The sequence below is a fragment of the Frateuria sp. GZRR33 genome, from assembly GCF_051900425.1.
Classification (GTDB): Bacteria; Pseudomonadota; Gammaproteobacteria; order Xanthomonadales; family Rhodanobacteraceae; genus Frateuria_A.
Map to the genome: position 1 here is coordinate 1 of NZ_JBHZGK010000001.1, position 107,155 is coordinate 107,155.

General features: G+C 69.0%; 116 protein-coding genes, 1 tRNA gene and 1 pseudogene (1 of these 118 cut by a window edge). 69 read left to right on the forward strand and 49 right to left on the reverse strand.

The features are described 5' to 3' along the window. The coding region (locus tag ACFWZU_RS00005; protein ID WP_439699801.1) for an integrase core domain-containing protein at positions 1-113 on the forward strand (113 nt) is incomplete at its 5' end. Between the two features lie 20 nt (positions 114-133). Here ACFWZU_RS00005 and ACFWZU_RS00010 read toward each other — a convergent pair. The 4 genes from ACFWZU_RS00010 to ACFWZU_RS00025 all read right to left on the reverse strand — a co-directional run bounded on the left by ACFWZU_RS00010 (position 134) and on the right by ACFWZU_RS00025 (position 3,186). After that, complete coding sequence (locus tag ACFWZU_RS00010) at positions 134-919, reverse strand: hypothetical protein (RefSeq protein WP_439699360.1); 786 nt, start codon at positions 917-919, stop codon at positions 134-136. Positions 920-1,183: 264 nt separating this feature from the next. Then, positions 1,184-1,594 (reverse strand): hypothetical protein, encoded by a 411-nt coding sequence (locus tag ACFWZU_RS00015; protein ID WP_439699361.1) that lies wholly within the window; start codon positions 1,592-1,594, stop codon positions 1,184-1,186. Further along, on the reverse strand, positions 1,594-2,067 hold the full coding sequence (locus ACFWZU_RS00020) for a hypothetical protein (RefSeq protein ID WP_439699362.1): 474 nt from the start codon (positions 2,065-2,067) through the stop codon (positions 1,594-1,596). Before ACFWZU_RS00020 ends, ACFWZU_RS00015 begins: the two co-directional genes overlap by 1 nt. 354 nt (positions 2,068-2,421) lie before the next feature. Next, the gene (locus tag ACFWZU_RS00025; RefSeq protein WP_439699363.1) at positions 2,422-3,186 is read right to left on the reverse strand and encodes an EAL domain-containing protein; all 765 of its coding nucleotides are present in this window, start codon (positions 3,184-3,186) and stop codon (positions 2,422-2,424) included. A gap of 151 nt (positions 3,187-3,337) precedes the next feature. On the opposite strand from ACFWZU_RS00025, the gene ACFWZU_RS00030 reads away from it, so the two are divergent. Beyond that, a complete protein-coding gene (locus ACFWZU_RS00030) occupies positions 3,338-3,622 on the forward strand; it encodes a DUF3253 domain-containing protein (RefSeq protein WP_439699364.1) in 285 nt (94 codons plus the stop codon). Positions 3,623-3,884: 262 nt separating this feature from the next. On the opposite strand, the gene ACFWZU_RS00035 is transcribed toward ACFWZU_RS00030, so the two are convergent. Beyond that, positions 3,885-4,133 (reverse strand): hypothetical protein, encoded by a 249-nt coding sequence (locus ACFWZU_RS00035; protein WP_439699365.1) that lies wholly within the window; start codon positions 4,131-4,133, stop codon positions 3,885-3,887. A gap of 493 nt (positions 4,134-4,626) precedes the next feature. On the opposite strand from ACFWZU_RS00035, the gene ACFWZU_RS00040 reads away from it, so the two are divergent. The 5 genes from ACFWZU_RS00040 to ACFWZU_RS00060 all read left to right on the forward strand — a co-directional run bounded on the left by ACFWZU_RS00040 (position 4,627) and on the right by ACFWZU_RS00060 (position 10,347). Continuing rightward, positions 4,627-5,874 carry an MFS transporter gene (locus ACFWZU_RS00040; RefSeq protein ID WP_439699366.1) on the forward strand — a complete coding sequence of 416 codons (1,248 nt, stop codon included), beginning with the start codon at positions 4,627-4,629 and terminating at the stop codon, positions 5,872-5,874. A gap of 216 nt (positions 5,875-6,090) precedes the next feature. After that, a complete protein-coding gene (locus tag ACFWZU_RS00045; protein ID WP_439699367.1) occupies positions 6,091-8,481 on the forward strand; it encodes a PAS domain S-box protein in 2,391 nt (796 codons plus the stop codon). Between the two features lie 165 nt (positions 8,482-8,646). Further along, positions 8,647-9,258 carry a hypothetical protein gene (locus tag ACFWZU_RS00050; RefSeq protein ID WP_439699368.1) on the forward strand — a complete coding sequence of 204 codons (612 nt, stop codon included), beginning with the start codon at positions 8,647-8,649 and terminating at the stop codon, positions 9,256-9,258. Between the two features lie 167 nt (positions 9,259-9,425). Then, positions 9,426-9,830, forward strand: a complete 405-nt coding sequence (locus ACFWZU_RS00055; RefSeq protein ID WP_439699369.1) for a hypothetical protein — start codon at positions 9,426-9,428, stop codon at positions 9,828-9,830. Positions 9,831-9,843: 13 nt separating this feature from the next. Further along, positions 9,844-10,347, forward strand: coding sequence for a hypothetical protein (locus tag ACFWZU_RS00060; protein WP_439699370.1), 504 nt, complete (start codon positions 9,844-9,846; stop codon positions 10,345-10,347). 79 nt (positions 10,348-10,426) lie between these two features. Here ACFWZU_RS00060 and ACFWZU_RS00065 read toward each other — a convergent pair whose 3' ends face one another. Next, complete coding sequence (locus ACFWZU_RS00065; RefSeq protein ID WP_439699371.1) at positions 10,427-11,323, reverse strand: hypothetical protein; 897 nt, start codon at positions 11,321-11,323, stop codon at positions 10,427-10,429. A 101-nt stretch (positions 11,324-11,424) separates the two neighbouring features. Next, positions 11,425-12,045, reverse strand: a complete 621-nt coding sequence (locus ACFWZU_RS00070; RefSeq protein ID WP_439699372.1) for an SEC-C domain-containing protein — start codon at positions 12,043-12,045, stop codon at positions 11,425-11,427. A 527-nt stretch (positions 12,046-12,572) separates the two neighbouring features. Between ACFWZU_RS00070 and ACFWZU_RS00075 the strand changes: the two genes are divergently transcribed. Both ACFWZU_RS00075 and ACFWZU_RS00080 read left to right on the forward strand, forming a co-directional pair. Then, entirely contained in the window at positions 12,573-13,205 is a 633-nt protein-coding gene (locus tag ACFWZU_RS00075; protein ID WP_439699373.1) for a DUF5671 domain-containing protein, read from the forward strand. Next, entirely contained in the window at positions 13,202-13,636 is a 435-nt protein-coding gene (locus ACFWZU_RS00080; RefSeq protein ID WP_439699374.1) for a hypothetical protein, read from the forward strand. Before ACFWZU_RS00075 ends, ACFWZU_RS00080 begins: the two co-directional genes overlap by 4 nt. An 8-nt stretch (positions 13,637-13,644) precedes the next feature. On the opposite strand, the gene ACFWZU_RS00085 is transcribed toward ACFWZU_RS00080, so the two are convergent. Further along, complete coding sequence (locus ACFWZU_RS00085) at positions 13,645-14,538, reverse strand: class I SAM-dependent methyltransferase (RefSeq protein ID WP_439699375.1); 894 nt, start codon at positions 14,536-14,538, stop codon at positions 13,645-13,647. Between the two features lie 267 nt (positions 14,539-14,805). On the opposite strand from ACFWZU_RS00085, the gene ACFWZU_RS00090 reads away from it, so the two are divergent. Further along, positions 14,806-15,399, forward strand: a complete 594-nt coding sequence (locus ACFWZU_RS00090; protein WP_439699376.1) for an OmpH family outer membrane protein — start codon at positions 14,806-14,808, stop codon at positions 15,397-15,399. Between the two features lie 86 nt (positions 15,400-15,485). Here ACFWZU_RS00090 and ACFWZU_RS00095 read toward each other — a convergent pair. Next, a pseudogene (locus ACFWZU_RS00095) lies at positions 15,486-15,641 on the reverse strand (HupB); the annotation flags it as partial. 231 nt (positions 15,642-15,872) lie between these two features. Between ACFWZU_RS00095 and ACFWZU_RS00100 the strand changes: the two are divergent. From ACFWZU_RS00100 to ACFWZU_RS00110, 3 genes are all read left to right on the forward strand, one after another. Continuing rightward, positions 15,873-16,796, forward strand: coding sequence for a M14 family metallopeptidase (locus ACFWZU_RS00100; protein WP_439699377.1), 924 nt, complete (start codon positions 15,873-15,875; stop codon positions 16,794-16,796). A 21-nt stretch (positions 16,797-16,817) separates the two neighbouring features. Continuing rightward, entirely contained in the window at positions 16,818-17,111 is a 294-nt protein-coding gene (locus tag ACFWZU_RS00105; protein ID WP_439699378.1) for a hypothetical protein, read from the forward strand. A 283-nt stretch (positions 17,112-17,394) separates the two neighbouring features. Beyond that, positions 17,395-17,874, forward strand: coding sequence for a hypothetical protein (locus tag ACFWZU_RS00110; protein ID WP_439699379.1), 480 nt, complete (start codon positions 17,395-17,397; stop codon positions 17,872-17,874). Positions 17,875-17,926: 52 nt separating this feature from the next. Here ACFWZU_RS00110 and ACFWZU_RS00115 read toward each other — a convergent pair whose 3' ends face one another. Beyond that, on the reverse strand, positions 17,927-18,115 hold the full coding sequence (locus tag ACFWZU_RS00115) for a hypothetical protein (protein WP_439699380.1): 189 nt from the start codon (positions 18,113-18,115) through the stop codon (positions 17,927-17,929). A gap of 170 nt (positions 18,116-18,285) precedes the next feature. On the opposite strand from ACFWZU_RS00115, the gene ACFWZU_RS00120 reads away from it, so the two are divergent. The 6 genes from ACFWZU_RS00120 (at position 18,286) to ACFWZU_RS00145 (ending at position 20,732) form a co-directional block, all read left to right on the forward strand. Then, positions 18,286-18,753, forward strand: a complete 468-nt coding sequence (locus ACFWZU_RS00120) for a DUF1203 domain-containing protein (protein ID WP_439699381.1) — start codon at positions 18,286-18,288, stop codon at positions 18,751-18,753. Positions 18,754-18,905: 152 nt separating this feature from the next. Beyond that, positions 18,906-19,175, forward strand: a complete 270-nt coding sequence (locus ACFWZU_RS00125) for a hypothetical protein (RefSeq protein WP_439699382.1) — start codon at positions 18,906-18,908, stop codon at positions 19,173-19,175. 75 nt (positions 19,176-19,250) lie between these two features. Next, on the forward strand, positions 19,251-19,460 hold the full coding sequence (locus ACFWZU_RS00130) for a hypothetical protein (protein ID WP_209615603.1): 210 nt from the start codon (positions 19,251-19,253) through the stop codon (positions 19,458-19,460). Between the two features lie 80 nt (positions 19,461-19,540). Continuing rightward, a complete protein-coding gene (locus tag ACFWZU_RS00135; protein WP_439699383.1) occupies positions 19,541-19,951 on the forward strand; it encodes a hypothetical protein in 411 nt (136 codons plus the stop codon). After that, positions 19,948-20,148 (forward strand): hypothetical protein, encoded by a 201-nt coding sequence (locus tag ACFWZU_RS00140; RefSeq protein WP_439699384.1) that lies wholly within the window; start codon positions 19,948-19,950, stop codon positions 20,146-20,148. Before ACFWZU_RS00135 ends, ACFWZU_RS00140 begins: the two co-directional genes overlap by 4 nt. Positions 20,149-20,153: 5 nt before the next feature. Continuing rightward, on the forward strand, positions 20,154-20,732 hold the full coding sequence (locus ACFWZU_RS00145; RefSeq protein ID WP_439699385.1) for a GNAT family N-acetyltransferase: 579 nt from the start codon (positions 20,154-20,156) through the stop codon (positions 20,730-20,732). Between the two features lie 96 nt (positions 20,733-20,828). Here the strand turns inward: ACFWZU_RS00145 and ACFWZU_RS00150 are convergent, their stop codons facing one another. Both ACFWZU_RS00150 and ACFWZU_RS00155 read right to left on the reverse strand, forming a co-directional pair. Next, complete coding sequence (locus ACFWZU_RS00150) at positions 20,829-21,002, reverse strand: small, acid-soluble spore protein, alpha/beta type (RefSeq protein WP_439699386.1); 174 nt, start codon at positions 21,000-21,002, stop codon at positions 20,829-20,831. Positions 21,003-21,157: 155 nt separating this feature from the next. After that, the gene (locus ACFWZU_RS00155; protein WP_439699387.1) at positions 21,158-23,503 is read right to left on the reverse strand and encodes a PAS domain S-box protein; all 2,346 of its coding nucleotides are present in this window, start codon (positions 23,501-23,503) and stop codon (positions 21,158-21,160) included. 244 nt (positions 23,504-23,747) lie between these two features. On the opposite strand from ACFWZU_RS00155, the gene ACFWZU_RS00160 reads away from it, so the two are divergent. Then, entirely contained in the window at positions 23,748-23,969 is a 222-nt protein-coding gene (locus ACFWZU_RS00160; RefSeq protein WP_439699388.1) for a hypothetical protein, read from the forward strand. 29 nt (positions 23,970-23,998) lie between these two features. Here ACFWZU_RS00160 and ACFWZU_RS00165 read toward each other — a convergent pair whose 3' ends face one another. Further along, entirely contained in the window at positions 23,999-24,208 is a 210-nt protein-coding gene (locus ACFWZU_RS00165) for a hypothetical protein (protein ID WP_439699389.1), read from the reverse strand. A 200-nt stretch (positions 24,209-24,408) separates the two neighbouring features. On the opposite strand from ACFWZU_RS00165, the gene ACFWZU_RS00170 reads away from it, so the two are divergent. Further along, a complete protein-coding gene (locus ACFWZU_RS00170; protein ID WP_439699390.1) occupies positions 24,409-24,951 on the forward strand; it encodes a hypothetical protein in 543 nt (180 codons plus the stop codon). A 374-nt stretch (positions 24,952-25,325) separates the two neighbouring features. Then, on the forward strand, positions 25,326-25,943 hold the full coding sequence (locus ACFWZU_RS00175) for an OmpA family protein (RefSeq protein ID WP_439699391.1): 618 nt from the start codon (positions 25,326-25,328) through the stop codon (positions 25,941-25,943). Positions 25,944-26,039: 96 nt separating this feature from the next. On the opposite strand, the gene mfd is transcribed toward ACFWZU_RS00175, so the two are convergent. Then, a complete protein-coding gene (mfd, locus tag ACFWZU_RS00180; protein WP_439699392.1) occupies positions 26,040-29,480 on the reverse strand; it encodes a transcription-repair coupling factor in 3,441 nt (1,146 codons plus the stop codon). A 212-nt stretch (positions 29,481-29,692) separates the two neighbouring features. Here mfd and ACFWZU_RS00185 point away from each other — a divergent pair, with 212 nt between their 5' ends. The 7 genes from ACFWZU_RS00185 to ACFWZU_RS00215 all read left to right on the forward strand — a co-directional run bounded on the left by ACFWZU_RS00185 (position 29,693) and on the right by ACFWZU_RS00215 (position 32,965). After that, the gene (locus ACFWZU_RS00185; protein ID WP_338030337.1) at positions 29,693-29,884 is read left to right on the forward strand and encodes a KGG domain-containing protein; all 192 of its coding nucleotides are present in this window, start codon (positions 29,693-29,695) and stop codon (positions 29,882-29,884) included. 116 nt (positions 29,885-30,000) lie between these two features. After that, positions 30,001-30,555, forward strand: coding sequence for a hypothetical protein (locus ACFWZU_RS00190; RefSeq protein ID WP_439699393.1), 555 nt, complete (start codon positions 30,001-30,003; stop codon positions 30,553-30,555). A gap of 61 nt (positions 30,556-30,616) precedes the next feature. Next, complete coding sequence (locus tag ACFWZU_RS00195) at positions 30,617-30,991, forward strand: YciI family protein (RefSeq protein WP_439699394.1); 375 nt, start codon at positions 30,617-30,619, stop codon at positions 30,989-30,991. 318 nt (positions 30,992-31,309) lie between these two features. Then, positions 31,310-31,465 carry a DUF3309 family protein gene (locus ACFWZU_RS00200; protein ID WP_209615534.1) on the forward strand — a complete coding sequence of 52 codons (156 nt, stop codon included), beginning with the start codon at positions 31,310-31,312 and terminating at the stop codon, positions 31,463-31,465. Positions 31,466-31,550: 85 nt separating this feature from the next. Next, on the forward strand, positions 31,551-32,282 hold the full coding sequence (locus ACFWZU_RS00205; RefSeq protein ID WP_439699395.1) for an HAD family hydrolase: 732 nt from the start codon (positions 31,551-31,553) through the stop codon (positions 32,280-32,282). Between the two features lie 10 nt (positions 32,283-32,292). Further along, positions 32,293-32,793: a PIN domain-containing protein gene (locus ACFWZU_RS00210; protein ID WP_439699396.1), complete on the forward strand. Its 501-nt coding sequence runs from the start codon at positions 32,293-32,295 to the stop codon at positions 32,791-32,793. After that, positions 32,777-32,965: a CPXCG motif-containing cysteine-rich protein gene (locus ACFWZU_RS00215; RefSeq protein WP_439699397.1), complete on the forward strand. Its 189-nt coding sequence runs from the start codon at positions 32,777-32,779 to the stop codon at positions 32,963-32,965. Before ACFWZU_RS00210 ends, ACFWZU_RS00215 begins: the two co-directional genes overlap by 17 nt. Positions 32,966-33,358: 393 nt before the next feature. Here ACFWZU_RS00215 and pncA read toward each other — a convergent pair whose 3' ends face one another. Continuing rightward, positions 33,359-34,000, reverse strand: coding sequence for a bifunctional nicotinamidase/pyrazinamidase (gene pncA / locus ACFWZU_RS00220; RefSeq protein ID WP_439699398.1), 642 nt, complete (start codon positions 33,998-34,000; stop codon positions 33,359-33,361). An 80-nt stretch (positions 34,001-34,080) separates the two neighbouring features. Between pncA and ACFWZU_RS00225 the strand changes: the two genes are divergently transcribed. Beyond that, complete coding sequence (locus ACFWZU_RS00225) at positions 34,081-34,449, forward strand: hypothetical protein (protein ID WP_439699399.1); 369 nt, start codon at positions 34,081-34,083, stop codon at positions 34,447-34,449. A gap of 68 nt (positions 34,450-34,517) precedes the next feature. Here the strand turns inward: ACFWZU_RS00225 and ACFWZU_RS00230 are convergent, their stop codons facing one another. From ACFWZU_RS00230 to ACFWZU_RS00240, 3 genes are all read right to left on the reverse strand, one after another. Beyond that, positions 34,518-35,921, reverse strand: coding sequence for an FAD/NAD(P)-binding protein (locus ACFWZU_RS00230; RefSeq protein WP_439699400.1), 1,404 nt, complete (start codon positions 35,919-35,921; stop codon positions 34,518-34,520). A gap of 23 nt (positions 35,922-35,944) precedes the next feature. Continuing rightward, positions 35,945-36,514 (reverse strand): cysteine dioxygenase, encoded by a 570-nt coding sequence (locus ACFWZU_RS00235; RefSeq protein ID WP_439699401.1) that lies wholly within the window; start codon positions 36,512-36,514, stop codon positions 35,945-35,947. A gap of 89 nt (positions 36,515-36,603) precedes the next feature. Then, positions 36,604-37,263, reverse strand: coding sequence for an energy transducer TonB (locus tag ACFWZU_RS00240; protein ID WP_439699402.1), 660 nt, complete (start codon positions 37,261-37,263; stop codon positions 36,604-36,606). Between the two features lie 177 nt (positions 37,264-37,440). On the opposite strand from ACFWZU_RS00240, the gene ACFWZU_RS00245 reads away from it, so the two are divergent. Further along, entirely contained in the window at positions 37,441-37,875 is a 435-nt protein-coding gene (locus ACFWZU_RS00245) for a hypothetical protein (protein WP_439699802.1), read from the forward strand. A 91-nt stretch (positions 37,876-37,966) separates the two neighbouring features. Beyond that, positions 37,967-38,632 (forward strand): PAQR family membrane homeostasis protein TrhA, encoded by a 666-nt coding sequence (gene trhA / locus ACFWZU_RS00250; RefSeq protein ID WP_439699403.1) that lies wholly within the window; start codon positions 37,967-37,969, stop codon positions 38,630-38,632. Positions 38,633-38,873: 241 nt separating this feature from the next. Here the strand turns inward: trhA and ACFWZU_RS00255 are convergent, their stop codons facing one another. From ACFWZU_RS00255 to ACFWZU_RS00275, 5 genes are all read right to left on the reverse strand, one after another. Beyond that, positions 38,874-40,649, reverse strand: a complete 1,776-nt coding sequence (locus ACFWZU_RS00255) for a DUF885 domain-containing protein (protein ID WP_439699404.1) — start codon at positions 40,647-40,649, stop codon at positions 38,874-38,876. A gap of 70 nt (positions 40,650-40,719) precedes the next feature. Then, on the reverse strand, positions 40,720-41,199 hold the full coding sequence (locus ACFWZU_RS00260; protein WP_439699405.1) for a DUF456 domain-containing protein: 480 nt from the start codon (positions 41,197-41,199) through the stop codon (positions 40,720-40,722). 121 nt (positions 41,200-41,320) lie between these two features. Then, complete coding sequence (locus tag ACFWZU_RS00265) at positions 41,321-42,094, reverse strand: alpha/beta hydrolase family protein (protein ID WP_439699406.1); 774 nt, start codon at positions 42,092-42,094, stop codon at positions 41,321-41,323. Further along, entirely contained in the window at positions 42,081-43,223 is a 1,143-nt protein-coding gene (locus ACFWZU_RS00270) for a DUF3182 family protein (protein WP_439699407.1), read from the reverse strand. The genes ACFWZU_RS00265 and ACFWZU_RS00270 overlap by 14 nt, the downstream gene beginning before the upstream one ends. A 158-nt stretch (positions 43,224-43,381) precedes the next feature. Continuing rightward, on the reverse strand, positions 43,382-44,158 hold the full coding sequence (locus ACFWZU_RS00275) for a ferredoxin--NADP reductase (protein WP_439699408.1): 777 nt from the start codon (positions 44,156-44,158) through the stop codon (positions 43,382-43,384). A 161-nt stretch (positions 44,159-44,319) separates the two neighbouring features. On the opposite strand from ACFWZU_RS00275, the gene ACFWZU_RS00280 reads away from it, so the two are divergent. The 5 genes from ACFWZU_RS00280 (at position 44,320) to ACFWZU_RS00300 (ending at position 48,524) form a co-directional block, all read left to right on the forward strand. Then, complete coding sequence (locus ACFWZU_RS00280) at positions 44,320-44,952, forward strand: TMEM175 family protein (protein ID WP_439699409.1); 633 nt, start codon at positions 44,320-44,322, stop codon at positions 44,950-44,952. Positions 44,953-44,969: 17 nt separating this feature from the next. Then, positions 44,970-45,953 (forward strand): tRNA dihydrouridine(20/20a) synthase DusA, encoded by a 984-nt coding sequence (dusA, locus tag ACFWZU_RS00285; protein WP_439699410.1) that lies wholly within the window; start codon positions 44,970-44,972, stop codon positions 45,951-45,953. A gap of 116 nt (positions 45,954-46,069) precedes the next feature. After that, complete coding sequence (locus ACFWZU_RS00290; protein ID WP_439699803.1) at positions 46,070-46,375, forward strand: PepSY domain-containing protein; 306 nt, start codon at positions 46,070-46,072, stop codon at positions 46,373-46,375. Then, the gene (locus ACFWZU_RS00295) at positions 46,375-47,067 is read left to right on the forward strand and encodes a response regulator transcription factor (RefSeq protein WP_209615474.1); all 693 of its coding nucleotides are present in this window, start codon (positions 46,375-46,377) and stop codon (positions 47,065-47,067) included. The genes ACFWZU_RS00290 and ACFWZU_RS00295 overlap by 1 nt, the downstream gene beginning before the upstream one ends. Positions 47,068-47,147: 80 nt before the next feature. Continuing rightward, on the forward strand, positions 47,148-48,524 hold the full coding sequence (locus ACFWZU_RS00300) for an ATP-binding protein (protein WP_439699411.1): 1,377 nt from the start codon (positions 47,148-47,150) through the stop codon (positions 48,522-48,524). A gap of 166 nt (positions 48,525-48,690) precedes the next feature. On the opposite strand, the gene ACFWZU_RS00305 is transcribed toward ACFWZU_RS00300, so the two are convergent. Next, positions 48,691-49,005: a hypothetical protein gene (locus ACFWZU_RS00305; RefSeq protein WP_439699412.1), complete on the reverse strand. Its 315-nt coding sequence runs from the start codon at positions 49,003-49,005 to the stop codon at positions 48,691-48,693. 186 nt (positions 49,006-49,191) lie between these two features. Between ACFWZU_RS00305 and ACFWZU_RS00310 the strand changes: the two genes are divergently transcribed. The 8 genes from ACFWZU_RS00310 (at position 49,192) to ACFWZU_RS00345 (ending at position 55,276) form a co-directional block, all read left to right on the forward strand. Beyond that, positions 49,192-50,163 (forward strand): biotin--[acetyl-CoA-carboxylase] ligase, encoded by a 972-nt coding sequence (locus tag ACFWZU_RS00310; RefSeq protein ID WP_439699413.1) that lies wholly within the window; start codon positions 49,192-49,194, stop codon positions 50,161-50,163. Beyond that, positions 50,160-50,915: a type III pantothenate kinase gene (locus ACFWZU_RS00315; RefSeq protein ID WP_439699414.1), complete on the forward strand. Its 756-nt coding sequence runs from the start codon at positions 50,160-50,162 to the stop codon at positions 50,913-50,915. The genes ACFWZU_RS00310 and ACFWZU_RS00315 overlap by 4 nt, the downstream gene beginning before the upstream one ends. 27 nt (positions 50,916-50,942) lie before the next feature. Further along, positions 50,943-51,623 carry an SPOR domain-containing protein gene (locus ACFWZU_RS00320; protein WP_439699415.1) on the forward strand — a complete coding sequence of 227 codons (681 nt, stop codon included), beginning with the start codon at positions 50,943-50,945 and terminating at the stop codon, positions 51,621-51,623. Between the two features lie 152 nt (positions 51,624-51,775). Continuing rightward, positions 51,776-51,851: transfer RNA gene (locus ACFWZU_RS00325), tRNA-Thr, on the forward strand. Between the two features lie 42 nt (positions 51,852-51,893). Further along, a complete protein-coding gene (gene rocF, locus ACFWZU_RS00330; protein WP_439699416.1) occupies positions 51,894-52,808 on the forward strand; it encodes an arginase in 915 nt (304 codons plus the stop codon). Between the two features lie 118 nt (positions 52,809-52,926). Further along, the gene (locus ACFWZU_RS00335; protein ID WP_439699417.1) at positions 52,927-54,285 is read left to right on the forward strand and encodes a tryptophan--tRNA ligase; all 1,359 of its coding nucleotides are present in this window, start codon (positions 52,927-52,929) and stop codon (positions 54,283-54,285) included. A gap of 9 nt (positions 54,286-54,294) precedes the next feature. After that, the gene (locus ACFWZU_RS00340; RefSeq protein WP_439699418.1) at positions 54,295-54,624 is read left to right on the forward strand and encodes a hypothetical protein; all 330 of its coding nucleotides are present in this window, start codon (positions 54,295-54,297) and stop codon (positions 54,622-54,624) included. Between the two features lie 7 nt (positions 54,625-54,631). Further along, positions 54,632-55,276 carry a DUF6348 family protein gene (locus ACFWZU_RS00345; protein WP_439699419.1) on the forward strand — a complete coding sequence of 215 codons (645 nt, stop codon included), beginning with the start codon at positions 54,632-54,634 and terminating at the stop codon, positions 55,274-55,276. A 117-nt stretch (positions 55,277-55,393) separates the two neighbouring features. On the opposite strand, the gene ACFWZU_RS00350 is transcribed toward ACFWZU_RS00345, so the two are convergent. The 4 genes from ACFWZU_RS00350 to pdhA form a co-directional block, all read right to left on the reverse strand. Continuing rightward, a complete protein-coding gene (locus tag ACFWZU_RS00350) occupies positions 55,394-55,777 on the reverse strand; it encodes a VOC family protein (protein ID WP_439699420.1) in 384 nt (127 codons plus the stop codon). Between the two features lie 194 nt (positions 55,778-55,971). Beyond that, complete coding sequence (locus ACFWZU_RS00355) at positions 55,972-57,360, reverse strand: dihydrolipoamide acetyltransferase family protein (protein WP_439699421.1); 1,389 nt, start codon at positions 57,358-57,360, stop codon at positions 55,972-55,974. Positions 57,361-57,536: 176 nt separating this feature from the next. Continuing rightward, the gene (locus tag ACFWZU_RS00360) at positions 57,537-58,517 is read right to left on the reverse strand and encodes an alpha-ketoacid dehydrogenase subunit beta (RefSeq protein WP_439699422.1); all 981 of its coding nucleotides are present in this window, start codon (positions 58,515-58,517) and stop codon (positions 57,537-57,539) included. A 3-nt stretch (positions 58,518-58,520) separates the two neighbouring features. Next, positions 58,521-59,606, reverse strand: a complete 1,086-nt coding sequence (pdhA, locus tag ACFWZU_RS00365; RefSeq protein WP_439699423.1) for a pyruvate dehydrogenase (acetyl-transferring) E1 component subunit alpha — start codon at positions 59,604-59,606, stop codon at positions 58,521-58,523. Between the two features lie 214 nt (positions 59,607-59,820). Here pdhA and ACFWZU_RS00370 point away from each other — a divergent pair, with 214 nt between their 5' ends. Beyond that, a complete protein-coding gene (locus ACFWZU_RS00370; RefSeq protein ID WP_439699424.1) occupies positions 59,821-60,669 on the forward strand; it encodes a tryptophan 2,3-dioxygenase in 849 nt (282 codons plus the stop codon). Between the two features lie 160 nt (positions 60,670-60,829). Beyond that, the gene (locus ACFWZU_RS00375; protein WP_439699425.1) at positions 60,830-62,335 is read left to right on the forward strand and encodes a peptide MFS transporter; all 1,506 of its coding nucleotides are present in this window, start codon (positions 60,830-60,832) and stop codon (positions 62,333-62,335) included. Positions 62,336-62,522: 187 nt separating this feature from the next. Here the strand turns inward: ACFWZU_RS00375 and ACFWZU_RS00380 are convergent, their stop codons facing one another. Beyond that, positions 62,523-62,993, reverse strand: coding sequence for a MarR family winged helix-turn-helix transcriptional regulator (locus ACFWZU_RS00380; RefSeq protein WP_439699426.1), 471 nt, complete (start codon positions 62,991-62,993; stop codon positions 62,523-62,525). Between the two features lie 135 nt (positions 62,994-63,128). Between ACFWZU_RS00380 and hppD the strand changes: the two genes are divergently transcribed. After that, positions 63,129-64,223: a 4-hydroxyphenylpyruvate dioxygenase gene (hppD, locus tag ACFWZU_RS00385; protein WP_439699427.1), complete on the forward strand. Its 1,095-nt coding sequence runs from the start codon at positions 63,129-63,131 to the stop codon at positions 64,221-64,223. A 22-nt stretch (positions 64,224-64,245) separates the two neighbouring features. Here the strand turns inward: hppD and ACFWZU_RS00390 are convergent, their stop codons facing one another. After that, positions 64,246-64,638, reverse strand: a complete 393-nt coding sequence (locus ACFWZU_RS00390; protein WP_439699428.1) for a DUF5362 domain-containing protein — start codon at positions 64,636-64,638, stop codon at positions 64,246-64,248. Between the two features lie 122 nt (positions 64,639-64,760). Here ACFWZU_RS00390 and hmgA point away from each other — a divergent pair, with 122 nt between their 5' ends. The 6 genes from hmgA (at position 64,761) to ACFWZU_RS00420 (ending at position 70,519) form a co-directional block, all read left to right on the forward strand. Next, on the forward strand, positions 64,761-66,068 hold the full coding sequence (gene hmgA, locus ACFWZU_RS00395; protein ID WP_439699429.1) for a homogentisate 1,2-dioxygenase: 1,308 nt from the start codon (positions 64,761-64,763) through the stop codon (positions 66,066-66,068). Beyond that, entirely contained in the window at positions 66,068-66,655 is a 588-nt protein-coding gene (locus ACFWZU_RS00400) for a lectin (protein WP_439699430.1), read from the forward strand. The genes hmgA and ACFWZU_RS00400 overlap by 1 nt, the downstream gene beginning before the upstream one ends. Positions 66,656-66,673: 18 nt before the next feature. Beyond that, complete coding sequence (locus tag ACFWZU_RS00405; RefSeq protein ID WP_439699431.1) at positions 66,674-67,660, forward strand: fumarylacetoacetate hydrolase family protein; 987 nt, start codon at positions 66,674-66,676, stop codon at positions 67,658-67,660. Between the two features lie 74 nt (positions 67,661-67,734). Further along, complete coding sequence (locus tag ACFWZU_RS00410; protein WP_439699432.1) at positions 67,735-67,977, forward strand: hypothetical protein; 243 nt, start codon at positions 67,735-67,737, stop codon at positions 67,975-67,977. A gap of 359 nt (positions 67,978-68,336) precedes the next feature. Next, entirely contained in the window at positions 68,337-69,737 is a 1,401-nt protein-coding gene (hemN, locus tag ACFWZU_RS00415) for an oxygen-independent coproporphyrinogen III oxidase (protein ID WP_439699433.1), read from the forward strand. Positions 69,738-69,757: 20 nt separating this feature from the next. Continuing rightward, the gene (locus ACFWZU_RS00420) at positions 69,758-70,519 is read left to right on the forward strand and encodes a helix-turn-helix domain-containing protein (RefSeq protein WP_209615402.1); all 762 of its coding nucleotides are present in this window, start codon (positions 69,758-69,760) and stop codon (positions 70,517-70,519) included. Between the two features lie 262 nt (positions 70,520-70,781). On the opposite strand, the gene ACFWZU_RS00425 is transcribed toward ACFWZU_RS00420, so the two are convergent. The 4 genes from ACFWZU_RS00425 to ACFWZU_RS00440 form a co-directional block, all read right to left on the reverse strand. Beyond that, positions 70,782-72,173: an MBL fold metallo-hydrolase gene (locus tag ACFWZU_RS00425; protein WP_439699434.1), complete on the reverse strand. Its 1,392-nt coding sequence runs from the start codon at positions 72,171-72,173 to the stop codon at positions 70,782-70,784. 208 nt (positions 72,174-72,381) lie between these two features. After that, positions 72,382-74,910: a cation-translocating P-type ATPase gene (locus ACFWZU_RS00430; RefSeq protein ID WP_439699435.1), complete on the reverse strand. Its 2,529-nt coding sequence runs from the start codon at positions 74,908-74,910 to the stop codon at positions 72,382-72,384. A gap of 4 nt (positions 74,911-74,914) precedes the next feature. After that, complete coding sequence (locus tag ACFWZU_RS00435; protein WP_439699436.1) at positions 74,915-75,352, reverse strand: universal stress protein; 438 nt, start codon at positions 75,350-75,352, stop codon at positions 74,915-74,917. Between the two features lie 17 nt (positions 75,353-75,369). After that, positions 75,370-76,131 carry a glucose 1-dehydrogenase gene (locus ACFWZU_RS00440; protein ID WP_439699437.1) on the reverse strand — a complete coding sequence of 254 codons (762 nt, stop codon included), beginning with the start codon at positions 76,129-76,131 and terminating at the stop codon, positions 75,370-75,372. Between the two features lie 169 nt (positions 76,132-76,300). Between ACFWZU_RS00440 and ACFWZU_RS00445 the strand changes: the two genes are divergently transcribed. The 7 genes from ACFWZU_RS00445 (at position 76,301) to tpx (ending at position 82,313) form a co-directional block, all read left to right on the forward strand. Continuing rightward, a complete protein-coding gene (locus ACFWZU_RS00445) occupies positions 76,301-77,554 on the forward strand; it encodes an NnrS family protein (RefSeq protein WP_439699438.1) in 1,254 nt (417 codons plus the stop codon). 134 nt (positions 77,555-77,688) lie between these two features. After that, complete coding sequence (gene nirK / locus ACFWZU_RS00450) at positions 77,689-79,209, forward strand: copper-containing nitrite reductase (RefSeq protein WP_439699439.1); 1,521 nt, start codon at positions 77,689-77,691, stop codon at positions 79,207-79,209. A gap of 3 nt (positions 79,210-79,212) precedes the next feature. Beyond that, positions 79,213-79,977 (forward strand): formylglycine-generating enzyme family protein, encoded by a 765-nt coding sequence (locus ACFWZU_RS00455; RefSeq protein ID WP_439699440.1) that lies wholly within the window; start codon positions 79,213-79,215, stop codon positions 79,975-79,977. Positions 79,978-79,981: 4 nt separating this feature from the next. Beyond that, positions 79,982-80,539, forward strand: coding sequence for an SCO family protein (locus tag ACFWZU_RS00460; RefSeq protein WP_439699441.1), 558 nt, complete (start codon positions 79,982-79,984; stop codon positions 80,537-80,539). Between the two features lie 181 nt (positions 80,540-80,720). Continuing rightward, positions 80,721-81,113 carry an endonuclease domain-containing protein gene (locus tag ACFWZU_RS00465; RefSeq protein ID WP_439699442.1) on the forward strand — a complete coding sequence of 131 codons (393 nt, stop codon included), beginning with the start codon at positions 80,721-80,723 and terminating at the stop codon, positions 81,111-81,113. 237 nt (positions 81,114-81,350) lie between these two features. Beyond that, positions 81,351-81,788 (forward strand): CopD family copper resistance protein, encoded by a 438-nt coding sequence (locus tag ACFWZU_RS00470; RefSeq protein WP_439699443.1) that lies wholly within the window; start codon positions 81,351-81,353, stop codon positions 81,786-81,788. 24 nt (positions 81,789-81,812) lie between these two features. Further along, positions 81,813-82,313, forward strand: coding sequence for a thiol peroxidase (gene tpx, locus ACFWZU_RS00475; protein WP_439699444.1), 501 nt, complete (start codon positions 81,813-81,815; stop codon positions 82,311-82,313). 320 nt (positions 82,314-82,633) lie between these two features. Here tpx and ACFWZU_RS00480 read toward each other — a convergent pair whose 3' ends face one another. The 9 genes from ACFWZU_RS00480 to ccoN form a co-directional block, all read right to left on the reverse strand. Further along, positions 82,634-83,038 (reverse strand): group III truncated hemoglobin, encoded by a 405-nt coding sequence (locus ACFWZU_RS00480; RefSeq protein ID WP_439699445.1) that lies wholly within the window; start codon positions 83,036-83,038, stop codon positions 82,634-82,636. Between the two features lie 52 nt (positions 83,039-83,090). Beyond that, the gene (azu, locus tag ACFWZU_RS00485) at positions 83,091-83,543 is read right to left on the reverse strand and encodes an azurin (RefSeq protein WP_439699446.1); all 453 of its coding nucleotides are present in this window, start codon (positions 83,541-83,543) and stop codon (positions 83,091-83,093) included. Continuing rightward, positions 83,540-83,752 carry a cbb3-type cytochrome oxidase assembly protein CcoS gene (gene ccoS, locus ACFWZU_RS00490; RefSeq protein ID WP_439699447.1) on the reverse strand — a complete coding sequence of 71 codons (213 nt, stop codon included), beginning with the start codon at positions 83,750-83,752 and terminating at the stop codon, positions 83,540-83,542. Before ccoS ends, azu begins: the two co-directional genes overlap by 4 nt. Beyond that, entirely contained in the window at positions 83,749-85,980 is a 2,232-nt protein-coding gene (locus ACFWZU_RS00495) for a heavy metal translocating P-type ATPase (RefSeq protein ID WP_439699448.1), read from the reverse strand. Before ACFWZU_RS00495 ends, ccoS begins: the two co-directional genes overlap by 4 nt. Beyond that, a complete protein-coding gene (locus tag ACFWZU_RS00500; protein WP_439699449.1) occupies positions 85,977-86,273 on the reverse strand; it encodes a hypothetical protein in 297 nt (98 codons plus the stop codon). The genes ACFWZU_RS00495 and ACFWZU_RS00500 overlap by 4 nt, the downstream gene beginning before the upstream one ends. Beyond that, the gene (gene ccoP, locus ACFWZU_RS00505) at positions 86,248-87,165 is read right to left on the reverse strand and encodes a cytochrome-c oxidase, cbb3-type subunit III (RefSeq protein WP_439699450.1); all 918 of its coding nucleotides are present in this window, start codon (positions 87,163-87,165) and stop codon (positions 86,248-86,250) included. Before ccoP ends, ACFWZU_RS00500 begins: the two co-directional genes overlap by 26 nt. After that, a complete protein-coding gene (locus tag ACFWZU_RS00510; RefSeq protein ID WP_439699451.1) occupies positions 87,162-87,386 on the reverse strand; it encodes a cbb3-type cytochrome oxidase subunit 3 in 225 nt (74 codons plus the stop codon). The genes ccoP and ACFWZU_RS00510 overlap by 4 nt, the downstream gene beginning before the upstream one ends. Next, complete coding sequence (ccoO, locus tag ACFWZU_RS00515; RefSeq protein ID WP_439699452.1) at positions 87,383-88,036, reverse strand: cytochrome-c oxidase, cbb3-type subunit II; 654 nt, start codon at positions 88,034-88,036, stop codon at positions 87,383-87,385. The genes ACFWZU_RS00510 and ccoO overlap by 4 nt, the downstream gene beginning before the upstream one ends. Positions 88,037-88,152: 116 nt before the next feature. Continuing rightward, positions 88,153-89,619, reverse strand: coding sequence for a cytochrome-c oxidase, cbb3-type subunit I (gene ccoN, locus ACFWZU_RS00520; protein WP_439699453.1), 1,467 nt, complete (start codon positions 89,617-89,619; stop codon positions 88,153-88,155). 242 nt (positions 89,620-89,861) lie between these two features. On the opposite strand from ccoN, the gene fdxA reads away from it, so the two are divergent. Next, complete coding sequence (gene fdxA / locus ACFWZU_RS00525; RefSeq protein ID WP_439699454.1) at positions 89,862-90,185, forward strand: ferredoxin FdxA; 324 nt, start codon at positions 89,862-89,864, stop codon at positions 90,183-90,185. A gap of 502 nt (positions 90,186-90,687) precedes the next feature. On the opposite strand, the gene ACFWZU_RS00530 is transcribed toward fdxA, so the two are convergent. Both ACFWZU_RS00530 and gap read right to left on the reverse strand, forming a co-directional pair. Continuing rightward, positions 90,688-92,649, reverse strand: coding sequence for an FTR1 family protein (locus tag ACFWZU_RS00530; RefSeq protein WP_439699455.1), 1,962 nt, complete (start codon positions 92,647-92,649; stop codon positions 90,688-90,690). 159 nt (positions 92,650-92,808) lie between these two features. Continuing rightward, positions 92,809-93,807 (reverse strand): type I glyceraldehyde-3-phosphate dehydrogenase, encoded by a 999-nt coding sequence (gap, locus tag ACFWZU_RS00535; protein ID WP_439699456.1) that lies wholly within the window; start codon positions 93,805-93,807, stop codon positions 92,809-92,811. 233 nt (positions 93,808-94,040) lie between these two features. Between gap and ACFWZU_RS00540 the strand changes: the two genes are divergently transcribed. The 5 genes from ACFWZU_RS00540 to ACFWZU_RS00560 all read left to right on the forward strand — a co-directional run bounded on the left by ACFWZU_RS00540 (position 94,041) and on the right by ACFWZU_RS00560 (position 99,183). Further along, on the forward strand, positions 94,041-94,904 hold the full coding sequence (locus tag ACFWZU_RS00540; RefSeq protein WP_439699457.1) for an MBL fold metallo-hydrolase: 864 nt from the start codon (positions 94,041-94,043) through the stop codon (positions 94,902-94,904). Between the two features lie 47 nt (positions 94,905-94,951). Then, positions 94,952-95,743, forward strand: a complete 792-nt coding sequence (locus ACFWZU_RS00545; RefSeq protein ID WP_439699458.1) for a S1/P1 nuclease — start codon at positions 94,952-94,954, stop codon at positions 95,741-95,743. A 176-nt stretch (positions 95,744-95,919) separates the two neighbouring features. Continuing rightward, a complete protein-coding gene (gene pyk / locus ACFWZU_RS00550) occupies positions 95,920-97,392 on the forward strand; it encodes a pyruvate kinase (protein ID WP_439699459.1) in 1,473 nt (490 codons plus the stop codon). Positions 97,393-97,618: 226 nt separating this feature from the next. Then, on the forward strand, positions 97,619-98,050 hold the full coding sequence (locus ACFWZU_RS00555) for an energy transducer TonB (protein ID WP_439699460.1): 432 nt from the start codon (positions 97,619-97,621) through the stop codon (positions 98,048-98,050). 128 nt (positions 98,051-98,178) lie between these two features. Then, a complete protein-coding gene (locus tag ACFWZU_RS00560) occupies positions 98,179-99,183 on the forward strand; it encodes a class I fructose-bisphosphate aldolase (protein ID WP_439699461.1) in 1,005 nt (334 codons plus the stop codon). 840 nt (positions 99,184-100,023) lie between these two features. Here ACFWZU_RS00560 and ACFWZU_RS00565 read toward each other — a convergent pair. Next, on the reverse strand, positions 100,024-100,617 hold the full coding sequence (locus tag ACFWZU_RS00565) for a porin family protein (RefSeq protein ID WP_439699462.1): 594 nt from the start codon (positions 100,615-100,617) through the stop codon (positions 100,024-100,026). 424 nt (positions 100,618-101,041) lie between these two features. Between ACFWZU_RS00565 and tkt the strand changes: the two genes are divergently transcribed. Next, the gene (gene tkt, locus ACFWZU_RS00570) at positions 101,042-103,051 is read left to right on the forward strand and encodes a transketolase (RefSeq protein ID WP_439699463.1); all 2,010 of its coding nucleotides are present in this window, start codon (positions 101,042-101,044) and stop codon (positions 103,049-103,051) included. Between the two features lie 290 nt (positions 103,052-103,341). On the opposite strand, the gene ACFWZU_RS00575 is transcribed toward tkt, so the two are convergent. Beyond that, entirely contained in the window at positions 103,342-103,986 is a 645-nt protein-coding gene (locus ACFWZU_RS00575; protein ID WP_439699464.1) for an HAD hydrolase-like protein, read from the reverse strand. After that, complete coding sequence (locus ACFWZU_RS00580; RefSeq protein WP_439699465.1) at positions 103,986-105,164, reverse strand: phosphoglycerate kinase; 1,179 nt, start codon at positions 105,162-105,164, stop codon at positions 103,986-103,988. Before ACFWZU_RS00580 ends, ACFWZU_RS00575 begins: the two co-directional genes overlap by 1 nt. A gap of 177 nt (positions 105,165-105,341) precedes the next feature. Between ACFWZU_RS00580 and maiA the strand changes: the two genes are divergently transcribed. Beyond that, entirely contained in the window at positions 105,342-106,001 is a 660-nt protein-coding gene (gene maiA, locus ACFWZU_RS00585) for a maleylacetoacetate isomerase (protein ID WP_439699466.1), read from the forward strand. Positions 106,002-106,236: 235 nt separating this feature from the next. Here the strand turns inward: maiA and ACFWZU_RS00590 are convergent, their stop codons facing one another. Next, positions 106,237-107,155, reverse strand: the 3' portion of a protein-coding gene (locus ACFWZU_RS00590) for a PilT/PilU family type 4a pilus ATPase (RefSeq protein ID WP_231349682.1). 197 nt of this gene lie beyond the right edge of the window; 919 of the gene's 1,116 nt are visible here — the last part of the coding sequence; the start codon falls outside the window, past its right edge; it ends in the stop codon at positions 106,237-106,239.

Here is a 107,155-nt window from a genome sequence, read left to right on the forward strand (position 1 = left end):
GGTGGATGCTCGACTACAACGAGCAACGCCCCCACGAATCGCTCGGTGATCTGACACCCGCCGAGTACCGCCAACAAGCCGCCAGTCGTTCTACTTTTGAAGTGTCTGCTTGACGGGGGAGCTTACGCAATGATTAGGGGCAGACGTCAAGGTCGTTGTGCAACACCGGAGAGTTAATGAAGTGCGCCCGGTAAAGGTTGCGTGCCGAAAGCCTGGCTTTATCCGCCTGGGCCTTTGATAGGAATCGGGAAGGAAATTCGGTACGCGCGGCCAGTTCCTTTCGATATTTGTCGTCTGCCCCCAGCATAAGCAGCTGGGTCGCTCTATAAACCGTAAAAGGCCTGCCAATGAAATCGAGGCTGGACATGGCTCCAAGCCCGTGAGCAGCTGAGTCCATGGGCGTCGCAAGTAGGTATACAACCCGCCAGTCGCCGCGCTGAAGACCCTCTTCGATATACTTTTTGGAGGTGCGCCGGTACTTATCGATCTCGGCTGGTGAAGTAAGCCGAAATTCGCCCTGGATGTAACATATCTGTGCGTCCGCGAACCCTCTGGAGGCCGCATCCTCCACGGCTGCATGGTACTGCTTCTCCAGTACATCGGGATCGCTGCTGGGACAGATGGCTTGCTGCTCGCTTGTCTTGCCTTCGCCGGTAGCATTTTTTCCATCAGCAAGGTCTACGCAGTCACGCATGTGGGCTGCATCGCAAATCTCGCGGGCCTGATACTCCCTAATGGATGTAGCAGTCTTGCCGAGACATGCACGAGCATTGACAAACTGCTCGTGTTTAATTTGGCTTTCAAGGGCCGTCGGACCGGGCGGTGCGGCGCCTGTGGTCTGAGCCCAAGTCAAAACCGGCACACAAAGTAGGTGCGCAACCAGGGCCCGCGCTAAAGTCATTCGGTCACAATCGAGCATTACGCTTCCTCCGCAACTTGCCTTCTCATTTGCAACAAAGGTGCCAGGACAATTGATTTGGTCCCGCGACACACGGATCACCATTTCGACGCCGGGGTGAAGAAAGGGAAACAAAGGCGCAGGGATAATTGACCCCGCGAAATACGGGTCGTCATTTTGCCGCCGGGGTCGTTAGGCACATAGCTTTCCTGCCCGCGCGCGCGGGCTAGTTATCCCGGTCGCTCGATGGACGCAAGAACGGGGTCGAAGAAGACGGGGTCAGGTTCACTTTCTAGGCCTCGAAAATGAACCCGACCCTCTTTCTTGCTCCAGGCCACGCAGGTCCGCACGCTCACTGGGTGCGCGATAGCCGAACTTCTCGACGATCAGTCTTTCGCGGTCGCCCACCAGTTTTTCGGTGGTGGCGTCGTAGTAGTACGCCGGATCTCGCCTGCGCGACGAGGTGTTCGTCCTCGGCCGCGCGGCCATGCTGGCCGCGGCGGCCGGAGGCACCTCGATGCCGGTCTGTCGCAAGGCCTCGAGCAGGTCCGGCTCGAGGTTCTCGGTCCGGATGAAATGATCGATGAAGCACTGCTGCCGCTCGACCGCGGCCAGCTGTTCGGGCGTCGACACGGTCCGCAGGGCGCCGAGTTCGCCCTTCTTGCAGGCATACAGCTTCATGTAGCGAAAGGTCATCAATCGGCGAATCGACTGAAGCCGCAGCGCCAGTACCCTTCGCCCAGTTCGGTGCGATGGGACTCGTCGTGCATCATGTGCAGCCATTCGCGGAACGCGCCGGCATCGTTGACGTCGCGAAACGTGCGCTTCCACTGCTCGGCATGCCGGTTGGGTCGGCTTTCCAGCAGGCGCACCAGCGCCGCTAGCGGGTGCTTGCGCCACCCGAGGCTGCGGATCTTGAAACCTTCCTGAGCCACGTAGGTGAAATGCTCGCCCTGGCCGCCGCAGGAAAACGCCCAGTTGGAAATGTACCAGTCCCACGGGTCGCGCACCGATCCCAGGAAGCATCGGCCGTCGCGAAACATGCGTGGATCGACCTGGTTGTGTTTCTCGACGAGTTGGCCCCCAACCAGTTCCATGAGCAGGTTGCGGATGTGCGTGCACCCGGTCTTCTGCAGCTCGACGAACACGATGCGGTCTGAGACGAACATGCAGACCCTCCTTGCTCCGTGTGGAGGCCGCGGTCAGGCCTGTCCCGGTATGCCGTCCGGGGCTTGCCAGGAACCCGCACCAAGCGGGCATTTTCAGGCGCGGGAGTTGGCCTGACGTGATCGTCGCGTGATGGCAGCCAAGGGTGTCAGGAACATTTACCCGGGAAGAGAACAGCGCGGAAATGGAAGCGCCGCTAGCCAATGGCTACGTGAACATCGCAGTCCCGGATCGGGCTGAGGACGAAGCGCTTAGGGACAAGATCGCCCCCGCTTGAAAGTACGGCAAGGAAAATCCGGCCGGAGGGCAAACGTTGATCCGGCACTGTTCCTTTTCGGTCATCCAGCCCGCCTTTTTTATCCAGCCGCCGGCACGGCCTCAGGCCATTGCACCTCTGGCAGGCACTCGAATCCGGGGCGTGCGAACAGGTAGCCCTGGAACAGCTCGACCCCCATGGCCTGCAGGGTCTGCCATTCGCCCACCGTTTCGATGCCCTCGGCGATTACCGCGACCCCCAGTTGCGCGCACATGGCAAGGGTGTGGCTCACGATGCACCGACGCACGGGGTCGTGGTCGATGCCGCGGATCAACGCCATGTCCAGTTTGATTCGGTCCGGCTGGATGTCGGCAAGCAGGGCCAGGCCGGAGTAGCCGGCGCCGAAGTCGTCCAGTGCGGTGACGAACCCGTGCCGGCGGTATTCGGCAATGATGCTGGCCAGGTGCGTAATGTCGTGCGCCTGTTCGTGCTCGACGAACTCGAACATCAATTGCTCGGTGGGAAAGCCCTGCCGCCTGGCGGTTGCCAATGTGGCACGTAGACAGGTGGCCGCCTGATACACCGCGTTTGGCATGAAGTTGATGCTCAGCCGAGTCTGCATGCCCAGGCGCGCGGCGAGGCTGACGGCCTTGAGTCGACAGGCCTGGTCGAAGCGGTAGAGGTTGGACGGGGTGACATTGGCCAGAACGCCTGCGGCGCCGCTGCCATCGAGCCCGCGAACGAGTGCTTCGTAAGCGAAGACACGGCGTGCGCCTGGTTCCACGATGGGCTGGAACGCCATGCTGAAATCGAAGCCCAGCGCATCGCCATCGCGGCACGCGCTGCAATCTGGAGCAGGTTCCACCGATGTTGTTCCTCTTTCATGCGGGCGGTCATGGTGCCTCAAGGAGGCGTTCGACCGCATGAAGGCCTCGCGTCGGATGCGGTCTGGCCAGTCACGCGGCAAGCGATGTTTTCGCCAATACTGCCTGTCCACTTGCACTTCAGACCCGCCCATGGCCGCCGACCTCGATGAGCGTATCGAAGCCACCCTGATCGCACTGCTGGCGGCGCGTTCGCCCGCATCTTCGATCTGTCCCTCGGAGGTCGCCCGCGCACTTGCCCCGCACGACGAGGCGGCCTGGCGCGCGCTCATGCCGCGCGTGCGTACGGTGGCGGCCAGGCTGGCCGCTCGCGGACAGTTGCGCATCACCCGTCGCGGCGCGACGTTGGCCCCGGAACGGCTGGGGTGTGGACCGATCAGGCTGCATGCGCCGGACAGCGGCCCGATAAAGGGCTGAGCGCGGTCGAGGCATCGTCGTTTCGCCTATGGTCGTCGCCTTTGGGATGGCGGGATGGTCCTGCGGGCAAGAGTGACGTTGGTCCCCCTGTTGCGGGCCCGTTTGCCTTTTTCGCGGTCGTCCATGGCACTGGGTGGTAGCCATGAGGTGGTCGAGCCGCCCTTGCCAGGGCTTTCGCTGCGCGCTTGCCTGCTCAAGCTGCCGATGGAGCAGATGGGGCAAGTGCGGTGCTGCGCCCGGTTGTCGCCTCGGGCGGTATCGCTCAGCCGGCTATCGGCCGCATCGGCACCGGGCCGCGTGGTTCGCCCGGGGGCGACTGCGGATGGGTGCGACCGAGCGTGATGTTCTTGCTGGCCCGAACGTCACGGTTGGCGAAAGTCCAGATCTCGCCGGTCGCGGTGATAAACACTGTCCAGTACAGGTCCGACTCCGGACCGTAATCGATCAGGATATGGGCAAAGCCCTCGCCCTTGGGCGTAGTCAGCGGCAAGGGCGGATTGAGCTGGAGCATGGCACCTCCGCGGTTTGGTTGGGACAGGTTGGGCCTAGGCTGCTTCCCCGGGGGGTGAAGAGTGCGCAAAGGCGGTGCCCGCGATGACCGGGTGTCGGGGACTGGCGCAGGCGAGCGTTCGATGGACCGGCCGAGGGAGTTGCCCCGCCGCCGCGACCGCGACCGCGATCCGCGATATTTTTTCCGTGCCGGACGGAACCGGCGACCGCGCATCGGCGGCGGACCGGTCGTTCGTGCCCGCCTGCAGGCAATGTCGCTCTCGAAGCACACCGGATCATTGCGACGTGCGCGTCGACACGCCGACCAGCACGGGCCGTCCCGCAGGCACGTCCAAGCGCCGCATGCGCGAATGGCCGACGATCTCCCTCACGCCGGCGCGACCGCCGGCGCCACGCCGTGCTCGCAGGTACTGGCCGGCGCGCCTCAGTCCTCATCACGGAGCGCGTCAGGCCGGGGCGATAGGATGGTCCTTCGCCCGCCTTGCCGCGCATCCATGCTGACCAGCCTCCGTACTTCCACACCCCTGCTGTTGAGTACCGTGTTCCTGCTGATGGGCGTCGGGCTGCTCCATTCGCACATCGCGCTGGAGGGGCGGGCGCTCGGCTTTTCCGTGGCGATGATCGGCGTGCTGACGTCGGCCTACTACGCCGGGTTCCTGGTCGGCACCTACACCGTGCCGCGGCTCACCCACCGCATCGGCCACATCCGCACTTTCGCCTTCTGCACGGCGCTGGTGACCCTGGTGGTGCTGGTGCAGGCGCTCGATCCGGCGTACCGCGTGTGGCTGGTGCTGCGCGTGTTGCAGGGTCTGCTGCTGGTGGGCCTGTACGCGATCATCGAGAGCTGGTTGAACGTCGCGGCCGATCCGGCGCACCGCAGCTCGGTCTTCGCGATCTACATGATGGTGAACCTGGGCGCGAGCGCCGCGGCGCAACAGCTCCTGCGCATCCAGGGCGACGGCTTCGTGCTGTTCTGCGTGGTGGCGATCCTGTTCTGCGCGGCCAGTCTGCCGGTGGTGACGAGCCGCCAGCCGCAACCGCACATCCGCTCGGTGCCGCGGGTGCGCATCGGGCACCTGTTCCGGCTGGCGCCGACCGCGCTGGTCAGCGCACTGCTCTCGGGCCTGGCGCTGGGCGCGTTCTGGGGACTGTTGCCGGTGTACGCCGCGGCCCGTGGGCTGGATCCGGGTGGCATCGGCACCTACGTGAGCGTAGGCATTGCCGGTGGCGTGGTGCTGCAGTGGCCGCTGGGCCGCTTTTCCGATCGCATCGACCGGCGCCTGGCGCTGTCGCTCATCAGCGCGGTGGCCGGCCTCGCGGCGCTGACCAACCTGTTGCTGTCCAACCCCGGGGGCGCGGCGGCGATGGTGGTGATCTTCACCTTCGGCGGCATGAGCCTCACCTTGTATCCGATCGCCGTGGCGCACCTGGTCGATTACGTCCACCGGGACGAGCTGCTGACCGCATCGAGCACGGTCTTGCTGGTCAACGGGATCGGCTCGGCGCTCGGGCCGCTGCTGGCCGGCACACTCATGAGTCTGCTCGGGCCGAAGCTGCTGTTCGTCTGGTTCGCCATCCTCGACGGAACGCTCGCGACCTATGCGTTCTACCGCTTCGTCCACCGCAAGCGTGAAGTGACCCCCGACGACAACTTCGTGCCGATGGTGAACACGGGCGCCAGCTCGCTGGATCTGCATGCGGGCGACGACGATCGGGTCGAGCAGGACCGCGCGGCACGTTAGCGACAAGGCCACTGCACGGCCTCCGGAGCCAGCGGCACCGTAAAGCCCTTGGTCGCTTGGTAATCCGTGCAGTGATCCAGGGCCGGGCAGCCCATGAATTCGCCGGCTCGTCACAAAGGTAAATGGCAGTGCGTCGCGCGGGCCCCTTTTCAGTTACCGTCGCAGGCCCTGTGTTAGACGGAAAGCTTCCCGGGGCCTTACCGTCGCCTGGAGCCCATGCCTACCTCCCTCGAAAGACTCGCCGTCAGCCAGTTTCTCCGCCGGGAGCGCCAGGTCATTCTCGACGACTGGGCGAACGCGGTGCGCCCCCTGCTTTCGGACGGCACGCTCGCCGGCGCGGCGTTGCGCGACGACGTCGGCGGACTGCTCGACCAAAACATCGCGCTGACCGAGGCTGCCGCCGTGGGCGAGGAAGGCCCGCCGCCGCCTGCCGCAACAGCGCATGCGCTCCAGCGGCTGGAGCAGAGCGTGGACCTGTACGAAGTCGTCGAGGAGTACTCGCAGCTGCGCCTGTGCATCCTCGACCTGATCGACCGCCGGCGCGTGTTTATCGCGCCGGCGGAATGGCGGCAGGTCACCGGCATCATCGATCATGCGATCGCCACCGCGGTAAAGGCCTATGCTGCCGTGCAGCAGCGTACGCTGATGGGGCTGGACCGCATCTCGCGGGCGGCGCTGGAGAGTTCCGCGCTCGACGCGCTGCTCCAGCAGTTGATCGACGTCTTCCTCCAGAGCGTGGGCGCGGCCGATACGATGGTGGTGCTGCTTCGCGAGGGCGAGCGCCTGGTGACCTGGGCGTCGGCTGGGCTGGAGGGCCGATTGCCGCCGCGTTACACGCTGGACCTCGACGAGGGGTTCGCCGGCCTGATCGCGCGCACGCGCCGCCCGCAGATGCTTCGCGATGCCAGCCACAGTCCAATCATGAAAAGCCCCGTCGCCCGCGAAGTGGGGGTACGCGCCATCTACGGCGTGCCATTGCTGGCCGGGGCTGACGTGGTAGGCGTGGCCCACATGGGATCACGCACGGCCAACGACTTCTCCGAGCAGGACAAATATTTCTTCCGTGCCCTGTGCGACCGCGCGAGCACCGCCATCGCCCAGCACCTGCTGCGCGAGGAGTTGCACCAGAGCGAGCAGCGCTTTCGCGCGACCTTCGACCAGGCGGCGGTAGGCATCGCGCACGTGGCCCTGGATGGGCAATGGCTGCGGTTCAACCCGCGGTTGTGCCAGATGATGGGCTACGGCGAGGCCGAACTGCATGCAAAAACGTTTCAGGACATCACCCACCCGGACGACCTTGCCGGCGACCTGGAGCTCATGCAGCAGCTCATCGATGGAGACATCCCCACCTATTCCATCGAGAAGCGCTACATCCGTGGGGACGGCAGCCTGTTGTGGGCGAACCTGACCGCATCGCTGGTGCGCGATCTCCAGGGCCGTCCGGAATACTTCATTTCGGTGATCGAGGACATCGGCACGCGCAAGCGCGCCGAGGCCGAGCGCGAGCGCAGCTGGCTGGCCGAGCAGCGTGCACGGGCGCACCTGGATGCGATCATCGACGCCGCCCCGGTCGGCATCGGCGTGCTGGACGCCGACCTGCGCTACCTGCACGTCAACGAGGCGCTGGCCCAGCTCAACGGCAAGTCGGTCGAGGCCCACCTGGGCCGGCGCGTGCAGGAGATCATCCCGGCCCTGGGTGAGCACCTGGAGGCGCTGTTGCGCGGTGTGCTGGCACGGGACACGCCGCTGCTCGGCGAGGAAATGAGCCTGGATGACCCCGAGCATCCCGGCTGCACCCGCCATTTCCTGGCCAATTACGCGCCGGTGCGAACGGCCTCCGGCGAGCACCTCGGAGTGGCCGGCGTGGTGGTCGACGTCACCGACCTCAAACGTGCCCAGCTCGACGCCCAGGCGGCCACGCGGATGCGCGACGAACTGCTCGCCGTGGTGTCGCATGACCTGCGCTCGCCACTGGCATCGCTGCAGCTGAGCTTCGACATGCTCGGGCGGCACCTGCCCGGCGCCAAGGGTGAGGGTCAGGCCTTGCGCATGCTCGAGCTCATGCGGCGGGCGGCGGCGCGGATGGAATTCCTCATCCGTGATCTGCTGGACCTGGCGACCTTGCAGAGCGGGCGCTTCTCGTTGCAGACAGCGCCCGTCAGCGTGGCGTCGCTGCTCGAGGAGGCCTGCGCAGTGCATCAGCCGCTGGCGCTCGAGCAGGGTTTGGCCCTGCGCGTGGTGAACGCGGCGGATGGCGCCGCGGTGGCCTGCGATGCCGAGCGCATCCAGCAGGTGCTCGGCAACCTGCTCGGCAACGCGATCAAGTTCTGTCCGCCGGGAGGCAACGTGACGCTCGGCGCCGAGCTGAGCGGTGACGAGATCTGCCTGTCGGTCGCTGACAACGGCCCGGGCATCGCGCTGGAGCATCGCGGACTCGTCTTCGAGCCGTACTGGTCCGGCGGCCAGGCGAATGCCAAAGGCACCGGACTGGGACTGCACATCAGCAAGGGCATCGTGGAAGCCCACGGCGGGCGCCTCTGGCTGGACGAGGAAATCGATAAAGGGGCGCGCTTCGTGTTTTCCCTGCCGCGGGCCGAGACGCAATGATCGGGGTAGCGCCGGACCGCTGCCTGCGTTTCGCCATGGGTCGCGTGGGGCTCGGCAGAGTCCCCGTCCGATGGGTGCGGGCCGCTGGCCGGTCCGGTTGAGTTCGTCCGGCCTGCGCGGCTACCTTTGGCGAGCGGACACGGAACGGTCGACAGGGGAATTGCGATGACGATGTGGGGGACGCTCGCCCGGGCATGGCTCTGGGCGGGCTTGGGGCTGGCCGCGTGGGGAGCGTCGACGCAGGCGGTTGCTGCCGCGGCGGGCAGGGTATCGGTCAACGACCTGAGGACGGTGGCGCAGAAGCAGGCGCGGCGCGATTCGAATTTCTCGGCGCTCTATTTCCTGGCGGACAAGACTGTCAAACCGGATGCGGTCGGCCAACTGCGCGATGCGCTCGGGCGCCACCTTGCCGCGTCGGGCGATCTGGATGTCGAGCTGCGCGAGCTTGCGGTCATCGATTTCTTCCCGCATCGCCTGGGCTCCGGCCCGGCGGGCGGCATCTCCAATCTGATCACCCGGCACCTGATGGATGCCAGGACGGACTGGTCGTTCGTGCAGGACATGCATGTACCCGTCGATCAGGACTCGGTGGTCTGCGTTGCATCCGGCACGGTGAACGGTGCGCCGGCCAAGGCCGCGGCGTTCGTGCCGTATCGGTTGAAGGGTTTCGCGGTGATGGTCCACAGCAACCGGGGCTTCCGCGACGCAGTCTCCGGATGCTTCGACGATCTGGCGATCAAGCTACTGACCCCGGTCGTCCCCGCACCCGGACGCTGATGCTGGCCTCTCCCACTTTAGGATCGGGAGAGCGACGTGCGATTGATAAATCAAATGGTGTTGTCTTCGATAGTTCCTTCCCCGGCACGCGTTCATGCTTGGCACGTGTTCACGTCTGGTTTACATTTGAACTGCCGCGCGATTGCGTGAAATCTGAGGGATGCGTCATGAGGTTGGTACACAAGGTGATCGTCGTGCTGCTCGTGCTAGCCGCTGCGGGATGTGTCCAAGGCAATACAAAGCCAGTCACAACTCGAAACAGCGAGCTAACTCATGGCAATGTACAGATGAACGTCAAGGTTGGAGAAACCTCAAAAGCTGACGTGCTCGAGCATTTTGGTGCGCCCAACATCACGACAATCGACGGCGCGGGTCAGGAAGTGTGGACCTATCAGCGCCAAGCCACAGTTACGCAGTCGGCCTCAAGTCACAGTTATTGGACGGTAGTGTTTGCTGGCGGCGATAACTCGGCTGCGGGTTTTGAGCAAACACAGAGAACCATGACGCTCATTATAAAGTTTGGGAAAGACAATCTGGTTTCGGATTTCAGAAGTCGTTCGAGCGAATTCTAACAGGGGCGCTGAGATGCAGGGTAAGTATATTTTTTCCGTTTGCTTGGCTATGGGTATGCTTGTAGGTTGCGCGCCTGCGACTAAACCTGCTCCAAATGCCTTGCAGATACAGTCCTTTCAAACCAAAGAGTTTGAGGCAAGTAAGACAGTGGTTTTCGGTTCGGTCTTGAGCGTTTTCCAGGACCTGGGATATATCGTTCAAAGCGCGGACAAGGACACGGGGTTCATAACAGCCGCAAGCCCAAGCTCAAATAAGACCGGTTTCTGGCAGGCAATGGCGGGCGTTACCTCCAGTGGTCAGACAAAAGCGACTGCCTTTGTCGAGGATATCAGGCCTGGGTTTGTGCGGGTTCGGCTGAACTTTGTTAATAGTATGAACAACTCTGGGCATTACGGTCAGAACCAAAGCCTCGACACGCCAATTCTTGAGCCAAAAGCCTACCAAACCGCTTTCGAAAAGATCGACGACGCAGTTTTCGTAAGGAAAGGAACGATTTCCTCTGCGGGCAACGAATAAAATTTAGATTGGGTCGGCTGGGGCTCAAGTTTTAGGAAGGCGGCCAGTGGCCGCCTTCCTTGTCGCGGACGGTCGTCCGTCAGACGGCGACCGAGGCCATGGCCGGCGGTGCGGCACTGCCGCACACGTCGCGCCACAGGTGGTACATCACACCGAACATCACCGCGTAGATCGCGACCACCATGGCGATGTAGAGCGGTATCGCCAGCGCGAACACCAGCCACAGGCCGACGAGTTTGGCCAGCAACGTCACCACCAGCACCAGCAGCACGAGGGCGATGGAGGCGACGATCCAGACCAGCAGCATGCTCAGGGCGAACACCAGCAGCGGCAGCACGTTCTTCAGCGCACCCACCACACCATCGCCGAGCGAGCCGAACACGCTGCGCTGGCCCAGCGACACCTGGCCAAGGCTGATCGCGTAGAAGCCCATCATGAACAGGCCGAGCAACGCCAGCAGCGCGACGGTGGTCATGAAGCCCGCGGGCAGGGCGGGCGGCGGCACGTGGTTGAGCTGGGCGGTCATCGCCTGCATGTACCAGCCGGCGAGCCCGCCTCCCGCGGCCATCAGGACGAGCGCGGCCAGCGCGACGTAGACCACGATCATCAGCAGCGCGTAACCGATCAGGCGCAGCGCCTGGCCCTGCGCATACGGCTTGAAGATGTCGCGCGCGCGCGCCCGCTGCCCGCGTTCGGCCGCGTCGATCACCTGCAGGTAGCCGGCGTACAGCGGGAATACCAGCAGACCGAACAGCATCGACAACAGCATCAGGCCGCCGAGCATCGCCGGGCTCGCCTGTACGCCGGGCTGCATGGCGTGCAGCTGGTACGGCAGCGTGACCAGCGATGGCAGCAGGCATGTCACCAGCAACAGGGCGGCGCCTCCCAGCAGCGGCCCCGGGTGGCGGCGTGCCACCTCGATGCCGCGCGCCAGCCAGCCGAAGCCTGCCGCCGGCCCATTGGAACGAGTCGTCATGGTGATCCCCTTTGGATCGGCGCCCCCGCGCCGTCCGCGCGAGCATAGTGGCCGTGCGGCCAGCTAAAAAGGCCGCTCGCCGGGGACCCGGACCGGGGCGGTCAGGCCAGCGCCAGCTCCAGGTCGTGGCCGTGGCATTGCCGGTAACGCAGGCCGCTGCCGCACAGGCAGGGATCGTGTTCGCGCAGGTCCGCATCGATCGCGTAGCCGAGGAAATGCTGGGCCTGCCGCAGCGGCGCGATCTGCTCCGCCGGCACGCGCACGCGCCCCTGCCCGGCGGGCTGCCCGCTGCGCGCCATGATCTGCACGATGGCCCGGGACACGCGGATGAAGTGCTTTACCAGCTGGTCGTCGTGCAGCGCGAGGCGGACGTTGTCGACCACTTCGCCCTGGTACTCGCGCTGCTCGTCCGGCACGAACAGGATCGAGCTTTCGCCGTTGGGCTTGGGCGTGATCTCGACCATGTCCCCGCCGGGCGACAGCCAGACGGCGTGGAACTCGGCCTCTACCAGCACGCGCGGCCACTCCCACAGCTGCCAGCCGCACAGCATGCGGCCACCATCCCGCGCGACCTTGGCGCGCACGTTGGAGAAGCAGCCGTTGACCGTCGCTCCGGGTGCCGGCCGCACCTGCAGGTAGCGGGCGCGCCCGCCGGGCGTCACGGTGGCGATCAGCCGTCGCACGGACGGACCGATCCGGGCAGGTGTCGTGGTCGTGAACATCGCAACCTCCGCTCGGTGTTGCCCGGCCTTCCGGCATGCATGTCGGTGGCGCGGGCGCGGTGCGTGGAAGGCGGCACCGTGCGTCGTGCCGCCCCGGCTTCATGGCGCTGCTTCGCTCGCGTCTGCGCCATCGCGCGTGCCGCGGATGACGTGGCCGCCACGGCAACGCGGCGGTGCTGGCCGGCACATGCGAAGCGGCCCATCCCCGAGGCTGCCACGGCGACTGCGAAGGCAACATCGAAGCACGATGCCGTATGCCGAGGCGGTCACCGGGCGGGAGGCGGGGCTCTCGCGTGCCCACGGGCAGCGGCCGGAAAGGCAGCGCCCTGCGGGCGATGCGCGCAGCCTGCCGTGCCGGCGAAACGGTGGTGTCCCGAAGTCGCCCGGCTTCGGCCCCATCGGCCGGGACAGGCACGGGAAGCCGCGCCCAAGGCCTGTCCGTACGGGAGGCAGGCGGGCGTCCAGCACGATGTCCAGGTGCGTGGTCCAATGGTGCGCACCGGCGGGTGTCCAAAAAGGGGAAACTCATGGCAGCAGGCGCAAGGGATCTGGAGCCGTTCGTACGGGATGCGCTGATGCGCGGCTGCGCGCGGCAGGACATCGCCGCGGCGCTGCACGCGGCCGGCTGGGCGCCGGAGCAGGTGCAGGAGGCGCTGTCGGCGTTCTCCGAGGTGGCGTTCGCCGTGCCGGTGCCGCGGCCGCGGGCCTACCTCTCGGCGCGCGAGGCTTTCCTCTACCTGGTGCTTTTCACCACGCTCTACCTCAGTGCGTTCCATTTCGGCGCGCTGCTGTTCCAGCTGATCAACCGCGCCTTTCCCGACGCGAGCATGCCGCTGGGTTTCTTCACGCCGGCGATCCGCTCGTCGGTGGCGACCATCCTGGTCGCGTTCCCGGTGTTCCTGTGGTTGTCCTGGCGCATCGCGGGCGAGCTGAAGCGGCAACCGGTGCGGCGGCAGTCGGCGGTGCGTCGCTGGCTGACCTATCTGACCCTGTTCATCGCGGCGGTGACACTGCTGTGCGACCTGATCGCGCTGCTCGACAACCTGCTGGGCGGCGAGCTGACGATGCGCTTCGTGCTCAAGGTCGTCGTGGTGGCGGTGATCGCCGGCACGATCCTGGGCTTCTACCTGCGCGACCTGCACAAGGACGAGACCGCATGAGCGCGCGGCGACCGGGGGTGATGCTGGCCGCCGCCGCGAGCGTGGCGATGGCGGCCGCGGTAGCCGGCGGGCTGTGGATGATCGGCTCGCCGGTCCACCAGCGCGCGTTGCGGCTGGACGAGCGCAGGGTGGCCGCCCTGCAGTCGGTCGCGCTGGCGGTGCACAACCACTGGGCCGAGCACCACGCGCTGCCGTCCCGGCTCGCGGCGATGACCTGGGTGCACGGGGGCGGGGACGTTCGCGACCCGGTCTCCGGTGCGCCGTTCGAGTATGCGGTGACCGGCGAACAGGACTATCGCCTGTGCGCGACGTTCGACGCAGCCTCCGAGCCCGAACAGCCGCAGCGCGGGCGGCTCCTCTCCGCCGAGGCGATCGAATGGGCGCATCCGGCAGGCCGCTACTGCTTCGCGCTGAGGGCGAGCCGCCCCTGACCGCTCCCTCAGGGCCGGCGCCTGCCGTCGGCGGCCAGGCGGCGGCGGTCCGCCCTTGCGGGCGCGCGAGCCTCCACCTGCCAGCACGCGGCGGTAAAGCGCACCTCCGCCCCGTGCACGTAAGGCTCGAAGGCCGCCCGCGCCGCGTCGATCACGCGGGCGCGCGTGGGCGCGTCCACGTGGGGCAGGGCGCGCCCCAGCGGGCCCATCTGCGTGAGGTAGGCCTCCAGGTCCCGCGCGGCGAAGGCGCAATCGCGGTCGAGGCGCTTGACCGCGATGTCCACCCAGCCGCTGCGTTCCAGGATTTGCCGTACCCGCGTGCCGTCACCGAAGGCGAACTGGCCGGGGCCGCCGGGCTGGTGCCCGGCAGGTGACGGAAGCCACGGCGCGGCGGCGCGCTCGGCTGCCGTCATGAACGGGTTGTCCGCGGCGCTGCGCCAGGCCACGAAGTTGAGGGCCGCGCCAGCCGCTGCCGCGCGGCGCAGGTTTTCGAAAGCGCGCACCGGATCGGCGAAGAACATCACGCCGAAGCGCGAGGTGACGAAGTCGAAGCGTTCCGGCGCGAACGGATGGCTTTCGGCATCTGCGCACAGGAAGCGCGCCTGCGCGCCGGCCCGGCCGGCACGCTGCCGGGCGAGTGCCACGAGGGGTTCGGACACGTCGATGCCCAGGCAGCTCCCTTGTGCCCCGGATCGCGCGGCCAGCGCCAGGGTGGTGCTCCCGGCGCCGCAGCCGACGTCGAGCACCTCGCTCGCTTGTTCGCGCGCCGCTGCCGCGACGAGGACCGCCTCGAAAGGTTCGAACATCTGGTCGAGCACCTGCTGCATGGCCACCCAGGCGTGGCCGGCAGCGCCATTCCAGAGGGCCGACTGGCCACCATCCAGCGGTTGTGCGACGTCCATGGTTTGTTTCCGGGTCTGCCTGCAGGAGGCGGGAGAGGTCACTGTGCCCGTTGAAGCCGACTTGAGGTCAAGCGGCCTGGCTGACCCCTGGAAAGGGGCGGGTCGACGAACAGATGGATTCGTCGCCGGCTGGCCGGATGCGCTGGCGGGCGGCGGCCCGGTTTCCCTTTGTCCGATGCCGGGGCCGGGCGCCCGTCCAGTATGCTGGGGAACTGCCGTGTCCCCAGCGGGTCCACGGACCATCACCCAAACACCGGACTGCCCGACATGAATCTTTCGCGTTCGTTCCTCGCCGCCTCGCTGGTCGCCGTGGCCGGCTTCTCCACGCTCCCCGTCTCCTCCGCGAGCGCCGCCGATCTTGGTGGCAACCCGGTGCCGGGGGTGTGCATGCTTTCGCGCGAGGCGGTCTTCGCGCAGTCGAAGGTGGGCCAGGCGGCGAGCCAGCGGCTGGGGCAGCTGGCGGAGCAGGCGCGCACGCAGCTGGAAAACCAGCGCAAGCCGCTGGACGCCGACCTGAAGAGCTTCCAGCAGAAGCTCCAGTCGCTGAGCGAGGCGGACCGCAAGCAGCAGGGTGAATCCCTGCAGCAGCGCCTGCAGGCGTTTCGCGGCCAGGCGGGCGAACTGGACCAGCGCATCCAGCTCACCCGCGCCAAGGCGATGCAGCGCATCGGCCAGGACGCCGAGCCGATCGTCGCCAGCGTCTACAAGAGCCACGGCTGCGGACTGCTGCTGGACCGCGACTCGGTGCTCGGCGGCAACATGGCCAACGACCTGACGCCGGGCGTGGTGCAGGGCCTGGACGGCAAGATCACCACGATCAGCTTCAACCTGGAGCCGCTGCCCGCCAACGCGGGCAAGTAAGCGCCGCGTCCGCTACGGCAAGGCCCGTCCGGTCCGGACGGGCCCTGGCCGGGGAACACCCGGCCCCTGGTCGTACGCGGCGGTCAGGACTTCTTGCCGCCGCCGTCCTGCTTGTTCACCGTCGCCCAGGCAATGCGTTCGGCGGTGTCTTCGGACTTGCCTTCCTTCTTCTCGCTTTCCTCGATGTGGTGTGCCTGGCGCTTCTGCTTGTCGGTGTAGGAAGACTTGTCGCCCTTGGACATGGCTCAACTCCCGTGGCTGGCTGGTCTCCGACGCTAGCGGTCGGGCGGTTAACGCAAGGTCGCCAGCCGACCACGGCCGCGTAAAGGAAAGGCTTCGCGCGACGCCTCAGGCGTCCGTCCGCCTGCACAGGCAAGCCTCGGGCCTCCTTGCCAGCGGGCAACCGGCCGGCGCGTTTCCCACGCGGTGCTAGAGTGTTCCGCTTCCCTCCCGATGCCAGAGCGAGCGACGCGATGACGAACCCGGCCCCTTACCCGATCGGCACGCCCGGCGCTCCCTGGGGGCCGGCGGAGGTGGCGGCATGGCTGTCGCGCCAGACCCGCCAGCGCAGTTACGAGGCCGACGTGCTGGCCGTGATCGACCGCCTGCGTGGCCGGCTCGATGTGGAGTCCTACGGTCGCCTGGACTACCAGCCCGACAGCTACCCGCTGTTCGCGATCCGCACCCGCAACTGGCGCCAGGAGCTTCCCTGCGTGCTGGTGACCGGTGGTGTCCATGGTTACGAAACCAGTGGCGTGCACGGCGCGCTGCTGTTCGCCGATCGCCATGCGGCGGGCTACGAAGGGAAGGTGAACCTGCTCATCGCACCGTGCGTCAGCCCGTGGGCCTACGAGCGCATCCACCGCTGGAATGCGCAGGCGATCGACCCCAACCGCTCCTTCCGCGACGACAGTCCGGCGCAGGAATCGGCAGCGCTGATGCGCCTGGTGGCGCCGCTGCGCGATCGCGTGCTGGTGCACGTGGACCTGCACGAGACGACCGATACCGACGAGTCGGAGTTCCGCCCGGCCCTGGCCGCGCGCGATGGCGTGGCGTTCGAGCCGGGCGAGATTCCGGACGGCTTCTACCTCGTCGACGACAGCGCCCACCCGCAGCCGGCCTTCCAGCAGGCGGTGATCGAGGCCGTGGCCAGGGTCACCCATATCGCGCCGGCCGACGCCCACGGCGAGATCATCGGCTCGCCCGTGGTGGCGCCGGGGGTGATCCGCTACCCGCTCAGGGAACTGGGCCTGTGCGCCGGCATCACCGATGCGCCGTACAAGACCACCACCGAGGTCTATCCGGACAGCCCGAAGGCGACCGCGGAGCAGTGCAACGAGGCGCAGGTCGCCGCCGTGCGCGCGGCGATCGACTTCGCGCTGGCGCACGGCCGCTGACCGGAGTCCCGGATGCCGCCGGTGTTTGCCAAGCTCAACCTGAAGCACCAGGCCGAGATCCTCGTGGTCGACGCGCCTGCCAGCTTCGAACCGGCCCTGGAATCACTTGAGGGCGTCATGGTCCTGCGTGATCCGGCCGGGCCGTCGCGCGTGACATTCGCCCTGGCGTTTGTCACCACGCAGCGGCAACTCGATGCGGCCTCGGCCCTGCTCGGCGACAAGGCCGACGGGGAAGCGGTGCTGTGGTTTGCCTATCCGAAGGCGAGCTCGAGGCGCTACCGCTGCGAATTCAACCGCGACAGCGGGCGGCGCTAGGCCATTCCCTGCGGGTAGCCCACGTGACGTGGTTGGGTCGACCACGATGGCCTTGCTGCCGAGTTCGGCCGGCACGGCGGGTGCGTGCGGCACGCCGGTTTCTGGCGCAACGTCACCAGCGCAAACAGTGTTGGCGTCCTGTCTTCTGACATGCGTTGTGGCGTGGGCAGCGGCGCCGGGCCCCGCGCGCGCGGCGCCGTTTGCGGGTATAGGATGCGCATTGGAGCAAGGGAGTTCCGCACGCCGGTCGCACCCGGCCGGCCCAACCTGAGGAGATGGGGTCATGAAGACTTTGGCTTTGGGCATCGCAGTGGCATTGGCGGCACCGGCGGCGTTCGCGCAACAGCAGCCGCAGCAGCCGCAGCAGCATTCCCAGCCCGTGCAGAGCTTCGAGGATCTGCGTGCGCGGGAGGGGGAGAGCAGGGTCAAGGCGATGAGCCGGGCCCAGCAGCAGGGGTACAGGGACTCGTTGGCCGACCTGGACAAGCTGCGTACCAAGCTTGCCGACGCCTGGAAAGGCATGGGCATGTCGCCCGAGGGTGCCAAGCTGGTCGCCGATGCCTACGACCCCGATCTTGCCGCGCGCTCGCACCATACGTCGCTGCACGGCAAGAGCGATCAGGAAATCGCCCAGTTGATGCAGGACGCGATCAAGGAAAAGAAATACCTCAAGGCCAATCAGCTGCTCATCGATTACCAGCGCCAGAAGCTGGCGCTGAACGAACTGTCGACCCCGCAGACGCTCGGCAACTCGGGCCTCTGACGCAAAGCGACCGGCGGGTGGCGTGGCCCGCGAAGACCCGCCACGCGTGCGCTCAGCGACGCACGTAATCCTCTGCCGGTCGCTCGCCCTTCTGGCGCTGGTTGTCCTCGCCGGTATCGTTTGTGGCCTCGCCGCTGGCGGTCGTGTCGGCCGGGCGCTTGGGAATCGCCTCGCCCGGGTCGCCGCCGGCGCGCGGGTTGCGGTCGGATCCGTCGCCCTTGCCGGGATGGGACGTGTTCATGCGCTGCTCCGATCGATGGCTTGCGGCCATGGTGGATGCGCGCGCGGAAGCGCGGCGTGAGGGCATCGTTCGGAATCCGCCAGCAGGCGGGGCTTGGCGGCGCAAGAACCGGAGTGTGTGGTGGCGGCGACAGGCCCAGGCTTGCGCCACGCCACCCACCGGAGCTCGCCATGGCCTTCCGCATCCGCGGGCTTTCACCCGCGCCTTTCCGTCACCTGTTCGGCCTGGACGACCAGGCACTGGCGGCCGCCGGCGCGCGCCGCTATCGGGTCGACCATGCGCCCGGATTTCCCGACCGCATCGAGGTGCGCGACCTCGAGCCCGGCGAGACGGCGCTGCTGCTGAACTACATGCATCAGCCGGCGGCGACGCCGTTTCGCGCCAGCCACGCCATCTTCGTGCGCGAGGGCGCGACCACCGCCTGTGACGTCGTCGACCGCATCCCGGAGGTCCTGCGCATCCGGCCGATCTCGCTGCGCGCGTTCGATGCCGCCGGCATGATGGCGGATGCCGAACTTGTACAGGGCATCGACCTGGAAGCGGCGATCGGGCGGCTGTTCGCCCAGCCCGAGGTGGCCTACCTGCATGCCCACTACGCCACGCGTGGTTGCTACGCCGCACGGATCGACCGCACCTGAAGTCGTGGGCGGCGCAGCACCTCACGGTGGTGCATCGCCCTGGCGTGCCATGAGCACGCGGTCACACTTCACTGCCTTGTACGCATGATTTTCATGCCGGCGTGATGGCGCGCGAGCCCACCATGGCCCTGCCGAGGCGGAGGAGCAGGTTCATGGCGTACCTCGTCGGGGACATCGTGATGGTGGGCTCGTGGATCGTGCCCACCGAGGGCCGCGGCTTCGTGGGGCAGTTCGCGCTGCTGCAGGCGCAACCGGGGCTGCCGCTGATCCGGACCGACACCGTCCGTGGCGACGCGCCCTTCGCCGACCTGTTCGAGGCGGCCGAAGCCGGTTGCCAGGCAGGCATCGCGGCGGCCAAGCGCAAGCAGGGCGATGCGGCGTTGATACCGATTCCGTATCCGCCGGGCCCATTGCCGGTGTAGCGCACCGCCGCGCCTGCTTGCGTTGGCGAAGGCCGCCCGCAAGATGGAACCTACCCACCCACGTGGAGCCCCTCCATGCAGCACACCCACCATGAGCGCACCTTCGAGGACAGCGGCAAGCATTTCGTGGCGATCCTCAACGAACAGGCCGACGGACTGCTGAGCGTCACCGTGCGCCTGCCGGACGGCACCCTGCGCGTGGTGCCGGGCGAACACTTCCGCGACGAGGACCAGGCGATGGCGGCGGCCAGTTCGTTCGCACACGAGCTGGTGGGGTCCTGCTGAGGGCGCACGCGCGGCTCGACCTGCGCCCGGTCGCCTGGCTGGGCGTCGCGCTCGGCAGCCTGTGGACTTCGCCCAACACGTTGCCCGGCCTGCTCGCCGGCGGCATCGGGCTGATGCTTGGCGCCCGCGCGCAGTGGCGCCCGCGCGAGTTCGCGCTGGTGTTCGCGCGGATGCCGTGGTTCTTTCCGGGCGCGCTGACCCTGGGCAACGTCATCCTGCACACCGGCGACAGCCTCGACGTGGCCTGCGCCACCTACGCACATCGCGCCGGACACGCCGTCGAGCCGCACGTGTCGCTGGCCGGCCACGAGCGCGCGCACGTCTACCAGTACATGACGCTCGGCCCGCTGTTCCTGCCGCTGTACCTGCTCTGCGGAGGCGTCAGCGTGCACAATCGGTTCGAACGGGCGGCCGACCGCTATGCACTGAGCGGCACCGGCTGGTGGCCGTTCGCACGCAGCCGTGAAACCACCGGAGACCTCCGCCGATGACCGACAAGCTCGACCTGGATGACCTGGCCCACCTCGCCCGCGTGGCCGAAGGGCAGGGCGCCACCGTGCCCGAGGCCGCGGCGGCGCGGCTGATGCTCGCCGGCCTGGTGCGCGAACCCGAACGGATCTGCGAAGGCGGGCCGACGCTGGAATTGACGCCGGCCGGACTCGCGCGGGTGCGTTCGAGCGACCAGTAACCGGCGTGCGCATCCGCGAGGCCCGTCCGGACGAGTTCGAGGCACTCGGGCGCCTGCTGGTGGACGTGTACGCGCGGCTGGACGGCTTCCCCAAGCCGGACGAACAGCCGCGCTACTACGCCCTGCTGGCCAACATCGGCGAGTTCGCCCGCAGGCCGCAGGCGCAGTTGCTGGTGGCGCTGGACGAGGCGGACCGGCTGCTCGGCGGCGTGGTGTATTTCGGCGACATGGCGCAGTACGGCTCCGGCGGCATCGCCGGCACGCTCACGCACGCCTCGGGCATCCGCCTGCTTGGCGTGGCGCCGGCCGCACGCGGCCTGGGCGTGGGGCGGGCGCTGACCGGGGCCTGCATCCAGCGCAACGGCCACGCGCGCGTGGTGCTGCACACCACCCGCGCCATGCAGGTGGCCTGGGGCATGTACGAGCGGCTGGGGTTCGAGCGCGCGCCGGAACTGGATTTCATGCAGGGCGACTTGGCGGTGTTCGGCTTCTGCCTGGCGCTGGGGCAGAGCCCTTCTTCGTCCGGCGAACCCCTCGCGAGGGAGGGGACAGATAACGGCACCGCGACTCGGCCGTCACCTTGAAGCCTCCCTTCAAGGCGAGAGCCGGATAGGGCCCGCGCACCCAGCAAAAAAGCCTGGCGCGAGCCAGGCTTCTTCTGTCCGCGGACCTTGGGAGTCCTAGCGATTGCTGTCGCTGCGGCCGCCCTCGGACTCCTTGCCTTCCTCGACCAGTTCCCGCACGCGCTGGCCGCCTTTCTGGCCGGCTTCGCGAACGGTCATGTCGCCGTTGTCGTCGCTGGACGAACGACCGGACTGCTGGTTGCTGCGTTCGTTGTCTCGCTGGTTTGCCATGGTGCCTCCGTGGGGTGGGGAGTTACGCGTGATACCCGACCGGATGGCCAGGCTCCCATGACGATGCAAGGGCGGCGCCAACGCTGCAGACCGCGGATGGCCGAGGGAAACGACGCTGCCGCCTGAAAAAAAGACGTCCGCCGCTGGGAGATTTTTCAGGGCGGCCCGCCGGCCTGCGGCACGCCACCGAGCATGTCACGGATGCGCGCGGCCAGCGCATCCATGGCGAACGGCTTGGTCATCACCTGCATGCCTGGCTCGAGCGAACCGAGGGCGGCGTTTTCGGCATAGCCGGTGATGAAAAGCACGCGCAGTGCCGGCCGCGAGGCCCGCGCCGTGTCGGCCAGTTGCCGGCCGCCGATGCCGCCGGGCAGGCCGATGTCCGTCACCAGCAGGTCCACGCGCACCTGCGACTGCAGTACCCGCAAGGCGGACGCCCCGTCGGCCGCTTCGATCGCCGTGTAGCCGAGTTCCCGCAGCACCTCGCCCACCAGCATGCGCACGGTCGGCTCGTCGTCGACCACCAGCACGGCCTCGTTGGCGCCGGCCGGAGGTGCGTCCGCCAGCTCGCCGGCGCTGGTATCGACCTGCGGCTTGCCCTTGTGGCGCGGCAGGTAGATCGTCACGGTGGTGCCTCGCCCGGGCGTGGAGTCGATGCGCACCTGGCCGCCGCTCTGGCGGGCGAAGCCGTACACCATCGACAGCCCCAACCCGGTGCCCTGGCCCTGCGGCTTGGTCGTGTAGAACGGATCGAAGGCGCGGGCGCTCACCTCCGGCGGCATGCCGGTGCCAGTGTCGGACACGCGCAGCGCCACATAGGCGCCCGGCACCATGTCCAGACCCTTCGCCTCCGCGGCGTCCAGCCGGGCATTGCCGGTGCCGATGGCCAGCCGCCCGCCGCCATGCATCGCGTCGCGGGCGTTGATGCAGAGGTTGAGCAACGCGTTTTCCAGCTGGTTGGAATCGCACAGCGTGGTCCACAGCCCGTCCGCGGGTTCGACCTCCAGCCGGATGTGCGGGCCGATGGTGCGCCGGAGCAGTTCGACCATGTCCTGCACCAGCGCGTTGAGGTCGGTCGGCCGCGGATCGAGCGTCTGCCGCCGGGAGAACGCGAGCAGGCGATGGGTAAGTGCCGACGCGCGGTCCGCGGCGCCACGCGCGGCGGCGATGTAGCGGTCCAGGTCGTTGTAGCGGCCTTGCGCCGTGCGACGTTGCAGCAGGTCGAGACTGCCGACGATGCCGGTGAGCAGATTGTTGAAATCGTGCGCAAGGCCACCGGTGAGCTGGCCGACCGCCTCCATCTTCTGTGCCTGGCGCAGGGCCTCTTCGACCTGTACGCGGTCGACCGCCTCGGCGTGCAGCGCTTCCACCGCCTGGCGCAACTCGGCGGTGCGCGCGTCGACCTGCGCCTCGAGCGTCTCGTTGAGGTGGCGCAGCGCCGCCTCGCTCCGGCGCAGTTGTTCCTCGGCGGTCCAGCGCTCGGTGACGTCCTGGCCGATCTTCAGGTAGCCGCGCAGTTCGTCGTCAGGCCCGCGCAACGCCATCATGTGGCCCTCGATGAACACCCGCGAGCCGTCGCGCCGCAGGTGCCATCGCACGTCCGGAGACACGCCGTGCTCGCGGGCGATCGCCATCTCCTCGGCGGGCCAGCCCGATGCGCGGTCCTCGGGCGTGAAGATCGCGGTCGCCGGGCGCCCGATCATGTCCTCCGCGCTCCAGCCGAACACGGCGGTCGCGCCGGGCAGCCAGCGCGTGACGATGCCTTCGGGATCGGTGGCGAGGATCGCGTAGTCGCGGGCGCTCTCCACGATCAGCCGCAATTGTTCCTCGCTCTCGCGCAGGGCCGCCTGCGCGTGGTAACGGTCGCTGACGTCCAGCACCACTTCCAGCGTCCTGTCGCCTACCCTGCGCGCAGCGAACAGGCCCCACCAGCGCGAACCGTCCTTGCGCAGGTACTGCTTTTCGTAGGGCTTGCTTTCCCCGGTCGCTTCCAGTTGCGCGATGGCGCGCAGCGAGGCGGCGTGGAACTCCGCCGGCGTCAGTGCCCGCCAGGTCAGGCCGAGCGCTTCTTCACGGGTGAGCCGGGTGATGGTGAGGAAGCCGTCGTTGACTTCCTCCAGCGTCTGGTCCGGCCCCCAGATAATCACGCCAAGCGTGTTCATCGCGAACAGGCCGCGGAACTGCTCGCGGCTCTTGCTCAGCGCCGCCTGGCTGGCCGCGAGCGCGGCATGGCTGCGGCGCAGGTCGGCGTTAAGTGCTTCGGCGTCGGCGAGCCTGGCACGACCCTGCGCCATGGCGCTTTCGTGTTCCTGCGTGGCGGTCGCCGCGTCGTCCCGGACCTGCCGGGTCACGGCGCGCGCGGCATCGGCCTCGCCGAGGGCCTGGTCCACGTCGACCCCGGCGCGCACGAGCGCGGCGCGCAGGCGCGCGTTCTCCTGCGCCAGGCTGGCCTCGCGACTGGCGCGACCGGGTTCCTCGTCGGCATCGCGATGGGAGGGCATGTCTGGAGGGTCCGGTGGGTGTGAGGCGTCGCTCGCGCAGAAGTGGATGCGCAAGCGACCCCAGCGTCAGACCCGTTGGGGCAAAGGAACGTGTAGGTTCCGTGGGCGGCGCCGGAGCGCGTCAGCTGGATGCAGATGGCGACGATCGATTGCGCGCGGCAACTTCACCCCGGGGCACGTAGGCTGACTTGCCAGGCGATCCTGCGGGATCGCCGGCAGGTTGTTCCGACATGGGAGTTGCGCGGTGGATGTCGACCACATCATCCAGTCCGATGCGAAGACCGAGCGCGTCCGCTACGACGGTTTTCGCGCATTCCTGCTGGGCCGCGATCCCACGCGGCGCCTGGCCGAGGCGTTCGCCCGCCAGATCGTGGCGCGCGGCGAGCAGGCGCGTTACGGATATGCGCCCGAAGCGGGTGAGAAGGTGATTGCGGAGGACTTCTACTACTGGGTGCTGGGCCCCTGACGGTGTGACCGGAGTTCCTGGCCGAACGCTCAGCGGTGGCCGCGCGCCAACTCGGCCACGCGGCGCTGTTCGGCGCGGCGGCGGTCCTGCGCCGCGAGCAGCTGCTGGCGGCGGGTAGGCGGAACGGCGGGCGCCTGCTCGGCGATCAGGCCCAGTTGGCGGCCCAGGCGGAGCGCCAGCTGGCGCCAGCGGGTGGCGGGCCACAGGGAGTCGTGGGGAAGCTGTGCATGCGTGGTCATGTGCGCGTTCCTGAACTGTCGAGCCGGGCCGTGGCGGCGCGTGATCCGCCGCCAGGGAAGCTGAATGTGCACCTACCCGTGTTAGATACCTGTAATGCGCAGGCCACGGCCGCGGCGATGAGGCCGCTGGCGCCTTTCGACACTGCCCTGACGGCCTGCGCGCGAGACTTCCCGCACGCCAAGCCACGGGAAGACATGCCATGGGCAACCAGCACGACGAGCGCGACCGCGAGCCGATCGGAGGCCCGATGGCCCCTGATGCCGGCGGCAAGACCGCCGGCTCCAACACGCAGAGCCAGGGAGGCATCAGTCGCAAGGTGGCGCAGGCGGCCCGCGAGGAGTTCGACGCCGCCGCCGGGCTGCCTGGCGGGTTGCCGCGCGTGGATCCGCCCGGCCTGTCGCTGGACGAAGGCGGCCCGGCCCGCAAGGGTAGCGTCGAGCAGGGTTTCACCGGCGACGACGGCGGTCCTGTCGCGAGCGACAGCAACGGCGTGCCGGCCTCGCGCAACCCCGGTGCCGCAGCCGACCTGGGCGCACAGCAGGATCAGCGCGTGCACGGCATGCCCCGCGACCCGGCCGACCGCACCACCGGCGCGGACTCGCCCAACCGCGGCGGCACCGCAGGCTCGCCCGGCGGCCCTGCGCGCATGGCGCCGGCGCACATGCCGGGGCAGGAGCCGGACGAGGGCGTGATCCAGGGCGGCCAGAGCGGCAACGACGCGCAGCGCGACCAGCAGATCTGACATCGCGTGCCCTGAGGGGAGCGTCCGCGCGCTTTGCTGCCTCTTCTTGAAGGGTCGCCCCGGGCGGGCATGGATTCGACCCGGGTGCGCGCGGCCGCGGCAGACCGAGCCCGGCCGATTCGTGCTCTTGAACGGGACGGCCTGTGAGCCACGCGGGCCAGGCATCGAGGCCTCGCGCATGCACGCCCTGCACGTCCATGAACCCCGCACATCCGGCAACGTGCCCTTGCGCACGTTCGGCGATCCGAGTCAGGAAACGTCAAGGTAGCGGGCGACCGGCGGTGCTACGGTCCGAGGCTCTGGGCCGACACGGTTGGTGGCTGTCCGAAGGGCAGGCACCCGCCAAGGGCTCGCTCATGAAGGAGAAGGCGCACATGGTCAATTCGACATTCCGGTGGGCCGCGGGGTCGCTGGTAGTTACGGCGATCGCGCTTGGCGGTTGCACCAACTACGTGAAGAAGGCCGATTACGACGCCGCGATCGCCGAACTGCGCGCCAACGACCAGAAGCAGCAACAGCAGCTCGATTCGCTGACCCAGGAGATGCAGCAGCGCTTCGCCAAGTACGACGCGCAGATCTCGCAGATGGCCGGCCGCGTGCGGCTCGACACCGCCGCGCACTTCGCCTTCAACGACGCCACCCTGCGTGACGAGGACAAGCCGCTGCTCGACGACTTTGCCAAGGTCGTCCGCCAGCACTACCCCGATGCCGTGATCACGGTGGAGGGCTTTGCCGATCCGGCCGGCTCGGCCAGCTACAACCGCCGCCTCGGCGAGCGCCGTGCGAAAGCGGTGCGCGACTATCTGGTGCAGAGCGGCCTGTCCGCCGACCACCTGCGTGCGGTCAGCTACGGCGAGGCGAACGATCGCCAGGTCGAACGTGGCAAGACGCGCGAGGAAGGCGCCTCCAACCGCCGCGTGACGCTGGTGGTGGATTTTGCCGGGCAGTCCACCGGCGATTCGTCGATGTCTTCCGGCACCACCACGGGCTGATCACGCCGGACCCGGCTCTCCATGCGAGGGCCGGGTCTTGTGTAGGGTGGGATTCAGCCCACCTTCCCGCGACCTTGCGGTGGGCTGAAGCCCACCCTACGAAAGGTCCGCTTCCGGGCGACGCGCACCAAGGCGCACCAGCAGTTCTTCAGCCGCGCGCATGGCGTCCGCCGGTTCGGCCAGATCCAGCGTGACGGCGAGCCGATCCTCGTCCTCCCGCGCATAGACCTCCGGCTGGGCCTCGATCAGGCGGTCGAGGGCCGCGGCGTCGACCGTCGTCCCGCGGCCGAACACCACCACGCCGCCGTGGTGGTCCATGTCCACCCGGGCGATACCCAGCGGTTGCGCCATCAGCCGCAGCCGCGCCAGCGCGAACAGGCGTGCGGTGGGTTCGGGCAACAGGCCGAAGCGGTCGACCAGCTCCATTTCCAAGGCATGCAGCGCCTCTTCGGCGTCCGCCCCGGCGATGCGCTTGTACAGCGCCAGTCGCGTGGGGACATCCGGCACGTAGTCGTCGGGAATCAGCACCGGCAGGTGCAGCTCGACGACGGTATCGCCGCGGGTGAGGTCGACGTCCGGTTCCTCCCCGTCCTTGAGCGCCTGCACGGTGCGTTCCAGCAGGCGGGCATAAACGCTGAAGCCGACGGCCTGGATCTGGCCGGATTGCTCCTCGCCCAGCAGCTCGCCGGCGCCGCGGATCTCCAGGTCGCGTGCGGCCAGGGCGAAACCGGCGCCCAGCTCCTCTTCCGCGGCGAACGCATCCAGCCGCAGGCGAGCCTCTTCGGTCATGGTGTCCGGATCGGAAACCACCAGGTAGGCGTAGGCCCGCCGGGCGGAGCGGCCGACCCGCCCGCGTAGCTGCTGCAGTTGCGCCAGGCCGAAGTTTTCGGCCCGGTCGATCACGATGGTGTTGGCGCCGGGTATGTCGATGCCGGTCTCGATGATGGTGGTGCAGACCAGCACGTTGTAGCGACGCCGCAGGAACGCGCCCATCACCTGTTCCAGCTCGCCCGCCTTCATCTGCCCGTGTGCCACCGCCAGCCGCGCCTCGGGCACCAGCGAGCGCAGTTCGTCGGCGATGCGCTGGATGCTTTCCACCGCGTTGTGCAGGAAATAGGCCTGCCCGCCGCGCGCGAGCTCGCGCCGCAGCGCGTCGGCGATCAGCGCCCGGTCCCATGGCGTGACGGTGGTGCGTACCGCGATGCGTTCGGTCGGCGCCGTGGCGATCAGCGAGAGGTGGCGCAACCCGCCCAGCGCCATGCCCAGCGTGCGCGGGATCGGCGTGGCGGTCATGGTGAGCACGTCCACTTCGCTGCGCAGTTGCTTGAGGCGCTCCTTCTGGCGCACGCCGAAGCGCTGCTCCTCGTCGATGATCACCAGCCCCAGGTCATGGAAGCGCACCTGTGGCTGCAACAGCTTGTGCGTGCCGATGAGGATGTCCAGGCGGCCATCGGCGAGGCGCTCGAGCGTGGCGTCGAGCTTCCTGCCCGCGCGGAAGCGCGAGATCGCCTCGACCGTCACCGGCCAGCCTTCCAGGCGCTCGACGAAGCTGCGGCAGTGCTGCTGCGCGAGCAGGGTGGTCGGCACCAGTACCGCCACCTGCTTGCCGGCGCTGGCGACCGCGAAGGCGGCGCGCAGCGCGACTTCGGTCTTGCCGAAGCCGACGTCGCCGCAGATCACCCGGTCCATCGGGCGCGGAGCGGCGAGGTCGGCCATGACCGCGTCGATCGCCGCACGCTGGTCGGGCGTTTCCTCGTAAGGAAAGTCGGCCGCGAAAGCGGCCAGCTGGCGGCGGTCGATCTTCAGCGGCGGCCGGCTGCGCGCTTCGCGGGCCGCCTGCAGCGCGAGCAGCTCGGCCGCGGCATCACGCACATCCCCGGCCGCCTTGGCGCGCGCACGTTCCCACGCGCCGCTGCCCAGCGCATGCAGCGGCGCGCGCTCGGGCGAGGTGCCCGCGTAACGGCTGACCTGGCCGAGCTGGGTCACCGGCACGTACAGCTTGTCGCCCTTGGCGTATTCGATCGCCAGGAACTCTCCGGGACTGCCGCCGAGCTCCATCGCCTGCAGGCCGCGGTAGCGCCCGACGCCGCTGTCCACGTGCACCACCGGCTCGTCTTCGCGCAGCTCGGCCAGCTCGCCGCGCGGTGCAAGCGGCCCGCCTTCGTGCCTGCGCCGGCGGGGCCGACGGGCGCGCAGGCCGTAGAGCTCGCGCTCGGTCAGCACGGCCAGCGGCGGCTGGGCGAGCACGAATCCCTGTTCGAGAGGGGCCACGGTGACCGCGAGCGCCTGCCTGGCCGGCAGGTCGAGGAAGGCACGCCAGCCTGCGACGTTCCGTGGCGCGCGCCCGATCGCGTCGAGTGCCTCGACGAGCGCGTCACGGCGGCCGGGCGAATCGGCCGCGATCAGCACCGCGCCTGCGTGCCCGTCGAGGAAATCCGCCAGCGTGCGTGCGTCGCCGCTGGCGCGTGCCAGCGTCAGTGGCGGCGCGGGCGTGGTCGGGTTGTCGCCCGCCCCGGTGTCGAAGCGGACGCGCCGTTGCTTCGCCAGCCGGGCCTCCAACTGTGTCGGCTCCAGGTACAGCGCATCCGGTGGAAGCAGCGGGCGCGCCTGGCCGTCCGCGCGGCGCGCGTGGCGCGCGCAGGCTTCGTCCCACAGCATGCGGGCGGCTGCCTGCGTGTCCGGCAGCGGCACGAACAACGGCGATCCGGGCAGGTAGTCGAACAACGTGGCGGTGTGTTCGAAGAACAGCGGCAGCCAGGACTCCACGCCGGCGGGTGCCAGGCCTTCGCGCATGTCGCGGTAGAGCGGGCACGCCTCCGGATCGCCCGCGATGCGCTCGCGCAGTTGCGCACGGAAACGGCGTACCGCGTCGGCATCGAGCGGGAACTCGCGTGCGGGCAGCAAGTCGAGGCGCTCGATCGCCTGCTGCGAACGCTGCGTATCGGCATCGACCGCCTTGATGGACGCGACGGCGCCCTCGGCGAAACGCACGCGGAATGGCTGCGCCGCGCCCGTGGGATAGACGTCCAGCACGCTGCCGCGCGGCGCGTAATCGCCCGGGTCGGCCACCTGCGCCACGCGCCGGTAGCCGTTCGCCTCCAGCGCGCGACGCGCGTCGGCCGGCGTCAGTGTGTCGCCGCTGGCCAGGCGCAGGCCGGTCGCCAGGTAAGCCGGCGGTGCGATGCGTTGCATCAGCGCGGTCACCGGCACGACGAGCACGCCGCGTTCCAGCGTCGCCAGCCGCTGCAGCGTGGCGATGCGTTGCGAGACGATGCGCGGGTGCGGGTTGAACTCGTCGTAGGGAAGCGTTTCCCAGTCGGGGAAATGCAACACCGGCAAGGCGCCGGCGAAGAACGCGAGCTCGTCCTCCAGCACCCATGCCCGCTGCGGATCGTCGGCGACCAGGACGACCACGCCCTCGTGTGCCTGTGCGGCGAGCACCGTCCACAGCGCCAGGGCGCTTCCATGCGGCAAGGCCCACGCGCAGGGCGAACGGGCGGAACGGGGGAGGGTTGGCGCGGGGATCGATCGGGGCATCGTGCACTCGGGCGCGATGGTCGCAACCACCGGCGCCAGGGAAAGGGGGAGCGCTGCTTATGCGTGGGCCGCCGCGCAACGAACGTGAACGGACGGCTGTGGAGGAGCCCGTTGATCCGCAGCTAAGGGCTTCTTTATGGGCCGCTCGCTAGGGTGGTCAGCGTTCGCCAGCTGGGCGGACTTTCCTTCCAGAAAACGACAGGAGAAACGCCATGAGTGACGACAAGCGCGGTTTCGCATCGATGGACAAGGACAAGCAGCGTGAGATTGCCAGCAAGGGCGGCAAGGCCGGTGGCGGCGACCACGCCACGCACGAAGAGCATGTGCGCGCCGGCCAGCAGAGCAGCGGCGGCACGCACGAGCAGCACGTCAAGGCCGGCCAGCAGAGCCACAAGAACGACTGACCGAAGTCGGTCCATTGCCAGTGCGAAGGGCGGCCTCCGGGCCGCCCTTCGCCTGTCCGGCGTCCGGCCGTCTATGATCGCCCGGCCGCGACGTGCGGCTGAAAGGAGAAGCCTCGATGAAGCGTTTCCCTGTGGCGCTGGTGCTGGGCGGCCTGCTGCTGGCCGGCTGTTCGTCGCACGACCAGGCGGCCGACACCGCCGCCGGCACGTCCACGCCCACCGCGCCGGCAGTGGCCGACCAGCCGCTGGACCTGTGCCAGCTGATGCCGGTGGCCGACGTGGCGGCCATCCTGCAGGCCAATGGCGCCGACACCGTCACCGAGCAGAAGCCCGGCGCCGGCGGCATGTGCTCGTACCTGCACCAGCCGCAACCGGGCGACTACCGCACCAAGCTGCTGATCGACTTCACCCGCATGACGTCGCCCGACCAGGCAGGCCAGGCGCTGGCCGCACACCGCGGGGACTTCACCGGCCGTGGCATCAACGTCACGCCGGTGCCCGGGCTGGGCGACGAGGCCTTCCTTGCCGAGACCGAAGGCGCGGCGGGGCTCAAGCTGCGCGTGGGCGCCTACCAGGGGCAGATCAACCTGCGCGTGGAGGACCGCGATCCGGCCACGCTGCGCCCGGCCGTGCTGGCGCTGGGCAAGCAGGTGGTAGCCCGCCTGCACTGAGGCTGCAGCGGGCGCGGGGGGCGGCCATAATCGGCCGTCCCCCACCCGCCGGAAGCCGCCCATGAAGTTCCTGATGATGGTGTACGTCGACGACGCGCTGCTGCAGGCCCTGCCCGAAGGCGAGTTCGACACGCTGATGCGCGGCTGTCTGGCGCACGCGGACGAATTGCGTGCGGAGGGCTGCGTGCTCGACTCGCAGCAGCTCGAGCCGCCCGCGACCGCCCGCTCGTTCCGCGTGCGCCAGCAGCGCACCACGGTGTTCGACGGACCCTTCGCGGAAACCAAGGAATACCTGGCCGGCTTCAACCTGATCGAGGCGGACGACCTCGATCACGCCATGCGCATCGCGCGGACTTTCCCGTGGGCTCGCATCGGTGCGATCGAGGTGCGCCCGGTGCGCGACATGGAGGCGGTGCGCCAGCGCGTGGGCGCCTGAAACGCCGGCCAAAAAAAAGGCCGCGTCCTGCACTAGGGACGCGGCCACGAAAAACCGAGCCACTGCCAAGCAGATCGGAACCTGCGGCGGAGGACCGCGAGGCCCGGGCACGATAGGCGACCGCCGTCTCAGGAGTTCGGACGCCGCGTCGCCGGCGGATCATTCGCCATTGGCGCCTCCTTCACTCGTCCGCCATCTTCGCCGCAAGGGCGTGGCCGGTTGTTCAGCGTCTGCACGTTTCCCGGTCGGCCGGCTCACGTGCCCTGAACGGGGGAGGCGCGCACGATGGCAAGCACCCTCAACGGCAAGGAGTAATACATGCTGATTACCATCCTGGTCATCCTGGTGATCCTCGCGCTGCTCGGCCTGCCGACCTGGGGCTACTCGCGCTCATGGGGCTACGGCCCCAGCGGAGGCCTGGGCCTGATCATCGTGATCGTGATCGTGCTTTGGCTGCTGGGCGTCTTCCACTGACACCCTGAGGCGGATCGCCGTCCGGGGTGATCCGCGTGTGCGCCGTGCGTGGGAGAATGGGCAGCTCCCACCACGGCACGCACCCATGCTGGAACTGATCGGATTCGACGGCGACGACACGCTCTGGCACAGCGAGGGTTACTACCAGGCCGCCGGCGCCGAGTTCCAGGCCATCCTCGCCCGCTACATCGACGTCACCGACAGCCAGGTGCAGGCAAGCATGCTGGCGACCGAGCGACGCAACCTCAAGCTGTTCGGCTACGGCGCCAAGGGCATGACACTGTCGATGGTCGAAACCGCCATCGCCCTGACCGATGCCCGCATCGAGGCGCGCGACATCCACCAGATCGTGCAACTGGGCAAGACGGTGCTGGAGCATCCAGTGGAGCTGCTGCCCGGCGTCCGCGAGGCGGTCGAGGCGGTGGCCGCGCGGCACGCGATCGTGCTGATCACCAAGGGCGACCTGTTCCACCAGGAGAAGAAGGTCGCCGAGTCGGGCCTGTCCGACCTGTTCGGCCGCATCGAGATCGTGTCGGAAAAGAACGAGGCCACCTACCAGCGCGTGCTGGGCGAGTTCGACCTCGCGCCGGCGCAGTTCGCGATGGTCGGCAACTCGCTGCGCTCGGACATCGAGCCGGTCCTGGCACTCGGCGGCTGGGCCGTGCACATGCCCTACCACGTGACCTGGGCGCACGAGCTGGAGACGGGCCTGAGCGGCCAGGAGGAGCGCCTGCTCAGCGTGGACGGGCCGGCCGGTATCCCGGCCGCGGTGGCGCGTCTTGGCGAACGGGCGGCAGCGTCGCTGGCTGCGCCCTGAGGTGACGCTCGTGCCGCCGCGCGTGGTGCTGGACACCAACGTCTGCCTGGACCTGTTCGTGTTCCACGACCCGCGCTGCGCGGAGCTGGCCGCCGCACTCGCCAGCGGCGCCGTCGAGGCAGTGACCACCGTGGATTGCCGCGACGAATGGCTGGCTGTACTGGACTATCCGCAACTCGCGCTGGACGGGATCGGGCGCGCGCGCGCCGTGCTGGCGTTCGACCGACGGGTGCGCGCGCTGCCGCCCCTTCCGTGCGACGTCCCGCTGCCGCGTTGCGCCGACCGCGACGACCAGAAGTTCCTTGCCCTGGCCGGCGCGGCCGGCGCACGCTGGTTGCTCAGCCGCGACAGCGCCTTGCTGAAGCTTGGGCGACGCACGCTGCGTGATGCCGGCTTTGCGGTCCTCACGCCGGAACAATGGTCGCTGCAGCACGCTTCCCCGCGCCCTGCGTCCGCTTGCGGAAGCGGTTCCACCGGCCCTGGCGAGGTAACCCATGCTGACCCCCGCTGACGTGTCCTGCCCCTACTGCGGCGAGCGGATCGAGTTGCTGCTCGATGGCTCGGCCGGCGAACAGGCCTATATCGAGGACTGCCCGGTGTGCTGCCGACCGATCGGCGTACATGTCAGCGTGGACCGGGACGGCGAACCGCGGGCCACGGTCTCGGGTGAGAACGAGGCTTGAAAAAGCGGGAAGCGACGCGTGTGAGAACCCCTCCCTCCGGGGAGAGAGCTGGGTTCGCTGCCAGGGTCTACTTACCCGCTTGCTTGAGCCCTCTTCCCTCCGGGAGAGGGCGGGGTGAAGGGCCGTGGCTCGCACGACGAGTCGGCCGTGCGAAGCATCCAGATGCATCGCGAAGGCGGCGGTTTTTCCGCAAGCGGCCCCTCACCCCAACCCGCTCCCCGGGAGGGGAGAGGGAGCTGGGTTTGCCGCCAGGGTCCTGGTTACCCGCTCGCTTGAACCCTCTGCCCTCCGGGGAGAGGGCAGGGTGAGGGGCCGGGGGCTCGCGGAGAAGTTCCAGGCGGACCGAGACTGATCAAGAAGCTCCGAGGATGGCGTGTCGTGGCAGCGCGCCCCTCACCCGGACCCGTTCCCCACAGGAGAAAGGGAGGCCAGCGCCGCGCGGGTGGCGTCGTCGCTCGCGGGTGTCACCGGTCGGGTCAGCTCCCACAGCATGTGCGCGCGGAAGCCGAGCGCCCGCGCATCCTGCACCGTCCACAGCACGCACACGTCACGCGCCAACCCGCACACGTGTACCTCGCTCACGCCGCGCTCGCGCAGCCAGCCCGCCAGGCCGGTCGGCGGGCGCGTGCCGCCCGGGCCGTGGTTTTCGCGGAAGGCGCTGTAGGAGTCGACCGCCGGGTCGGTGCCCTTGCGCACGACCAGGTCGAGCGGCGTCCAGTCGATCGCCGGATGCAGCGCCGCGCCCGGCGTCCCGGCCACGCAGTGGACTTGCCACAGCGTCTGCGGAAACCCATGCAGGTTGATCTGCGCGAACGGCGCCTGATCCGCATGGTTGGCGGCAAAGGAAACGTGCCCGCGCGGGTGCCAGTCCTGCGTGGCGACCACGTGGCGGTAACGGCGCTCGCGCAGCAGGGTGTCGATGCCGGGCACGATGGCGTCGCCCTCGTGGCAGGCCAGCGGGCCGCCGGGCATGAAGTCCGGCTGCAGGTCCACCAGGATCAGGGCGGTGTCGGGCGGGCAGGGCGCGTGGTTCATCGGGAAAGTGTAGTGGGTCGTCCACCGCTCCCATCCAGCCCTTCCCGGCATAATGCCCGTTCCACCCATGGCGGAAACCGATGCACTACGACCAATCCTGGATGGGCTACGGCTGGATCGGCGGCCTGCAGGCCGGCCTGATCGCGGCGGTGGCGGGAGCGCTGCTCTTCCTGCTGTTCCGCTGGCGCACGCGCGAGGCCTGGAGCCATGGCGCGCAGATGGCATGGGCCTACGTGCTGGGCGTCGCGCTCGCCGGCAGTGGCGATCTGGCGGATCTCTTCTACTTCAATTACGCGCGCCTGCAGTCGGTGCAGTTGCTGCGCGCGAAGCTGGCCGAAGTGCACGATCCGGACGGCCTGGGCACGCGCGTGCTGTGCGAGCTGGCCGGCGTGGGGGTCGGCATCGGGCTCGCCTGGATGGCCAGCGAATGGGCCGCGCGACGCAAGTGATCGCGAGGGGCGTCAGTCCATCGCCGCTCGCGATCGTTTGCACGATGGGCTGAGACCCACCTGCGCTTTCATCCGGCATGCGACGCCAGCCGCCGCCGTACCGGCGCGATGGCCGGTTCCAGAATCTGCGAGGCCAGCACGCGCGCCTGCAGCCGGATCTCCGGCATCGCGATCGATTCCCAGCGCGCGCCGCGCATGAGGCTGCCGATACCGAACAACCGTGGCCACGGCGTGCCGTCATGGCACAGGCGGCCATCCGGCGTGGCCTGGCAGCCCAGCCCCAGTGGGTCGGGCGTGACGTGGCCGTTGGTGACCATCTGGCGCATCAGCGGGTGGAGCGTGTTGCGCACGTCGGTGTCCAGGCCGATGGTCTGGATCGCCAGGTCCGCGAGCAGCGATGCGCTGGCGCCGGCATGCCACGCCTCCAGCTCGACCCGTCCGTCGCGCGACCGCGCGGCGGTGACGTGGCCGCTCACCCGCTTCAGTCGTCCCTCGCGTTCGAGCGCCAGCACCTGACGTTCGACCTGTGGCGGCATGCGGTGGCGGGCGCGTTCCCACGCCCAGCGGGCGTGGCGCAGGAAGCGTGCGCGTTCGGCCAGCGGCAGTGCTTCCCACAATTGATGCGTGGACGGGCGCAGGCTGTCGATCACCACGCGCCAGTCTTCGCTGGCGGCGATCGCCTCGCGCAGCAGGCGCAGCCAGCGACGGATCTCCGGTGCGTCCTGCATGGCCTCGACCAGCCCGCCGCCGTCGTCGTCCGGGACGGTCGCCACCGGCAGGTGCGCCGCCGGCAGGCGGCCGTGGCGGGAAACCGCGGTGAAGTGCGTGTCGGGCCAGCGGTCGGCCAGTTCCAGCAGCACGTCCACCGCGCTCAGCCCCAACCCGACCAGCGCGACTTCGCGCGGTGGCGCGTGCACACCGGCCGAGGCCAGAAAGGCCCACGGGTCGATGATGTAGCGCTGTTCTGCCAGCAGCGAGGCCTCGACGCCCGCGATCGGCCGCACCGGCAATGCGCCGATGGCCAGCACCGCGGCGTCGACGCGACTGGCGCGCTCGCCTTGGATCACCGTGACACCGTCGATCTCCGGGACCAGCGCATCGGCCGCGAACGGCACCACGCGCACGTCCACGCCACGGCTGCGCGATTGCGCCAGGGCGTTTGCCGCTTCGTCCTCCAGGTAGTCGCCGTACAACCGCCGAGGCAGGAAATCGGTGCCGGCAACCTGCGGGTCGGCGCGCTGGGCGAAGTCCAGGAAGCCGCGCGGCCTGCGCGAGAACATGCCCATGGTGGCGGCGCGCACGTTGAGCAGGTGGTGCGGCGAGGTCGTCCCGTAGGCGATGCCGCGCCCGGGATGCGCCGCGCCGCCGGTGTACCAGTCCAGGTGCAGCGGCGCGATGGCGCGATCGACCAGCTCGGTGAGGACGGCGACGGCGGCGGCGCCGCCGCCAACGATGGCGACCCGTCGGAACATGGCGGCTCTCCGGTGGCCGGCCCTCAGCCCGGCAGCGGCCCGGCGATGGCCGGCCGCGAGGGGGGCATCCGCTGCCGGGTGGAGGGGGGCGGGGCATAGGCCAGGCCGGCGCCCGGGGCGCCCCCGAAAAGGTGCAGGCTGAGCGCGGCTTCGCGCACGGAAAGATTGCGGCAGCGGTGCAGGCGCGACTGGTCGGCGTCGAACCACAGCGCATCGCCCGGGCCAAGCCAGTGGCGCCCGTGTGCCAGCGGTTCGCCGCCGTCGCTCTGGCGGCGCCAGGCCTCCACTTCCATCGCCCCGTGCAGCGGGATTTCCAGGCCCCAGTGTGCGCCGTGGTCATGCAGCGCGGACACATGGTTGGCCGGCCAGGCGATCAGCAGCAGTTGCAGTTGCGCGCTGCCGGTCCGCAGCGGGCGGATACGCGGGCCACCGGCGGTGCGAACGCGGCTCGCCAGTGCGGTGAAAGCTTCTGTATGGAGGCGGACGGCGCTGCCCAGTTCGCGGGCGAGGGCGGCCAGGTCGGGGTGCTCCCCTCGGCAGTGCGCCAGCGCGATGCGGCGCAGCGCCTTCAAGCTTTGCCTGTGGTTTGCCATGGCAGGACCGTACGAAGAACGGCGACCAGTGGAGCATGGGCGCCGTTAAGCAGTCGTAACCCTTCAGTGCGCGATGCTGGGTGGCTTTTTTAGAGCTTGCGCAGCTCGAAACTCACCGGTACCCGCGCCCAGGCGCGTACCGCGTGGCCGTCCACGCTGGCCGGCTGGAAGCGCCAGCCCGCGAGTACCTGCTCGCGGGCGCTGCGGTCGAGCAGCGCGTAGCCGCTGCTCAGCTCGACGATCACGTCCACCGGCTTGCCCGCTTCATCCACCAGCACGCGCAGCAGCACGGTGCCGTGCATGTGCTGGCGGATCGCCTGCGCCGGAAAGACCAGCGGCGCGCTGCGGTAGGCAAGGCTGGCCTCGACCGGCTCGCCCGGCACGGTGGCCGGGCTCGCACCGATCACCGGTGGGGCGATCGTGGGAACGTGGATCGGCGCCGCCGCCAGCGTCCCTTCGTCGCTGATGTGCAGGGTGCTGGCGATCGGCGGCGCGACATGCACGGGCGTGTGCCGGGTGACCGGCAGGATGGCCGGCAGCTGCGGTGCCTCGACCGGTTCGGGTTTGGGCGGGATGAAGCGCGTGGTCAGCGCCGAGGTGTCCAGTCGCGGCAGCGCCAGCGGCGGCAGCGGCCGGGTCGCGGCGACGAACACGGTGAGGTTGATGGCCATGGCCGCGCTCAGCGCGGTGATGCGGACCGGGTCGGGATGGGCGTGCGTGCGGGATGAAGCCAGGGTTGCGGACGACATGGGCGATCCTCCTGTGCTTTTGGCGCAGGCACGCTGCCTTGCGGGCAGAGGGAATCGCGCCGGCGCGATGCCAGCCTAGGCCTGCCGATCGCCCGCGCGCAAGCATTCCCGCCGTGGCGCTCTTGCCGCACAATCCTCCGGCGCGGCCGCGGGGGCCGCCGGGAGGCAATCATGACGATATTGAGCAAACTGGGCGCGCTGGCCTTGCTGGCGGGCGGGCTGGCGCTGTTGCCGGCCCCGGCGCACGCGGGCGAGATCTCCTGCAAGATGACTTTCTCGCTGTCGGGCTGGTCGGTGTTCTACAAGACCGCCAAGGGCAGCGGTACCGTCCACTGCAGCAACGGCCAGACCATGCACGTGAAGCTGAGCGCCAAGGGCGGCGGGCTCACCTTCGGCAAGACGCACATCGACAACGGTATCGGCAAGTTCAGCGGCGTGTACGACATCCACGAGGTGCTCGGCCACTACGCGAACGCCGAGGCGCACGCCGGCGCGGTCAAGTCGGCCGGCGCACAGGTGCTGACCAAGGGCAACGTCGGCCTGGCGCTCAGCGGCAAGGGCGAAGGCTGGAACCTGGGTGTCGCGTTCGGCGCGTTCATCATCGAGCAGTAACACCGGCCTGGACGTCCAGACGTCCGTCGCATAAACGATACGCGCGGGTATGGTAGGGTGGCCGCCCGGCCTTTCCGTCCTGGAGCCTTCCATGCCCGCGCCTTCCGCCGTCCGCCCGCCGCGCTACCGTTTCGGCGACGAGCTGGCCAGCACGCTCATCCACGGCATCGGCATCCTGCTCAGCATCGGCGGCCTGGCGACGCTGGTGGCGTTCGCCGCACTGCGCGGGGATGCCCGGGCCGTGGTCAGCTGCGCGGTGTTCGGCAGCACGCTCATCCTGCTCTACACCGCTTCGACCCTGTACCACGCGATCCCCGGCGAGCTGCCGCGGCGGGTGCTGCGTACGCTCGATCACATCGCGATCTTCCTGCTGATCGCCGGGACCTATACGCCGTTTACCCTGATCGTGTTGCCGGGGGCATGGGGCTGGGGCCTGTTCGCTGCGATCTGGACCCTGGCGCTGGTCGGCAGCGCGCTGGAGCTCGGGCTGTTGCGGCGCATCCAGACGCGTTGGCTGGCGGTGTCCATCTACGTGGCGATGGGCTGGGTGGCGCTGGTGGCGTTCGAGCCGTTGCGCACGCATCTGGCGCCGGGTGGGCTGGTGTTGTTGATCGCGGGTGGGGCGACCTACACGCTGGGGGTGCCGTTCTATCTGTGCAAGCGGCTGCCTTTTCACCATGCGGTGTGGCACGGGTTCGTGCTGGCCGGCAGCGTGTTGCATTACCTGGCCGTGCTGCTCTACGTCATCCCGGACTGAGCGCCTAGCTCCCTTTCCCCTCCGGCGAGAGTGGTGGGGCGAGGGGCCGGGGCTCGCCTGGGAGTAACCTTGATGGCGCCCTTCGGGTAAGCGTGCGGGTGGCGGGTCTTCGACGAGCTCGAGGCTCGTCGAAAACCCGGCCGGCGTCCTGTCGTCTGGGCTGATCCGCCAGGCGCCGCGCCATGAGCAGCGCCCCTTGCCGCTCGCGCGCGGGCCAACCCGTGCTCGAACCGTTGCGTGATTACTTCTTCTGCTTCTGTTCCGGAATGAACTGCGTGTGCACCGCCTCGGCCAGCTGTGCCGGCGGCAGAAGACCCTGGCCGATCACGAAGTCGTTGAAGGCCTTGCGGTCGAACTTGTCGCCGAGCGCCAGCTCGGTCTCCAGTCGCAGCTGCTGCAGGCGCAGGTAGCCGTAGAAATACGCCGTGGCCTGGCCGGGGCTGTTGAAGGTGTAGCGGTCCAGTTCCTGGCGGGCCATGGCCTCGGAGAGGCCGACGTCGTGGGTGAGCACGTCGTGTGCGCGCTCGCGGGTGATCAGCCCCAGGTTGAGCATGGGATCGAGGTAGGCGCGGGCGGCGCGCATCAGGCGGGCCTGCAGCGCGGCGAACTGGCCGGCCGGCGGCTCGTAGGGGAGCATCTCGGACTCGGCATACAGCGCCCAGCCTTCCACGTTGACGCTGTTGAAGGCGAACAGGCTGCGCGCCAGCGAGACGCCGCGCTCGACCATCGCGGCGAACTGCAGTTCGTGGCCGGGGCGGCCTTCGTGCGCGGTCAGCGTCCAGGCGGCCGCCTTGAAGGTGAAGTCGTCGTAGGCCTGGCTGTTGTCCTTGCCGTTGCCAGGGTTGCCCATGGTCAGCACGAAGGTGCCGCGCTCGCCGTGGTTGTTGAGGAACGGCGGCGGGTCCATGTGCGGCGCGGGCGTCTGCGCGGCCTCGGCCTCGGAGGCCAGGCGCATCTGCATCGCACGCTTGGGCAGCGTGACGATGTTCTTGTCGCGGATGGTGTCCTCGATGTGTCCGAGCACCTCGTGGTACCAGGGTTCGACCTGGTCGCGGGTGAGCTGCTGCTTCTTCAGCGCCTTGAGCACGTCGCGGTAGTCGGTGGCGTCGATGCCCTCGGCCTTGGCCACCACCGGCGCCAGCGCCTGCATCATGCCCTGCAGTTCCATGAACTCGAACTCGGCCTGCTTCATCAGCTGTTCGGGCGGAATGTCGATGCCGACCTGCTTGAGGTTGTAGGCGTACAGCGGCTCGGGCAGGCGGAAGTCGGTGCGCGCGCGTGGCAGCACGGTGCTGCGCACCCAGGCGTCGTAGTCCTTCAGCTGCGCATCGAGCGCGTCCAGCGCAGCCTTGCCCTCGGGCGTGTCGAGCTTGTACTTGGCGAACAGCTGGCGGATGCCCTCGACGTATCGCGGCGTGTTGGCGAGCTTCTGCTCGACCTCGCCCTTGTACGGGCCCAGCAGCGACTTCTCGCCCAGCCGGGCCGTGGTCAGCGCCTTGGCCTCTTCGGTGATCGGCGTGCAGCCGGGCGCCTTGCCGACGTAGCACTGGAGGCGCTTGAGCGCGGACGGACGGCGCCTGGCGTCGACATCGTCCTTCAGCAGCGCGAACTCGCCGCTGAAGATCAGCGAGCCGATGTCGTTGTACGGCAGCAGGTACTTGCGGGTGAGGTCGATACCCTCGATCTGCTGGGCGCTGGCCTCGATCATGATCCTGAGGTCCTCGCGCACGTTCGGGTCCTTCTCCGTGGCGAGCAGTTTCTCCAGCTTGCCCTTGGCCTCCACCAGCGCGGCGCGCGAGCGTGCGTCGATGCCGGGCTTCAGGTCGGCGACCTTGGTGTCGAAACCGGGCACGCCGACCTGGGTGGCGAATTCCGGGCTGAAGCGGGCAATGGCGTCCAGCAGCACCTTGGCGTCGGCGTTGCTGCGTTCGACCCAGGCGCTGGGCGCGGCCTGTGCGTGCAGCGATCCGGCGGTGGCCAGCGTGGCGGCCAGGGCGAGGGCAAGGGTCTTGCGCATGGGGTTTTCCTCCTTGGATGGCCGGCGCAGCGTACGCGGGCGTGGCCGGGGCGCGCCTGTGCCTTAAGGTCTAGAGCAGCATGGCCAGGCCGAACAGGCCGACCATCAGGAACGAGATCACCAGCTTGACCAGCGTGCCGGCGAGCAGGCCGATCCAGGTGCCGGCGCCCACGTGGGCCGAGCGCAGCACGCTGGTGCCGGCCGAAAGCTCGCCCACCAGCGCGCCGACGAACGGGCCGAAGATCAATCCGGGAATGCCCAGGAACATGCCGACCACGGTGCCGATGGTGGCGCCCCAGAGCGCGCGCGGGCTGGCGCCGACCCGCTTGGCGCCCATCGCGCCGGCGACGAAGTCGACCAGCACGCCCAGCGCGCCCAGTGAGCCGATCACCAGCAGCCAGGCGAGGCCCAGGTGGCGGTAGCCGTCAACCGCGGCGACCAGCCAGATGCCGCCGAAGATCATCGGGATGCCCGGCAGCATGGGCAGCACCGTACCGGCGAGGCCGCCGACGATGAGCAGCGCGGCGAGCAGGTAGAGCGCGATTTCCATCGGCGGTCTCCGGGGGCAATGGTTCGAATGTGCAGGCGTTCGTCGGTGTCGACAAGCGCCGGAGGGGTAGCTTGGCTCCAGGCCGCCGCTTCGATCGCAACACGAACGGTTCCAGGCCCGCCTACGAGGAACGCGGCGGGGCCCGGCCGGGGGCACCGCCGGCACGCGCACCGAACACCATTTCGGTGGTCCAGGCCAGCAGCATCGAGGTGTAGGCCTGCTGGCAGTCGGGACTGGAAAGCGCGTGGTCGGCCTCGTCGATGATCCGGTAGGTGAGCGAATGGGTACGCCGGAAGGCGTTGCGGTAGCTGACGATGGCCGGGGGCGGCACCAGGTGGTCGTGACCCGATTCGACGATCAGCACGTCACCGCCGAAGTTCCCGCAGGCGCGCAGGGCGCGGTTGTCGTCCGGCTCGAGCACGCGGCTGCGGTAGGCGTCCAGTTGCCCGCGCGACAGCGAGCGTTTGGGTTCGTCCCAGTCCGCGTCCCGGTACAGCGCCGGCACGCGCAGCGCGAGCCATTTCACCGGACGCAGCGAGGTGAGGATGGCAGCGAGGTAGCCGCCATAGCTGGCGCCGACCACCAGGATCGAATCGGGGTCGACGTGCGGCTGCATGCGCAGGTGGTCGTAGGCGGCGACCACGTCGGCCAGGTTCTGCTCACGGGTGACGGTCTGGCGCATCGCCTCGGTGCGCACGTGGCCGCGCATGTCGAACGTCAGGCAGATGCAGCCCAGTGCGGCGATCTGCTGCGCGCGGCCCAGGTCGCGTTCCTGGCAGCCGCCCCAGCCATGCACGAACAGCACGCCGGGAATGGTCGAGCCGGGGGCGAGCAGGGTGCCGGCGATGCGGGCACCGTCGACGGCGATGTCGGTATGTTCGCTACGTGTTGTCATCGTCCTCCACCACGGTGAATTTCAGCAGCGGCCCCACCGCCGGATCGATGCCGTGGAACAGCACGGTGGCACCGGGCGGCGGCGAGGCATCGGCGCCGTAGCGCTCCTCCGTGCGCACGCCGAGCCAGCGGCGGCCCGGCTCGTCGCGGAATCGCAGCAGCGCGGCGGCTTCCGCGCCGCTCGCCCCGCCGATGCGCCAAGACGATTCGAGCACGCCGGCGTGCGGGTGGCCGCGATGGTCCTTGCCCTGCACCACGTCGTAGTTGCGGCGCGAGGCGAACATGCGCGGGAAACACTGCCGCGCCGTCTCGTCGTACAGCTGCGCCTGCGCCGCGGCCTCGCGCACGGGCGGCGGCAGCGATTCGCGCAGCAGCGCATCGAAGCCGCCGCGGTGCACGCGCAGGCTGGAGCCGCCGTAGGCCACCTCGCCGGCGTTGTCGCGGGTCAGCCATTGCGTGCCGTAGTAGGCGATGGTGTGGTGGCCCACGCGCACCTGGCCCACGCTCCAGGTGGTGAGGTCGACCAGGTCGGTCTCCAGCACCAGGCCGTCACGGGCGAGTGCCTCCTCGTCGAAGGCGCCGACGATGGTATCCAGCTCGCCGATGTCGCTGGCCACGCGCTGGCCGCGACCGGCGTTGCCATGGGCGGGCTTGATCCGCACCGGGCCCCGCTGCAACAGCGCGCGGCCGGCGCGGCGCGCATCGGCGGGCGCGTAGGCGCTGTAGCCGGGCAGCACCACCGCGCGCACCCGCTCGGCGAACGCCGCGGACCAGCCCTCCGGCGCGCGCGTGGGATCCTCGACCAGTGGATGGGTGATCGCCTTGGAGGCCATCACGCGGTCCGGCACCACGCCGCCGAACAGGTCGGAGGGGCTGCGGATGCCGCAGGCGCCGGCCGTATCCAGCCCGGTCAGCACGTCGCCCGGCACGAAGTAGAGCGGACCGGCATAGGACTGTCCCGGCACGTAGGCGCCGGCGAAGTCGTAGTCCAGCAGGTCGGCCAGTTGCTGCGCGATGGCTGCGTGCGCGGCGGCCTCGTGGCTGGAATGCGCCGCGTCGCGCCCGATGCCCAGCACCACGCTGCCGCGCGCCTGGCGTGCCTGCCGTGGGGGCGGGGTGCTGGATGCCACCGGAGTCTCCGCAAGAAGGGCGCGTGCGGCGCCGAATCGTCAGGAGGCTAGTGGCCGCGGTGTCGATGGGCTGTTGAAGCTGGCGGCGCGGTTGGGCCATCGGCCTGTCCGCGCCCTCTCTCCCGGTTCGGGGGGGGGGCGTGCGGTCCTGCAGGACCCTACTTCTCGACGAACGCCCGCTCGATCACGTAATCGCCCGGTTCACGCGTGCGCGGCGAGGCCTGGAACCCGCGCCCGTCCAGCAGCGCGCACAGGTCCTCCAGCATCGCCGGGCTGCCGCACAGCATCACGCGGTCGGTGTCCGGGCTGAGCGGCGGCAGGCCGGTGACCTGGCTCATCACGCCGTCGACGATGGCGTCGGTGATGCGGCCGCGGTTGCGGAAGGGCTCGCGGGTGACGGTCGGGTAGTAGATCAGCTTCTCGCGCACCAGTTCGCCCAGGTACTCGTGCTGCGGCAGTTCGCGCTCGAGGTAGTCGGCGTAGGCCAGGTCGCTGACCTGGCGCACGCCATGGGCGAGCACGATCTTCTCGTAGCGTTCGTAGGTCGCCGGGTCGCGGATGATGCTCATGAACGGGGCCAGGCCCGTGCCGGTGCCGAGCAGGTACAGGTTCCGGCCGGGCTTGAGGTCGTCGAGCACCAGCGTGCCGGTGGACTTGCGGCTGACCACCAGCGGGTCGCCGGGCTTGAGGTGCTGCAGGCGCGAGGTCAGCGGGCCGTTGGGCACCTTGATCGAGAAGAACTCGAGGTGTTCCTCCCAGCTCGCGCTGGCGATGGAATAGGCGCGCATCAGCGGACGGCCGTCCGCTTCCAGGCCGATCATCACGAATTGCCCGCTCTCGAAGCGGAAGCCGGGGTCGCGCGTGGTGCGGAAGCTGAAAAGGCTGTCGTTCCAGTGCCGCACGTCGATCACGTGCTCGGTCGCCAGTGCCACCATGGTCTTGCATTCTCGGTCGGGGGACGGGTGCCCTGGGCGAGGCAGGCGCGGGGACCGCGCGCGAGGCAGGGCAACGTCATAGCATAGCGCGGGCACGGCAAGCGTTCGAGCGCGCAAGCGCAGGCTGCCGCCGATCCGCATCGACCAACCGGGGGAAAATCATGGCCAAGCGCGGCGAACTGCCGGTCGAGGAACATCATGTAGGGCAACGCCACCTGGACCGGGTGATCATGCTCTCCGACGGCGTGTTCGCCATTGCGATCACGCTTTCGGCGATCGAGCTCAAGCCGACGCTGGTCGCGGGGCACGGCCTGTGGGATGCGTGGGCGCGGCCACTGGTGCTGTACCTGATCAGCTTCGTGCTGACCGGGGGTGTCTGGTTGAACCACCGGCGCATGTTCGCGCACTTGCGCGACATCGACTTGCCGGGTACGGCGCTGAACCTGTTGCTGCTGGCCTTCGTGGCGCTGCTGCCGGTGGCGATACGCTTCTCGCTGGAGCACATGCAGGATGACCCGCAGGCGATGCAGGCCTACTTCGTCGGGACCGCCGCGACCTACGTGAGCGCGGCGCTGCTATGGGCCTACCTGGCCTTCGTAGCGAGGCTCGCGCCCGACCTCGAGCGCCGGATCGCGCTGGTGTGGTTGCTCCGCCTGCTGATGGCGCCGGCGCTGATCGCCGCCGCCGGTCTGCTGCAGGCCGGGTTGGCGGTTGCCGCGGGGGGCGCCGCGGTCGTGGGGGTGGGCCTGGCGGTCTCGCGGCGCTGGATCGGGCGCGAGGCCGCCTCGGGGTGAACGGCTACAATGGGCGGATGACCGCGCGTCCCGACCCTGCCGATTTCCGCCTGTGCGTCGCCCCGATGATGGACTGGACGGACCGGCACTGCCGCTATTTCCACCGGCTGCTGTCGCCGCACGCGCGGCTCTACACCGAGATGGTGACCAGCGCCGCGCTGGTGCGCGGCGGCCAGTTGCGCCTGCTCGAGCACAGCCAGCAGGAGCATCCGGTGGCGCTGCAGCTGGGCGGCAGCGAGCCGGCGGAGCTGGCGCAGGCGGCGCGGCTGGGCGCGCGGGCCGGCTATGACGAGATCAACCTCAACGTCGGCTGCCCGTCCGACCGCGTGCAGTCCGGCCGCTTCGGCGCCTGCCTGATGCGCGAGCCGACGCTCGTCGGCGACTGCGTGCGCGCGATGCGCGAGGCCGTAGACGTGCCGGTGACGGTCAAGTGCCGCATCGGCGTGGACGACCAGGACGATTACGCTGACCTGCAGCATTTCACCGAAACCATGGTCGCGGCGGGCGTCCAGGTGCTGGTGGTGCATGCGCGCAAGGCCTGGCTGCAGGGCCTGAGCCCGAAGGAGAACCGCGAGATCCCGCCGCTTGACTACGAGCGCGTGTACCGGCTCAAGCGCGAGTTCCCGCAGCTGGTGGTGGTCATCAACGGAGGTATCACCTCGGTCGAGGCGGTGCTGGCGCACCTGGCGCAGGTCGACGGCGTGATGCTGGGCCGCGCGGCCTATCACGATCCCTACCTGCTGGCGCAGCTGGAGGCGGCGCTGTACGGCGGCCCCATGCCCTCGCGCGAGGAAGTGCTCGACCACCTGCGTCCCTATGTCGAGGCGGAACTCAAGCGCGGTACCGCACTCAAGCACATCAGCCGGCACGTGCTCGGGCTGTACCAGGGCGAGCCCGGTGCCCGCACGTTCCGGCGCGTGCTGAGCGAGGGCGCGCACCTGCCCGGCGCGGGCTGGAGCCTGCTCGAACAGGCCGCCAGCGGCCGCCGGGACGCCGCGTGAACCATGTTGAAGCCCTCCCTCGAAGGGGAGGGAGCAGGTTGTCCCATCCGGCCATGGTTCAGCCCCGCTTGCCTAGGCTGCTAATCATTTGGATACGAGCCACCGCCTTGCCTGCCATGTTTCTTCGACGCCTCCTAGCCTGCCTGCCGGCCCTGCTGCTGCCGGTGCTCGCGCATGCCGCTCCGCCGCAGGAGAAGACGCCGCTGACGCTGGAAGAAGCGGTGGCGAAGGTGCAACAGGACACCGGCGGTAAGATATTGTCGGCTGATCCGCGCAAGTTCGGCCGGCGGACCGAGTACCGCATCAAGGTGCTCACCCCGGAAGGCCATGTGCGGACCATCTCGATTTCGTCCGATGCCCCGCGTGAGGGCACGGGCAAACACCCGGCCGGCAACGGCGCAGGCAAGAAGGAGAAACACTGATGCGCATCCTTTTGGTCGAGGACGAGGCGCCCTTGCGCGAGACCCTCGCCGCGCGGCTGAAGCGTGACGGCTTCGCGGTCGACGCCGCCCAGGACGGCGAGGAGGGCATTTACCTGGGCCGCGAGGTCCCGTTCGACCTTGCGATCATCGACCTGGGCCTGCCCAAGATGTCGGGCATGGAACTGGTCAAGGCCCTGCGCGAGGCGGGCCAGCGCTACCCGATCCTGATCCTCACCGCACGCGGCTCCTGGCAGGACAAGGTCGAGGGCCTGAAGCACGGCGCCGACGACTACCTGGTCAAGCCGTTCCACGTCGAGGAGCTGCTGGCGCGCATCAATGCGCTGGTCCGCCGCGCCAGCGGCTGGTCCAAGCCGGTGCTTGCCTGTGGCCCGATCAAGCTGGACACCACCGCGCAGACGGTGACCGTCGAGGGCAAGCCGGTCGACCTGACAAGCTACGAGTACAAGGTGCTCGAATACCTGATGCTCCACGCCGGCGAGCTGGTCTCCAAGGCCGACCTCACCGAGCACATCTACCAGCAGGATTTCGACCGCGACTCCAACGTGCTGGAAGTGTTCATCGGCCGCCTGCGCCGCAAGCTCGACCCGGAGAGCGCGCTCAAGCCGATCGAAACCGTGCGCGGCCGTGGCTACCGCTTCGCCATTCCCCGCAGCGACGGCGACGACGACTGAGTCCCGGGTCCATGGTCCTGCGGCGGCTCCTGAGCATGCACGCCTTGCGCCGCCCGCAGCCCACGGGCGGTCGCTGATCCATGTTCGCGCCCCGTCCGTTTTCGCTGGCGGCGCGCGCGGCCATTGCCACCGGCCTGGTGCTGGCCGGCTTCCTCGGGCTGGTCGGACTGACGCTCTCGCGGGCCAACCACGAGACCGCGCTCAACAACCTGCATGACCGGCTGCAGAACTACGTGATCGCCTACCTGGCCGGCAGCGAGGTGTCGCGCTACGGCAAGGTGCTGCTGCCCGATGCGCCGCCCGATCCGAGCTTTTCACAGCCAGGCTCCGGCCTTTACGCGGTGGTGCTGGGCGACAAGGGGTTCCGCTGGGAGTCGTCCTCGGCGATCGGCCGCGACTTCGCGTTCCTCAAGACGCTGGACCCCGGCGAGAACCGCTTCGCCGGTCCGATCGACACGCGCATGGGACGGCTCTACTACTACGCGCTGGGCGTGGCCTGGGACGTGCCCGACAAGAAGCCGCTGCGGCTGACCTTCATGGTGGCGCAGACCGAGAGCCAGTTCGAAGGCGAGAACGCGGTGTACCGGCGCACCCTGGTCGGCATGCTGTCGATCCTGGGCGTGATGCTGATCGTGTTGCAGTTGCTCTTGCTGCGCTGGAGCCTGACCCCGCTGCGCAAAGTGGCCACCGACATGGCGCGGGTGGAGCGCGGCAAGAGCGATCACCTGGACAGCCAGTATCCGCTCGAGCTGATCCCGCTGACCGACCGCATCAACGCCTTCATCGACTCCGAACGCGAGCAGCGCACGCGCACCCGCAACACGCTGGCCGATCTCGCGCACAGCCTGAAGACGCCGCTGGCCGTGATCCGCTCGCGGCTGGAATCCTCCGGCAACGAACCGACCCTGCGTGGCGACGTGCTCGACCAGGTGCGGCGCATGGACGAGCTGGTCGCCTACCAGCTCGCCCGCGCCGCGACCTCGGGGCGGCAGACCTTTGCCAGCGCGGTGCCGATTGCCGGTCATGCCGAGGACCTGGTGCGCAGCCTGGAAAAGGTCTACGCAGCCAAGAACGTGCTGTGCGAATTCGAGATGGACGAGGGCGCGGCGTTCTACGGCGAGCAGGGGGACCTGCTGGAGCTGATGGGCAACTTGCTGGAGAACGGTTTCAAGTGGGCCGGCCACCGCGTGCTGCTGGTGGTCAAGTCGCAGCCGCAGGCCGGACGCCAGCGCCCGGGCCTGTGGCTGAGCGTGGAGGACGACGGTCCGGGCATCGCCGAAGACCAGATCGAGAAAGTGCTCCAGCGCGGCGTGCGCGGCGACGAGCGCGTGCAGGGTCACGGCATCGGCCTGTCGATCGTACAGGACATCGTCAAGGCCTACCGCGGCGAACTGGTGGTGGACCGCTCGCCCGAGCTGGGCGGCGCGCGCTTCAGCGTGAACCTGCCGGCGAGCTAGCGTTGCCTTAGCCGCTCTCCCTCATCGGGAAAAGTGCTTGATGGAACGCTCGGAAAATGCCCATCCAGGCGACGTCTGTCGCTTGCGATCGCCATACGAAGGGCGCGATGGGGGCGAATCGCCCTCAGCTCGGCCCTCTCCCGGCAGGGAAAGGGTGCTGATCCGCTTACTGGATCGAACCGGGCAGTAGCGACTGCCAGCCCAGGCTGCTGTGATGGCTGGCGCGCGGGTGCGCCGTCGGGGCACTGCCGCCACCGCCACCGCCGTCGCTGTCGTCGGCACTGTCGCCGGCGGGGCCGGGCAGGGTGCAGTCGCGGTTGGTGCCGGACGCGTCGCTCGCCGCGCCGCCACCGTCGTGGCTGCCGCTGTCGATGGTCGCGTGCGGGGCGGTGGGGTCCTGGGTGGACACGCCCATGGCCGACGCGGTGCCCACGCTGGCGAGCGCGAACACGCATCCGAACAGGCAGCGTTTCAGTTCCATGGTGACCAACCCCTTGATCCACCAGCCAAGGTCCCGGATCGTCGCAGAAACGTGAGGGGGAAGCCAGTGCCCGGCGCAAGCGGGTGCGCCAGGCGTGACAGGGCGCCGGAAAGGCTAGAATCTCCCGATGCGCGAGACCCCTTTCCCCACCCGCGTTGCCGGGTCCGACCCAGGAGCTTGCGGCTGATGCAGGCACAACATCTGCTGGCCGCCCTGGCCTCGGGCGAGGCCGTCTCCGGCGCCCAGCTCGCCGAGCGCGCGGGCGTCACCCGTGCGGCGATCTGGAAACAGGTCGAGACGCTGCGTGCGCGTGGCGTGCCGGTCGAGGCGCGCGGTGCCGCCGGCTACCGGCTGCCCTGGCCCGTTCAGTTGCTCGATGCCGGGCGCATCCGCGCCGCCCTGCCGCGTGCCTGCGCCGCGCGCCTGGGCGGGCTGGAAGTGCATTGGGAGCTGGATTCCACCTCCAGCGAGCTGCAGCGCCGGTTGGCCGAGGCGCCCGACCTGGGCATGGTGCTGGCCGAGACGCAGACCGCCGGGCGTGGCCGGCGCGGACGCAGCTGGCTGTCGCCCCCCGGGCTGAATCTGTACCTGTCATGCCTGAAGCGCTTCGACCGTGGCTTCGCGGCGCTATCGGGCCTGTCACTGGCAGTGGGCACGATGGTGCTGCGCGCGATCGACTCGCTCGGCATCGAGGGCGCGGGCCTGAAATGGCCCAACGACGTGCTGGCCGGCGGCGGCAAGCTTGCCGGCGTGCTGGTTGAACTGAGCGGCGAATACCAGGGGCCGTGCGCGGCGGTGATCGGCGTGGGCCTCAACCTGCGCCTGACCGAGGCGTTGCGCGAACAGGCCGGGCAACCGGCCTGCGACCTGGCCACGCTGGCGACGGAGCTGCCCGATCGCAACCTGGTGGCGGCCCGGCTGATCGCCGCGCTGGTCGAGGGATTGCGCGAATTCGAGCGGCACGGTTTCGCGCCTTTCGCCGCCGATTACGCCCGCCACGACCTGCTCGCCGGACGCCCGCTCAAGCTCAGTGGCGCGCAAGGGCATTTCGAAGGCGTGGGCGCCGGTGTCGACGCGCGCGGCGCGCTGCAGGTGCGCCTGGCCGACGGCGAGCTGCGCTCGATCGACAGCGCCGACGTCACGGTACGTCGCGCATGAGGCTCCTGCTGGACCTCGGCAACACGCGCCTGAAATGGGCGTTGGAGGACGACGGCCGCTGGCATGCCCAGGGCGCGTCGGCCTGGAACGAGGACCTGGCCCTGCTCGCCTCCACCTGGGAGAGCTTGCCGGTACCGGCGGTGGCCTTCGGTGCTTCAGTGGTCGATGGCGGGCGCGAACAGGCGGTGGCGGCGCAGGTGCGCGCGCTGTTCGGGCGCGAGGTGACCTGGATGCGCACGCCGGCGACGGCCTGTGGCGTGCGCAATGCCTACCCGGAGCCGGGACGGTTGGGCGTGGACCGCTTCCTGGCGATGGTCGCGGCCCGGGCCGCGGGCGCGGGCGATTGCGTGCTGGTCGGCGTCGGTACCGCGCTCACCCTGGATGCGCTGGCTGCGGATGGCCGCCACCTCGGTGGCCTGATCGCCCCCGGTCCGCGTCTGATGCAGCAGGCCCTGCTCGGCGCCACGGCGCAGGTGCGCCCGCGCAACGACGGCGTGCTGGTCGATGCCGCCGACAACACCTCCGACGCGGTGGTTTCCGGCTGCTGGCACGCCGCCGCCGCACTGGTCGAACGTTTCGTGGACCGCATGGCGCCCCGCTTCGGGCAAGCGCCCGCGGTGCGGCTGGACGGCGGTGACGCCGCGGGCCTGGTGCCGTTGCTGGACCGGCCCGTCACCATGGTCGAACACGGCGTACTGCATGGCCTGGCGGTGTGGGCACAGGCACAGTCGGGCACCGCCGCGACGCCCTAAGATGTGCGTCCACCCGGGGGGAGTCCGATGTTCCTGCGCCTGCTGTTCGTCCTGCTGATCGCGCTCAATATCGCGGTGGGTGCCTGGCTGGTACTCGGCCAGGACGATTCGCACGGACGCAGCGTGACCGATCCGGGCGTGCCGATGCTGCACCTGCTGTCCGAGCAGACCGCGCCACCGGCGCCCGCCGCCAGTCGGCCGCTCCCTGCGGCCGCGGCCCCGGCGCCTGCTGCCAGCGTCCCGGTCGCGCTGGAAACCCGCTGCCTGGCGGTGGGTCCGTTCGATACCCCGCAGGACCTGCGCAACGCCCGCACCGCGTTGATGGCCCCCGGCGTGCGCATGCGCTCGCGCCAGGAGCAGACCACCGAGACGCGTGCCTGGTGGGTCTACCTGCCCGCGCCGGGCACCCGCGCCCAGGTGCTCGCGCTGGCGCGCCGGCTGGACGCGGCGCAGGTGGGCGACTACTTCGTCATGAGTTCCGGCGACCAACCCAACGCCATTTCGCTGGGCCTGTTCAAGGACCCGGCGAACGCGCGCAAGCGCCGCGACGAGGTCGCCGCCGCAGGCTTCCCCGCGCAGATCCAGGAGCGCACCGAACAGGTGCCCGAATACTGGCTGGACCTGGTGGTGGCCGACGGCGCCCGCTTCGACTGGCACGGCCGGGTCCGCACGGCGGGCATCGGGTCGCACAGCACGACCTGTTTCTGACGCAGGCGGGCTCGATCCCCGTCCACTCCTCGCTTCCAGAGGCGCGGCTTCACGCCACCGCGCCCGGCTCCCTGCCGTCCAAGGGGAGGGGTGGGGTGGGTGCCCGCCAAGCGCCTCCACGCCCTGCCTGCTAGACTCCATGGCCTCTCAAGGCCGGCATAGCTCAGTTGGTAGAGCAACTGATTTGTAATCAGTAGGTCGCGGGTTCGACTCCTGCTGCCGGCACCACCGCGCGCCAGCGCGGGCATCCCACCGGACGGACGAGGCCTTATGACCCAGCAGACAGTCAGCTTGATCGGCGTACCCACGGACATTGGCGCAGGCCATCGCGGCGCCTCGATGGGGCCGGAGGCGTTGCGCGTGGCCGGGCTGGGCGAACGCCTTGCCGCGCGCGGTCTGAAGGTGATCGATCGAGGCAACCTGCAGGGTCCGCTCAATCCGTGGCTGCCGCCGGACAACGGCTATCGGCACCTGGACGAAGTGGCGACCTGGAACATGGCCGTCCATACGGCCGTACGCCAGGAGCTGCAGGCCGGGCGCATCCCGGTGATGCTCGGCGGCGATCATTGCCTGGCGATCGGATCGATTTCCGCGGTCGCCGACCACTGCCGCGACCAGGGCAAGAAGCTGCGCGTGCTGTGGCTGGATGCCCATGCCGACTTCAACACCTCCACTGCGACGCCCTCGGGCAATATCCATGGAATGCCGGTCGCCTGCCTGTGCGGCAACGGCCCGGCCGAACTCGTCGGTATCGGCAACCACACGCCCTCCACCACGCCGGACGTGTTCCGGCAGATCGGCATCCGCTCGGTCGACGAGGGCGAGAAGAAGCTGGTGCGCGAGTCGGGCATGAAAGTCTTCGACATGCGCCACATCGACGAAGTCGGCATGAAGCGCACGATGGAAGAGGCCCTGGCTGGCCTCGACGACGACACCCACCTGCACGTCAGCTTCGACGTCGACTTCCTCGATCCGCCGATCGCGCCGGGCGTGGGCACCACCGTGAGCGGCGGCCCGACCTACCGCGAGGCGCAGCTGTGCATGGAGATGATTGCCGACACCGGCAGGCTGGCTTCGCTCGACATCGTCGAGCTCAACCCGGCCTACGACGTGCACAACCAGACTGGCGACCTGGCGGTGGAACTGGTCGAGTCGCTGTTCGGCAAGTCCACGCTGATCCGCTGACCGCCCGCGCCGGGCTGCGTCGGCACCGCGCATACCGGCCCGCCCTGCGAACGCCTATCATCGACCGGCTGGCGGCGCGTGTTGCCGGCCGTGTCCCCGTATCCAGAACGAAAGAACCATGAACCGAACCCGCGTCCTCACCGGCATCACCACCACCGGTACCCCGCACCTTGGCAACTACGCCGGCGCCATCCGCCCGGCGATCGCCGCCAGCCGGCGCGAGGACGTCGATGCCTTCTTTTTCATGGCCGATTACCACGCGCTGATCAAGAGCGACGATCCGGCACGCGTGGCGCGGTCGCGGCTGGAGATCGCGGCGAGCTGGCTGGCCTGCGGGCTGGACCCGGAACGGGTGACGTTCTATCGGCAGTCGGACATCCCCGAAATCCCGGAGCTCACCTGGCTGCTCACCTGCGTCACCGCCAAGGGCCTGCTCAACCGCGCGCATGCCTACAAGGCGGCGGTCGACCGCAACGTGGAGACCGGCGAGGACCCGGATGCCGGCGTCACTGCAGGCCTGTACATGTACCCGGTGCTGATGGCCGCCGACATCCTTGCCTTCGACGCGCACACGGTGCCGGTCGGCCGCGACCAGATCCAGCACCTGGAGATGGCGCGCGACATCGCGCAGCGCTTCAACCACATCTACGGCCAGGAGTTCTTCGCGCTGCCGGAAGTGCAGATCGAGGAACAGGTGGCCACGCTGCCCGGCCTGGACGGCCGCAAGATGTCCAAGAGCTACGACAACACCATCCCGCTGTTCGCCGGCGGTGCCAAGGCGCTGCGCGAGGCGGTGATGCGCATCGTCACCGACTCGCGCCTGCCGGGCGAGCCGAAGGACCCGGAAAGCTCCTCGCTCTACACGCTTTACCGCGCGTTCGCGAACGATGCCGACGCCGCCGCGTTCCGTGGTGCGCTGGAGTCGGGCCTGTCCTGGGGCGAGGCCAAGCAGGCACTGTTCGAATTGCTGGAGGCGCAGATCGCGCCGATGCGCGAGCGCTACGACGCGCTGATCGCGCAGCCAGCACACATCGAGGCGATCCTGCAGGAAGGCGCCCGCAAGGCGCGCGCGATCGCCACGCCGAAGATGGCGCGGCTACGGGACGCGGTGGGGCTGGGCAGCCACGTGGTGGCGACCAGTGGCGCTGCCACGGCCAAGCCCCGCGGTGACAAGCCGCCGCGCCTGGCCAGCTTCCGCGACGAGGACGGCCGCTTCCGCTTCCGCCTGTTCGCGGGGGACGGCGAGGAGCTGCTGCTCTCGCGCGCCTTCGACGATCCGAAGGCGGCCGGCGCGGCGCAGAAGCAGCTCAAGCAAGCCGGTGGCGCGGCCAGCCTGCGGGCAACGCCTGCGGGCGTGGTGCTCGAGCTCGACGGCAGCGAGGTGGGCAGTACGCCTGCGTTTGCCGATGAAGCGAAGCGCGACCAGGCGCTGGGTCGGCTGCGCGAGGCGCTCGACCAGCTCGCCAGCGAAGCGTGAGGGACGCCCATGCTTCGCTATCTCGCGCTGCTGCTGCTCGCGCCCTGGTTGCTGGTGCTGGCCTGGGCCTATTTCACCTATCCCAAGAGTCTGCCGCGCACGGCCGCGCGCCGCGCGTTCGATTGGCTCGCGCTGGTGCTTGCGGCGCTCGCGGCAGCGGTGAGCGCCGGTTGGGGCTTCGAAGCTGCGCCGCCGCCGCAGGTCGACGCCTTCGGCCGCGCCAGTGGCGCGATCTGGCAGCAGGTGCTGCCGGCCTTGCTTGGCTACGGCGCCTGCGTGGCGGTGCTGGGACTGGCGATGCTTTTCCGCTATCTGCTGTGGCGCCGGGCGCGCCGGTGAGCTCCTGATGACTTCCGACAAGCTGCACATCCAACTGGCCCGCCTGTTCGAGCGGCACGAGGTGGAACTCGAGCCCGACGAGGACTGGTTGCTGACCGATGGCGACTATCCGGCGCTGCGCGCGCATTGGCAGGACGCCTCCGCCACGGGCGAGCCGGGACGACTGGACGTCGATCTGGTGCTCGAAGAAGAGCGCCAGCTCGAGCTCAGCTACGCCGGCACCGGGCAGGGCGAGGCGGGCTGGCGCGATGCGCTGGATCGCTTCGCGCGCAGCGACCTGCCGGTATTGCTGGCCGCCTGCTGGTACGTCACCGACGAGCGCAAGCTGGATCTGGCGCAGTGGGAGATCGGCCTGCGCCAGTGGGACGCCTTCATCGGGCGCGTCGTCGTGGAAGGTGCGGACGTCGACGTTCCGGCCGGCGCCATCGCCAGCGTGGCGGACGCGTTGAAGAGCGAATCGCTCGGGCCGCACCTGCACTGGATCCGGCTGTTCCTGCGCCGCACCGCCGATGGCACGCTGGCCACCGAGGTGCTGCTGGACAATGCGCCGTGGCCGGCCGGCGATCGTGCACTGGCGTCGCTGACGTGGCCGGGGGCCGCGCAGGCGTACGACGTGCGCAACCTGATCGCGCTGGACGTCCGGGATTACTGAGCCTCCGGCGCCGGACCCAACCGCTCGCGGACTTTCTGTAGGAGCGCACCTGTGCGCGACCGCCATGCATCACGGTCGCACACGGGTATCGGTCGATGCCGGGGTTGCGCTCCCTGCCTACTCCCAGCTGTTGAGATGCGGCCCGAATCGCTCGCGCTGCTTCTGCACCACGCAGAAGCGGTGGCCGGTGGGCGCCTGCATTACCCACCAGCGCTCGCGGACGAAGGCGATGGCGCGTGCGCCCAGCGCTTCCAGGCGAGCCACTTCGCCGTCGAGATCGTCGGTTTCGATATCCAGGTGCACGCGGCTTTCGTGCGCGACCTTCTGCAGCAGGATGATCGGCTCGTCGTCGGCGGTGGCGAGTGCGGCGTAGCGGCCGTCGCCGTCCTGGTCGGCACCCTCGACGGGCTTGCCCAGCGTGGCGCTCCAGAAGCGGATGGCCGGCTCCAGGTCGTCGAGCTGGCAGTCGAGCACGATGGTGCTGAGGCGGCTGTGGTGCATGGGGACCTCCGTGCATACGGAAGGCCGAGAGTGCGCCCGGAGGCGTGAAAAGAAAACGGAGCGCAAAGCGCTCCGTTCCTGGGTGGGTGTGGAAGCAAGGGCCTCCCCCTCTCCCCAGCTCTCTCCCCCGGCGGGGCCGGGGGAGAGGGAGCGGTTTGCGGCCAGCTTGCCGTTTCCCGCTCCCGTTCCTCGCTTTATTGCGGCAACGCCAGATCGTCCAGCAACGCCTTCAGGAAGCGCGCCGCCTCGCCGCCGGTCGCAGCGCGGTGGTCGAAGGTCAGGCTGATCGGCATGCGGCGATGCACCTCGATGCCGCCCATCACGGCGACCACGTCGTGGCTGAGCTTGCCGGCGCCGATGATCGCCACGCACGGCGGCACCACCACTGGCGTCGCGTAGCGGCCGGCGAACATGCCGAAGTTGGACAGGCTGATGGTGTAGCCGGAGAGCTCCGACGGCGGGATCGTGCGGTCCTCCACCTGGCTGCGCAGGCGCTTGATCGCGGCGCGCACGCCGGCGCCGTCGAGCACGTCGGCGTTGCGCAGGGCCGGCACGAACAGGCCGTCGTCGGTATCGACCGCGATGCCGATGTCGACGTGCGGGTGCATCGTGCGGGTGAGGTTCTTGCCGTCGAACCAGGCGTTGAGCGCGGGCACCGCCTTGCATGCGGCGACGATCGCGCGGATCAGGCGTGCGGTGATGTCCTGCTTGCCGATCCAGGCGTGCAGGTCGGCGTCGTCGACCAGCGTGGTCGGCACGACCTGGGCGTGGGCGTCGGCCATCACGCGCGCCATGTTGCGGCGCACGCCCTTCAACTGCTCGGGCTGACCGGTCGCCGGCTGCGACGGCGGCGCGGTTCGCACCGGCTTGCCGGCGAGGGAAACCGGGCCGCGCTGCGGGGCCGGGCCGGGCTCGGGCAGTTCCGGCGCCAGGTGGCGGCCGGCCGAAGCGGGAACCTCGCGCGCCGGCGTGCCGCCGAGCGGGGCGCTGCCGTTGGCGGCGGCGTCCTTGACGTCCTTCATGGTGACCACGCCGTCGGCGCCGGTCGGGCGCACCTTGGTGAGGTCGACCTTGAGCTTCTTCGCCAGCGCGCGCACCGCCGGTACCGCCTTGACGCCGCCGATGCTGGCGGCCTGCTCGACGTGCACGGTGTTGCCGCTGACCATCGCGCCGACCACGGTGCCCTCGTCCTCGCGATCCTTGCCGTTGGTCGAGACTTCGCCGCCCTCGTCCGAGGCGATGACCTTGCTGCTGTCATCCGGCGCGGGGCTGCCGACGCTCTTCTTCGGACCATGGTGGTGGCCGGTGGCCTCGGCTTCGGCACGCTGCTTGGCGTTCGGGTCGGGCTCGAAGTCGGCCAGCGCGGCGCCGGTCTCGATCACGTCGCCGGCGGCGCCGTACAGCTTGGTCACCTTGCCGGTGTAGGGCGAGGGCACCTCGACGACCGCCTTGGCGGTTTCCATCGAGGCCAGCGGCGCGTCGAGCTTGATCGTGTCGCCGACTTTCACGTGCCATTCGACGATGGTCGCGTCGGGCAGGCCTTCGCCGAGGTCGGGCAGGTAGAACGTCTTGATGTCAGCCATGAGTAAGCTTCCAGGTTTTGGGTTTTCTCCCTCTCCCCTGCGGGGAGAGGGCTGGGGTGAGGGGCGGGGCTCGCCTGGAAGTTCATCGAAGCGATCACATGCTCCAATGTCATTTACCGCAAGCCTTGGCCCCTCATCCGCCCTCCGGGCACCTTCTCCCGGGAGGGGAGAAGGATTTACGAGGCCGCCAGCGTGCGCTTGGCCGCCTCGACCACGCGCTCGGTGCTGGGCAGGTACTTCATTTCCAGTCGGAACAGCGGGATGTGCGTGTCGAAGCCGGTCACGCGTTCGACCGGCGCGAGCAGGTCGAACATGCATTCCTCGGCCAGGCGCGCAGCGATCTCGGCACCGAAGCCGGCGGTCTTGGGCGCCTCGTGCACGATCACGCAGCGGCCGGTCTTGGCCACCGACTCGGCGATGGTGTCGAAGTCCAGCGGCGTCAGCGTGGCGACGTCGATCACTTCGGCGCTGATGCCCTCGGCGGCCAGCGCGTCGGCCGCTTCGAGCGTTTCCTTCACCTGTGCGCCCCAGCTCACCAGGGTCACGTCGGTGCCGTCGCGCAGCACGAAGCACACGTCCAGCGGCAGCGCCTCGCCGTCGTCCGGCACCTCTTCCTTGTACTGGCGGTAGATGCGCTTGGGCTCGAAGAACATCACCGGATCGGGGTCGCGGATCGCCGCCAGCAGCAGGCCGTAGGCGCGCGCCGGCGAGGAAGGCATCACCACGCGCAGGCCGGGGATGTTGGTGAACAGGTGCTCGTTGGCCTCGGAGTGATGCTCCGGCGCACGGATGCCGCCGCCCCACGGCGCGCGCCAGACGGCCGGCACGGTCAGCCGGCCGCGGGTGCGGTTGCGCAGGCGCGCGGCGTGGCAGGCGATCTGCTCCATCATCGGGTAGATGAAGCCCTCGAACTGCGCCTCGGCCACCGGCTTCATGCCCTGCACGGCCAGGCCGACGGTGACGCCGGCGATGGTGGTTTCGTCCAGCGGCGTGTCGAGCACGCGCAGCTCGCCGAACTTTTCCTGCAGGCCCTGGGTGGCGCGGAACACGCCGCCGTTGACGCCCACGTCTTCACCCAGCACCACGACCGATTCGTCGTGCGCCATCTCGTAGGCGAGCGCCTGGGTGACTGCTTCGATAAGAGTGATCTGTGCCATGGCTTAGTGGGCCTTGTTCTCGAGCGAGAGCGCGAGATCGCGCTGCTTTTCCAGGTCGGCGGGGATTTCGGCGAAGGTGTAGTCGAACATCGCGGTGACCGGCTGGGTCTTGGTCTCGAGGTAGGCGTTGACCTCGTTGTCCATCCAGTCGTCGCACTCGGCCTTCCAGGCTTCTTCCTTCTTGTCGTCCCACACCTTCTTGGCCACCAGCCAGTTCTTCAGGCGCTTCATCGGGTCTTTAGCCCAGGCGTCCTTGACCTCCTGCTCGCCGCGGTAGCGGCGCGCGTCGTCGGCGGTGGTGTGGTCGCCCAGGCGATAGGTGACCGCCTCGATGACGCTGCCGCCCTCGCCGTTGCGGGCGCGCTCGAGCGCGTCCTCCATCGCCTTGCGCACGGCGATGATGTCGTTGCCGTCGACCTGGATGCAGTACAGGCCCGCGGCGATGCCCTTCTGTGCCAGCGTCGGCGCGCCGGACTGGATCTTGCGCGGCACCGAGATCGCCCACTGGTTGTTGACGATCACCGCGACCATCGGCAGGTTCTGCGCGCCGGCGATGTTGATCGCGCCGTAGAAGTCGCCCTTGGACGAACCGCCGTCACCGATGGTGCACACCGCCACGCGCTTCTCGCCGCGGATCTTGAAGGCGAGTGCCGAACCGGCCGCGTGCAGGCACTGCGTGGCGATTGGCACCGACCAAGCGAAATCGTGGCGCGCCGGCTCGTTCTGGTAATCGTTGCCGCGCTCGTCGCCGCCCCAGTACATGTAGACCTCGCGCGGCTGCACGCCGCGGTAGAGCTGCGCGCCGTACTCGCGGTAGCTCGGCGCCAGCACGTCTTCGGGCTTCATGGCGCTGCCGATGCCGACGTGCGCGGCCTCATGGCCCAGGCACGAGGCATAGGTGCCGAGCTTGCCGGTGCGCTGCAGCGCGATCGACTTGGCGTCGAACACGCGGGTGGAGAGCATCAGCTTGTACAGCTCGACCATCTGGTTCAGGTCCTGCGCGAAGGCAGGCAGGTCGTCCCGCACCTGCTTGCCCTCGGCGTCGAGGTATTGCAGGTACTCGATTTCAAACTTGGCGGCGATGGACACGACTCGCTCCCGTGAAGGTGGAGTGGAGATGGGGATACGTTGGGGGAGGCGGCGGCCCATCCAGTGGGGCCAGGCACGCGCAAACGGCCCGAAAAGACCGCCTTTGATAGCAGGCAGGCGTGTTGCGCTGCAAGGTACGGTGCAACATGCGCACCGGTACGGGCTGGGCGCGAAGTGGCGTTACCATGCGGTTTTGGCGCCTACAGACGACACCATGACGGACAACCGCCGCGACCTCGAAGCTGGCATCGAAACCGACCTGCAGGGCCGGCTGACCTACGGCGGCTACCTGCGGCTGGACGTGTTGCTGTCGGCGCAGCAGCCGGTCGGCGATCCGCCCACGCACGACCAGATGCTGTTCATCGTGCAGCACCAGGTGGCGGAGTTGTGGATGAAGCTGGTCATCCACGAGTTGAGCGCCGCCATCGCGCACCTGCAACGGGACGAGCTGGATACCTGCCTGAAGATCCTTGCCCGCGTGAAGCAGGTGCAGCGCCAGCTGTTCGAGCAGTGGGCGGTGCTGGAAACGCTGACGCCCGCCGAGTACCTGGAATTTCGCGACCAGCTCGGGCCGTCCTCGGGCTTCCAGTCGCTGCAGTACCGCACGATCGAATTCCTGCTCGGCAACAAGAACGCGCAGATGCTCAAGGTGTTCGGGCACGATCCGGCGGCGCAGGCACAACTGCGCGCGGTGCTCGAGGCGCCGAGCCTCTACGACGAGTTCCTGCGCTACCTGGCGCGCCGCGGACACGCGGTGCCGGCCGACCTGCTCGAGCGCGACTGGTCCGAGCCGCACCGGCGCCACGAGGGATTGCTGCCGGTGTTCCGGCGGATCTACGAACAGCCGAAGGAGTTCTGGCCCGAGTACCACATGTGCGAGCAGCTGGTGGACATCGAGGAAAGTTTCCAGCTGTGGCGTTTCCGCCATATGAAAACGGTGGAGCGGATCATCGGGCACCGGCGTGGGACCGGCGGCTCCTCCGGCGTGTCGTTCCTGAAGAAGGCGCTGGAGCTGGAGTTCTTCCCCGAGCTGCTGGACGTGCGCACGGTGCTCGGCACCTGACGCTCCGTTGTGGAAGCGCCTCCCGTGCGCGACCGTGATGCCCGGCGGTCGCGCGCGGGGTGCGCTCCGCAAGCGCCCCGCCATTGACGCGCCGCCCTTGCGCCGGTTACACGTCAACGATGGCGCGCGGCGAGCGTGCCCTCCAGCCCAAGGGGAATCCATGAGCCAGACCGCCGAATCCGCGCCGGCCGCGCCCGCCTATCCACAGTTGCTCGGCCACCCGCGCCCGCTGTGGATGCTCTTCATGACCGAGTTCTGGGAGCGCTTCGCCTACTACAGCGTGAGTTGGGCGCTGGTGCTGTACATCGTGGCGCAGTTCTTCAACGGCGACCCGGCGGGGCAGGGCTGGGCGGCCGGCATCTATGGCGCCTACACCGCGCTGATCTACGCCGCGTCGATCTTCGGCGGCTACGTGGCCGACCGGGTGATCGGCTACCAGCGTTCGATCCTGCTCGGCGCCGCGGTGATGGCCGCGGGCCTGTTCACCCTGCTGGTGCCGAGCAAGCCGCTGATGATGCTCGGCCTGGCGCTGGTGATCGCCGGCGACGGGCTGTTCAAGCCGAACATCTCCACAATGGTCGGCCAGCTCTATGGCCGTGACGACCCGAGACGCGACCGCGGCTTCACCCTGTTCTACATGGGCATCAACGCAGGCGCCTTCGTGGCGCCGCTGCTGACCGGCTGGATGGCGGCCCATTTCACCGACACGCCGATGCAGCAGAACTACCGCATCGTGTTCGGCGCCGCCGGCGTGGGCATGCTGCTGAGCTTCCTGTGGTTCTGGTTCGGTCGCCGTGGCCTCAAGGGCCTGGGCCGTCCGCTGGCGGGCATGGAAAACCGCCTGCGCGTGCTGTGGGTGCTGATTGGCACCGCGGTGGCCGTGCCGCTGATCTATGCACTGCTGGCCTACGTCGGCGCCGAGGGCCTGCAGTGGTTGCTGGGCGTGCTGTTCATCGGCGTGGCCGCGGCGCTGATCGTCGAGGCGATGCGTCACGACCGGGTGCAGCTGCACCGGGTGATCGCCATGCTGATCGTGTTCGTCTTCAGCGTGGTGTTCTGGACGTTCTACTTCCAGTTCGGCACCTCGCTCAACTTCCTGGCGGAAAACTGGGTGGACCGCGAGATGTTCGGCGGCTGGGTGTTCCCGGTCGGCTGGTTCCAGTCGGTGACGCCGCTGGCGATCCTCACGTTCGCGCCGCTGCTGACGCTGGTGTGGGCGCTGCTTTCGCGCCGCAACGCCGAGCCGTCGATCCCGCGCAAGTTCAGCTTCGGCCTGATCTTCAACGGCCTGGGCTTCATCGTGCTGGTGTATGCGCTCAAGGAACTGCTCGGGCCCACCGGCCTGATCCCGTTCTGGCCGCTGGTGCTGTGCTACGTGATGCAGACCCTGGGCGAGCTGTGCCTGTCACCGATCGGCCTTTCGATGGTGACCAAGCTCGCGCCGCCGCGGTTCGTTGGCCTGGCGATGGGCGGCTGGTTCCTCTCGCTGGCGGCCGGCGGTGATTTTTCCGGTCTGGTGGCGCGTTCGATCAGTGGCGAGAGCGGCATGACGGTCGCTTCCGCGCTGTCCGGCTTCAACTTCTGCTTCTGGGTGCTGGTCGGGTCGGGCGTGCTGCTGCTGGTGATCTCGCCGCTGATCAACAAGCTGATGCACGGGGTGAAATAGAGCTCGCCAGTGAGCCTTCCCCCGTCCCACGGGGGAAGGTGCCGACAGGCGGATGGGGGAAGCCTTGCCGGATATTGCGGGTTGCCGCTTTCAAGAGCGGGTTTGCACGAACGCCGCCGCTCCGCGCTCCGATCGCCCCCATCCGCCCTTCGGGCACCTTCCCCCGTAAACGGGGGAAGGATCGGATCTAGCGCTCCGGCGGCATCAGCTTGTCGAGAATGCGCTCGAGCCAGGCCTGTTCCTCGGCATCGAGCTTCGCCAGCAATTCGCGCTCGCGTTGGCGCGCCATCGGCGCGACCTGGTCGTGGATCGCCCAGCCGGCCTCGCTCAAGTTGAGCACCGAGCGGCGCTTGTCGCCGTCATGGGTGGCGCGGTCCACGCGACCTGCCGCGACCAGTCGGGCAAGCGCGCGGCTGACCGCCACCTTGTCCATCGCCGTGCGCTCGGCCACTTCGCGCGCCGACAGCCCGTCGAAGCGCCCCAGCACGGCCATCACCCGCCACTCGGTGACGGCCAGGTCGAAGCGGCGCTGGTAGTCGTCGGCGATCGCCTGGCTGACCGTGTTGGACACGATCGACAACCGGTAGGGCAGGAACCGCTCCAGTTCGAGCGGTGCGTGTTCGGCCGGCGGGCGGACAGGTTGGCGCTTGGCTGGCACGGCAGCGCAGCTCCTTGCAAATGGTTTCACATGTAACTATAACGGAGATCCAGCCGGAAGCTTCGTGGCCCCCGCGCATGCTCGTGGGCGTGGCCGCATCGCCACTTTACGTCTTCGCCATTTGAGGAGAGCGCCATGAACGCCCAACCGAACCTCGGCATGCAGGTCACCACGTTCGAAAACCCGATGGGCATCGACGGCTTCGAATTCGTCGAGTTTGCTGCGCCAGCCGGCCGCGGTGGCGAGCTGCATGAGCTGTTCCGCAAGATGGGTTTCACCGCGGTGCTCAAGCACAAGACCCGCGCGATCACCGTCTACCGCCAGAACGGTGTGAACTTCCTGGTCAACGAGGACCCGGACTCCTTTGCCGCCGATTTCGCCGCCAAGCACGGCCCCTGCGCCTGCGGCTTCGCCATCCGCTTCAAGATGGCGGCGGACGAGGTATGCAAGAAGGTGTTGGCCAACGGCGGCGAAGCAGTCGATCACAAGGCTGCCAGCAAGGCGGTGAACGCGCCGGTGGTCAAGGGCATCGGCGACTGCATGCTCTACCTGGTCGACCGCTACGGCGCCAAGGGCGACGTCTACGACGGCGACTACGAAGCGGTGCCGGGGGCTGCGCAGCATCCGAAGGGGTTCGGGCTGACCTTCATCGACCACCTCACCCACAACCTCTACTTCGGCAACATGCAGAAGTGGTCGGATTACTACGAGCGACTGTTCAACTTCCGCGAGATCCGCTATTTCGACATCAAGGGCGCCAAGACGGGCCTGGTGTCGAAGGCGATGACCGCGCCGGACGGCATCGTGCGCATCCCGCTGAACGAATCGAACGACCCGAAGAGCCAGATCAACGAATACCTGGACGCGTACCACGGCGAGGGCATCCAGCACATCGCCTGCTTCACCGACGATATCTATGCGACGGTCGAAGCGATGCGCGAGCAGGGCGTCGAGTTCCTCGATACGCCCGATACCTACTTCGACGTGATCGACCTGCGCATTCCCGACAACGGTGAAGACGTGCCGCGCCTGCGCAAGAACAAGATCCTGATCGATGCCGATCCGGAGACCAAGCAACGCAAGCTGCTGCAGATCTTCACGCAGAACAACATCGGGCCGATCTTCTTCGAGATCATCCAGCGCAAGGGCAACGAAGGCTTCGGCGAGGGCAACTTCCAGGCGCTGTTCGAATCGATCGAGCGCGACCAGATGAAGCGCGGCGTGCTGTAAGGCACGCCGCGGGAACCGCCGGTCAGTGGCCGAGGTTGTTGTGCACGATGGCGGCCACCACCGCCCCGAAGAAGACGAGGTAGACGACCAGCAGGGCGAGCCCGACAAGGTAGAGCACGCCCTGGATCACGAAGTAGGTTTTCAGGCGCGAGAGGGCTTCGATCAGCGCATTGGCGTCATCCTGGAGCTGCGAGCGCTGCGCCGCCCCGGCCGACTGGAGCAGCAGCACGCCGGTCCAGATCGGCAGCCACGCAATGAGGATGCCGATGATGGTGAGGGCAGTGATCGCACCCTGGATGATGAACATGATGCCGATGAACTTCATCCAGCCGGCGGCCGATGCCAGCGGCAGGCTGATTTCGCGGGTTGCGCGCGCAGGCATGCCCGCGCCGGGTGCGGCAGGTACGTAAGACATGTGGTTCCCCTGGTGTTTGATTGCGTAACTGGACCAGGCTTCCCCCTGGAGGCCCGGCCGGCAGAGAGTAGAGGCAAAAGGCGGGGCCGCGCAGGACCCTGCCGACTACCGGAGCTGAGGTCATGAAGACGGGCAACGCATCGGCGTACCAATCGGGTTTCGGCAACGAATTTGCCACCGAAGCCATCCCCGGCACCCTTCCCCAGGGACAGAACTCGCCCCAGCGCGTGGCCCATGGCCTCTACGCCGAGCAGCTCTCCGGCACCGCGTTTACCGCGCCGCGCCACCTCAATCGCCGCAGCTGGCTTTACCGCATCCGCCCGGCAGCCGTGCACGAGCCGTTCGAGCCGCTGGCGCACGAGCACTTCCACAACCGCTTCGACGAGGCCCCGGCCACGCCCAACCAGTTGCGTTGGGATCCGCTGCCCAGCCCCACGCAGCCTATCGACTTCGTCGACGGGCTGGTCACCATCGCCGGCAACGGCGGCCCGGCCGAGCAGGCGGGCATCGGCATCCACCTTTATGCAGCCAACCGTTCGATGGAAGGCCGCTTCTTCTACGACGCCGATGGCGAACTGCTGATCGTGCCGCAGCAGGGGCGCCTGCGCCTGGCGACGGAGCTGGGCATCCTCGACGTCGAGCCGCAGGAGATCGCCGTGATCCCGCGCGGCGTGCGCTTCCGGGTGGAGCTGCCCGACGGCGAGGCCCGCGGCTACGTCTGCGAGAACTTCGGCGCCCTGCTGCGCCTGCCCGACCTTGGGCCCATCGGTTCCAACTGCCTGGCCAACGCCCGCGATTTCCTGACCCCCTGCGCCGCCTACGAGGACGCCGAAGGCGACTTCCGCCTCGTCGCCAAGTTCCAGGGCAGCCTGTGGCAGGCGAAGATCGGCCACTCGCCGCTGGACGTGGTCGGCTGGCATGGCAACTACGCGCCCTACAAGTACGACCTGCGCCGCTTCAACACGATCGGCTCGATCAGCTACGACCATCCGGATCCGTCGATCTTCACCGTGCTCACCTCCGGCAGCGATACGCCCGGCACGGCCAACATGGATTTCGCGATCTTCCCGCCGCGCTGGCTGGTCGCGCAGCACACCTTCCGCCCGCCGTGGTTCCACCGCAACGTGGCCAGCGAATTCATGGGCCTGATCACCGGCGTCTACGACGCCAAGGCCGAAGGCTTCGTGCCCGGCGGCGCCAGCCTGCACAACTGCATGAGCGGTCATGGGCCGGATGCGGCCACCTTCGAGAAGGCTTCCGGTGCCGACCTCTCCAAGGCCGACGTGATTACCGGCACCATGGCTTTCATGTTCGAGACGCGCAAGGTAATCCGCCCGACGCGGCAGGCGCTGGACTCGCCGCAGTTGCAGAAGAACTACTACGCATGCTGGCAGGGCATTGCGCGGCATTTCGTGCCGGGACGCGGTTGATGCGCCGGTTCGCGGGCCCGGTCGGCGCACTGCTGCTCGCCGCCTGCGGCAGCCGCGAGCAGGCCGGTCCACCGGCGCACGCGACCGCCGCCAGCGCACCGGTCGCTACGGTGACCGGCCAGCCGACCGCCGCGGCTCCCGCACGCATGGCGCGCTACGACGGTTACGGTGACCTCAGCTTCGGCATGGACGAACAAGCCTTCGCCGCCGCCTGGCAGGGTGAACTCAGGCGCCTCGGTCCCGCGGGCGCGGCATGCTTCTACCAGACGCCGAAGTGGATCAAGACCCCCTCCGATTTCGCGTTCATGTTCGAACACGGCCGTTTTGTACGCTACGACGTGGGGACAGCGAAGGAGACTGCGCCGGGCGGCGGCAGGGTCGGCATGGGCGCAGAGCAGATCCGCGCGTTGTACGGTGCACGGGTCAGCGAGCTGCCGCACAAGTACGTCCCCGGCGCCACGGTATTACGTGTGACCGCGCCGCATGGCGAGGGCGCGCTGGTCTTCGAGACCGACACCCAGGGCAGGGTGACGCACTGGCGCGCCGGCGTTCCGCCGCAGGTCGATTACGTGGAAGGCTGTGGTTAATCTGAATCCGGAGTTCTCATGAAACTGGCAAGTCTCAAGGAAGGCGGCCGCGACGGCACGTTGATCGTGGTCAGCCGTGATCTCAAGCAGGCGGTGACCGCCGTCCACATCGCGCCGACGCTGCAGGCGGCGCTGGACGACTGGTCGAACGCGGCACCTCGGCTGAACGCGCTGTCGGAGTCGTTGAACGCCGGCCAGGTCGTCGGTGCGTTCGCATTGGACATGGCCGACCTGGCCGCGCCGCTGCCGCGCGCCTACGAGTTCGTCGATGGCTCGGCCTACCTGCCGCACGTCGAGCGCGTGCGCCGCGCGCGCGGCGCCGAGGTGCCGGCAAGCTTCTACACCGACCCGCTGATGTACCAGGCCACCAGCGCCGGCTTCCTCGGCCCGCGCGACCCGGTCGTGGTGCCGAGCGAGGACTTCGGCATCGACCTGGAAGCGGAGGTGATCGTGGTCACCGACGACGTGCCGATGGGCGCCACGCCCGCCCAGGCCTCCGAACACATCCAGCTGGTCGGCCTGATCAACGACGTGTCGCTGCGCGGGCTGATCCCCGGTGAACTGGCCAAGGGCTTCGGCTTCCTGCAGAGCAAGCCACGCTCGGCGCTCTCGCCGGTGCTGGTCACGCCGGACGAACTGGGCGAGGCGTGGAAGGACGACAAGCTGCACCTGCCCATGCGCACCTGGCTCAACGGCCAGTGGTTTGGCGAGGCCGAGTGCGGCGTGGACATGCAGTTCAGTTTCGCGCAACTGGTCGCGCACGTGGCCAGGACGCGCCCGCTGACCGCCGGCACCATTGTCGGTTCGGGCACCATCGCCAACGAGGACACCAGCAAGGGGGCCTCGTGCCTGGCCGAGCAGCGCACCGTCGAGACCCTGCGCGACGGCAAGCCGAGCACGCCATTCATGAAGTTCGGCGACACCCTGCGCATCGAGATCACCGATGCGCAGGGCGCCTCGATCTTCGGCGCCATCGAACAAACCATCACGCCGCTGAAGGCATGATCGGTGCCGCCCGGGCGCACAGGCGCCTGGGCGGTCCTGGCCTGCCGGCCGTCGTTCACAGAAGGAGCCTGCCGATGCCGCACCCATTGCCTGCCCTTGCCGCTGTCCTCGCCACGCCGTTGCTAGGCCTGGCGGTGCATGCCGCCTCGACGCATGCCACCGGCCACGCCACGACCGTCCGCGCCGCCAACCTGCCGAACAACCTGTGCGCCTCCTGCCATGGCGGCGGGAAGGTGGCCTGGCTTGGTCGGAATGCGCTCGATGCGGGCGACCTGGTGGCTGCACGCACCTACCTGCAGGGTGCGCCGCAGGGTTAGGTGCTCCGCAAGGCTTCCCCCATCCATCCTTACTCGCGCCGTCCCTGACGCTCGCCCCTTCGGGGCCGGCTTCGCCGTTCCGCCGGTGCTCCTGCGCCGGCAGGTCGGGGACCTTCACCCGCAGGCGGGGGAAGGATCGTTGCCCGCCGGCTGCTACAGAACGAGCCTTTCGTTCCACTGGATCGACGCGTCGCCGCCATGCTCCAGAACGAGCCTTCCACCGTCCCACGGGGGAAGGTGCCGACAGGCGGATGGGGAAGCCTTGCTGATCACCCGCCCGCGACCTTCTGTCCCACCCGCTGCACCCGTGCCTTGACCCGGATCAAGAGCCCTCCGCACCACCCCGGCACACTGGCCCCATGAACCACGCCATTGCCGCTCCTGCCTTCGATCCGGCCCTGATCGCCCGCTACGACACCGCCGGCCCCCGCTACACCAGCTACCCGACCGCGCCGCAGTTCCACACGCGCTTCGGCGAGGCGGCGCTGCGCGAGGCGATCCGCCAGTCCAACGAGGAACCGATCCCGCGCCCGCTGTCGCTGTACGTGCACGTGCCCTTCTGCATGAGCCCGTGCTTCTATTGCGGCTGCAACCGCGTGATCACCCGCGAGATCGCCAAGGCCGACCGCTACCTGGAACGCCTGTACCGCGAGATCGAGCTGACCGCGCCGCTGTTCGACCGCGACCGCCCGGTGCGCCAGCTGCACTTCGGCGGCGGCACGCCCAACTTCCTCGACCTGCCGCGCATGCGCGAGCTGATGGAATCGCTGGCGCGCCACTTCAGTTTCAGCAGCGAGCGTGCGCGCGAATTCGGCGTCGAGATCGACCCGCGTTTCGCCAATGGCGACTACATGCGGGGCCTGGGCGAACTGGGCTTCAACCGCGTATCGGTCGGCATCCAGGACTTCGATCCGGCGGTGCAGCAAGCGGTCAACCGCATCCAGAGCGTGGAAGAGACGCGCGAGGTGATCGAGGCCGGCCGCGCGGCGGGCTTTGTCTCGGCCAGCGTCGACCTGATCTACGGCCTGCCGAAACAGAACCTGGAAGGCTTCGACCGCACGCTCACCGAAGTGGTCGCGCTCGAGCCCGACCGCGTGGCGGTCTACGGCTACGCCCACCTGCCGGACCTGTTCAAGGCGCAGAAGCACATCCACGCCCAGGACCTGCCCGACCCGGCCACGCGCCTGGCGCTGTTCGGCCGTGCGCTGGAACGGCTTTCCGCCGCCGGCTACGTTTACGTCGGCATGGACCACTTCGCCCGCTACGACGACGAGCTGGCGTGCGCCCAGCGCGAGGGCAGCCTGCAGCGCAATTTCCAGGGCTACTCCACCCATGGCGACTGCGACATCGTGGGCCTCGGCGTGAGCGCGATCGGTCGCGTGGGCGACACCTACAGCCAGAACGCGCGCGACCTCACCGGCTACTACGCCGCGCTGGACGCCGGCCGCCTGCCGATCGCGCGTGGCCTGCAACTGGACGAGGACGACATCATCCGCCGCGCGCTGATCGGCGAGCTGATGTGCCACGGCGAGGTCGACACCCGCCTGTTCGGCGCCCGCCACCGGCTGCTGTTCGACGAATACTTCGCCGCCGAGCTGGCACGCCTGCGCGTGCTGGCCGACGACGGTCTGGTGACGCTGGACGGGCGCATGATCCGGGTGACCGCACGAGGGCGGCTGTTGCTGCGTAGCATCGCGATGTGTTTCGATGCCTACCTGCATGCCGACGAAGCGCCACGCCGCTTCTCGCGCACGATCTGACCGGCCACAAGGCGTTGCTGATGCGTTTGGAAAACCAGGCGGGCCGCCTGCCTGAACCGCCCAGCCCGATCGCCGACGACGGCGACGAGGCCCACTTCTGTCGCACCTGCGCGTTCGCCGGCGCCTGCCAGGCGGTGGGTTACGGCAAGCTCGAACTGCGCGAGCTGCATTGCCTGGTCGAACACGTCGGCCCGTTCCGGGCGGGCGAATACGTGTTCCGCACCGGCAACCCGTTCCGCGCCATCTTCGCGGTGCGCTCGGGCACGGTGAAGACCAGCATGGTGGACAAGGAAGGCCGCGAGCAGGTGCTCGGGTTCTACCTGCCCGGCGAAGTGATCGGCCTGAATGCGATCTACCCGGAGCATTTCCCGTGCGACGCGATCGCGCTGGAAACCTCATACTTCTGCCGCTTCTCGTTCCCGGCGATGAGCGCGCTGGCCGCACGCATGCCGGCGGTGCAGAGCCACCTGTTCCGCCTGCTCAGCAAGGAGCTGGGCTCGGCCAGCCTGCTGGCCGGCGACCACAGCGCCGACGAGCGCATGGCCGCGTTCCTCACCGACCTGGGCCAGCGCTACGCGGCGCGCGGTTTCTCCGGCACGCAGTTCCAGCTCAGTATGTCGCGCGGCGACATCGCCAACTACCTGCGCCTGGCCGCCGAGACGGTCAGCCGCGTGCTGAGCCGCTTCCGCGCACAGAACCTGATCCAGGTGGAAGGGCGCCAGCTGCTGATCCTGGATCCGGCCGGCCTGCACCACATCGGCCGCAGCCTGCTGCCGGACTGACCCACCGCGGCCGGCCGGTTGCCGGCGGTGCTGCGGCTCGCGGGCGCGATGTCTGCGAAGCCGGGACTTTTTTTGGCGCCGTAGGAGTGAGCTTCCCGGCAAGGCGTCCCCCATCCGCCCTTCGGGCACCTTCCCCCGTGGAACGGGGAAAGGATCCAGATGCCGCCTGCCGCCATCCCCGGATACCAGCTACCGAGCCTTCCCCCGCGCGCAGGGAAGGTGCCCAAAGGGTGGATGGGGGAAGCCTGCGGGAAACCCCGCCTCATTCCAGCCGGATCGGCTCCCCCATGCCCGGCATCTGCCAACCCACGCCCAGCCCGGTCAGCGCCTCGCCCATGCCTTGCATGCCGCGGTCATACTCGCCGTGCACCAGGAACACCCGCCGCCGCGGCGAGTCGCCCAGCCAGTCCAGCAGGTCGGGACGGCCGGCATGGGCGGAGAAACCGTTGATCGTCCACACCTGCGCGCGTACCGGGATGTCCTGGTTGAACACGCGCACGCTGGCGGCGCCGTCGATGATCCGCCGGGCCAGCGTGCCCTGCGCAGCATAGCCGACGAACACCACGCTGCTGCGCTCGCGCCAGAGGTTGTGCTTCAGGTGGTGGCGCACGCGCCCGCCGGTGCACATGCCCGAGCCGGCCAGGATGATGGCGCCGCCGTCGACCGCGTTGATCGCCATCGACTCCTGCGTGCTGCGGGTGAAATGCAGGCCGGGCATGGCGAACGGGTCGCCGTGCTGCAGCACGCGCAGGAATTGCGCATCGAAGCATTCAGGGTGCCGCCGGTAGATCTCGGTGGCAGAGATCGCCATCGGCGAATCGAGGAACACACGCACGTGCGGCGGCACGTGGCCGTCGCGCAGGCCCAGGTGCAGGTAGTAAAGAATCTCCTGCGTGCGCTCCAGCGCGAAGGTGGGAATCACCACGTTGCCCCGCCGCCCCACCGTCTCGCGGATGGCCTGGTAGAGCTCGGCCACCGAGTCGGGCACCGAGCGGTGCGGACGGTCGCCATAGGTGCATTCCATCGCCACGTAGTCGGCCGGCGCCGCGGGCACCGGATCGCGCAGCAGCGGACGGCCGGGGTTGCCCAGGTCGCCCGAGAAAAGCATCGTGCGCTGCCCGGCGCCGTCGCCGAGTGTCAGCAGCACCTGCGCTGATCCCAGGATGTGCCCGGCGTCCAGTAAGCGCGCGCGGATGCCGGGCGCGACCACGATGTCGTGCCCGTAGCCCAGCCCCGGTTCGAAGAAGTCGATCGCGTGCAGCGCATCGTCGAGCGTATACAGCGGTTCGGATGACTCCTCGCCGCGGCGGTCGCTGCGTGCCGCGCGACGGGCGTCCTCTTCCTGCAGCCCGGCGGCGTCCAGCAGCACCAGCCGCGCCAGCTCCCGGGTGGCCGAGGTGGCCAGGATGCGTCCGCGGAAACCCTGCCGCACCAGCCGCGGGATGCGCCCGCAATGGTCCAGGTGCGCGTGGGTCAGCAGCAGTGCGTCGATCGTGGCCGGCTCGAAGCCGAACGGCTCGGCGTTGGCCTCTTCGGTGGCGTGGTCGCCCTGGAACATGCCGCAATCGACCAGCACCCGGCGGCCATTGCATTCGACCAGGTGGCACGAACCGGTGACCTGTTTGGCGGCACCGTGGCAGCTGTAGACGAGCATCGCATCGCTCCGTGGCGTTGGGGGAACTCTCGCACGGTGCGCGCGGGCGCGCTTGACCGCCGTCAAGGAGGCGCTCGCCACTTTTCTCCCGGCACGAGAAAGCCGGCAGCTGCCCTGCTGCGAACGGCGGGTTCGAGCTACTTGCAGGAGCGCACCCGTGCGCGACCGCCGGTGCGGCCAGCTCCGCGGTCGCGCGCAGGGTGCGCTCCTACAGGGGATGTCTCACTTGCGAAGTCGTGCGAGACATTCCGCGCAACGCCTCCAGCCAGGCGAGGATGCCGGCGAGCATCGCCAGCAGGGCGGCGGTGGCGGCCGGGCCGGGCAGGGCAATGTCCATCACGGTGCGCAGGAACGGCACGCCGAAGGCGGCCAGCAGCATCAACGCCAGCGCGGCGGCCATGCGCGCGATCCAGCGATTGCCGCGCGCCGGGCGCGCCAGCACCGCACGGGTCGGATGGCGGTTGGCCAGGATCAGCAGGAACAACCCGCCCAGCAACGCCGCGAACACCACGCCGCGCGCCTGCGCGGCCTCCACGCCGTAGCTCAGCATCAGGCCGAAGCCGGGCAGCAGCACGGTCGCCACGCCCAGTCCCTGCACCACCGCGCGGGCCAGCCGGCCGGCAGCGAACGGCGATTCGCCCGCCGCACGCGGGGGACGCGTCATCACGTCGCCGGCTTCCGGCTCGGCCTCGAACACGATCGAGCAGGCCGGGTCGATCAACAGTTCCAGCAGCACGATGTGCACCGGCATCAGCAGCACCGGCCAGTGCAGCAGGGTCGGTACCAGCGCCAGCGCGATGATCGGCATGTGCACGGCGAACACGAAGCCGGTTGCCTTGGCGATGTTGTCGTAGATGCGCCGGCCCTGGCGGATGGCCGCCACGATGCTGGCGAAGCTGTCGTCCAGCAGTACCAGCGCGGCCGCCTCGCGCGCCACGTCGGTGCCGCGTTCGCCCATAGCGATGCCGACGTCGGCGGCTTTGAGCGCTGGGGCGTCGTTGACGCCGTCGCCGGTCATCGCCACCACCTGGCGGTCCGCGCGCAGCAACTGCACCAGGCGCAGCTTCTGCTCGGGCTTGAGCCGCGCGCACAGGTCGACATGGTGCAGGCGCTCGCGCAATGCGGCGTCGTCCAGCGCCGCCAGGTCGGCGCCGGTGAGCACGTCGGTGCGCTCGCCCAGGCCGACCTGGCGGGCGATCGCGCGCGCGGTGGCCGGGTGGTCGCCGGTCATCATCAGGATGCGCACGCCGGCGGCGCGGCATTCGGCGATCGCGGCCGGCACCTCCGGCCGCGGCGGATCGGCCAGCCCGATCAGGCCGAGGAATTCGAAATCGAAGTCGTGCTGGCTGGCCGGCCAGGCTTCGCCGGTCCAGTGCCCGCGGGCCACGGCCAGCACGCGCAGGCCGCGCGCGGCCATCGCCTCGACTTCAGCCAGGATCGACGCGGCACGCCCGGCGGGGAGGTGGCACAGGTCGATCACCGCTTCGGGCGCGCCCTTGGTGGCCAGCAGGTGGCGCGTGCAGGTGTCGCAGGGAAACACCCGCGTCATCGCGAGGATCTGCGGCGAGAGCGCGTATTCGGTCTCGGCCGACCAGTCCGCGTGCACGTGCTCGGTGTGCACCAGCCAGTGCAGGCCGAAGCGCTGGATGGCCTTCTCCATCGGGTCGAACGGATCGCTGGGCGTGGCCAGCATGGCGAACTCGACCAGCCGGTGGAACGTCTCGGCCAGCCCGGTCGCGCCGGCGTCCACGAAGTGTTGTCCGTCGACCGCCAGTTCGGCCACCTGCATGCGGTTTTGCGTGAGCGTACCGGTCTTGTCCACCGCCAGCACCGAGATGGCGCCCAGCGCCTCCACCGCCGGCACGCGCCGGGTGAGCACCTTGCGCCGCGAGATGCGCCAGGCGCCCAGCGCGAGGAATACGGTGAGGATGACCGGGATTTCCTCCGGCAGGATCGCCATCGCCAGCGCGATACCGCCGAGCAGGCTTTCCAGCGGGCCGCGGTTGTCCCACAGCCAGGAAAGCAGCGCGTACAGCGCGGCCAGCGCCAGGCCGCCGATGGCGAGATGGCGGATCAGCCGGCGCGAGGCGCGCTGCAGGCCGCTGGGCGCTTCGTGCGTCTGCGCCAGGGCCTCGCCAATGCGGCCGACTGCAGTCGCGCCGCCGGTCGCGTTGACGCTGGCGAGGCCCAGCCCGCGGGTCACCACCGTGCTGGCATGCACGGCATCCTCGCCCCCGGGTTCGCGCGCCACCGGGACCGATTCGCCGGTCAGCAGCGACTCGTCCACTTCGAGCCGGCCTTCCAGCAGCGTCGCGTCGGCGGCGATGCGATCGCCTTCGCGCAGCACCAGCAGGTCGCCCGGGACCACTTCGGCGCCGGCCACGCGCAGCTCCTCGCCGCCGCGGATCACCAGTGCGCGCGGGGCGGAAAGCTCGCGCAACGACTCGAGCGCGCGCTGGGTCTTGCGCTCCTGCAACAGGGTGATGCCGATCACCACGAACACGGCCGAGAGCAGGAACGCCGCTTCGGCGCGATCGCCCAGCGCCAGGTACAGGCCGCCGGCGCACAGCAGCATCAGGAACATCGGTTCGGACAGCACGCCCAGCACGATCGCGCCGAAGCTCTTGCGCGTGCTGCCGGGCAGCAGGTTGGGACCGTGCGCGGTCAGGCGGCGCGCCGCTTCGGCGGCGTCCAGGCCTTCGCGGGCGGCGGACGGCGCGCGCTCGGTGGTGACCATGTCGCTAGCGGTGGACCAGCACGGGCACGTCCGATTCGAGAATCACCCGCTGCGCCTGGCTGCCCAGCAACAGCCGGTCCAGCCCACGCCAGCCGTGGCTGCCCATCACGATCAGGTCGCAACCTTCGCGGCGAGCCACCTCAAGGATGGCGCGGTGCGGGCGCGGGTTGGTCTCCAGGCTGCACTGGCAGGCGACACCGGCAGCATCGGCGTGCTCGCGCACGGCCGCCAGGTAGCGCGCGCCCGCTTCCTCGGCGCTGTCGGCGTACTCGGCGTCGCTGGTGGCAATGATCTCGTTGAGGAACGGCACCGCCGGCAGCGGTACCACCACGTGCACCGCGTGCACGCGTGCGCCGAGCTGGTGCGCCAGCGCGATGCCGGCATCGGCGGCGCGCAGCGAAAGGTCCGAGCCGTCGACAGGAAGCAGGATGTGCTTGTACATGAAGCGCTCCAGAGGGGTCAGCGACAGGTGTAGCCGCCGTCGATCACCAGCTCGCTGCCGGTGACGAAGCGGGATTCGTCCGAGGCCAGGTAGACCACGCCCCAGGCGATGTCGTCCGGCTCGCCCAGGTGGCCCAGCGGGTGCAGCGCGGCGGTGTCGCGCCGGTGCTGCTGCGCGTCGCCCCCCATTGAGGCGATGTGCTGCTCGACCATGGGCGTCCAGATGAAGCCCGGGTGGATCGAGTTCACGCGGATGCGGTCGGCGGCGTAGAGCAGCGCGTCGGTCTTGCTCATCAGCCGGACCGCGCCCTTGGAGGCGTGGTAGGGCGGTACGTCGGGGGCGCCGACCAGGCCGTAGATCGACGACAGGTTGATGATGCTGCCGCCGCCAGCCGCGCGCATCGGCGCGATCGCGTGCTTGGTGCCGAAGAACACACCCTTGACGTTGACTGCCTGCACGCGGTCCCACTCGGCCTCGGTCAGCTCGTGCGTGGGCTTGTTCGGACCGGCGATGCCGGCGTTGTTGACCAGCACGTTCAGGCCGCCGAACGCGGCCACCGTGGCGGCGACGGCCGCAGCGACCTCCGCCTCGGCCGACACATCCGCGTGCAGGTAGCGGGCATGATCGCCCAGTTCGGCGGCCAGCCGTTGCCCCGCCTCGTCGTGCACGTCCACGATCGCCACTCTCGCGCCCGCTTCCACCATGCGCCGCGCGCAGGCCGCGCCGATGCCTACGGCGCCGCCGGTGACCAGTGCGGTCTTGCCATCGAGCCTGCCCATGACCGGATCCTCCTCGTGCCGTGTGAAGCGAGCATGGAGCGGGCGGCGGCGAGCGATGCTGACCTGCGTCAACCCCCAGCGGGGCTGATTGACGCAGGACTGATTCAGATCACGGCCGCTCCCGCGGGCCGGTCGGAGAATGGCTCGCATTTCCAGCCGCGAGCCACGCATGCGCGAGTCGCCTTCTTCCAGCCAGACCGTCCCACCCGCCACCGTCCCGCCGATCGCCGCGCTGCTTGCCGCCGCACCGCACCGCCCGCTGTTCCTCGCCGGCGCGCTGGCGGTGCTGACCAGCATGGCCTGGTGGGCGCTGGAGCTGGCCTCGATGCGCTTCGGCTGGCATGGCTGGCCACAGCCGCCGGTGCCGCCGGGCTGGGCGCACGCGATGCTGACCCAGTACGGCATGCTGCCGATGTTCATGTTCGGCTTCCTGCTGACCACGTTTCCCAAATGGCTCGCCCGGCCGTCCATACGGCCACGGCAGTACGTGGTGGTGGCCGGTTCCGTGTTCGCCGGCTACCTGCTTTCGCACGTGGGGCTGCTCGACATGCCCTGGGTGCTGCGCGCCGGCATCGCGCTGATGCTGTTCGGCTACCTGGTCGGCGTGACCACGCTGGCCGGGGTGCTGCGTGCCTCGGAACACCGCAACCAGCACGCCTGGTCGTGCCTGGCGGGGCTGGGCCTGGGCGTGCTGGGACTGGCGGCGTTCCTTGGCTTCCTGTTCGGCGCGCCGGCGCACTGCGCGCGCTTCGCCATCAAGCTGGGCACGTTCGGGCTGCTGGTGCCTGTGTACTTCACGGTGGCGCACCGCATGGTCGCCTTCTTCAGCGGCAACGTGGCGAAGGGCTACGTGGTACGCCGGCCGGACTGGAGCCTGCCGCTGATGTGGCCGCTGCTGCTGGCGCACCTGGCGCTGGACCTGGCCCACGCGCAGGCTTGGCTGTGGCTGGTGGATGCGCCACTGGCGCTGCTGTTCGGCTGGCATGCGATCGCCTGGCAGCCGTGGAAGGCGATGCGTCCGGGCCTGCTCGCCGTGCTGCACCTGGCGTTCGCCTGGCTGCCGGTCGCGTTCGTGCTATATGCGGTGCAGAGCCTGTGCCTGTTCGCCGGGCACGGCCCGGTCCTCGGGCTGGCGCCGCTGCACGTGCTGACCATCGGCTACTTCGGCTCGATGCTGGTGGCGATGGTCACACGCGTCACCCAGGGCCACTCCGGCCGCCCGCTGCAGATGGGCGCGGTGCCATGGGCCTGCTTCGTGCTGCTGCAGGCTGTGGTGCTGCTGCGCGTGTGGGCGGAGCTGGCCCGCGACAGCTACCTGTGGCTCGTGGTCGCCGCCGCCGGCTGGCTGGTGGCATTCCTGCCCTGGGTGATCCGCTCGGCCTGGATCTACCTGACCCCGCGCGTGGACGGCAGGCCCGGCTAGGTTAGACATCTCGGCAACATCGTTCTGTGGCAGGGTGACGCATCAGGCCGGTTCCGGCAGCGGGCGTGACGCAGGTCAAGCGCGTCAACGGTCAGGAATCTAGCCTGATCCCCAGGAACCACAGGAGATCTCCCATGCCACGACGGTTGTCCCTCGTGCTCGCGGCCGCCAGCATGTTGGCCCTGGCCGGCTGCACGGACAAGAAACCCGCCGATGCCACCCCCGCGGCCACCGCAAAGGCGGCATCCACGTCGGTGTCGGCGCCGACCGACTTCGGTCCGCCGGAGGGCGAGCCGATCCACGCGGTGCTCACCAGCCCGCCGAACGTGCCGCCCCCGATCCACCGCGATTACCCGGCCAAGGTGATCGTCGAGCTGGAGGTGATCGAGAAGGAGATGCCGATCTCCGAGGGTGTCACCTACACCTACTGGACGTTCGGCGGCACCGTGCCGGGCAGCTTCATCCGCGTGCGTCAGGGCGACACGGTCGAGTTCCATCTCAAGAACGCGCCCGACAGCAAGATGCCGCACAACATCGACCTGCACGGCGTCACCGGTCCCGGTGGCGGCGCCGCCTCGAGCTTCACCGCGCCGGGGCACGAGTCGCAGTTCACCTTCAAAGCGCTTAACGCCGGCATCTACGTCTACCACTGCGCCACCGCGCCGGTCGGCATGCACATCGCCAACGGCATGTACGGCCTGATCCTGGTCGAACCGCCGGAGGGTTTGCCGAAGGTCGACCACGAGTACTACGTGATGCAGGGCGACTTCTATACGACCGGCAAGTACCGCGAGAAAGGCCACCAGCCGTTCGACATGGACAAGGCCATCGACGAAAACCCGACCTACGTCTTGTTCAACGGCCACGAAGGCGCGCTGACCGGCGACAAGGCGCTGACCGCGAAAGTCGGCGAGTCGGTGCGCCTGTTCATCGGCAACGGTGGCCCGAACCTGGTCTCCAGTTTCCACGTGATCGGCGAGATCTTCGACCGCGTGCAGCAGGAAGGCGGCACCCATCCGCAGGAGAACGTGCAGACCACGTTGATCCCCGCCGGTGGCGCCGCGATCGTCGAGTTCCATACCGACGTGCCCGGCAGCTACGTGATGGTCGATCATTCGATCTTCCGCGCGTTCAACAAGGGCGCGATGGCGATCCTCAAAGTCGACGGCCCGGAAAACAAGGCGATCTACTCGGGCAAGGAGGTCGACTCGGTCTACCTCGGCGATCGCGCCGAACCCAACCTCAAGGCCGTCACCGTCGCGGCCAAGGCGCACGCGGCCGGCAACCTGAGCAAGGACGAGCAGATCGCCGCCGGCAAGCAGCTGTTCACCGGCACCTGCTCGGTCTGCCACCAGGCCAACGGTGAAGGCCTGCCGGGCGTGTTCCCGCCGCTGGCCAAGTCCGACTACCTGGCCAAGCAGGACAAGAACCACCTGATCTCGATCCCGCTGCATGGCCTGACCGGCAAGGTCACGGTCAACGGCAAGGAATACGACTCGGTCATGCCGCCGATGTCCCAGCTCACCGACGACGAGGTGGCGAATCTGCTGACCTACGTGCTCAACAGCTGGGGCAACCCGGGCGGGCAGGTGACCAAGGAAGAGGTGGCCAAGGTGCGCGCCCAGCCGGCCCCGGCGCCGACGATGGAGCACTGAGCGATGCGCCGGCACGTTGCCCTGATGCTGCTCGGCCTGCTGCTGGCCGGGCCGGCCCTGGCGGCCGAGTACAAACCGCTGCCGGGCGGCCGCTTCGAAAGCGTGCTGCCGGCCGACGGCAAGACGGCGCCGGCCATCCTCGAACCCTTCCGCCTGCGCACCGAGCCGGTGACCAATGCCGAGTTCCTGGCGTTCGTCAAAGCCCATCCGGAGTGGCGGCGCGACCGCGTCCCGGCGGTGTTCGCCGACCGTCGCTACCTGTCCCAGTGGTCCGCGCCCGACCAGCTCGGCCCCGGCGCCTTGCCACGCCAGCCGGTGACGCAGGTGAGCTGGTTCGCCGCGCAGGCCTACTGCGAAAGCGAGCACGCCCGCCTGCCGACCTGGTACGAGTGGGAGTACGCCGCCGCGGCCGACGCCGCCCGTGCCGACGCACGCAGCGACCCGGCCTGGCGCGAGCGCGTGCTGTCCTGGTACGCGCGCCCGTCGAACGAGGCGCTGCCGCCGGTCGGCGGCAAGCCGGACATCCACGGCGTGCGCGACCTCAACGGCCTGGTGTGGGAGTGGGTGGAAGACTTCAACGCCATGATGACCAGCGCCGACAGCCGCGAGCAGGACGGCGCCGACAAGCTGAAGTTCTGCGGCGCCGGTGCCATCACCATGGAGCAGAAAGAGAACTACGCCACGCTGATGCGCGTGGCGATGCTCTCCTCGCTCAAGGCCACCGATACCACCGCCAACCTGGGCTTCCGCTGCGCCCGGCCGGAGTGAACCCGTGAAACGACTGCTGCTGACCCTGTTCGCCCTGCTTCTGGCCGCGACCGCCCACGCGGCCTCGCCGCTGCCTTCCGATTCGCTCTACCAGCTGTCGGTGCCGCTCACCGACCAGGACGGCCATGCCGCGCCGTTCGCCGCGGGCCGCGGTACGCCGCAGATCGTGAGCATGTTCTATACCTCCTGCACGATGGTCTGCCCGATGATCATCGACACGATGAAGGCGACCCGCCGCGCCGCCGGCGAGCCGGCCCACCTGCACCTGCTGGCGGTGAGCTTCGATCCCGAGCGCGACGACGTCGCCGCACTGCGCCGCTACGCCGCCGCGCACAAGCTCGACCTGCGTTGGTGGACGCTGGCGCGCACCGCGCCGCAGGACACCCGCTCGCTCGCCGCGCTGCTCGGCGTGCAATACCGCAAGCTGCCCGATGGCGAGTTCAACCACTCCAGCGCACTGCTGTTGCTGGATGCGGACGGTCGTCTCGTCGCGCGCACCAACATCATCGGGCGTACCGATCCGGAGTTCGTCGCTGCGGTGCGCAAGGCGACGGGCGGCTGAGCCTCGCCAGAGCCTCCCATCCGCCCTGCGGGTTCCTTTCCGGTAGAGCGGGGGTGATCGTCCGCAGGCAACGGCTTACGAAAAGACGCGGGTTTTCTGTCGGCCCGCGCGGGCTCCCAACGGCAGCTTGGGCGCGCGGAGCGCCTCACACTGAGACAATAGGATCCGCCATGGATGGCTCATGCGTCAGCATGCGAAGCGTTCGACCGCCACGGCACTGCGCCGGGAAATGACCCAAGCCGAGCAACGGCTCTGGTTCCACCTGCGCAGGCGGCAATTGGGTGGGTACCGGTTCCGGCGACAGCATCCGGTGGGGCCGTTCGTGGTGGATTTCATCTGCATCGAGCGGCGACTGGTCGTTGAGGTGGATGGTTCGCAGCATCTGGCGTCGGCTACCGACCGGGCGCGTGATGCCTGGCTGCGGGGCCGTGACCTGCGCGTGCTTCGGTTCTGGAACCATGAGGTGCTTGAGCGTACGGAGCAGGTGCTTTCGGCGATGCTTCAAGTGCTCGGCGAGGCTTCCCCCATCCGCCCTTCGGGCACCTTCCCCCGCGAGCGGGGGAAGGATCGGTAGCGCGTCTTGCTAGGGGGGCGGCAGTGTGCGGTGGTTGGATCCTTCCCGCGCGGTAGCGGGTCCCGCGAAGAGGGTCGGCCTGGCGTGGGGTTGGATCCTTCCCCCCGTTCCACGGGGGAAGGTGCCCGAAGGGCGGATGGGGGAGGCCTTGCGACGAACCCGCACTGATACAGGTCATGGCCCCATCCGCCGGGCCGGGGCAAGCTGCGAGCTGCCGACATTCTGCGAGGGCCGCACATGGCCACCTGGTATCCCTGGATCCTGCTGCTGCACCTGAGCTGCGCGATCCTGTTCGTCGGCGCGGCCGCGTTCGAAGTGCTGGTGCTGGAAGGCCTGCACAAGCGCTTCGACGCCGCGACGATGGCCACCATCGAACAGGCGGTGATGGCGCGCGTGCGCCGCTTCATGCCGGTCGTGGTGCTGCTGCTTTTCCTGAGCGGCGGCATGCTGTTCGACATCCGCTGCGACGGCATCGCCTGTGTCGGCACGCGCTTCGGTGGGTTCCTGCTGCTCAAGGTGACGCTGGCGTTCGCGGTGCTGGGGGTGTTCGTCAACGCCGTGTGGGCCGGCGCGCGCGGGCGCATGAGCGTGTGCCGCTTCCGCCATACCCACCGCGTGGTGCTGGCCTTGATGATCGGCATCGTGTTCCTGGCCAAGACCATGTTCTACTTGTAGGTCTCACCACCAGGAGAAAGCGTCATGTCGCAAGTGAAGTTCAAGGGCGAGCCGGTCGAGGTCAACGGGAACTTCCCGGCCAAGGGTGCGCAGGCGCCGGCGTTCACGCTGGTCGGCAAGAGCCTGGCGGACGTGGCGCTGTCCAGCTATGCGGGGCAGCGCAAGGTGCTCAACATCTTCCCCAGCATCGACACCGGCGTGTGCGCCACCTCGGTGCGCCGCTTCAACGAGATGGCCGGGAAGCTTTCCAACACGGTGGTGCTGTGCATCTCGGCCGACCTGCCGTTCGCGCAGTCGCGCTTCTGCGGCGCGGAGGGGCTGGAGCGGGTGGTGACGCTTTCGACCATGCGCGGGCGGGAGTTCCTGGCCGACTACGGCGTGGAACTCACCACCGGGCCGCTGGCCGGCGTGGCGGCGCGTGCGGTGGTGGTGCTGGATGCGGACAACCGCGTGCTGCACGCGCAGCTGGTCGATGAGCTCACGCACGAGCCGGACTACGACGCGGCGCTCGCGGCACTGGGCTGACGGAACCCGGCAGCTTTTCGCAAGACATCCCCATCCGCCCTCACTCGCGCCATCCATGCGCTCGCCCCTTTTAGGGGCCAGCCTTGCCGATCTGCCGGCGCTCCTGCGCCGGCAGATCGGGCACCTTCCCCCGCAGGCGGGCAAGGATCCGGTGCGCGCGTCTTGCGATGGCTGAACTCACCCGGCAATTCCCCAAGTGAGCCTTCCCCCGTTTACGGGGGAAGGTGCCGACAGGCGGATGGGGGAGGGCGGAGCGCGCGGCTTCGCGTTCCTGAAAAAAAGAAACCACGACAGCGCACAGGCGCGCGCCTGCAGGCAGATCAGCGGCGGACGGAAACCAACGGCACGCCGATGCCGCGGGCGTCGGGGTTCAAGCCCAGGCCGTATTTCAGGCTGCGGCCGATGCGCTCGGCGTAGTCGACCATCTGCTGCGCGCTGGCCTCGTCGAGCTCCTCGGCGCAGGTGGCGCGCCACAGCGCAAGCCAGTGGTCGAAGTGTTCGGCGCGGATCGGCAGCGGGCGGTGCATCGCCATCGGGTTGCCGCGGTAGCTCGCCGCGCCCAGCGCCACCGAGCACCAGAAGCGGGTGAGCAGGCGCTTGTGTTCGGGCCAGTCGTGCACGACGGCGTTGAACACTGGGCCGATCACCGCGTCGGCGGTGACCTTGTCGTAGAAGCGGTCGACCAGGCGGGCGATCGCGGATTCGTCAAGCGTGGTATCGCGCATGTCTCTGCCGGTGGGCCGTGCCGCGGGCTGCCCGCGGCACGGCGGTTTCATTTTACTTGGCGCGGCTGATCGTGCCCTTCATCAGCGCGGCGTGGCCCGGGAACGAGCAGAAGAACTCGTAGTCCTGCCCGGGCTTGAGCGCATCGACCTTGAAGGTGGTCGAGTCGCTCTCGCCACCGCCGATGATCCTGGTGTGCGCGATGACGCGGCTGTCGCCCGGCTTGAGGTAGTTGTTGTCGATGCCGGCCGTGGCACCGTCGGCGACGATGCCCGGCTCGTCGGACGTCTTGGACACCACGAAGTTGTGCCCCATCGCGGCCTTTGGCAGCTTGCCCACGTGCGTGAGCGTCACGGTGAACTGCTTGCAGGTATTGGGCACGACGATCGACTTCTGGTCGAACTGCATGGCGTCGTTGCCCTGGATGGTGGTCGAGCAGTTGGAGGCAGCCCAGGTCGGCGCGGCGACCAGGCCAAGCAGGGCGAAAGCGAACAGACGACGTTTCACGGGGTGTCTCCTTTGCTATCGGGGGAAGCGGAATCCTGCGGCGCCGCGTCGTCGGCCAGGCCGGGGACCGGTTCGTCCTCCATCAGCGGCAGCACGGCAGGGCTGTCAAGGTCGTCGAACTGCTGGTGGTTGGCGGCCCAGAAGAACAGCGCCACGGCGATCAGTACGACCAGGCCGGTGACCGGGATCAGCACCAGCAGGATGTTCATGCACGCAGCGCCGGGCGAAGGGGTACGCGGCCCACGCGCAGGCCATTGAGCACGACCACCAGCGAGCTGACCGACATGCCGATCGCCGCCAGCCACGGCGGCACCAGTCCGGCCGCGGCGAACGGCACTGCGAGAAGGTTGTAGGCCAGCGACCAGCGCCGGCCCTGCGCCACCACATGGGCGAGCTGGCGGGCGACGTGGCGGGCCTGCAGCAGGCCGTCCAGGCGACCGCGGGCGAGCAGCAGGTCAGCATGCGCCTGCGCCAGGTCGGTGCCGGAGGCGAGCACGGCAGAGACATCCGCGCCGGCAAGCGCCGGGGCGTCGTTGCTGCCGTCGCCGACGGCCAGCGTGACCCGGCCCTGCGCGCGCGCCACCTGCAGCAGGGCGAGCTTGTCGGCAGGCGACTGGCGTCCTGCCCAGCGCTTGACGCCCAGCGCGTTGGCGACCGGCGCCACACGGGCGCGGGTATCCCCGCTGGCGAGCACGGTGACGATGCCTTCGCCGCGCAGCGCCTGCAGCGTGGCGGCGGCATCGCTGCGCGGCGCTTCGCTGACGTGGAAGGCGGCCAGCGCGCCATGCATGTCGGCCAGCATCAGCGTGCCGGCGGCGCTGGGCGGGGCGGCGCAACCACTGGGCGCCAGCGCGAAATCCGGGCGGCCCAGGCGCAGCGCGCGGCCTTCCACCTCGGCGCCGATGCCCGCGGTGGCGGTGACCTTCAGCCCGTGCACTGCCGGCGTGTCGCCCGGCCACGCGGCGGCCAGCGCCATGGCCAGCGGATGGGTGCTCTCGCGCGCCAGTGCGGCAGCCAGGCGCAGCGCCTGTTCCGGCGCCAGGCCGTCGCGCAGCGGCTCGATCGCGTCCGGCTCCAGCCAGGGCGTGGTCAGCGTGCCGGTCTTGTCGAACAGGGCGAAGTCGACGCGGGCGAGCCTGTCGAGCGCGGCCGGCTCGGTCACCAGCACGCCGCGCCCGGCGAGTACGGCGAGCGCGCGGGTGACCGCGGCGGGGCGGGTCAGTGCGAAGGCGCAGGGGCAGGCGACCACCAGCACGGCGACGGCGGCATCGAACGCGCGCGCGCGGTCGAGCCACAGCCAGGCGAGCGCGGTGAGCGCGGTCAACACCAGCACGCGCAGCACGAAGCGGGTGGCCTCGCGGTCGGCGGTCCCGTCGCCCGGGCGGGCCTGGCGCGCACGGCCGGCCAGTTGGCCCAGGCGGGCGGCGGCGGTGTCCTCGCCGCTGTGCTCCACGCGCAGTTCGGCCGGGCTGCCCAGCACGACCGAGCCGGCAATGAGCCGTTCGCCGCGCTCGCGCCGGCGCGGGCGCGATTCACCACAGAGCAGCGCCTCGTCCACCTCCACCGCGCTGCTCTCCAGCACGCCGTCGGCCGGCACGGTGCCGCCTTCGGCAATGCGCACGCGGTCGCCCGGCACGAGTTCCAGCGCGGGCACGGTTTCCAGGCTGCCGTCGGCGCGGCGGCGCTCGGCCAGCAGCGGGGTGGCGTCCTGCGCGGCCTCGCCCAGCGCCCCGCTGGCGTGGCGCGCTCGCAGTTCGACATGGCGCGCGGCCAGCAGCAGGAAGACGAACATGCTGACCGAGTCGAAGTAGATCTCGCCGTGTCCGCGCAGCGTGCTCCACACGCTGGCGCCGAAGGTCAGCAGCACGGCCAGCGACACGGTGAGGTTCACGCCCAGCCGGCGCGTGCGCATCTCGCGCCAGGCGGCGGCGAGGAACGGCTGCGCCGAGTAGGCGACCACCGGCGCGGTGGTGAGCAGGCTCAGCCAGCGGAACAGCCCGCGCGTGGTGAAGTCGACGAAGTCGACCACGCCGATGTACATGACGAAGGCGTACGTCATGACCTGCATGGCGCACATGCCGGCGACCAGCAGGCGCTTGAGCGCATCGTTGGCCTCGCCGCTGCGCGCATCGTCGATGTGCTCGCGGCGCAGCGGCCGCGCGTTGCACTGTTCGCCGGCGAACGCATCGAGGATCTGCGGCAGCGCCAGGCGGTCGGGGTTCCACACCACGCGCGCGCGCTGCGCGCGGGCGTCGATCGCCACGCGGGTCACGCCGGGCAGGGCGTGCAGGCGTTCGTCCAGCCGCAGCACCTGGCGCGGATCGGCAAGGCCTTCCACGCGCAACGCGATCTCGGCGCGACCATCGCGCCGCGGCCGGATCACCTGCGCGGCCAGCCGCGGATGCAGCCATGCCGCGTGCGCGCCGGCGGCGGTCATGGCCGCTGCCCGGGCGTACCCGTGGCGTCCCGCGACGGCGCGGCCTTGGCGCCCGCCTGCTGGCCGGTCGCCTGCTTTTCGCGTGCTGGCGCATGCATCGGCATATCCAGCAACGTGTGCGGACGCTCGGTCATCTCCAGCGGCAGGTCAGCGTGGCGCGAGCCCAGCACGATCGTCCAGATGCAACCGGCCAGGGACGCGGCGAAGATCGCCGCGCCCAGCCAAAGCACGGGTTGCCGATACCAGGCGTCGGCCGCGGCGGACGCCTCAGCGAGATGCTTGTGCGGGTGCATCGCCCTGGTGCGACAGGTGGTAGACGTAGGCGGCCAGCACGCGGGTCTGGTCGTCGCTCAGGCGCTTGCTCCACGCCGGCATGTGGCCCTGGCGGCCGCCGCCGATGGTGCGCACGATGTCTTCGAACTTGCCGCCGTGCAGCCAGATGTGGTCGGTCAGGTTGGGGGCGCCCAGCGCCGGGTTGCCCTTGCCCTGCGGGCCGTGGCAGGCGGCGCAGGTGGTGAACAGCGCCTGGCCGGCATGCGCGCGGCCCTCGTCGTGCGGCGAGTCCGACAGGCTCAGCACGTAGTTGGCCAGGTTCTTAACGTTGTCCTCGCCCAGGCTCGACCACGGCGGCATCATGCCGGCGCGGCCCTCGCGGATCGAGGTCAGGATGTCCTTGCCGCTGCCGCCGTACAGCCAGTCGTCGTCGATCAGGCTGGGTGCGCCCAGCTTGACGTTGCCGTAGCCGCCGCGGCCGTGGCACGCGGCGCAGTTGTCCACGAACAGGCGCTCGCCCATCTGCTGTGCGGCGGGGTCCTCGGCCAATTGCTCGACCGGATACTTGCGGAAGCGCTCGATCAGGTCGTCCAGCCTGGCGTTGTTGATCGCCTCGTCCCGGGCCAGCTCGCCGTGCGCGGTCCAGCCGAGCGTGCCCTTGTGGTTGCCGAAGCCGGGGTAGAGCACCAGGTAGATCGCGCCGGCCACGAACATCGCACCGGACAACAACAGCCACCACAGCGGCAGGTTGCGCACGCCCTCGCGGATCGCGCCGTGCGCCCATACGTGGCCGCTGGTGTCGTCCGACAGCGTCGGGATCTTCGCCCGCGGCGCCCACAGGAACAGCAGGAACGTGATGCCGAAATTCAGCACCACCAGGAACATCACCCACAATGACCAACCCGCGCTCACGGCTGCCTACCTTTGTCGTTCTTGTCTGCGCCCGTGCGCGGCTTGCCCGGCACCGGACCTTCCGGTTTGTCTTCCATGGGGAGTTCGCTCATCCGCTTGAAGGTCGAGCGATGGCGCTTGCGCCAGGCCCAGATCCAGATGCCGAGGAAGATCAGCATCAGCACCACCGTGACGACGCCGGTCAGGTGGCCCCAGAACGGGCTCATCATCGGTTGGTTCATGGCGCGCCTCCGTGGCCGGCCGGCACCGGCACGGTGGCCGCCGGCTCGTTCTGGATGCCCAGGCCCTGCAGGTAGGCGATCAGCGCATCCATCTCGGTCTTGCCGGCCAACGCCTTGGGCGCGCTGGCGATGTCGGCGTCGGTGTAGGGATCACCCAGCTTGCGCAGCACGCGCATGCGCGCCTGGATGTCCTCGGCGTCGATCTTGTTGTGCTCCAGCCAGTCGTACTGCGGCATGTTCGACTGCGGCACCACCTGGCGCGGGTTCTCCAGGTGCAGGCGCTGCCAGTCGTCGGTGTACTTGCCGCCCACGCGCGCCAGGTCCGGCCCGGTGCGCTTGGAGCCCCACTGGAACGGCCGGTCGTAGACCGATTCCTGTGCGGTGGAGAAGTGGCCGTAGCGCTGCGTTTCAGCGCGCAGCGCGCGGATCATCTGCGAATGGCACAGGTAGCAGCCCTCGCGCACGTAGACGTCCTTGCCGGCCAGGCGCAGCGGGTCGTAGGGCTTCACGCCCACGGGCGCCTTGACCGCATGAGCCTCCATGAACAGCGGCGTGATCTCGGCCAGCCCACCGATCGACACCATGATCGCCGTGAGGATGCCGAGCAGCGCGGCATTCTTCTCGATGAGTTCGAAATGCTTGTAAGCCATGGGATCGTGTTCTTAGTTGAAGAGTGCGGCCATGGATGGCCGCGTTCGGACCGACAGGATCTCGCTGCCTTCCCGACGCGGGAGCGCTGTCGAAGCGGCGGTCATGGACGATCGCATCAGCTGATCACCGGCAGCGGTTCGGGTACCTGGTGCGGATCGGGCTCGGGAATCGGCACGGGGATCGGCTTGATCAGCCGGGCGCGGGCATCGGCGGCGGTGTGCCAAAGGTTCCACGCCATCAGCACCATGCCCGCGAGGATCACCAGGCCGGCGAACCAGCGCGTCCAGTACGCCGGCTGGATGGCCAGCAGGCTGTCGATGAACGGGTAGGTGAGCGAGCCGTCGGGCAGCGTGGCGCGCCACATCAGGCCCTCGGTGACGCCGGCGACCCACATCGAGCCGACGTACAGCACCACGCCGAAGCAATGCAGCCAGAAATGCCACTCCATCGCCTTCTGCGAGAACATCTTCGGCTGGCCGAGCGCGCGCGGCGCCATCGCATAGAGCGAGCCGATGGTGATCATGGCGACCCAGCCGAGCGCGCCGTTGTGCACGTGCGCCACGGTCCAGTCGGTGTAGTGCGAGAGCTGGTTGACGGACTTGACCGCCATCATCGAGCCCTCGAAGGTGCTGCCGGCGTAGAACACCAGTGCCAGCACCATGAATTTCGCCGCCGGATCGGTCTTGAGCTTGGGCCAGGAACCATTGAAGGTCATCAGGCCATTGGCCGCCGAGCCCCAGCTGGGCATCAGCAGCACCAGCGAGAAGGCCATGCCGACCGACTGCACCCAGTCCGGCAGCGCGGTGTACATCAGGTGGTGCGAGCCGGCCCACATGTACACCGAGATCAGCGCCCAGAAGTTCACGATCGAGAAGCGGTAGCTCCACAGCGGCTGCTGCGCCTGGCGCGGCACGAAGTAGTACATCATCCCGAGGAAGCCGGCGGTCAGGAAGAACGCCACCGCGTTGTGGCCGTACCACCACTGCACCATCGCATCGACCACGCCCGAGTAGATGGGGTAGGACTTCGACAGCGAGACCGGGATCACCAGGTTGTTGACGATGTGCAGCAGGCCCACCGCGATGATCCACGCGCCGTAGTACCAGTTGGCCACGTAGATGTGGCGGATGCGCCGGCGCGCCAGCGTGCCGAAGAACACCACGCCCAGGCTCACCCACACCACCGCGATGATGATGTCGATCCACCACTCCGGCTCGGCGTATTCCTTGCTCTGGGTCAGGCCCAGCGGCATGGTGATCATCGCCAGCAGGCAGGCGACCTGCCAGCCCCAGAATGTGAACCCGGCCAGCCTCGGATAGGCCAGCCGGGTGTGGCCGGTGCGCTGGACCACGTAGTAGCAGGTACCCATCAGCGCCGAGCCGCCGAAGCCGAAGATCACGCCGAAGGTGTGGTCGGGGCGGATGTGGCTGAAGGTCAGCCAGGAGGTATCGAAGTTGAACAGCGGCCACGCCAGCTGCGCGGCGGCGAGCACGCCGACCGCCATGCCGACGATGCCCCACACGGCCGCCGCCAGGAGGAACTGGCGCACGACCCTGTCGTTGTAATACTCGGTGTTGGGCATGGAAGGATCCCGGGAGAAGTCCGTCTATTTTCCGTGGACGGCCGGCACGTTCGCCTGACCTGTGTCAAAGCACCGCGGCAAAAGACCGCCCGGTGGCCTGTGGCCGGTTGTCGCATGCGGCCCGGTCATGGTGCTCCGGGGTCCGTTGCCTTGGCGTACAAGCCCGACCGGGCGCGCGGCCCGGCCCATCGGCGCTGATCTGGGTCAGGGCAGGGCGCGAGCGGCGCGCCGATACTGGCGCTGTGACCCACGTCGTGACCGAGAACTGCATCAACTGCAAGCACACCGACTGCGTGGAGGTGTGCCCGGTCGATGCCTTCCACGAGGGGCCCAATTTCCTGGTGATCAACCCGGACGAATGCATCGATTGCACGCTCTGCGTGGAGGAGTGCCCGGTGGGCGCGATCTATCCCGAACTGGACATCCCCGTCGGCCAGGAAGGTTTCCTGGCGCTCAACGCCGAGCTGGCGCGGGAGTGGCCGGTGATCACGACCAAGGTCCCTGCGATGGAGGACGCCGTGCGCTGGGACGGCGTGCCCGACAAGCTGCCGCTGCTGGAGCGCTGAGGCGCCATGGGCTGCTCCCTCTACCCTCCGGGGAGAGGGCTGGTGGGCGGCACTTGGCTCCCTCTCCCCGCCGGGGAGAGGGCTGGGGTGAGGGGCCGGGGCTCGCGGGAAGGCTTCCTGCATGAGGCGGCTTTGCTTGTCGTTCCTGCGCCCCCTTTTCCACAACGGGTCGCCCAGCGACGGGCATCCGAGCGCGTGAGGGCGCCCGGATCACTTTCCATGCTGGCCGAAGAAAAGTGCCCAGGGAAGCGGCCTGCTATCCCGGGGAGGGAGAAGAGCCAGGTGCCGCCTCGCTGTTGCCTTGGTGAGCCGCTTGCTCTTGGAGAAGCTGCCCCCGCTTTACCACGGGCGCTCGGGAGCTGAGGCAAGAGGACTTGCGCGTTGGATGCACGCGCGCCGCACTTGGCTCCCTCTCCCCTCCGGGGAGAGGGCTGGGGTGAGGGGTCAAGGCTGGCCTCGAAGGCCGCAAAGGCATCGGCGCCCTGGCAGGCGCCGTCACGCCTCAATCCTTCTGCGGGATCCGTCGCAGGTTCAGTGCGTAACCGATCGCCAGCACCAGCGCGACGAGGCTTTGCGCCGCGATCGACTGCCAGGTCGGGTAGATGCCCAGCAGCTCGATGCGGGGCAGCGGCGCGACGTGCACGCCGATCCAGCCGGCCTCCTGCAGGGCGGCGATGCCCTTGCCGGTGAGCACCACCGCCAGCAGTGCGATCAGCGCGGAGCTGGCGGAGAAGAACTTGCCCAGCGGCAGTCGCCGGCTGGTGCGCAACAGCAGCCAGGCGATCGCCGCGAGGGTCAGCGCGCCGGTGCCGATGCCGCCTAGCAGCCAGCCGCGCGGGCCTTCGTTCCACATCGCCACGTAGAACAGGATCGTTTCGAAGACTTCGCGGTAGACCGAGATGAAGGCCAGGCCAAACAGGAACCAGGCCGAGCGGTCCAGGGTGGCCGCCATCTTCGCCTTCAAATACGCCTGCCAGCGCCCGCCCACGCTCTTGCGGTGCATCCACAGGCCCACGCACAGCAGTACGGCGGCGGCGAACAGCGAGGACAGCCCTTCGGTCAGCTCGCGCCCGGCGCCGCTGATCGCCACCGCATAGTTCGCCACCGCCCAGGTGGCGAGACCGGCGAGCAGCGCCAGGCCCCAGCCGGCGTGCACGTAGCGCAGCATCGCCGGGCGCTCCGCCTTGCGCAGGAAGGCGAGCAGCGCGACCACCACCAGCAGCGCCTCCAGCCCCTCGCGCACCAGGATGGTCCAGGCGCCGAGGAAGGCCGAGGCGGCGTCGGCCGAGCCGCCGGCGAGGGTCGCCTGGGCGCGCTGCAGCAGGGTGTCGGCCGCCTGCTCGCGGGCCTCTGCGTCGGCGCGTCCGTTGGCGACCGCGGTACGGTAGGCGCCCATCGCGGTTTCCAGTTGCGCGCGCAGGGCGCCGTCGTGCGCATCCAGTTGCGCCTCGACCGGCTCGACGCCGTCCAGGTACGCCGACAGCGCCAGGCGCTGGGCTTCAGCGTGATCGCCCTGGCGCCAGGCCGCGAGGCTGGCGGCGAGCTTTTCACGCGCCAGCGCGAGGCCCGAACGCGCCTGCGGCAGCGCGTGCGGATACGCACGCAGGTAACCCAGGATCGCCCGGGCCTGCTGCTCGCCCAGTGCGGGGGCGAGGTCCGCCACGCGGGCGCGGGAAAGCTCTTCCAGGTTGCCCAGGCGCTGGTGGGCGAGGGCGTTGTCTTCCCACGCGTGCACGCCTTCCCCCGCGCGGTGCGCGTAGGCCAGGGACCCGACGTAGTAGGCCAGCGACCAGCGATCGTCGACCGACAGTTGATCGGCATAGCCCGCCATCGCGGTGCCGTTCACGCCGTGGCTGATCGCCTCGTACAGCGACAGCACGCTGCGCTGGTCGGCGCGCGTGCGGTCGGTGAAGTCGATCGGTGGCGGATCGAGTGTCGCGGCCGCCGGGCCGTTGCCCCGGCCGGTGGCGCCGTGGCAGGCGGCGCAGGTCTGCTGGTACAGCGCCGCACCGCGCGCCAGGTCAGGCAGGTGCGCGGGAGCGGTGGGCACCGGGTAGGCGGCGAGCAGGGCGTCGGCCAGCGCGTGGGCCTGGCGCGCCACGTCGGCGGTGGCCGCCCTGGCGTCGATCAACTGCACCAGTTGCCCGGCCTGCGCCTGCAGGGCCGGCGACGCCGGGCGTGTCGGCAGCTGCGCCAGGCGCTGGCGCACCGTCGCGGCGAACTCGCGCATCTCGGCGTATTCGGAGGCGCTGACCACGTGGCCGTCATGCACCGCGCCGGCGTAGTCGGTGGCCAGGTAGTCGAGCATCTGCCAGGTCTGGCTGACCGTGGCCGGTGCCGGCTGGGCGGTCGTGGTGGCCGCGGCCGGGCCCGTGGGCAGGCCCCTGGCGGAGGCAGGGCCCCCGACCGCCAGCACGGTGCAGGCCAGCATCCATGCGACCGCCTTGTTGAGAATGCCTATCATTGCGTGAGTATAGGCTGGAACCGCACGCGCGGCGTGCGGCGTGTCCGGATGCCGCAGCTGCGGCGTCGGTGGCCGGTTCGTGCCAAGAAAAAGGCCGGGACCGCAGGGCCCCGGCCTTCGATGCCTGCCGGCTCCGGATCGGAAGCCGGCAGGCGCCAGTTACCTGGCCACCACCCGCACCATTTCCAGGCACTTGTTCGAGTAGCCCCACTCGTTGTCATACCAGCTGACCAGCTTGACGAAGGTGGGATCGAGCGCGATGCCGGCGTCGGCGTCGAAGATCGAGGTGCGCGCGTCGCCGCGGAAGTCGGTGGCGACCACCTTGTCCTCGGTATAGCCCAGCACGCCCTTGAGCGCGCCTTCGGACTGCGCCTTCATCTCGGCGCAGATCTCTGCGTAGGTCGCCGGCTTCTCGAGTTCGACGGTGAGGTCGACCACCGAGACGTCCGAGGTCGGCACGCGGAAGGACATGCCGGTGAGCTTCTTGTTGAGCTCGGGGATGACCACGCCCACGGCCTTGGCCGCGCCGGTGGAGGAGGGGATGATGTTCTCCAGGATGCCGCGGCCGCCGCGCCAGTCCTTGTTGGACGGGCCATCGACCGTCTTCTGCGTGGCGGTGGCAGCGTGCACGGTGGTCATCAGGCCGCGCTTGATGCCCCACTTGTCGTTCAGCACCTTGGCCAGCGGCGCCAGGCAGTTGGTGGTGCACGAGGCGTTGGAGATGATCGCCTCGCCAGCGTACTTCTCATGGTTCACGCCGTAGACGAACATCGGCGTGTCGTCCTTGGACGGGGCCGACTGGATGACCTTCTTCGCACCCGCGTCGAGGTGCTTCTGGCAGGTTTCCTTGGTCAGGAACAGGCCGGTGGACTCGATCACCACGTCGGCGCCGACCTCGTCCCACTTCAGGTTGGCCGGGTCGCGCTCCTGCGTGAGGCGGATGCGCTTGCCGTTGATCACCAGCTGGCCGTCCTGGATCGCCACCTCGCCCTTGAATCGGCCATGCACCGAGTCGTAGCGCAGCATGTAGGCCAGGTAGTCGGGCTCGAGCAGATCGTTGATGGCGACGATTTCGATGTCCGCGAAGTTCTGCACGGCGGCGCGCAGCACGTTGCGGCCGATGCGGCCGAAGCCGTTGATCGCGACCTTGATGGCCATGGGCAAGCATCCTCTTGGGTTCGATGAAGCGGTGGAGCGGCAACCGTGTCGGGTCGCCCGAAACGTGCATTTTAGCGCCGAATGCGGTCACGGAGCCGTGTACCGTCCCGCCCGCTGCGCACGCGGATCAGCCTGCCTTGGCAGGTATCGGTCACGGCCGCGCCGCGGCTGCTTGCATGACGGTGCTCGCGCCATACTCTGCGGCAGGCGCATCGAGCCTCGGGAGCGCAGCCATGAAGGCAGAGATCACCCCCTTCTTCCACGCGCCCACCTCGACGTGGAGCTACCTGCTGCGCGATCCGGCCACGGGCGAGGCGGCGATCATCGATGCGGCCCTGGACTTCGACCCGGCCAGCGGGGAGGTCGGCCACGCCAGTGCGGCGACGATTCTCCAGGCTGCCGGGCACACCGGCGCGACGATCCGCTGGATCCTCGAAACCCATGCGCACGCGGACCACCTTTCCGCCGCCGCGTGGCTGAAGGAGCGCACCGGTGCGCAAACAGCAATCGGTGCCGGTATCAGGCAGGTGCAGGAAACCTTCCGCCAGCGCCTGGGCCTGCCCGCCGACGAACCGTATGTGGACGGCAGTGCCTTCGATCGGTTGCTGCACGATGGCGACGAGTTGCCACTCGGCCGGCAGACCATCCGCGCGATCGCCACGCCGGGCCATACCGCCGACGGCATGAGCTATCTGGTCGGCGACGCGGTGTTCGTCGGCGACACGCTGTTCTCGCCGGGCATGGGTTCGGCGCGCTGCGACTTCCCGGGCGGCGATGCGCACGCGCTGTTCCGTTCCGCGTGGCGGATCTACGGCCTGCCTGCGACGCGCATGTTCCTGGCACACGACTACCCGTCCGCCGGCGAGGCGCCGCGCGCCGAGGTACCGATGGCCGAACAGCGGCAATCCAACAAGCACATCCGCGAGGGCGTGGACGAGGCCACCTTCGTCGCCATGCGCCAGCAGCGTGACGCCGGCCTGCCGCCGCCGCGCCTGCTGTGGCCGGCGTTGCAGGTGAACATCCGTGGCGGGCGACTGCCTCCGCCCGAAGCCAACGGCCAGCGCTATTTCAAGGTGCCGCTGCAACTGCGCGACTGAGGTGCTGTGGCACACTGGACAGCCGTTCGTTGCCGTAGTCCTGAATGATGTCCCCGCGCCGTTCCGCCGTTTTCCTGCTCGCCTGTTTCCTGCTGATCCCCGACGCGCACGCCTGGGGCCCGGAAGGGCACCGCATCGTGGCCGAGCTCGCGCAGCGCCATCTGAGCCCGGCTGCCGAGGTGCAGGTCGAGCGGCTGCTGGCCCCCGGACACGCGCGCTTGGCCGACGTCGCCAACTGGGCGGACGACATCCAGGACGATCCTTCCCGGCAGGCGCTGTGGAAGGCCACGCGTGCCTTGCACTACATCAATTTCGCCAACCGCGATTGCGATTACCAGCCGCCGCGCGACTGCCGCCAGGGGCGTTGCGTGGTCGAAGGCCTGGCGCACTACGTGGCCGTACTCGGCGACCGTAGCCAGAGCGAGGCCGCGCGGCGCGAGGCGCTGATGTTCGTGGTGCATTTCGTCGGTGACGTGCACCAGCCGCTGCACGCCGGCTACCGCCCGGACAAGGGCGGCAACACCTACCAGGTGCAGTTCCAGGGCAAGGGCAGCAACCTCCACCGCGTATGGGACTCGGGGATGCTGCGCACACGCGGGCTGGACTGGCAGTCCCATGCGCAACGGCTGGATGCGCGCCCGATGGTGGCGCTCCCGCCTGACAGCGCTGCGCCGTTCGCAGCCTGGGCGGAGGAATCCTGCCGGCTCAGCCGCGACATCTATCCGGACGGCCATACGGTCGGCGCCGCCTACGTCGAGGCGGAGTTGCCGCTGGCCGAGCAGCGGCTGCGGCAGGCGGGGCGGCGGCTGGCGGAGCTGCTCAACCGCACGCTGGGGTGAGTTGCCGGCGACACCCCCCCCTAACCCGGACCTCCGCTTGAAGGAAGGGCTCCGGCGCGCCGCGTGCCAATGCCCCCGCTTCGAAGGGAAGGCGGGGCTGGGGATGGGTTTCCCGTCACACTGCATACGATTGCACGCCACTCGCGCCTTCGCGGGCATCTGCTAGCCTCGCCGGCATGAACGCCGAAAACCCTCTGCGCCGCACCAAGATCGTCGCCACCTTAGGCCCCGCCACCGACGCGCCGGGCATGCTCGCGCGGCTGATCGCCGAGGGCGTGGACGTGGTCCGCCTGAACCTCTCGCACGGGCAGCCACAGGACCACCGGGCGCGTGCCATGGCGGTGCGCGAGGCGGCGCAGGCGGCCGGGCGCGAGGTCGGCATCCTGGCCGACCTGCAGGGGCCGAAGATCCGCATCGAGAAATTCGCGCACGGGCCGATCGAGCTGCATCCGGGCGATCCGTTCGTGCTCGACTGCTCGCCCGGCGCCGCGCCCGGCGACAGCACCCGCGTCGGCGTCAGCTACCACCAGCTCCCGCAGGACGTGGCCGCCGGCGACGTGCTGCTGCTGGACGACGGCCTGGTCGCATTGCGCGTGGTCGCGGTCGAAGGCGTGCAGGTGCGCTGCGAGGTGCTGATCGGCGGCAAGCTGTCCGACCGCAAGGGCCTCAACCGGCAGGGCGGCGGCCTGTCGGTATCCGCGCTGTCGGACAAGGACCGCGCGGACATCCAGCTGGCCGCCGAGATCGGCGCCGATTTCCTCGCCGTCTCGTTCGTGCGTTCGGCCGCGGACATGGAGCAGGCGCGCCGCCTGCTGCGTGAGGCCGACGGCCATGGTGCGCTGGTCGCCAAGATCGAGCGTGCCGACGCGATCCCCGTGCTGGGCGAGATCATCGACGCCTCCGACGCGGTCATGGTGGCGCGCGGCGACCTGGGCGTGGAGATCGGCGACGCCGAGTTGCCGGGCCTGCAGAAGAAGATCATCCGCGAGGCGGTCGCCCGCAATCGCGCGGTGATCACCGCCACGCAGATGCTGCAGTCGATGGTGACCGCGCCGATCCCGACCCGTGCCGAGGTGCTCGACGTGGCCAACGCGGTGATCGACGGCACCGACGCGGTCATGCTCTCGCAGGAGACCGCGGCCGGCGCGCACCCGGACGTGGCGGTGGCCGCCATGCGGCGCATCTGCCTGGGCGCCGAGCGCCAGTTCGAGCCCAAGGAGGACCTCTCCACCGCGGTGCACCGGCTCGATCGCGCCGACCAGGCGATCGCGCTGGCCGCGATGGTCCTGGCAGGGCAGCTCGGCGTGCGCGCGCTGATCGCGCTGACCGACTCGGGCGCCACGGCGCAGTGGCTCTCGCGCTACCGCAGTGCCGTGCCGATCTTCGCCCTCTCGCCGGCGGCCGACGCGCGTCGGCGCATGCTGCTCCTGCGCGACGTGCAGCCGGTCGCCTTCACCGAGGTCAGCCAGAGTTCGGCCGCCAATGCGCGCGAAGCGGTGCGGCGGCTGTTTGCCCTGGGCAAGCTCGCCGAAGGCGACCGCGTGGTGCTGACCCAGGGCGACCGCGTCGGGGCCGGCGGCGGCACCAATACCCTCAAGCTGCTGCTGGTCGGCGCCGAGGGCATCGTGGAGAGCCTGCGCGACCTGTAAGGATGACTCCTTGCGTTTGCCTCCTCTCCCTCCGGGGAGAGGATTGTGGTGAGGGGCCGGGGCTCGCGGGGCACCTCATCAGCGTTGCCAACAGCCTTCAAAGCGCCGCGCCCGCCAGTTTCCCCGCCATCCTCACCCCAGCCCTTTCCCCGGAGGGAGAGGAAGCCAACGCCGCGGCCATGCCCCTGCGGCGCTACACTGGCCAGCCCCACGCCAGGAGGTTGCCATGAACCCGACCGTCCGCCGTCTCGCCTTCGCGACGCTGCTGGCCGCCGGCTTGCCGGTGGCGGCGCAGTCGCAGCACAGGGTCGATCCGCAGCACCTGTACGACTACTGGATCCTCATCAACCAGAACGTCGCCGTCGACGTGCCCAACAGCGCCCGCAACGTGAACCAGCCCGGCTGCGCCGCGGTGAGTTTCATGATCGGCTCCGACGGCATCCCGCGTGACCTGAAGGTCGAGAAGGTGGTGCCCAAGGGCGACTTCGGCCAGATCGCGCTGAGCGCCGTCTCCAACTTCCGCTATGGCCCGTCGCTGTCCAACCGCAACCACGATCCGGTGAACACCTACTACGTCGTGCCGTTCAACGCGCCCTCCGACGCCGCCGGCCAGAAGCAGGTCATGGCCCCGTGCCAGTTGCCGGGCTACGAAAACTAGCCTTGCCGCGGCGTCACCACGGCGTTGACACCAAGTCGTTATAATCGGCGGTTCTTTGACCTGCCGTCCCGTCCGGGGCGGCGCGTATCCCTTGCGGTGACCCCGCCCCGTCTGCACGGAGTCGTTTCATGAGCATCGAAGATCTTGAAAGCATCGCCCAGGCGATGGTCGCGCCCGGGAAGGGCATCATCGCGATCGACGAATCGACCAACACGATCAAGAAGCGCTTCGAGGCGGTCGGCATCGAGAATACCGAAGAGAACCGCCGCGCCTACCGCGAGCTGCTGCTGACCACCCCAGGCCTCAACGAGCACATCTCCGGCGCGATCCTGTATGACGAGACGATCCGCCAGAAGACCAGGGACGGCGTGCCCTTCACCGAGGTGATGAAGAAGAACGGCATCATCCCGGGCATCAAGGTCGACAAGGGCCCGGTGCCGCTGGCCGGCTTCCCGGGCGACGTGGTCACCGAGGGCCTGGACGGCCTGCGCGACCGCCTGGCCGAGTACGTCAAGCTGGGCGCGCAGTTCGCCAAGTGGCGCGCGGTGATCAACATCTCCGACGACAACCCCAGCTCCACCGCGATCGAGGCCAACTGCCACGCGCTGGCCCGCTACGCCGCGCTGTGCCAGGAAGCCGGCCTGGTGCCGATGGTCGAGCCGGAAGTGATCATGGACGGCGACCACAGCATCGAGGTCAGCTACGAAGTCCACGAGGCCGTGCTGCGCAGCCTGTTCAACGCGCTGTACGAGCAGAACGTGATGCTCGAGGGCACCATTCTGAAGGTCAGCATGGTCATCCCCGGCAAGAATTGCGAGGAACAGGCCGAGGTCGAGGAAGTGGCCGAGGCGACCGTGCGTGTGCTCAAGAGCACCGTGCCGGCTTCGCTTCCGGGCATCGTGTTCCTCTCGGGCGGCCAGACCGACGAGCAGTCGACCGCGCACCTGAACGCCATGAACCATATCGGCCCGCATCCCTGGCCACTGTCGTTCTCCTACGGGCGCGCCATGCAGCAGGCGGCGCTCAAGCTGTGGGCCAAGGACATGAAGGCCAACTACGCCGAGGCGCAGAAGACGGTTGCCGCGCGTGCCAAGGAGAATGGCCTGGCGGCGCTGGGGCAGTGGAACGGCTGAGTTTCCAGGCCGGGTTTGTGAAAGAGGGCGCCGCAAGGCGCCCTTTTTTTCTCTGTCCCTCTCTCATCTGGGGGGGCAGGGTGAGGGACCGGAGTGAGGGGCCGGAGTGCGGGCCGGGCTCTCGGGGGTGCCCGCAGTTGCGCTGCCTTGTTTGTCCTTCTTGCGCGGCCTTCCCGCGACTTGGCCCCTGCAGCGGACCCCCGATCGCCTGTCGGCGTGCGCATCACTTTCCTTGCTGACCCAAAGAAAAGCAGCCAAAAGAAATGGCCTGCCAAGCCCTGGGAGGGAGAAAAGCTAAGTGCTCCCTGGCTTTGCCTGGTGTGTCGCATGCTCTTGGGGAGCCGCCGCCGCTTTACCGCGGGCGCTCGGGGGCTGAGGCAAGAGAACTTGCGCGTTTGTTTACGGGAGCGCCGCACTTGGCTCCCTATCCCCTCCGGGGAGAGGGCTGGGGTGAGGGGCCGGGGCTCGCGGGAATGCTCGCAGGAGCGCTGCCTTGCTCGTCGCTCTTGCGCGGTCCCCCTGCGACTTGGCTCGCCTGCAGCGGGCTTCAGACCGCCTGCCGGCGCCGGGGTCCTTTTCTTTCCCGGCCGAGAGAAAAAGTAACCAAAAGAAACGGCCAGCTAGGCCCGGAGAGGGACAAGCGTTGGCGCCACCTCGCCTCGCCCGGCGAGTCGCTTGCTCTGCAGGAGCTGCCGCCTACCGCGGGCGCTCGGCAGCTGAGGCACGAAAAGATTGCGGGTCCAGGACCATGGTGCGCCCGCTTCCTTTCGTGGACGGAAACAAAGAAGGGCGCCCGAGGGCGCCCTTCTTGTCCATGCCGGCGCGTCCCTGCGCGCGCAATCAGAACCGGTATTCGGCGCTGACGGACACCATGTTGGTGTCCAGATTGACGTTGTCCTTCGACGCGTCGTAGTGGTCGTAGTTCAGGCCGATGCTGGCGTTGTTGCTGAAGTCGTAGCCCACGCCCGCGCCGGCGTACCAGCTGGTATCGTCCAGGCTCTTGCGGACCGGGTTGACGTCGTTGGAGAGGCCGTGGCCCTTCCAGCTGTACAGGCCCGTGCGGGCGCTGACATACCAGTTCTGGCCGACGTTGAAGTGACCGTTCACGCCGGCGGTCCAGCCGTGCAGCTGCGAGCGGCCCTGCTCGACCACGTCGTTGCTGTTGAAGATGTTCTTGACGTGGATATTGCCCAGGTCGTTGTAGCCCGCCTCAACGCCGATCGCCACGAACGGGTCGACCGACCAGCGATAGCCGCCGCCGATCGCGTAGCCGGTGTCATGGTTGTCGTACGGGCCCTTGTTGATCGAGGTGCGACCGACATTACCGTTGACGAACCAGCCGTCGGTGTGGGTCGGCGCGCTCTGCGCGAACGCGGCGGGAACGGCCAGCAGGCCAGCGGAAGCAACGGCAAGGGCAAGCAGCGTCTTTTTCATGGGAGATTCTCCTGTTGTTGTGGCGATCGCGGGGGATCGATCGCTTGCGTGCGCCAGATAAAAGGGGATGGCGACACACGGTTCCTTGGATGCGGCCAGCGCGCGAAAGATTCAATGCGCATGAGAAAGCCGGTAATTCGCGGTTAAGTTCCGCCCTCCAAGTCTTTTGGACGCCTGGACGTCCTTTCCGCCGCACCGGTAACGGAGCGGAAGAACGGCCGTGGGAGCCGATGACCTCCTGGCGCCGCGCATGGATCCTGCGCACGAGCATTGGAACGGGCGCTACCTGAAGATCCGCGTTATCGGGTCCGCGCGGGTTAAGGCCAAATTAATCGCCACGGCAGGGTCCGGTGCCCGGCGACGCGACAGCAACCCCCCGATCGGCGACAATCAGCGCTTTGCCGCTTGCCCCGGAGATCGACCGATGACCACCCGCCGCGAACTCGCCAACGCCGTGCGCGCCCTCGCCATGGACGCCGTCGAGGCGGCCAAGTCCGGCCACCCGGGCATGCCCATGGGCATGGCCGACATCGCCGAAGTGCTGTGGAACGATTTCCTCAGGCACAACCCGGCCGACCCCAAGTGGCCCAACCGCGACCGCTTCGTGCTCTCCAACGGCCACGGCTCGATGCTGCAGTACGCGCTGCTGCACCTGGCCGGCTACGACCTGCCGATGGCCGAGCTCAAGCGCTTCCGCCAGCTGCACTCGAAGACGGCCGGTCATCCCGAATACGGCCACACGCCGGGCGTGGAAACCACCACCGGCCCGCTCGGCCAGGGCCTGGCCAATGCCGTGGGCTTCGCGCTCGCCGAGAAGGTGCTGGCCGCGCACTTCAACCGTCCCGACCATACCGTGGTCGACCACCACACCTACGTGTTCCTCGGCGATGGTTGCCTGATGGAGGGCATCTCGCACGAGGCCTGCTCGCTGGCCGGCACCTGGGGCCTGGGCAAGCTGGTGGCGATCTACGACGACAATGGCATCTCCATCGACGGCGAAGTCCATGGCTGGTTCACCGACGACACCGCCAAGCGCTTCGAGGCCTATGGCTGGAATGTGATCCGCGGCGTCGACGGCCATGATGCCGAGGCGATCAAGCGCGCGATCACGCAGGCGACCGCGCAGGGCGACAAGCCCACGCTGATCTGCGCCAGGACCATCATCGGCTTCGGCGCGCCGCACAAGCAGGGCAAGGAAGAAAGCCACGGCGCGCCGCTGGGCAAGGACGAGATCGCCGCCGCGCGCGAGCAGCTCGGCTGGACGTACCCGCCGTTCGAGATTCCGGCCGAGATCTATGCCGGCTGGGACGCCAAGGCCAAGGGCGCCAAGCGCGAGCAGGAGTGGAACGCCACGCTGGATGCCTACGCCAAGGCGCATCCGGAACTGGCCGCCGAGTTCAAGCGGCGCCTCGCCGGTGAGCTGCCGGCCGACTGGGCCGGCAAGGCGCAGGCATACATCGCGAAGTTGCAGGCCGAGGGCCCGGAAGTGGCCTCGCGCAAGGCCTCCCAGATGGCGCTGGATGCCTTCGGCCCCTTGCTGCCGGAACTGATCGGTGGCTCGGCGGACCTCGCCGGCTCCAACCTCACCAAGTGGAAGGGCAGCAAGGACGCCGGCAACGGCAGCAGCAGCGACGGCCAGGGCAACTACGTCTACTACGGCGTGCGCGAGTTTGGCATGACCGCGATCGCCAACGGCCTGGCGCTGCATGGCGGTTTCATTCCCTACGACGCCACCTTCCTGGTGTTCTCCGACTATGCGCGTAACGCCGTGCGCATGAGCGCACTGATTCCGGCGCACGTCATCCACGTCTACACCCACGACTCCATCGGTCTGGGCGAGGACGGCCCGACCCACCAGCCGGTCGAGCACCTGGCGAGCCTGCGCTACATCCCGAACAACCAGGTGTGGCGCCCGTGCGACGCGGTCGAGTCGGCGGTGGCGTGGAAAGCCGCCATCGAGCGCAAGGGCAACCCGGCGTGCCTGGTGTTCTCGCGCCAGAACCTGAAACACCAGCAACGCAGCGAGCAGCAGGTCGCCGACATCGCGCGCGGCGCCTATGTGCTCTCCGATCCGGCAGACACGAAGTTCAAGGCGATCATCATTGCCACCGGCTCGGAAGTGGAGCTGGCGATGGAAGCGGCGCGCACGCTGGGCCAGCAGGGCGTGCCGGTGCGCGTAGTGTCGATGCCGTGCACCGAGGTGTTCGATGAGCAGCCGCTGGAGTACCGCGAAGGCATCCTGCCGTCGTGGTGCCGCGCGCGCGTGGCGGTGGAAGCGGCGACAGCCGACTACTGGCGCAAGTACGTGGGCCTGGACGGCGAAGTGATCGGGATGACCGGCTTCGGCGCCTCGGCGCCCGCGCCGCAGCTGTTCGAGCACTTCGGCTTCACCATCACCCACGTGGTGGATGCGGTCAAGCGCACCATCGGCTGATTACCCCTGCCTGGCCGATTCCTTCCCTGCAGGCAAGGGAGGAAGCTGGTCATTGTAGGAGCGCACCTGTGCGCGACCGTGATGCATGGCGGTCGCGCACAGGTGCGCTCCCACATTCTTCGCGCCGCGCCTTTCGCGCCGCGCGGCAGATGCCCTGACAGCCGCATGCCATCGCAGGATCGCCGGCGCGCGCCACCATCACCCTGCAAGACCGGATGTTTCCGATGTAGGCGCGCTCCCTGTGCGCGACCGGGATGTCCCCCATCGCCAACGCACGCTCGGCAATGCAATCAGGCGCGAAGGTCGAGCAGCGTGCCCAGTTCATCCGGCGTGGCGGCAACCGCCGCGGCGCCTGCCTGCTCCAGCTCCTCGCGGCTGCCGAAGCCCCACAGCACGCCGATGCCGCGCACGCGATTGGCTACCGCGCCTTCGATGTCGAAATGGCGGTCGCCGATCATCACCGTTTCCGCTGCGGTCGCGCCGAAGTCCGCCATCGCCGCGGCGATCATGTCCGCCTTCTCGCTCTGCGCGCTGGACGGGTCGGGCCCGTACAGGCGAAGGAAGGCGTGCCCGAACGGTAGTTGCGCCAGGATCGGCTGGGCATGACGGTGCGGCTTGCCGGTGACGATGGCCAGCTGGTGGCCGGCGTCGAGCAGTCGCCCGATCAGCGGTTCGATGCCCGGGTAGACGCTGTGCTCGCGCCAGCCGTGCGTGTCGAAACGCTCGTGGTAGTGCTCCACCGCCGCCTCGACCTGCGCCGTGTCATGGTCCAGCAGCGGCGCAAAGCTGTGCCGAAGCGGCGGACCGATCCAGCGGCGCAGTTCCTCCTTGCCCGGGATCGCCACGCGCAGCCGCTCCAGCGCGTGCTTCACGCACGCGGTGATGCCGTGCTCGGAGTCGATCAGCGTGCCGTCGAGGTCGAACAGGCAGAGCATCAGCGGTCCGCGCGTGCCTTGAGCGCGGCCACGGCCGGCAGCTCCTTGCCTTCCAGGAACTCCAGGAACGCACCGCCGCCGGTGGAGATGTAGGAAACCTTGTCGGCGATGCCGTACTTGTCCACCGCGGCCAGCGTGTCACCGCCACCGGCGATCGAAAACGCCTTCGAGGCAGCGATGGCGTGCGCCAGCGTTTCGGTGCCCTTGCCGAAGGCGTCGAACTCGAACACGCCGACCGGGCCGTTCCACACCACGGTGCCCGCCCTGGCGATCAATTCGGCGTAGCGGCGCGCGGTCTCGGGCCCGATGTCCAGGATCATCTCGCCGTCCTTGACCGCGTCGACCGGTTTGACCGTGGCCGGCGCGTTCGCGGAGAACTCCGGCGCCACCACCACGTCGACGGGCAACGGCACGTCGGCGCCGCGGCGCCTGGCTTCTGCGATCACCTTCTTCGCCGCCTCGATCAGGTCCGGCTCGTACAGCGAGTTGCCGACGCCATGGCCGGCCGCCGCGATGAAGGTGTTGGCGATGCCGCCGCCCACGATCAGCTGGTCGACCTTGCCGATCAGGTTGTCGAGCAGGGTGAGCTTGGTCGACACCTTGGAGCCGGCCACGATCGCCAGCAGCGGGTGTGCCGGCTGTTCCAGCGCCTTGCCCAGCGCGTCCAGCTCGGCCGAAAGCAGCGGGCCGGCGGCGACCTGCGGTGCGAAGCGGATCACGCCGTGGGTGGAAGCCTGCGCGCGGTGCGCGGTGCCGAAGGCGTCCATGACGAATACGTCGCAAAGCGCCGCGTACTTCTTCGACAGCGCCTCGTCGTCCTTGCCCTCACCGACGTTCATGCGGCAGTTCTCCAGCACGACCACCTCGCCCTCGGCGACATCCACGCCGTCGAGGTAGTCGGCGACCAGGCGCACCGGCGTGCCGAGCCTGTCGCCCAGCCATTTCGCCACCGGGGCGAGCGAGGACTCGGCGTCGAACTGGCCCTCCTTCGGACGACCCAGGTGCGAGAGCACCATGACCTTCGCGCCGGCGTCGCGCGCGGCCTTGATGGTGGGCAGCGCAGCGTCCAGGCGCTGGGTCGAGGTGATGCGGCCGCCGTCGATCGGCACGTTCAGGTCTTCGCGGATCAGCACGCGCTTGCCGCGCAGTTCCAGATCGCTCATGCGGGTGATGGACACGGCGCTACTCCTCGAAAAGGGGATGGCAATTCAACCGGGCGCCCGGGGAGGGCGCCAACCGCCTATTGTCCGGCGCGGGTTGCGATGATGCAACGCCGCAACCGGCGCGAGGCGTCGGAGCGCGTGGTCGCGCCTGCCCGGTTTATCCTGCCCCCACTTACCGGCACGGAGAATTCCATGGCAGCGGAACTGTTGGCGTTGTACGGCTACTGGCGCTCCAGCGCGGTCTACCGCGTGCGCATCGCGCTCAACCTCAAGGGGCTGCGCTACGAGACCCGCCCGGTGCACCTGCTGCGCGACGGCGGCGAGCAGCACGGCGACGCCTATCGCGCGCTCAACCCGCAGCAGCTCATTCCATGCCTGCGCGACGGCGAACGGGTGATCACCCAGTCGATGGCGATCATGGAGTACCTGGAAGAGACCGTCCCCGAAACGCCCCTGCTGCCGGCCGACGCGCGCAGCCGCGCCCGCGTGCGTGCGTTGGCGCTGGCCGTCGCCTGCGACATCCATCCGCTGGGCAACCTGCGCGTGCTGCAATACCTGGAGGGCCGGTTGGGTGCCGACGACGCGCAAAAACTGGCCTGGTCGCGGCACTGGATCGAGACCGGCTTCGACGCGCTGGAGGCGATGCTCGCCGGCAACAGCGCGACCGGCCGCTACTGCCACGGCGACACGCCGGGCCTGGCGGATGCCTGCCTGGTACCGCAGGTGTACAACGCGCTGCGCTGGCAGCTGTCGATGGACCGCTGGCCGACCATCGCGCGCATCCACGCTGCGTGCAACGAGCTGGACGCATTCCAGCAGGCGATGCCGGAGCGCCAGCCCGACGCGCCGTAGGCGCCCATCACGCGGGACTCTGCTCCCTCTCTCTCCTCCGGGGAGAGGGTCGGGGCGAGGGGCCGGGGCTGGCGAAGATGCCTGCCCGTGCGAAGGGTGGCGGAGACTGCCTCCAGCTTCGAGCGGTACTTCACCGTCAGCGTGGTCCCAACCCCCAGACCTCTCCCCGGGGGAGGGCGAGCTAAAAGAAAAGGGCGCGTTGCCGCGCCCTTTTCATCAACCCCATCCGGAAACCTCAGAAACCCAATCCATACGGATCGTTCCCGACCAGTTCGGTGGCCTCGGCACCGCCACCTTCCGACAGGCGGATCTTCAACGCCAGGCCGTCGCGCGAGTCGGCCTTGGCCAGCGCCTCCTCCAGCTCGATGCGTCCGCTCTTGTAGAGCTTGTAGAGCGACTGGTCGAACGTCTGCATGCCTTCCTGCAGGCTGCGGTCCATCGCTTCCTTGATCTCGTGGATCTGGCCGCGGCGGATCATGTCGCGGATCAGCGGCGTGTTGAGCAGCACCTCCACCGCCGGCACGCGACGCCCGTCCTTGCCGATCACCAGGCGCTGGCTGATCACCGCGCGCAGGTTGAGCGCCAGGTTCATCAGCACGTTCTTGTGCGCCGATTCGGGGAAGAAGTTGAGGATGCGCTCCAGCGTCTGGTCGGCGTTGTTCGAGTGCAGCGTGGCCAGGCAAAGGTGGCCGGTTTCGGAGAAGGCGACCGCAGCCTCCATGGTATCGGTATCGCGGATCTCGCCGATCATGATCACGTCCGGCGCCTCGCGCATCGCGTTCTTCAGCGCCTCGTGATAGCTGTGCGTATCCAGCCCGACCTCGCGCTGGTTGATGATCGACTTCTTGTGCCGGTGCAGGTACTCGATCGGGTCCTCGATGGTGAGGATGTGGCCAGGCGAGTTGGAATTGCGGTGGTCGAGCATTGCCGCCAGCGTGGTCGACTTGCCCGAGCCGGTGGCGCCGACCACCAGGATCAGGCCGCGCTGCTCCATGATCAGGTCGCGGAAGATGGTCGGCAGTTGCAGCTGGTCGATCGAGGGGATCTCGCTCTTGATCGCGCGGATCACCATGCCCACTTCGCCGCGCTGCTTGAACACGTTGATGCGGAAACGGCCGGCTTCCTTCACCGCCAGCGCCATGTTCAGTTCCAGG

Excerpts from the sequence above, each read along its gene's own strand:
- ACFWZU_RS00065 (WP_439699371.1), bottom strand. The coding sequence starts at position 11,323 with ATGACGACTCGTTCCAATGGGCCGGCGGCAGGCTTCGGCTGGCTGGCG.
- ccoN (WP_439699453.1), bottom strand. The coding sequence starts at position 89,619 with ATGCCCAACACCGAGTATTACAACGACAGGGTCGTGCGCCAGTTCCTC.
- ACFWZU_RS00470 (WP_439699443.1), top strand. The coding sequence starts at position 81,351 with ATGGCCACCTGGTATCCCTGGATCCTGCTGCTGCACCTGAGCTGCGCG.
- ACFWZU_RS00110 (WP_439699379.1), top strand. The coding sequence starts at position 17,395 with ATGAAGACTTTGGCTTTGGGCATCGCAGTGGCATTGGCGGCACCGGCG.
- ACFWZU_RS00075 (WP_439699373.1), top strand. The coding sequence starts at position 12,573 with ATGGCAGCAGGCGCAAGGGATCTGGAGCCGTTCGTACGGGATGCGCTG.
- hmgA (WP_439699429.1), top strand. The coding sequence starts at position 64,761 with ATGAAGACGGGCAACGCATCGGCGTACCAATCGGGTTTCGGCAACGAA.
- ACFWZU_RS00390 (WP_439699428.1), bottom strand. The coding sequence starts at position 64,638 with ATGTCTTACGTACCTGCCGCACCCGGCGCGGGCATGCCTGCGCGCGCA.
- ACFWZU_RS00510 (WP_439699451.1), bottom strand. The coding sequence starts at position 87,386 with ATGAACCAACCGATGATGAGCCCGTTCTGGGGCCACCTGACCGGCGTC.
- ACFWZU_RS00170 (WP_439699390.1), top strand. The coding sequence starts at position 24,409 with ATGGGCAACCAGCACGACGAGCGCGACCGCGAGCCGATCGGAGGCCCG.
- ACFWZU_RS00300 (WP_439699411.1), top strand. The coding sequence starts at position 47,148 with ATGTTCGCGCCCCGTCCGTTTTCGCTGGCGGCGCGCGCGGCCATTGCC.
- ACFWZU_RS00120 (WP_439699381.1), top strand. The coding sequence starts at position 18,286 with ATGGCCTTCCGCATCCGCGGGCTTTCACCCGCGCCTTTCCGTCACCTG.
- ACFWZU_RS00100 (WP_439699377.1), top strand. The coding sequence starts at position 15,873 with ATGACGAACCCGGCCCCTTACCCGATCGGCACGCCCGGCGCTCCCTGG.
- nirK (WP_439699439.1), top strand. The coding sequence starts at position 77,689 with ATGCCACGACGGTTGTCCCTCGTGCTCGCGGCCGCCAGCATGTTGGCC.
- ACFWZU_RS00140 (WP_439699384.1), top strand. The coding sequence starts at position 19,948 with ATGACCGACAAGCTCGACCTGGATGACCTGGCCCACCTCGCCCGCGTG.
- ACFWZU_RS00335 (WP_439699417.1), top strand. The coding sequence starts at position 52,927 with ATGAACCGAACCCGCGTCCTCACCGGCATCACCACCACCGGTACCCCG.
- hppD (WP_439699427.1), top strand. The coding sequence starts at position 63,129 with ATGAACGCCCAACCGAACCTCGGCATGCAGGTCACCACGTTCGAAAAC.
- ACFWZU_RS00370 (WP_439699424.1), top strand. The coding sequence starts at position 59,821 with ATGACGGACAACCGCCGCGACCTCGAAGCTGGCATCGAAACCGACCTG.
- ACFWZU_RS00455 (WP_439699440.1), top strand. The coding sequence starts at position 79,213 with ATGCGCCGGCACGTTGCCCTGATGCTGCTCGGCCTGCTGCTGGCCGGG.
- ACFWZU_RS00430 (WP_439699435.1), bottom strand. The coding sequence starts at position 74,910 with ATGGTCACCACCGAGCGCGCGCCGTCCGCCGCCCGCGAAGGCCTGGAC.
- ACFWZU_RS00255 (WP_439699404.1), bottom strand. The coding sequence starts at position 40,649 with ATGCGCAAGACCCTTGCCCTCGCCCTGGCCGCCACGCTGGCCACCGCC.
- ACFWZU_RS00225 (WP_439699399.1), top strand. The coding sequence starts at position 34,081 with ATGCACTACGACCAATCCTGGATGGGCTACGGCTGGATCGGCGGCCTG.
- ACFWZU_RS00320 (WP_439699415.1), top strand. The coding sequence starts at position 50,943 with ATGTTCCTGCGCCTGCTGTTCGTCCTGCTGATCGCGCTCAATATCGCG.
- ACFWZU_RS00345 (WP_439699419.1), top strand. The coding sequence starts at position 54,632 with ATGACTTCCGACAAGCTGCACATCCAACTGGCCCGCCTGTTCGAGCGG.
- ccoO (WP_439699452.1), bottom strand. The coding sequence starts at position 88,036 with ATGGCTTACAAGCATTTCGAACTCATCGAGAAGAATGCCGCGCTGCTC.
- hemN (WP_439699433.1), top strand. The coding sequence starts at position 68,337 with ATGAACCACGCCATTGCCGCTCCTGCCTTCGATCCGGCCCTGATCGCC.
- ACFWZU_RS00165 (WP_439699389.1), bottom strand. The coding sequence starts at position 24,208 with ATGACCACGCATGCACAGCTTCCCCACGACTCCCTGTGGCCCGCCACC.
- ACFWZU_RS00030 (WP_439699364.1), top strand. The coding sequence starts at position 3,338 with ATGGCCGCCGACCTCGATGAGCGTATCGAAGCCACCCTGATCGCACTG.
- ACFWZU_RS00015 (WP_439699361.1), bottom strand. The coding sequence starts at position 1,594 with ATGACCTTTCGCTACATGAAGCTGTATGCCTGCAAGAAGGGCGAACTC.
- ACFWZU_RS00280 (WP_439699409.1), top strand. The coding sequence starts at position 44,320 with ATGGCCAAGCGCGGCGAACTGCCGGTCGAGGAACATCATGTAGGGCAA.
- ACFWZU_RS00560 (WP_439699461.1), top strand. The coding sequence starts at position 98,179 with ATGAGCATCGAAGATCTTGAAAGCATCGCCCAGGCGATGGTCGCGCCC.
- pncA (WP_439699398.1), bottom strand. The coding sequence starts at position 34,000 with ATGAACCACGCGCCCTGCCCGCCCGACACCGCCCTGATCCTGGTGGAC.
- ACFWZU_RS00445 (WP_439699438.1), top strand. The coding sequence starts at position 76,301 with ATGCGCGAGTCGCCTTCTTCCAGCCAGACCGTCCCACCCGCCACCGTC.
- ACFWZU_RS00420 (WP_209615402.1), top strand. The coding sequence starts at position 69,758 with ATGCGTTTGGAAAACCAGGCGGGCCGCCTGCCTGAACCGCCCAGCCCG.
- ACFWZU_RS00230 (WP_439699400.1), bottom strand. The coding sequence starts at position 35,921 with ATGTTCCGACGGGTCGCCATCGTTGGCGGCGGCGCCGCCGCCGTCGCC.
- ACFWZU_RS00060 (WP_439699370.1), top strand. The coding sequence starts at position 9,844 with ATGCAGGGTAAGTATATTTTTTCCGTTTGCTTGGCTATGGGTATGCTT.
- ACFWZU_RS00190 (WP_439699393.1), top strand. The coding sequence starts at position 30,001 with ATGAAGCGTTTCCCTGTGGCGCTGGTGCTGGGCGGCCTGCTGCTGGCC.
- ACFWZU_RS00080 (WP_439699374.1), top strand. The coding sequence starts at position 13,202 with ATGAGCGCGCGGCGACCGGGGGTGATGCTGGCCGCCGCCGCGAGCGTG.
- ACFWZU_RS00200 (WP_209615534.1), top strand. The coding sequence starts at position 31,310 with ATGCTGATTACCATCCTGGTCATCCTGGTGATCCTCGCGCTGCTCGGC.
- ACFWZU_RS00545 (WP_439699458.1), top strand. The coding sequence starts at position 94,952 with ATGTCCCCGCGCCGTTCCGCCGTTTTCCTGCTCGCCTGTTTCCTGCTG.
- ACFWZU_RS00240 (WP_439699402.1), bottom strand. The coding sequence starts at position 37,263 with ATGTCGTCCGCAACCCTGGCTTCATCCCGCACGCACGCCCATCCCGAC.
- ACFWZU_RS00440 (WP_439699437.1), bottom strand. The coding sequence starts at position 76,131 with ATGGGCAGGCTCGATGGCAAGACCGCACTGGTCACCGGCGGCGCCGTA.
- ACFWZU_RS00125 (WP_439699382.1), top strand. The coding sequence starts at position 18,906 with ATGGCGTACCTCGTCGGGGACATCGTGATGGTGGGCTCGTGGATCGTG.
- ACFWZU_RS00375 (WP_439699425.1), top strand. The coding sequence starts at position 60,830 with ATGAGCCAGACCGCCGAATCCGCGCCGGCCGCGCCCGCCTATCCACAG.
- ACFWZU_RS00115 (WP_439699380.1), bottom strand. The coding sequence starts at position 18,115 with ATGAACACGTCCCATCCCGGCAAGGGCGACGGATCCGACCGCAACCCG.
- ACFWZU_RS00310 (WP_439699413.1), top strand. The coding sequence starts at position 49,192 with ATGCAGGCACAACATCTGCTGGCCGCCCTGGCCTCGGGCGAGGCCGTC.
- ACFWZU_RS00175 (WP_439699391.1), top strand. The coding sequence starts at position 25,326 with ATGGTCAATTCGACATTCCGGTGGGCCGCGGGGTCGCTGGTAGTTACG.
- ACFWZU_RS00275 (WP_439699408.1), bottom strand. The coding sequence starts at position 44,158 with ATGGTGGCACTGGCGACCGAGCACGTGATCGACGTGCGGCACTGGAAC.
- rocF (WP_439699416.1), top strand. The coding sequence starts at position 51,894 with ATGACCCAGCAGACAGTCAGCTTGATCGGCGTACCCACGGACATTGGC.
- ACFWZU_RS00575 (WP_439699464.1), bottom strand. The coding sequence starts at position 103,986 with ATGCTCTGCCTGTTCGACCTCGACGGCACGCTGATCGACTCCGAGCAC.
- ACFWZU_RS00500 (WP_439699449.1), bottom strand. The coding sequence starts at position 86,273 with ATGCACCCGCACAAGCATCTCGCTGAGGCGTCCGCCGCGGCCGACGCC.
- ACFWZU_RS00350 (WP_439699420.1), bottom strand. The coding sequence starts at position 55,777 with ATGCACCACAGCCGCCTCAGCACCATCGTGCTCGACTGCCAGCTCGAC.
- ACFWZU_RS00155 (WP_439699387.1), bottom strand. The coding sequence starts at position 23,503 with ATGCCCTCCCATCGCGATGCCGACGAGGAACCCGGTCGCGCCAGTCGC.
- ACFWZU_RS00090 (WP_439699376.1), top strand. The coding sequence starts at position 14,806 with ATGAATCTTTCGCGTTCGTTCCTCGCCGCCTCGCTGGTCGCCGTGGCC.
- ACFWZU_RS00150 (WP_439699386.1), bottom strand. The coding sequence starts at position 21,002 with ATGGCAAACCAGCGAGACAACGAACGCAGCAACCAGCAGTCCGGTCGT.
- ACFWZU_RS00565 (WP_439699462.1), bottom strand. The coding sequence starts at position 100,617 with ATGAAAAAGACGCTGCTTGCCCTTGCCGTTGCTTCCGCTGGCCTGCTG.
- ACFWZU_RS00050 (WP_439699368.1), top strand. The coding sequence starts at position 8,647 with ATGACGATGTGGGGGACGCTCGCCCGGGCATGGCTCTGGGCGGGCTTG.
- ACFWZU_RS00405 (WP_439699431.1), top strand. The coding sequence starts at position 66,674 with ATGAAACTGGCAAGTCTCAAGGAAGGCGGCCGCGACGGCACGTTGATC.
- ACFWZU_RS00010 (WP_439699360.1), bottom strand. The coding sequence starts at position 919 with ATGCTCGATTGTGACCGAATGACTTTAGCGCGGGCCCTGGTTGCGCAC.
- ACFWZU_RS00555 (WP_439699460.1), top strand. The coding sequence starts at position 97,619 with ATGAACCCGACCGTCCGCCGTCTCGCCTTCGCGACGCTGCTGGCCGCC.
- ACFWZU_RS00495 (WP_439699448.1), bottom strand. The coding sequence starts at position 85,980 with ATGACCGCCGCCGGCGCGCACGCGGCATGGCTGCATCCGCGGCTGGCC.
- ACFWZU_RS00235 (WP_439699401.1), bottom strand. The coding sequence starts at position 36,514 with ATGGCAAACCACAGGCAAAGCTTGAAGGCGCTGCGCCGCATCGCGCTG.
- ACFWZU_RS00435 (WP_439699436.1), bottom strand. The coding sequence starts at position 75,352 with ATGTACAAGCACATCCTGCTTCCTGTCGACGGCTCGGACCTTTCGCTG.
- gap (WP_439699456.1), bottom strand. The coding sequence starts at position 93,807 with ATGGCCATCAAGGTCGCGATCAACGGCTTCGGCCGCATCGGCCGCAAC.
- tkt (WP_439699463.1), top strand. The coding sequence starts at position 101,042 with ATGACCACCCGCCGCGAACTCGCCAACGCCGTGCGCGCCCTCGCCATG.
- ACFWZU_RS00205 (WP_439699395.1), top strand. The coding sequence starts at position 31,551 with ATGCTGGAACTGATCGGATTCGACGGCGACGACACGCTCTGGCACAGC.
- tpx (WP_439699444.1), top strand. The coding sequence starts at position 81,813 with ATGTCGCAAGTGAAGTTCAAGGGCGAGCCGGTCGAGGTCAACGGGAAC.
- ACFWZU_RS00020 (WP_439699362.1), bottom strand. The coding sequence starts at position 2,067 with ATGTTCGTCTCAGACCGCATCGTGTTCGTCGAGCTGCAGAAGACCGGG.
- ACFWZU_RS00355 (WP_439699421.1), bottom strand. The coding sequence starts at position 57,360 with ATGGCTGACATCAAGACGTTCTACCTGCCCGACCTCGGCGAAGGCCTG.
- ACFWZU_RS00540 (WP_439699457.1), top strand. The coding sequence starts at position 94,041 with ATGAAGGCAGAGATCACCCCCTTCTTCCACGCGCCCACCTCGACGTGG.
- ACFWZU_RS00400 (WP_439699430.1), top strand. The coding sequence starts at position 66,068 with ATGCGCCGGTTCGCGGGCCCGGTCGGCGCACTGCTGCTCGCCGCCTGC.
- ACFWZU_RS00260 (WP_439699405.1), bottom strand. The coding sequence starts at position 41,199 with ATGGAAATCGCGCTCTACCTGCTCGCCGCGCTGCTCATCGTCGGCGGC.
- ACFWZU_RS00130 (WP_209615603.1), top strand. The coding sequence starts at position 19,251 with ATGCAGCACACCCACCATGAGCGCACCTTCGAGGACAGCGGCAAGCAT.
- ACFWZU_RS00305 (WP_439699412.1), bottom strand. The coding sequence starts at position 49,005 with ATGGAACTGAAACGCTGCCTGTTCGGATGCGTGTTCGCGCTCGCCAGC.
- ACFWZU_RS00530 (WP_439699455.1), bottom strand. The coding sequence starts at position 92,649 with ATGATAGGCATTCTCAACAAGGCGGTCGCATGGATGCTGGCCTGCACC.
- trhA (WP_439699403.1), top strand. The coding sequence starts at position 37,967 with ATGCCCGCGCCTTCCGCCGTCCGCCCGCCGCGCTACCGTTTCGGCGAC.
- ACFWZU_RS00315 (WP_439699414.1), top strand. The coding sequence starts at position 50,160 with ATGAGGCTCCTGCTGGACCTCGGCAACACGCGCCTGAAATGGGCGTTG.
- ccoS (WP_439699447.1), bottom strand. The coding sequence starts at position 83,752 with ATGAACATCCTGCTGGTGCTGATCCCGGTCACCGGCCTGGTCGTACTG.
- pyk (WP_439699459.1), top strand. The coding sequence starts at position 95,920 with ATGAACGCCGAAAACCCTCTGCGCCGCACCAAGATCGTCGCCACCTTA.
- ACFWZU_RS00055 (WP_439699369.1), top strand. The coding sequence starts at position 9,426 with ATGAGGTTGGTACACAAGGTGATCGTCGTGCTGCTCGTGCTAGCCGCT.
- ACFWZU_RS00465 (WP_439699442.1), top strand. The coding sequence starts at position 80,721 with ATGCGTCAGCATGCGAAGCGTTCGACCGCCACGGCACTGCGCCGGGAA.
- ACFWZU_RS00425 (WP_439699434.1), bottom strand. The coding sequence starts at position 72,173 with ATGCTCGTCTACAGCTGCCACGGTGCCGCCAAACAGGTCACCGGTTCG.
- ACFWZU_RS00265 (WP_439699406.1), bottom strand. The coding sequence starts at position 42,094 with ATGACAACACGTAGCGAACATACCGACATCGCCGTCGACGGTGCCCGC.
- ACFWZU_RS00195 (WP_439699394.1), top strand. The coding sequence starts at position 30,617 with ATGAAGTTCCTGATGATGGTGTACGTCGACGACGCGCTGCTGCAGGCC.
- maiA (WP_439699466.1), top strand. The coding sequence starts at position 105,342 with ATGGCAGCGGAACTGTTGGCGTTGTACGGCTACTGGCGCTCCAGCGCG.
- ACFWZU_RS00045 (WP_439699367.1), top strand. The coding sequence starts at position 6,091 with ATGCCTACCTCCCTCGAAAGACTCGCCGTCAGCCAGTTTCTCCGCCGG.
- ACFWZU_RS00085 (WP_439699375.1), bottom strand. The coding sequence starts at position 14,538 with ATGGACGTCGCACAACCGCTGGATGGTGGCCAGTCGGCCCTCTGGAAT.
- mfd (WP_439699392.1), bottom strand. The coding sequence starts at position 29,480 with ATGCCCCGATCGATCCCCGCGCCAACCCTCCCCCGTTCCGCCCGTTCG.
- ACFWZU_RS00035 (WP_439699365.1), bottom strand. The coding sequence starts at position 4,133 with ATGCTCCAGCTCAATCCGCCCTTGCCGCTGACTACGCCCAAGGGCGAG.
- ACFWZU_RS00360 (WP_439699422.1), bottom strand. The coding sequence starts at position 58,517 with ATGGCACAGATCACTCTTATCGAAGCAGTCACCCAGGCGCTCGCCTAC.
- ACFWZU_RS00215 (WP_439699397.1), top strand. The coding sequence starts at position 32,777 with ATGCTGACCCCCGCTGACGTGTCCTGCCCCTACTGCGGCGAGCGGATC.
- dusA (WP_439699410.1), top strand. The coding sequence starts at position 44,970 with ATGACCGCGCGTCCCGACCCTGCCGATTTCCGCCTGTGCGTCGCCCCG.
- ACFWZU_RS00295 (WP_209615474.1), top strand. The coding sequence starts at position 46,375 with ATGCGCATCCTTTTGGTCGAGGACGAGGCGCCCTTGCGCGAGACCCTC.
- ACFWZU_RS00070 (WP_439699372.1), bottom strand. The coding sequence starts at position 12,045 with ATGTTCACGACCACGACACCTGCCCGGATCGGTCCGTCCGTGCGACGG.
- ACFWZU_RS00040 (WP_439699366.1), top strand. The coding sequence starts at position 4,627 with ATGCTGACCAGCCTCCGTACTTCCACACCCCTGCTGTTGAGTACCGTG.
- ACFWZU_RS00410 (WP_439699432.1), top strand. The coding sequence starts at position 67,735 with ATGCCGCACCCATTGCCTGCCCTTGCCGCTGTCCTCGCCACGCCGTTG.
- ACFWZU_RS00340 (WP_439699418.1), top strand. The coding sequence starts at position 54,295 with ATGCTTCGCTATCTCGCGCTGCTGCTGCTCGCGCCCTGGTTGCTGGTG.
- ACFWZU_RS00480 (WP_439699445.1), bottom strand. The coding sequence starts at position 83,038 with ATGCGCGATACCACGCTTGACGAATCCGCGATCGCCCGCCTGGTCGAC.
- ACFWZU_RS00185 (WP_338030337.1), top strand. The coding sequence starts at position 29,693 with ATGAGTGACGACAAGCGCGGTTTCGCATCGATGGACAAGGACAAGCAG.
- ACFWZU_RS00290 (WP_439699803.1), top strand. The coding sequence starts at position 46,070 with ATGTTTCTTCGACGCCTCCTAGCCTGCCTGCCGGCCCTGCTGCTGCCG.